At 44.9% G+C, this 115343-nt stretch carries 93 protein-coding genes and 1 pseudogene (1 of these 94 only partly in view); 75 read left to right on the plus strand and 19 right to left on the minus strand.

Features of this window, described 5'->3' with window-relative positions:
* Positions 1–96 precede the first annotated feature (96 nt).
* Positions 97–648 carry a hypothetical protein gene (locus AC58QT_RS15500; protein WP_497409774.1) on the minus strand — a complete coding sequence of 184 codons (552 nt, stop codon included), beginning with the start codon at positions 646–648 and terminating at the stop codon, positions 97–99.
* Between the two features lie 235 nt (positions 649–883).
* On the opposite strand from AC58QT_RS15500, the gene AC58QT_RS15505 reads away from it, so the two are divergent.
* The 3 genes and pseudogenes from AC58QT_RS15505 to AC58QT_RS15515 all read left to right on the plus strand — a co-directional run.
* Positions 884–1315 carry a hypothetical protein gene (locus AC58QT_RS15505; protein WP_497409775.1) on the plus strand — a complete coding sequence of 144 codons (432 nt, stop codon included), beginning with the start codon at positions 884–886 and terminating at the stop codon, positions 1313–1315.
* 225 nt (positions 1316–1540) lie between these two features.
* A complete protein-coding gene (locus AC58QT_RS15510) occupies positions 1541–2092 on the plus strand; it encodes a GyrI-like domain-containing protein (protein WP_497409776.1) in 552 nt (183 codons plus the stop codon).
* Positions 2093–2183: 91 nt separating this feature from the next.
* Positions 2184–2316: pseudogene (locus AC58QT_RS15515) on the plus strand (VOC family protein); the annotation flags it as partial.
* A 61-nt stretch (positions 2317–2377) separates the two neighbouring features.
* Here the strand turns inward: AC58QT_RS15515 and AC58QT_RS15520 are convergent.
* The gene (locus AC58QT_RS15520; RefSeq protein ID WP_497409777.1) at positions 2378–3415 is read right to left on the minus strand and encodes a YheC/YheD family endospore coat-associated protein; all 1038 of its coding nucleotides are present in this window, start codon (positions 3413–3415) and stop codon (positions 2378–2380) included.
* 202 nt (positions 3416–3617) lie between these two features.
* On the opposite strand from AC58QT_RS15520, the gene AC58QT_RS15525 reads away from it, so the two are divergent.
* The 10 genes from AC58QT_RS15525 to AC58QT_RS15570 all read left to right on the plus strand — a co-directional run bounded on the left by AC58QT_RS15525 (position 3618) and on the right by AC58QT_RS15570 (position 20711).
* Entirely contained in the window at positions 3618–5009 is a 1392-nt protein-coding gene (locus AC58QT_RS15525; RefSeq protein ID WP_497409778.1) for a hypothetical protein, read from the plus strand.
* A 1140-nt stretch (positions 5010–6149) separates the two neighbouring features.
* Positions 6150–8399 (plus strand): collagen-like protein, encoded by a 2250-nt coding sequence (locus AC58QT_RS15530; RefSeq protein ID WP_497410032.1) that lies wholly within the window; start codon positions 6150–6152, stop codon positions 8397–8399.
* Between the two features lie 1377 nt (positions 8400–9776).
* On the plus strand, positions 9777–12122 hold the full coding sequence (locus AC58QT_RS15535; RefSeq protein WP_497410033.1) for an NTTRR-F1 domain: 2346 nt from the start codon (positions 9777–9779) through the stop codon (positions 12120–12122).
* A 396-nt stretch (positions 12123–12518) separates the two neighbouring features.
* The gene (locus tag AC58QT_RS15540) at positions 12519–14399 is read left to right on the plus strand and encodes a YncE family protein (protein WP_497409779.1); all 1881 of its coding nucleotides are present in this window, start codon (positions 12519–12521) and stop codon (positions 14397–14399) included.
* A gap of 88 nt (positions 14400–14487) precedes the next feature.
* Complete coding sequence (locus tag AC58QT_RS15545) at positions 14488–14715, plus strand: hypothetical protein (protein ID WP_497409780.1); 228 nt, start codon at positions 14488–14490, stop codon at positions 14713–14715.
* A gap of 407 nt (positions 14716–15122) precedes the next feature.
* Positions 15123–15425 (plus strand): hypothetical protein, encoded by a 303-nt coding sequence (locus AC58QT_RS15550; protein WP_497409781.1) that lies wholly within the window; start codon positions 15123–15125, stop codon positions 15423–15425.
* 42 nt (positions 15426–15467) lie between these two features.
* Positions 15468–17201, plus strand: a complete 1734-nt coding sequence (locus AC58QT_RS15555) for a 3-keto-alpha-glucoside-1,2-lyase-like domain-containing protein (RefSeq protein WP_497409782.1) — start codon at positions 15468–15470, stop codon at positions 17199–17201.
* 175 nt (positions 17202–17376) lie between these two features.
* Positions 17377–19002 carry an ABC transporter substrate-binding protein gene (locus AC58QT_RS15560; protein ID WP_497409783.1) on the plus strand — a complete coding sequence of 542 codons (1626 nt, stop codon included), beginning with the start codon at positions 17377–17379 and terminating at the stop codon, positions 19000–19002.
* Between the two features lie 121 nt (positions 19003–19123).
* Entirely contained in the window at positions 19124–19747 is a 624-nt protein-coding gene (locus AC58QT_RS15565; RefSeq protein ID WP_497409784.1) for a nitroreductase family protein, read from the plus strand.
* A complete protein-coding gene (locus AC58QT_RS15570) occupies positions 19734–20711 on the plus strand; it encodes an ABC transporter substrate-binding protein (RefSeq protein WP_497409785.1) in 978 nt (325 codons plus the stop codon). Before AC58QT_RS15565 ends, AC58QT_RS15570 begins: the two co-directional genes overlap by 14 nt.
* Positions 20712–20802: 91 nt before the next feature.
* Here the strand turns inward: AC58QT_RS15570 and AC58QT_RS15575 are convergent, their stop codons facing one another.
* Positions 20803–21687, minus strand: coding sequence for an AraC family transcriptional regulator (locus tag AC58QT_RS15575; RefSeq protein ID WP_497409786.1), 885 nt, complete (start codon positions 21685–21687; stop codon positions 20803–20805).
* A gap of 194 nt (positions 21688–21881) precedes the next feature.
* On the opposite strand from AC58QT_RS15575, the gene AC58QT_RS15580 reads away from it, so the two are divergent.
* Both AC58QT_RS15580 and AC58QT_RS15585 read left to right on the plus strand, forming a co-directional pair.
* Positions 21882–22220 (plus strand): hypothetical protein, encoded by a 339-nt coding sequence (locus tag AC58QT_RS15580; RefSeq protein WP_497409787.1) that lies wholly within the window; start codon positions 21882–21884, stop codon positions 22218–22220.
* 32 nt (positions 22221–22252) lie between these two features.
* On the plus strand, positions 22253–23425 hold the full coding sequence (locus AC58QT_RS15585; protein ID WP_497409788.1) for an MFS transporter: 1173 nt from the start codon (positions 22253–22255) through the stop codon (positions 23423–23425).
* Positions 23426–23498: 73 nt separating this feature from the next.
* On the opposite strand, the gene AC58QT_RS15590 is transcribed toward AC58QT_RS15585, so the two are convergent.
* Positions 23499–24587: a Gfo/Idh/MocA family protein gene (locus AC58QT_RS15590; protein WP_497409789.1), complete on the minus strand. Its 1089-nt coding sequence runs from the start codon at positions 24585–24587 to the stop codon at positions 23499–23501.
* Between the two features lie 241 nt (positions 24588–24828).
* Here AC58QT_RS15590 and AC58QT_RS15595 point away from each other — a divergent pair, with 241 nt between their 5' ends.
* From AC58QT_RS15595 to AC58QT_RS15640, 10 genes are all read left to right on the plus strand, one after another.
* The gene (locus tag AC58QT_RS15595; RefSeq protein WP_497409790.1) at positions 24829–25071 is read left to right on the plus strand and encodes a hypothetical protein; all 243 of its coding nucleotides are present in this window, start codon (positions 24829–24831) and stop codon (positions 25069–25071) included.
* A 51-nt stretch (positions 25072–25122) separates the two neighbouring features.
* Positions 25123–25824, plus strand: coding sequence for a DUF421 domain-containing protein (locus AC58QT_RS15600; RefSeq protein WP_497409791.1), 702 nt, complete (start codon positions 25123–25125; stop codon positions 25822–25824).
* A gap of 3 nt (positions 25825–25827) precedes the next feature.
* Positions 25828–26400, plus strand: coding sequence for a DJ-1/PfpI family protein (locus AC58QT_RS15605; RefSeq protein ID WP_497409792.1), 573 nt, complete (start codon positions 25828–25830; stop codon positions 26398–26400).
* 155 nt (positions 26401–26555) lie between these two features.
* Positions 26556–27317, plus strand: a complete 762-nt coding sequence (locus tag AC58QT_RS15610) for a sugar phosphate nucleotidyltransferase (protein WP_497409793.1) — start codon at positions 26556–26558, stop codon at positions 27315–27317.
* Between the two features lie 10 nt (positions 27318–27327).
* Positions 27328–28335, plus strand: a complete 1008-nt coding sequence (locus AC58QT_RS15615) for an NAD-dependent epimerase/dehydratase family protein (RefSeq protein ID WP_497409794.1) — start codon at positions 27328–27330, stop codon at positions 28333–28335.
* Positions 28336–28371: 36 nt separating this feature from the next.
* Positions 28372–29463, plus strand: a complete 1092-nt coding sequence (rfbG, locus tag AC58QT_RS15620; RefSeq protein WP_497409795.1) for a CDP-glucose 4,6-dehydratase — start codon at positions 28372–28374, stop codon at positions 29461–29463.
* A 24-nt stretch (positions 29464–29487) separates the two neighbouring features.
* Positions 29488–30399, plus strand: a complete 912-nt coding sequence (locus tag AC58QT_RS15625) for a glycosyltransferase (RefSeq protein ID WP_497409796.1) — start codon at positions 29488–29490, stop codon at positions 30397–30399.
* Between the two features lie 31 nt (positions 30400–30430).
* Complete coding sequence (locus tag AC58QT_RS15630; protein ID WP_497409797.1) at positions 30431–31615, plus strand: glycosyltransferase; 1185 nt, start codon at positions 30431–30433, stop codon at positions 31613–31615.
* Between the two features lie 33 nt (positions 31616–31648).
* The gene (locus AC58QT_RS15635; RefSeq protein ID WP_497409798.1) at positions 31649–32581 is read left to right on the plus strand and encodes a phosphotransferase; all 933 of its coding nucleotides are present in this window, start codon (positions 31649–31651) and stop codon (positions 32579–32581) included.
* Positions 32582–32627: 46 nt separating this feature from the next.
* Positions 32628–33803, plus strand: coding sequence for a glycosyltransferase (locus AC58QT_RS15640; protein WP_497409799.1), 1176 nt, complete (start codon positions 32628–32630; stop codon positions 33801–33803).
* Between the two features lie 104 nt (positions 33804–33907).
* On the opposite strand, the gene AC58QT_RS15645 is transcribed toward AC58QT_RS15640, so the two are convergent.
* The gene (locus tag AC58QT_RS15645) at positions 33908–34186 is read right to left on the minus strand and encodes a hypothetical protein (RefSeq protein WP_497409800.1); all 279 of its coding nucleotides are present in this window, start codon (positions 34184–34186) and stop codon (positions 33908–33910) included.
* A 217-nt stretch (positions 34187–34403) separates the two neighbouring features.
* Between AC58QT_RS15645 and AC58QT_RS15650 the strand changes: the two genes are divergently transcribed.
* Both AC58QT_RS15650 and AC58QT_RS15655 read left to right on the plus strand, forming a co-directional pair.
* Positions 34404–34979 (plus strand): TerD family protein, encoded by a 576-nt coding sequence (locus AC58QT_RS15650; RefSeq protein ID WP_497409801.1) that lies wholly within the window; start codon positions 34404–34406, stop codon positions 34977–34979.
* A gap of 15 nt (positions 34980–34994) precedes the next feature.
* Positions 34995–35534, plus strand: coding sequence for an SMI1/KNR4 family protein (locus AC58QT_RS15655; protein ID WP_497409802.1), 540 nt, complete (start codon positions 34995–34997; stop codon positions 35532–35534).
* Between the two features lie 84 nt (positions 35535–35618).
* Here the strand turns inward: AC58QT_RS15655 and AC58QT_RS15660 are convergent, their stop codons facing one another.
* Both AC58QT_RS15660 and AC58QT_RS15665 read right to left on the minus strand, forming a co-directional pair.
* Positions 35619–36716 carry a glycoside hydrolase family 88/105 protein gene (locus tag AC58QT_RS15660; RefSeq protein ID WP_497410034.1) on the minus strand — a complete coding sequence of 366 codons (1098 nt, stop codon included), beginning with the start codon at positions 36714–36716 and terminating at the stop codon, positions 35619–35621.
* Positions 36717–36914: 198 nt separating this feature from the next.
* Positions 36915–38096, minus strand: coding sequence for an MFS transporter (locus AC58QT_RS15665; RefSeq protein ID WP_497409803.1), 1182 nt, complete (start codon positions 38094–38096; stop codon positions 36915–36917).
* Between the two features lie 127 nt (positions 38097–38223).
* Here AC58QT_RS15665 and AC58QT_RS15670 point away from each other — a divergent pair, with 127 nt between their 5' ends.
* On the plus strand, positions 38224–38595 hold the full coding sequence (locus AC58QT_RS15670; RefSeq protein ID WP_497409804.1) for a winged helix-turn-helix transcriptional regulator: 372 nt from the start codon (positions 38224–38226) through the stop codon (positions 38593–38595).
* Positions 38596–38740: 145 nt separating this feature from the next.
* Here AC58QT_RS15670 and AC58QT_RS15675 read toward each other — a convergent pair whose 3' ends face one another.
* Both AC58QT_RS15675 and AC58QT_RS15680 read right to left on the minus strand, forming a co-directional pair.
* A complete protein-coding gene (locus AC58QT_RS15675) occupies positions 38741–38971 on the minus strand; it encodes a cold-shock protein (protein ID WP_310225745.1) in 231 nt (76 codons plus the stop codon).
* A 64-nt stretch (positions 38972–39035) separates the two neighbouring features.
* Positions 39036–39236, minus strand: a complete 201-nt coding sequence (locus tag AC58QT_RS15680; protein ID WP_056625586.1) for a cold-shock protein — start codon at positions 39234–39236, stop codon at positions 39036–39038.
* Positions 39237–39555: 319 nt separating this feature from the next.
* Between AC58QT_RS15680 and desA the strand changes: the two genes are divergently transcribed.
* The 3 genes from desA (at position 39556) to AC58QT_RS15695 (ending at position 42427) form a co-directional block, all read left to right on the plus strand.
* Positions 39556–40626: a Delta(5) desaturase DesA gene (gene desA / locus AC58QT_RS15685; protein ID WP_497409805.1), complete on the plus strand. Its 1071-nt coding sequence runs from the start codon at positions 39556–39558 to the stop codon at positions 40624–40626.
* 68 nt (positions 40627–40694) lie between these two features.
* On the plus strand, positions 40695–41831 hold the full coding sequence (locus tag AC58QT_RS15690) for a sensor histidine kinase (protein WP_497409806.1): 1137 nt from the start codon (positions 40695–40697) through the stop codon (positions 41829–41831).
* Positions 41828–42427 (plus strand): response regulator, encoded by a 600-nt coding sequence (locus AC58QT_RS15695; protein WP_310225737.1) that lies wholly within the window; start codon positions 41828–41830, stop codon positions 42425–42427. Before AC58QT_RS15690 ends, AC58QT_RS15695 begins: the two co-directional genes overlap by 4 nt.
* Positions 42428–42502: 75 nt before the next feature.
* Here the strand turns inward: AC58QT_RS15695 and AC58QT_RS15700 are convergent, their stop codons facing one another.
* Positions 42503–43480, minus strand: coding sequence for a GntR family transcriptional regulator (locus AC58QT_RS15700; RefSeq protein WP_497409807.1), 978 nt, complete (start codon positions 43478–43480; stop codon positions 42503–42505).
* Positions 43481–43645: 165 nt separating this feature from the next.
* On the opposite strand from AC58QT_RS15700, the gene AC58QT_RS15705 reads away from it, so the two are divergent.
* The 4 genes from AC58QT_RS15705 (at position 43646) to AC58QT_RS15720 (ending at position 47899) form a co-directional block, all read left to right on the plus strand.
* Positions 43646–44170: an HPP family protein gene (locus AC58QT_RS15705; protein ID WP_497409808.1), complete on the plus strand. Its 525-nt coding sequence runs from the start codon at positions 43646–43648 to the stop codon at positions 44168–44170.
* A 72-nt stretch (positions 44171–44242) separates the two neighbouring features.
* Positions 44243–46573, plus strand: a complete 2331-nt coding sequence (locus AC58QT_RS15710; protein ID WP_497409809.1) for a xanthine dehydrogenase family protein molybdopterin-binding subunit — start codon at positions 44243–44245, stop codon at positions 46571–46573.
* Positions 46560–47399 (plus strand): FAD binding domain-containing protein, encoded by an 840-nt coding sequence (locus AC58QT_RS15715; protein WP_497409810.1) that lies wholly within the window; start codon positions 46560–46562, stop codon positions 47397–47399. Before AC58QT_RS15710 ends, AC58QT_RS15715 begins: the two co-directional genes overlap by 14 nt.
* Positions 47400–47401: 2 nt before the next feature.
* Complete coding sequence (locus AC58QT_RS15720; protein ID WP_497409811.1) at positions 47402–47899, plus strand: (2Fe-2S)-binding protein; 498 nt, start codon at positions 47402–47404, stop codon at positions 47897–47899.
* A 5-nt stretch (positions 47900–47904) separates the two neighbouring features.
* Here the strand turns inward: AC58QT_RS15720 and AC58QT_RS15725 are convergent, their stop codons facing one another.
* A complete protein-coding gene (locus AC58QT_RS15725) occupies positions 47905–48750 on the minus strand; it encodes an RMD1 family protein (RefSeq protein ID WP_497409812.1) in 846 nt (281 codons plus the stop codon).
* 406 nt (positions 48751–49156) lie between these two features.
* Between AC58QT_RS15725 and AC58QT_RS15730 the strand changes: the two genes are divergently transcribed.
* The 5 genes from AC58QT_RS15730 to AC58QT_RS15750 are packed head-to-tail and all read left to right on the plus strand — an operon-like array spanning position 49157 to position 54654.
* Positions 49157–49801, plus strand: coding sequence for a hypothetical protein (locus tag AC58QT_RS15730; RefSeq protein ID WP_497409813.1), 645 nt, complete (start codon positions 49157–49159; stop codon positions 49799–49801).
* Positions 49802–49813: 12 nt separating this feature from the next.
* Complete coding sequence (locus tag AC58QT_RS15735; RefSeq protein ID WP_497409814.1) at positions 49814–50971, plus strand: glycosyltransferase family 4 protein; 1158 nt, start codon at positions 49814–49816, stop codon at positions 50969–50971.
* Positions 50968–51954 (plus strand): aminoglycoside phosphotransferase family protein, encoded by a 987-nt coding sequence (locus AC58QT_RS15740; RefSeq protein ID WP_497409815.1) that lies wholly within the window; start codon positions 50968–50970, stop codon positions 51952–51954. The genes AC58QT_RS15735 and AC58QT_RS15740 overlap by 4 nt, the downstream gene beginning before the upstream one ends.
* Entirely contained in the window at positions 51954–53885 is a 1932-nt protein-coding gene (locus tag AC58QT_RS15745) for a polysaccharide deacetylase family protein (RefSeq protein ID WP_497409816.1), read from the plus strand. The genes AC58QT_RS15740 and AC58QT_RS15745 overlap by 1 nt, the downstream gene beginning before the upstream one ends.
* Complete coding sequence (locus AC58QT_RS15750; protein ID WP_497409817.1) at positions 53875–54654, plus strand: HipA family kinase; 780 nt, start codon at positions 53875–53877, stop codon at positions 54652–54654. Before AC58QT_RS15745 ends, AC58QT_RS15750 begins: the two co-directional genes overlap by 11 nt.
* Positions 54655–54750: 96 nt before the next feature.
* On the opposite strand, the gene AC58QT_RS15755 is transcribed toward AC58QT_RS15750, so the two are convergent.
* From AC58QT_RS15755 to AC58QT_RS15775, 5 genes are all read right to left on the minus strand, one after another.
* Positions 54751–55389 carry a hypothetical protein gene (locus AC58QT_RS15755; protein ID WP_497409818.1) on the minus strand — a complete coding sequence of 213 codons (639 nt, stop codon included), beginning with the start codon at positions 55387–55389 and terminating at the stop codon, positions 54751–54753.
* Positions 55390–55557: 168 nt separating this feature from the next.
* Positions 55558–56106 (minus strand): pyridoxamine 5'-phosphate oxidase family protein, encoded by a 549-nt coding sequence (locus AC58QT_RS15760; protein ID WP_497409819.1) that lies wholly within the window; start codon positions 56104–56106, stop codon positions 55558–55560.
* 85 nt (positions 56107–56191) lie between these two features.
* On the minus strand, positions 56192–57283 hold the full coding sequence (locus tag AC58QT_RS15765; protein ID WP_497409820.1) for a Ger(x)C family spore germination protein: 1092 nt from the start codon (positions 57281–57283) through the stop codon (positions 56192–56194).
* Positions 57273–58391, minus strand: a complete 1119-nt coding sequence (locus AC58QT_RS15770) for a GerAB/ArcD/ProY family transporter (RefSeq protein ID WP_497409821.1) — start codon at positions 58389–58391, stop codon at positions 57273–57275. The genes AC58QT_RS15765 and AC58QT_RS15770 overlap by 11 nt, the downstream gene beginning before the upstream one ends.
* A gap of 2 nt (positions 58392–58393) precedes the next feature.
* A complete protein-coding gene (locus AC58QT_RS15775; RefSeq protein WP_497409822.1) occupies positions 58394–59794 on the minus strand; it encodes a spore germination protein in 1401 nt (466 codons plus the stop codon).
* A 243-nt stretch (positions 59795–60037) separates the two neighbouring features.
* On the opposite strand from AC58QT_RS15775, the gene AC58QT_RS15780 reads away from it, so the two are divergent.
* From AC58QT_RS15780 to AC58QT_RS15825, 10 genes are all read left to right on the plus strand, one after another.
* Positions 60038–60583, plus strand: coding sequence for a hypothetical protein (locus AC58QT_RS15780; protein ID WP_497409823.1), 546 nt, complete (start codon positions 60038–60040; stop codon positions 60581–60583).
* Positions 60584–60629: 46 nt separating this feature from the next.
* Positions 60630–62129 (plus strand): ABC transporter substrate-binding protein, encoded by a 1500-nt coding sequence (locus tag AC58QT_RS15785; RefSeq protein ID WP_497409824.1) that lies wholly within the window; start codon positions 60630–60632, stop codon positions 62127–62129.
* A gap of 271 nt (positions 62130–62400) precedes the next feature.
* On the plus strand, positions 62401–63318 hold the full coding sequence (locus AC58QT_RS15790; RefSeq protein WP_310225702.1) for an ABC transporter permease: 918 nt from the start codon (positions 62401–62403) through the stop codon (positions 63316–63318).
* A gap of 13 nt (positions 63319–63331) precedes the next feature.
* Positions 63332–64234 carry a carbohydrate ABC transporter permease gene (locus tag AC58QT_RS15795; RefSeq protein WP_497409825.1) on the plus strand — a complete coding sequence of 301 codons (903 nt, stop codon included), beginning with the start codon at positions 63332–63334 and terminating at the stop codon, positions 64232–64234.
* A gap of 118 nt (positions 64235–64352) precedes the next feature.
* Positions 64353–65879: an ABC transporter substrate-binding protein gene (locus AC58QT_RS15800; RefSeq protein WP_497409826.1), complete on the plus strand. Its 1527-nt coding sequence runs from the start codon at positions 64353–64355 to the stop codon at positions 65877–65879.
* 138 nt (positions 65880–66017) lie between these two features.
* On the plus strand, positions 66018–67004 hold the full coding sequence (locus AC58QT_RS15805) for a hydroxyacid dehydrogenase (RefSeq protein WP_497409827.1): 987 nt from the start codon (positions 66018–66020) through the stop codon (positions 67002–67004).
* Positions 67005–67214: 210 nt separating this feature from the next.
* Positions 67215–70727: a right-handed parallel beta-helix repeat-containing protein gene (locus tag AC58QT_RS15810; protein ID WP_497409828.1), complete on the plus strand. Its 3513-nt coding sequence runs from the start codon at positions 67215–67217 to the stop codon at positions 70725–70727.
* A gap of 170 nt (positions 70728–70897) precedes the next feature.
* Positions 70898–73249, plus strand: coding sequence for a helix-turn-helix domain-containing protein (locus tag AC58QT_RS15815; RefSeq protein ID WP_497409829.1), 2352 nt, complete (start codon positions 70898–70900; stop codon positions 73247–73249).
* 142 nt (positions 73250–73391) lie between these two features.
* Positions 73392–75083: a DUF4091 domain-containing protein gene (locus AC58QT_RS15820; RefSeq protein ID WP_497409830.1), complete on the plus strand. Its 1692-nt coding sequence runs from the start codon at positions 73392–73394 to the stop codon at positions 75081–75083.
* Positions 75040–76371 carry a Gfo/Idh/MocA family protein gene (locus tag AC58QT_RS15825; protein WP_497409831.1) on the plus strand — a complete coding sequence of 444 codons (1332 nt, stop codon included), beginning with the start codon at positions 75040–75042 and terminating at the stop codon, positions 76369–76371. The genes AC58QT_RS15820 and AC58QT_RS15825 overlap by 44 nt, the downstream gene beginning before the upstream one ends.
* Before the next feature lie 337 nt (positions 76372–76708).
* Here AC58QT_RS15825 and AC58QT_RS15830 read toward each other — a convergent pair whose 3' ends face one another.
* Entirely contained in the window at positions 76709–80827 is a 4119-nt protein-coding gene (locus AC58QT_RS15830; RefSeq protein WP_497409832.1) for an OmpL47-type beta-barrel domain-containing protein, read from the minus strand.
* 259 nt (positions 80828–81086) lie between these two features.
* Between AC58QT_RS15830 and AC58QT_RS15835 the strand changes: the two genes are divergently transcribed.
* From AC58QT_RS15835 to AC58QT_RS15880, 10 genes are all read left to right on the plus strand, one after another.
* Positions 81087–82973 (plus strand): alpha-galactosidase, encoded by a 1887-nt coding sequence (locus AC58QT_RS15835; RefSeq protein ID WP_497409833.1) that lies wholly within the window; start codon positions 81087–81089, stop codon positions 82971–82973.
* Between the two features lie 52 nt (positions 82974–83025).
* Positions 83026–83976: a carbon-nitrogen hydrolase family protein gene (locus AC58QT_RS15840; RefSeq protein ID WP_497409834.1), complete on the plus strand. Its 951-nt coding sequence runs from the start codon at positions 83026–83028 to the stop codon at positions 83974–83976.
* Between the two features lie 19 nt (positions 83977–83995).
* On the plus strand, positions 83996–84961 hold the full coding sequence (locus tag AC58QT_RS15845; RefSeq protein WP_497409835.1) for a PLP-dependent cysteine synthase family protein: 966 nt from the start codon (positions 83996–83998) through the stop codon (positions 84959–84961).
* Between the two features lie 16 nt (positions 84962–84977).
* Positions 84978–85901, plus strand: a complete 924-nt coding sequence (locus AC58QT_RS15850; RefSeq protein WP_497409836.1) for a Gfo/Idh/MocA family protein — start codon at positions 84978–84980, stop codon at positions 85899–85901.
* Between the two features lies 1 nt (position 85902).
* A complete protein-coding gene (locus tag AC58QT_RS15855; RefSeq protein WP_497409837.1) occupies positions 85903–87195 on the plus strand; it encodes an enolase C-terminal domain-like protein in 1293 nt (430 codons plus the stop codon).
* Positions 87196–87261: 66 nt separating this feature from the next.
* Positions 87262–88071 carry an aminoglycoside adenylyltransferase domain-containing protein gene (locus AC58QT_RS15860; protein WP_497409838.1) on the plus strand — a complete coding sequence of 270 codons (810 nt, stop codon included), beginning with the start codon at positions 87262–87264 and terminating at the stop codon, positions 88069–88071.
* A 143-nt stretch (positions 88072–88214) separates the two neighbouring features.
* On the plus strand, positions 88215–88979 hold the full coding sequence (locus AC58QT_RS15865; protein ID WP_497409839.1) for an SDR family NAD(P)-dependent oxidoreductase: 765 nt from the start codon (positions 88215–88217) through the stop codon (positions 88977–88979).
* Between the two features lie 179 nt (positions 88980–89158).
* Positions 89159–89554, plus strand: coding sequence for a (R)-mandelonitrile lyase (locus AC58QT_RS15870; protein WP_497409840.1), 396 nt, complete (start codon positions 89159–89161; stop codon positions 89552–89554).
* Positions 89555–89597: 43 nt separating this feature from the next.
* On the plus strand, positions 89598–90071 hold the full coding sequence (locus AC58QT_RS15875) for a MarR family winged helix-turn-helix transcriptional regulator (protein ID WP_497409841.1): 474 nt from the start codon (positions 89598–89600) through the stop codon (positions 90069–90071).
* Positions 90072–90224: 153 nt separating this feature from the next.
* Positions 90225–91463 carry an MFS transporter gene (locus tag AC58QT_RS15880; RefSeq protein ID WP_497409842.1) on the plus strand — a complete coding sequence of 413 codons (1239 nt, stop codon included), beginning with the start codon at positions 90225–90227 and terminating at the stop codon, positions 91461–91463.
* A gap of 79 nt (positions 91464–91542) precedes the next feature.
* On the opposite strand, the gene AC58QT_RS15885 is transcribed toward AC58QT_RS15880, so the two are convergent.
* Positions 91543–91677, minus strand: a complete 135-nt coding sequence (locus AC58QT_RS15885) for a hypothetical protein (protein WP_497409843.1) — start codon at positions 91675–91677, stop codon at positions 91543–91545.
* A gap of 225 nt (positions 91678–91902) precedes the next feature.
* Here AC58QT_RS15885 and AC58QT_RS15890 point away from each other — a divergent pair, with 225 nt between their 5' ends.
* The 15 genes from AC58QT_RS15890 to AC58QT_RS15960 all read left to right on the plus strand — a co-directional run bounded on the left by AC58QT_RS15890 (position 91903) and on the right by AC58QT_RS15960 (position 114905).
* Positions 91903–92778, plus strand: a complete 876-nt coding sequence (locus tag AC58QT_RS15890; RefSeq protein WP_497409844.1) for a DUF4846 domain-containing protein — start codon at positions 91903–91905, stop codon at positions 92776–92778.
* Between the two features lie 25 nt (positions 92779–92803).
* Entirely contained in the window at positions 92804–93229 is a 426-nt protein-coding gene (locus AC58QT_RS15895) for an NUDIX hydrolase (protein ID WP_497409845.1), read from the plus strand.
* Positions 93230–93261: 32 nt separating this feature from the next.
* A complete protein-coding gene (locus AC58QT_RS15900) occupies positions 93262–94110 on the plus strand; it encodes a GNAT family N-acetyltransferase (RefSeq protein ID WP_497409846.1) in 849 nt (282 codons plus the stop codon).
* A gap of 50 nt (positions 94111–94160) precedes the next feature.
* On the plus strand, positions 94161–94391 hold the full coding sequence (locus AC58QT_RS15905) for a hypothetical protein (protein WP_497409847.1): 231 nt from the start codon (positions 94161–94163) through the stop codon (positions 94389–94391).
* Positions 94392–94480: 89 nt separating this feature from the next.
* Complete coding sequence (locus AC58QT_RS15910; RefSeq protein WP_497409848.1) at positions 94481–94654, plus strand: dihydrofolate reductase family protein; 174 nt, start codon at positions 94481–94483, stop codon at positions 94652–94654.
* Positions 94655–94689: 35 nt separating this feature from the next.
* A complete protein-coding gene (locus AC58QT_RS15915; protein WP_497410035.1) occupies positions 94690–94815 on the plus strand; it encodes a hypothetical protein in 126 nt (41 codons plus the stop codon).
* 168 nt (positions 94816–94983) lie between these two features.
* The gene (locus AC58QT_RS15920) at positions 94984–95292 is read left to right on the plus strand and encodes a hypothetical protein (protein WP_497409849.1); all 309 of its coding nucleotides are present in this window, start codon (positions 94984–94986) and stop codon (positions 95290–95292) included.
* A 708-nt stretch (positions 95293–96000) separates the two neighbouring features.
* Entirely contained in the window at positions 96001–97020 is a 1020-nt protein-coding gene (locus AC58QT_RS15925; RefSeq protein WP_497409850.1) for an S-layer homology domain-containing protein, read from the plus strand.
* A 137-nt stretch (positions 97021–97157) separates the two neighbouring features.
* Entirely contained in the window at positions 97158–98951 is a 1794-nt protein-coding gene (locus AC58QT_RS15930; protein ID WP_497409851.1) for a sensor histidine kinase, read from the plus strand.
* 127 nt (positions 98952–99078) lie between these two features.
* The gene (locus AC58QT_RS15935) at positions 99079–100395 is read left to right on the plus strand and encodes an ABC transporter substrate-binding protein (RefSeq protein WP_497409852.1); all 1317 of its coding nucleotides are present in this window, start codon (positions 99079–99081) and stop codon (positions 100393–100395) included.
* A 68-nt stretch (positions 100396–100463) separates the two neighbouring features.
* Complete coding sequence (locus AC58QT_RS15940) at positions 100464–101345, plus strand: carbohydrate ABC transporter permease (protein WP_497409853.1); 882 nt, start codon at positions 100464–100466, stop codon at positions 101343–101345.
* A 1-nt stretch (position 101346) separates the two neighbouring features.
* Positions 101347–102243: a carbohydrate ABC transporter permease gene (locus tag AC58QT_RS15945; RefSeq protein WP_497409854.1), complete on the plus strand. Its 897-nt coding sequence runs from the start codon at positions 101347–101349 to the stop codon at positions 102241–102243.
* Positions 102244–102291: 48 nt separating this feature from the next.
* Positions 102292–103953 carry a helix-turn-helix domain-containing protein gene (locus tag AC58QT_RS15950; protein WP_497410036.1) on the plus strand — a complete coding sequence of 554 codons (1662 nt, stop codon included), beginning with the start codon at positions 102292–102294 and terminating at the stop codon, positions 103951–103953.
* A 136-nt stretch (positions 103954–104089) separates the two neighbouring features.
* Positions 104090–108637, plus strand: a complete 4548-nt coding sequence (locus tag AC58QT_RS15955) for a glycosyl hydrolase family 95 catalytic domain-containing protein (RefSeq protein WP_497409855.1) — start codon at positions 104090–104092, stop codon at positions 108635–108637.
* 31 nt (positions 108638–108668) lie between these two features.
* Positions 108669–114905, plus strand: a complete 6237-nt coding sequence (locus AC58QT_RS15960; protein WP_497409856.1) for an endo-alpha-N-acetylgalactosaminidase family protein — start codon at positions 108669–108671, stop codon at positions 114903–114905.
* Between the two features lie 4 nt (positions 114906–114909).
* Here AC58QT_RS15960 and AC58QT_RS15965 read toward each other — a convergent pair whose 3' ends face one another.
* Positions 114910–115343 carry the 3' portion of a helix-turn-helix domain-containing protein gene (locus AC58QT_RS15965; RefSeq protein WP_497409857.1) on the minus strand. The gene runs 388 nt beyond the window's last position, so only the last 434 of its 822 coding nucleotides appear in the window; its start codon lies off the right edge, out of view; its stop codon occupies positions 114910–114912.

Here is a 115343-nt window from a genome sequence, read left to right on the forward strand (position 1 = left end):
ATTGGTGTGTACTCTCACAACATATGTGGATCCAAAAGACTCGGTGTGGGGGAATAACTAGATAGTCCTAGCCTCTAATAGATCAAATTCTGATCTTCAAGATGGCTCAAAAGTAAGGTTATAGCGCTTTCCATTAGATAAGCGGACAACAAATAAAGGGCCGTATTCGCTAATGGCGGCGGAAACAATAAGCTTGGGATTGATGCTATTGACCAACTGCAGTAACTCAGCCTCTTTTCTCATTTTCACGAGCCTAATGAACTGTACTGCAAATATACGATTGTTGGCCAGTTTTTGTAGCAGATGTACCATGATTAGGCTGACTCTACGGATATCCTCAGCGTGCATACTTTGTAGCCGCCCCGGACGAAAGATACCCGTTACTAAATAAACCTTCGTCTTGTCTGTGATCCTGAGACTGTAGCTTGCCGTAAAGCCGGCTCCAATAGAAGTCTCTGCGCCTGGAAGCACCTGCTGGATCACTTTTGTGGTTCGATCTAAATGAAATGTCCTCAAGGCGTTTATCAGTCGTATCGCATACAGACGTTCGCTTGCAATGCGTTCATAAAGAGGTAGAATACGACGGGATAGAATGCGCAATCCCTTCACGGTAATGGGCTGAGTCTGAACGGTTTTCTTTAGCTTCAATTGATTTGCCCCCATGTTCTCATCATTTAATAGAGATGATTAAGATGAATACAACAAAATATGAGATTCTTACCTGTAAGGTTTGGACAAATGTCCTGTTGTTACCAAATTAATGATGCTCGCTCAGGACAATTTGTGCTTTCAAAAATGTACGATTACTATCAGTCAATTGATAGATTCATAGATTAGTAGAATTGAATACGATATAGTAACTCAATTCAAGGAGGTGATAGTCATGTCCGATGAACTCAAAAAATTCAAGTATGAAGTCTTGACACCAAATACAGGCGGTAGTGTTAATATTTCACTATTGTTTAATGTCCCTGTTACGTTAGCAACGGTTTCTGTAAAAGGTGATGCAACTGTATGGTTATCTGCCAATGTAGGTTGGAATGTAGTTACCAATGGCACAACATTCGATCATGTTGACGTATTATTCCGTATCTGGAGAGGGGACCAACTGACGGGAACAACCATCTACAGTGCTGCTGACTCGGCTCAGGCATACCCTGATGATCACTTTGCAGTGACACAACTTGCTCATGTTGATAGCCCCGACGATGATGATAAAATTGTATACACGCTTACGGGTGAGCTGCTTTTTAATGGACAATCATCAGCAAGTGTCATAGGACCTATTACGTTTACTGCGGCAGTTATTGATTAATGAAAAAGGAAGATCTGGGGTCATGAACCCAGGTCTTTTTTTTGATGTCGAGAGTGCATTTGAATTTATATGGAAATGGGGAACGGGTGCTCGATAACATTAGAGAAGGCTGCTAACCCCATTGAATCAGTTGCCTTTTTACTAACGGACAGCATGGCTTTATCTTATTAATAAAAAAGGTTTTTCTTGGGAATTGGTGAATATTTTTAGCAGGATGTCTTCATCATGGATAAACGTGAAGAGAGAGGAGAGGGTATTTTGCAGAATACAATCGTGGTTGAGTTAGTTGAAGTAGCGCCTTTCAAAGTACTGGCAGTAAGGACGGGGATGACACCTGACAAGAGTGGCACGCGAGAGGCGTGGAGCAGGCTTACAGCGCAGTTACCCATGCACGATGTGAGACTCACTGAAGTGCCCTCTGCGTATGTGCTCATACCTCAGGAGCAATTGAGCAAGCAAGTCGATACGCTATGGGTCGGACTGGCGGTTCACGAGTTCGGAGATGTACAGGATGACATTGAGACTCTAGAAGTAAGTGGAGGGCTCTGTGCAAGCGCTCGGGTGAACGGGAATGAGGAACACATGTGGCGCGTATATGATGCGATGTTTACTTGGCTGGAGCAGTCGCCAGATTACGAGCTGGATCGGCGTGAAGGAGTACTCGGGATGGAGACGGTACCGCTTGAACCTTTGAACTCTCTGACAATCCCCTATTCGGAAATCGAAACATTCGACTTTACGATGTTATACCCAGTGTGCAAAAAATCCGGGATTTAATGCGCCAGTCAAAGTAGCCACTTCATGTCATTGGAGCAAGTCACAACATACGAAGCGAACGGAGGCGTTATACTTGCAATTGGTTGCTTTTAGTTCGGAGGAAGAAATTGATGAGCTTTGTGGGAAACTTAAAGAAGGTGGACAAGCTCTAATGCCGTAATTATGGGTTTAGTAAAAAGTTCGGTTGGCTGAATGACCGCTTCGTAGTCACGTGGCAAATAAATTATCTAAATAAATGCTTCATGGAGCAGATGCCATCTCGGCAGATGCTCCATTTTTCATTAGTTATGACTGAGAGAGGTAATAAGCATATTCCAATGGTCTACTATGAATTATTTTTTTGTATTTAAAGTTCTTTATGTCATTGTATATACTTTTTTGAGGCATTCCGTTTATTTCAATAATCCGCAGCTTGCTTTCTATGTCAATGGCAAAATCCACACTCAATTCTCCCAGTGAACTCAAATGAATTTCTGCTTCTTGCGCGGCTTTTATACTTACATCACGAAGTGATTGAAGAATGTCATTCACTTTTTCCTGCGAAAATAATCGGGGGAGAACCTCATCTACATTATAGATATGTTCACACATACTAGTGTTAAAATATCGTTTGTGAGCTACTCTACATGTTATTGTGGAGATCGCCCATTCTCCCGTAATTCCCTTTTGAACTAGGACGCGGACATCAAAATACTGATGATCAAGTTGACACATTGGAATCCCTTGCTGGACTATGTATGTCGTTGGTCCAAGAAGTTCATCCAATTTTTCCTGAATGCTTTCATTTTTTCTACAAATATATCTTGGAGCTAAGCTGTGCAATGAAATGTGTATATCTTCATTTTCCATTATTTCAACCCGATATACCGATGCTCCTTTATTTCCATAAATTGGTTTTAAGTAGACAAGTTTATAGGAGTTTAATAGTTCTGATATGTTCACTTCATTATATAGAAATGTGTCCGGTACATATGGTTCTAGATTAGATTGTACTAATTGGTTATAGAGATCCCATTTGTTGAAAAAATTGATAGTGTTGAAACACTTATTCTTGCCTATTAATGCTTCAAAGTGTTGAATGTTGATTGGTTTTTTATTATAACAACGGTTATAGACAGCATGAGGAAATGGGAACAAACTTTGTGTCCATTTGCCTTTTTTCAAGCTAAGTCCAATAATACGTTTTTTATTCCACTGTATATCTGTTGGCGTAAAGGCGTAAAGTTTAATGTTTAGGTTTTGATAACGAAGACAAAGGTTCAAAATTCTTTTTCTGCTACGCCTATTACTTACCATAATACCTATCAATGGGCGCTCGTCCATTCTGATCACTCCCTAGTCATCTATCCTAAAATTATATAATGCAAACGCCGTTAACTTTGTATGGGACAATCACATAGAAGTTCTGAAATATGAAAATTTGGGTTTTATTCCCACTATTTTATTTTGGTAGGCATATACTGTGTCTATCTTTTTAGGCTTTTAATATGATGAAATACACTGATTACAGGGAGATGAGATTAGTATGGGAAAATGTAATTGCCCTCCAGGACCTCCGGGTCCTGAAGGACCGCGAGGCCCCCAAGGAGCAATAGGACCGACAGGACCAGAAGGACCGCGAGGACTCCAAGGTGCAATAGGGCCAACAGGAGCAGAAGGACCACGAGGACACCAAGGGCCAACAGGAGCAGAAGGACCGCGAGGACACCAAGGTCCAGTAGGACCAGAAGGACCGCGTGGACCACGAGGATTCCAAGGTGAAGAAGGAGCAGAAGGACCACGTGGACCCCAAGGAGCTACGGGTGGAACGGGAGCAACTGGGTCAACTGGAGCAACTGGTGAAGGAGCAACAGGAGCAACAGGAGCAACTGGTGCGACCGGACCTGCCGGTGGCCCAACCGGCCCAACCGGCCCAACTGGGGCAACAGGAGCAACTGGAGAAGCTGGAGAAGCTGGAGCAACTGGAGCAACTGGTGCAACGGGTGGAACTGGAGCAACTGGTGCAACGGGTGGAACAGGAGCAACTGGTGCAACGGGTGGAACTGGAGCAACAGGGGCAACAGGTGGAACAGGAGCAACTGGAGAAGCTGGAGCAACTGGTGGAACAGGAGCAACAGGAGCAACTGGTGGAACAGGAGCAACTGGAGAAGCTGGAGAAACGGGGGCAACAGGGGCAACTGGTGGAACGGGAGCAACAGGGGCAACAGGTGGAACAGGAGCAACAGGGGCAACAGGTGGAACAGGAGCAACAGGAGCAACCGGTGGAACGGGAGCAACAGGAGCAACCGGTGGAACGGGAGCAACAGGAGCAACCGGTGGAACGGGAGCAACAGGAGCAACCGGTGGAACGGGAGCAACAGGAGCTACGGGAACATCAGGAGGACTTATTCCATTCTCTACAGGCATCATTCTGAGTGGTGCTACTGTAGTATCTGCTGCTCCAATTTTAATGGGATTTGGTAATCACACGGTTGAAGTTATCGACGGCTCTGGAGAATCAACAAGTCCACCCGAAGCCGGTGGTTTTGCTTTCCCAATTCCCTTTGCGGGAACTGTACAAAACTTACAAATAAGCGCAGATTTACTGGTTGCTTCAGTGGTTTCAATAAATACGCTCGGTCTTCAATATGATTTTACTGTATTCCTAGCGCCTTCCGTTCCTAATAACGGTATTGATCATATTTCTTCACCTTACGTGACAACTCCGCTGACTAGTTCAGTTAGATTCGGATTTCCAAATAATATAATTACTGCCGGCACTTTCCGTACAGCAACCAATATAAATCTGGGATCATTAATAGTCGCAGCAGGTGATCGTATTGGAATTCGTGTAAGGACACTTGCTTCGACCGATCCTTCAGCAGCTGATGTTACTCAACTCTCATTTAGCGCTAGTTTATCTTATACTCCTTCTTAAGCATAGCGTGCCCCCAAAAAAGGGCTCCTTAATCGTCAACCTCTAAAGATACCGTTTATTAAGTGAGCATGTGAGAAGGATGAGGAAAACAGGGAAATTATCGGTAGCCTTCTATGATAAGGGTCGAAAGAGTATGAATTTAATAATCTAGCTTAATTTTAAGGCGGCGGATTTCGCACTCCTTGTTGATTTTATTTGCTAAAATAATGACAAAAAAAACGTCTCTCTTCGCAATTATGCGAAAGTGACGTTTTTTATTTTAAACTGATTACTTTGGAATATATGTCCCGAATTTTAAAATAAAAGGTTATATTTTCATAAAACAAGGAGAATTACACGAATACCATACCGTTCACAGGAAAAAGCTACCATAATTTTTACGGATTGAGACAAGTGTCTATTCCAGTCAACGATTGCCCTCATACTTTAATGCAAAGGAGGTGACATATGTTGATTGTTTTCAGTACTGTAGAAAAAAAAGACCGAATATCTCAAAAATCCAAAATAATTCAAAGAACAAAATCAAAACTTAATAAAAAAGAACCTAGTCCCAAAAAAAAGAAAAAAACATCTGTAAGATGTATGAAATGCCGTAAGATGCCAAGTAAGTGCAAATCGAGTAAAAAGAAGGAAATAAAAAAGTGTTGTAAAAGAGGTCTTAGAGGTTTACGTGGGATTCAGGGCGATACGGGTGCAACTGGTGCAACGGGAGCTATGGGAAAACCCGGAACCACCGGTGCTACAGGAGGATTAGGTGGGACAGGAACTACAGGTGACACGGGTCCAAGAGGATCCACTGGTGCAACTGGTGCCATTGGAGCTACGGGAAAAGCTGGAGCCACCGGTGCTACAGGAGGATTAGGTAGGACAGGAACTACGGGGGACACGGGTCCAACAGGATCCACTGGTGCAACTGGTGCCTCAGGTGTAACAGGAGCAACAGGTTCCACTGGAGCTACCGGTGCAACTGGAGCAACTGGAGAGGCAGGAGGAGCGACAGGGAACACAGGAGCAACAGGTGCGACAGGTGCCACAGGTTTAACCGGAGCAACAGGTTCCACTGGAGCAACAGGTTCCACTGGAGCTACAGGAGCCACGGGGGTATCAGGAGCAACAGGAACTACGGGTGACACAGGTCCAATAGGATCAACTGGTGCAACAGGGGTCACTGGTGCAACTGGAGAAGCAGGAGGAGCGACAGGGAACACAGGAGCAACGGGTGCAACAGGAGCAACGGGTGCAACAGGAGCAACGGGTGCAACAGGAGCAACGGGAGTAACTGGTGCAACAGGAGCAACGGGTGAAACAGGAGCTACTGGTGCAACTGGGGACACTGGAGCAACTGGAGAAGCAGGAGCAACAGGAGAAACGGGAGCAACAGGAGCAACGGGAGTAACTGGTGCAACAGGAGCAACAGGAGCAACAGGAGCAACAGGAACAACGGGTGCAACAGGAGCCACGGGAGCTACGGGTGAAACAGGAGCAACAGGAACAACGGGTACGACAGGAGCAGGTGCAACTGGGGCCACGGGAGCCACGGGAGCCACAGGGGCAACGGGAGTAACTGGTGCAACAGGAGCAACAGGAGCAACAGGAGCAACAGGAGCAACAGGAGCCACGGGAGCAACAGGAGCAACAGGAACAACGGGTGCAACAGGAACAACGGGTGCAACAGGAGCAACGGGTGCAACGGGAGCAACAGGAGCAACAGGTGAAACAGGAGCTACCGGTGCAACTGGGGCAACAGGAGCAACAGGAGCCACGGGAGCAACAGGAGCCACAGGAGCCACAGGAGCCACAGGAGTAACTGGTGCAACAGGAGCAACAGGAACAACGGGTGCAACAGGAGCAACGGGTGCAACGGGAGCGACAGGAGCAGCAGGTGAAACAGGAGCAACAGGTGCAACGGGAGCAACAGGTGCAACGGGTGGAACAGGAGCAACAGGAATAACGGGTGCAACAGGAGCAACAGGTGCAACTGGGGCAACGGGAGCGACAGGAGCAACAGGTGAAATTGGTGCAACGGGAGCCACAGGGGCAACGGGAGTAACTGGTGCCACGGGAGCAACAGGAGCAACAGGAGCAACAGGTGAAATTGGTGCAACGGGAGCGACAGGAGTAACTGGTGCAACAGGAGCCACAGGAGCCACAGGAGTAACTGGTGCAACAGGAGCAACAGGATCAACAGGAGCAACAGGAACAACGGGTGCAACAGGAGCAACAGGAGTAACTGGTGCAACAGGAGCAACAGGAGCAACAGGAACAACAGGAACAACGGGTGCAACAGGAGCAACGGGAGCGACAGGAGCAACAGGAGCAGCAGGTGAAACAGGAGCAACAGGAGCAACTGGGGCAACAGGAGCAACAGGAGCAACAGGAACAACGGGTGCAACAGGAGCAACAGGTGCAACTGGGGCCACGGGAGCGACAGGAGCAACAGGTGAAATTGGTGCAACGGGAGCCACAGGAGTAACTGGTGCAACAGGAGCAACAGGAACAACGGGTGCAACAGGAGCCACAGGAGTAACTGGTGCAACAGGAGCAACAGGAGCAACGGGTGCAACGGGAGCGACAGGAGCAACAGGAGCAGCAGGTGAAACAGGAGCAACAGGTGCAACGGGTGCAACAGGAGCAACAGGTGCAACTGGGGCCACGGGAGCGACAGGAGCAACAGGTGAAATTGGTGCAACGGGAGCCACAGGGGCAACGGGAGCAACGGGAGCAACAGGAGCAACAGGAGCAACAGGAGCAACAGGAGCAACAGGAGCAACAGGTGCAACTGGGGCCACGGGAGCGACAGGTGAAATTGGTGAAACAGGAGCAACAGGAGCAACAGGTGCAACAGGAGCCACAGGAACAACGGGTGCAACAGGAGCCACAGGAGTAACTGGTGCAACAGGAGCAACAGGTGAAATTGGTGCAACAGGAGCAACAGGAGCTACGGGTGCAACAGGTGCCACTGGGGCAACAGGAGGGGTATTCGAGTTCGGGTACATTTTCAATTTAGGAGCTCAGACGGTTCCAATAGAGGCAGATGTTATATTTGATACAAATGGCATTATTGCATTAGGCATTACGCATACTCCCGGAACCTCTCAAATTGTAATTACCAGTTCTACTCCAGGTTTCTATGAGGTTACTTACTCCATTTCAGGAGTTGAGCCAAACCAATTCGCACTCTTTTTAAATAACGTTCTGGTTACGGGTTCCGTATACGGTTCCGGTGCAGGTACCCAGCAAAACAATGGTCAGTCTATAATCGCGTTAGTCGCTGGTGATGTTCTTACTCTACGAAATCATAGTTCAGCTGCTGCTGTTACCCTTCAGACTTTAGCTGGAGGGACACAAGCAAATGCAAACGCTTCTGTTGTTATCAAAAAATTAAGTTAGCCTCAATAAAATTTAAACTCAAGTTTTCAGTCATAGCAGCTAAGAGCGGAAGTAGAACTAAATATTCCAGTTCAACATCAAAAAGAAGGGCAGTCGACCCATGTTGATCGGCTGCTTTTTTTATACCGTTGGTGTTTAATCAATTAATCATGCGACATATAATCGCTAAAACGGAAGAAGGTAACTGGGGCTGCCGAATCTAAACCAGGAAAAAATCCCTCAACAGTAGTTTCAAGTAACCTATTGCCATGTCCGGTAACGGAGCTAATTTCAAGTTTCCCTAAAGAAGCGCGACTATCTTTCGTTTAAAATCACCCCTAGCCGTAATACGAGGATACTGACGATTGCTTGCCAAAAGTTGCTTTTCCAAAAGCATGGAGGTATTGGGATCGACAAGGACTTTGCCGAAATCAACAAGTAATATTGCATGTGATTAATACTGGAAATAGGTGAAAGTAAATCCAGTATTAAGTACCTCGTAATAGTATATCTTTACATAGATTTCTCTGTTTTTTTCGCTGGGGTTGGATAAGGTGATGACCAAACGATCATTTTCCATTCCGTTTGGATTTTGGTCAGGAACATATTTTGAGCGTGATCCGCAACCGCTGCCTTAAACCTTTAAAAATACTTTGCATATCTTCTTGAGTCTTGATAGTTTTACTCAATTACTTCTCTTGTACCGATTTAAACAAGCCTTGTCTTCTCTTTTTATACTATGTTGTAATGTATTGCCCGATTATACATTTATCTCCTGTTTCACAACATTCAGTGATAGATTACTAACTTAACTAATCAATATTTCGTTAATCAAAGTAAGAATACAATGTAGTAACTTGTACACACATGCGATTATCCCTACTTTGTGTTCAAGTGATAGCACGAGATATTTTTTACAGATATAACCTAAAAAATGTTTTTTTATCGAATTCCTGAAAAGGGTATTCATCATATTTCACTTGATTACTTATGAAATATCTGTCCGAATTTCTGGAAAAAGGGGTTGGATATTCATAAAAAAGGAGAATTTCATGCATGTCTTTCTGCAGCACTGGAAAGAGGTACTATTATCTTTTCAGATTGAGACAAGTGTCTATTCCAGTCAACGATTGTCTTCATACTTTATTGCTATGGAGGTGACATATGTTGATTGTGTCCAGTACTGTAGAAAAAGACCGAATATCTCAAAAATCCAAAATAATCCAAAGTTCAAAATCAAAACTTAATAAAAAAGAGCTTAGACCCAAAAAAAAGAAAAAAACATCTGTAAAGTGTATGAAATACCGTGAGATACCATGTAAGTGCAAATCGATTAAGAAGAAGAAAATGAATGACCGTTGTAAAAGAGGCCTTAGAGGTTTACGTGGGTTTCGTGGGATTAAAGGCGATACGGGTGCAACTGGTACCACGGGCGCTATGGGAAAAGCCGGACCCACTGGTGCTACAGGAGGATTGGGTGCGACAGGAACTGCGGGTGACACGGTGCTAAAAGGATCCACTGGAGCTACAGGAGCTACAGGAGCCACGGGAGTAATGGGTGCTACAGGTGCAACTGGAGCAACGGGAGCAACAGGTGAAACGGGTGCAACAGGTGAGACTGGAGCTACGGGTGCAACTGGAGCTGGTGAAACGGGAGCAACGGGAGCAAAGGGATCCACCGGAGCAACGGGAGCAACAGGTGAAACGGGAGAAACTGGTGCTACAGGAGCAACAGGAGCAACAGGAGCATCAGGAGCAACAGGAGCAACAGGAGCAACAGGAGCAACGGGAGCAACGGGTGCAACAGGTGAGACTGGAGCTACGGGTGCAACTGGAGCTGGTGAAACGGGAGCAATGGGAGCCACGGGAGCAACAGGTGAAACGGGTGCAACAGGTGAGACTGGAGCTACGGGTGCAACTGGAGCTGGTGAAACGGGAGCAACAGGAGCAACGGGAGCAACCGGGGCAACCGGGGCAACAGGAGCAACAGGTGAAATTGGTGCAACGGGAGCAACAGGAGCTGGTGAAACGGGAGGAACAGGAGCAACAGGAGCAACAGGAGCAACAGGTGAAGCGGGAGCTACGGGTACAACTGGGGCAACTGGAGCTACGGGAGGAACAGGAGCAACAGGAGCAACAGGTGAAATTGGTGCAATGGGAGCTACAGGAGCTACAGGAGCAACAGGATCGACAGGAGCCACGGGTGACACAGGAGCTACAGGAGCAACAGGATCGACAGGAGCCACGGGAGCAACAGGATCCACGGGGGTAACAGGAACAATCGGATCCACAGGAGCTACGGGAGGAACAGGTGAAACGGGAGCTACGGGTACAACTGGGGCAACTGGAGCTACTGGAGGAACAGGAGCAACAGGAGCAACAGGAGAAATTGGTGCAACGGGAGCAACAGGGGTAACAGGAGCTACAGGAACAACGGGAGCAACAGGAGCAACGGGAGCAACGGGAGCAACGGGAGCAACAGGATCCACGGGAGCTACGGGAGCGACGGGAGCAACAGGATCCACGGGAGCCACGGGAGCAATAGGAGCAACGGGAGCAACAGGAGCAACTGGAGCAACAGGTGAGATTGGTGCAGCAGGAGCAACAGGTGAGATTGGTGCAACAGGAGCAACAGGATCCACGGGAGCAACAGGAGCAACAGGAGCAACAGGAGCAACAGGAGCAACAGGAGCAACAGGAGCAACAGGAGCAACAGGAGCCACAGGATCAACAGGAGCCACAGGATCAACAGGATCCACGGGGGTAACAGGTGAAACGGGAGCAACAGGAGCAACAGGAGCAACGGGAGCAACAGGAGCAACAGGTGAAACGGGAGCAACAGGAGCAACAGGAGCAACGGGTGAAACAGGAGCAACAGGAGCAACGGGAGCAACAGGAGCAACGGGAGCAACGGGAGCCACGGGAGCAACAGGATCCACGGGAGCCACGGGAGTAACAGGTGAAACGGGAGCAACAGGAGCCACGGGGGCAACAGGAGCCACGGGAGCAACAGGAGCTGCGGGAGCAACAGGAGCTGCGGGAGCAACAGGAGCAACAGGAGCAACGGGTGAAACAGGAGCAACTGGAGCAACAGGAGCAACTGGAGCAACCGGATCCACAGGAGCAACCGGAGCAACAGGAGCCACGGGAGCAACAGGAGCAACAGGAGCAACGGGAGCAACAGGAGCAACGGGTGAAACAGGAGCAACAGGAGCAACAGGAGCAACAGGAGCAACAGGATCCACGGGAGCAACAGGAGCAACAGGAGCAACAGGAGCAACGGGTGAAACAGGAGCAACAGGAGCAACAGGATCCACGGGAGCAACAGGAGCAACAGGAGCTGTTGCAACAATACAAAACGGGCTCTTCCTTGTTAGTGTATCACCTATTGCAGATGGTACAGCTATTTCATATGCAACCTCATTTATTAATGGCTCTAATATTTCGCATCCAACAGCTACAACCTTTTTATTAGCAACAGGGCACATTTATTTGGTTTCATATACTTTCAGAGCAACTAGTTCAGTAGCTGGGAACATTACTGTTACACCAAGGCTTAATTTAGTATTTAAAGGTGATTTTTCAGGTAAAGCAAATACTGGGGCTTTAGATGCTAATGCAAGTGTATCTGGTACGTTCTTAGCTGACGCTACTGCAAGTGCTGTTACAATTGATTTTCTTTATAATGGCTCGGCCCCTGCTAATCCTACTGATGGTTCTGTTTCGATTATTCAGGTTCAGTAAAATAAGAAAGGCAGACGTTTGTCACCCATTCAATAAAAACTTACTATTTTATATGGTCTGATTATTTGTGTAAGTGATTCGTACTGATGTGTTAGATGCCGCATAAACGGGTCTGAAACTTTCTCAGCAAACGAGCAGTTACATTTATTATGTAGGAGAGGTAATAAAAAAAGAAATAATGTAAAAGGCTCTGTTCCCTTCATTTCGGGAATAAGAGCTTTTTATAGTGGGTATTACCATTATATGCTACTTCTATATGTTCTTTGTCATTCGTCCAAGCATATTCAAATAGAACTCATACAATAGACTATGAGAGTTACTTACGATGACAATACCATGTTAAAAAACCTTGTTTAAGAAACTTTCAGAAGTTTAATTATAGAGGAGGTAAGTGACTTGAGCAATGGAAAGAAATTAGAAAAGGCTATTGATAAAGTTGGAATTGAGAAAATCAGAAAAATAGAAATAAAAGATATAAATGGAAATAAATTCGAGTTGAAGTTTAGCAGCCAAGATCTGAATGAGAGAGAGGAAGAGCTTGAGGATTTTCTATTTACAATCAATTGGAAGCATGTTGAAGAAATTGAAATAGAACTTTACAATGGAACCAAAATTAAGATTGAATACGAGGATGATCATCACCATCACGATGGCAGACGCGGACCGACTGGGCCGACTGGAGCGACTGGTGCAACTGGTGCAACTGGAGTAACAGGTGCTACTGGAGTAGCAGGGACAAATGGAGCAACGGGTGACACAGGAGCAACGGGTGCAACTGGTGCAACGGGTGACACAGGAGCAACGGGAGCAACAGGAACAACAGGATCGACAGGAGTAACGGGTGACACAGGAGCAACCGGAGCAACAGGTCCAGCCGGAGGAGCCACGGGAGCAACGGGAGCAACGGGAGCAACGGGAGCAACGGGTGAAACTGGTGCAACGGGTGACACAGGAGCAACCGGAGCAACAGGAGCAACAGGAGCAACAGGAGCAACCGGAGCAACAGGAGCAACAGGAGCAACGGGAGCAATAGGAGCAACAGGAGCATCAGGAGGATCAGGAGCAACGGGAGCAACCGGAGCAACAGGAGCAACAGGATCGACAGGAGCAACGGGTGACACAGGAGCAACGGGAGCAACAGGGGCAACAGGATCGACAGGAGCAACGGGTGACACAGGGGCAACAGGATCGACAGGAGCAACGGGTGACACAGGGGCAACAGGATCGACAGGAGCAACAGGAGCAACAGGGGCAACAGGATCGACAGGAGCAACGGGTGACACTGGAGCAACAGGAGCAACAGGAGCAACAGGAGCAACAGGAGCAACAGGAGCAACAGGTGACACGGGAGCAACGGGACCTACCGGAACCGTATCAGCAAATCTCATTTATGTTGCAAATTTTAATAGTAACAATGTTTCTGTAATTGATGGAGTCACCAATACGGTAATTGCTACTATTCCAGTTGGGATTAATCCAGCAGGCGTTGACGTCAATCCGTTAACAAATCGTATTTATGTAGCGAATAGGGGAATTGATACCGTTTCTGTAATCGATGGAGTCACTAATACGGTAATTGCTACTGTTTCAGTCGGGGATGAATCAGGCGACGTTGGGGTCAATATAGCTACCAATGCCATTTATACGGCAAATTTTAATTCATTGGACATAACTGAAGATGTTACCGTGATTAGCGGATTGACCAACACGGTGTTTGCAACCATTGTAATCCCTGGGCTCAATTTATCAACAGGGGTAGGCGCCAACCCATTAACTAACCGTATTTATGTTTCCAATTTTAATTTTGATACCGTTTCTGTAATAGATGGAGTCACCAATACCATAATTACAAATATCCCAGTCCAAGTTAATCCATTTAGAATCGCAGTTAATTCAGCCACTAATCTTATTTATGTATCAAATTTTACCAGTGATACGGTTTCTGTGATTGATGGAGTAACCAATACAGTAATTACTTCTGTTCCGGTCGGGACTACACCAGGAGAGGTGGGAGTTAATCCAACTACTAATGCTATATACGTAGCAAATCGAGGCACTAACGATGTTTCCGTGATTAATGGATTAACGAACACGGTGATTACTACGATTCCTGTCGGGGTTAATCCAAACGGAGTAGGTGTCAATTCAATAACTAATCGTATTTATGTAACAAATCAGGATGATAATAACGTTTCCGTCATAGATGGATTAACCAATGTCGTGATCGCTACCGTTCCCGTGGGAACTCGTCCATTCGCGGCAGGAGTCAATCCGTAGGATGACTTGCAATTCTGATTACGATATATCGAATCTAGTAACTGCTAGTAACCCTAAATCATGTTCTTACAATAGGTGGTGAATTCATATGAAAGAAGCTCGATCAATGGAAGAGTTAATATTACAGATGTCAAACATGAACAAAGAAGATTCTGTATGCCAATTCTTTTTTCCAGGGAAAGGGAGATTCATAGTTGTACTGCAAGAACTAGACGAAGTTATTCAAAATGATTTAGAACAAATGGTGAGTTCGGAATCAGAAAAAAAGGGACACGCCATGTTAGCGTCTGAAATAATGAGAAATCCTTTTATCTAAGGCATTGGTGACTCGACTTGTGAAACTTATATTACTTTTTGCATCGAACTGCACCCCATTTGTTAGACACAACCTAACAATGGGAGATGCAGTTTTTTTACTTTTGTGAGCCTTTGGCTCTTTTGACATATATTTATTGTGAAATTTTTTCGGTACGGTAATTTAATCCCCCATTAAGTATTTAGGAAATGAAAGGAAGTAAGGGTAGCATAGGGACGGTCATGCACATTCAATAAATCATTAGGATTACAACAGAAATCATAATAATATCATATTTACTTGCGACCCAAATGATTTAACAATACAAATAGATATTGTTTTGGAGGTGTTCAGTTCTTAGATTTTCTTGAAATTAACGACTTGAAATGAAAGCGCAATCAATTTTAATTATGTAGGAGGAAGCTTTCATGTATGCAGCTAAAAAACTAATAACCATCATTTCTGCCATCGTTATTCTGCTTTCGTTACTTGGAGCGTTGCCTAAAGATGCTTTGGCTGCGGGGACCATATATTATGTGGATGCTTCGAGACCCGATGATAGTGGAGATGGGCAAAGCACAGCGACTGCTTGGAAAAGCTTGGCCAAAGTCAATGCGACAACTTTCGCAGCTGGCGATCAGATTCTATTCAAATCGGGAGGGACGTGGACGGGGCAACTAAATCCGAAGGGTTCTGGTGTGTCTGGCAGCCCGATCACCATTTCAAGCTAAGGCAGCGGAAGTAAGCCGCTTATTAACGGCAACGGGCTTACGATGAATGCGGATGGCAGCGGGGGATCAGCTGTTTATTTGTACAATCAAGAGTACTGGGAAATTAAGAATCTGGAAGTGACGAACAAGGGAGCGACCGCTGCCAAACGTTTAGGCGTCAATGTAGTTGCTTCGGATTATGGGACAGCGAACTACATACATATTTCCAATCTCACCGTGCACGATGTAAACGGGATCAACACGGATAAGAAAAACGGCGGCATCGCTGTGCAGGCCTTAGGAACTTCCGTATCAACCAAGTGGAACGACGTTAAGATCGAAGGAAATACCGTATACACCGTGGATTCAACAGGTATTCAGACGCACTCTCGCTGGATGAACCGTGGCGGTATGGTTGATTCTGGTCCTTGGTCGGGCTTCACCAATGTGCTTATTCAGTATAATACCGTCTATGACATCGGACGTGATGGCATTCTGGTTAGGGTAAGTACAGCTCCAGTCATTCAATATAATGTTGTTCATCATGCAAATATGCGTTCTGGCGCTGAAGCGGTTGCGATCTGGCCATTCAATACCAACGATGCGCTCGTGCAATACAATGAAGCGTATAGCACGCATGGAAGTTTGGATGGTCAAGGATTTGACTCTGACTATGTCTCGAATCGAACGATAATTCAATATAACTATAGCCACGACAACGAAGGTGGCTTCGTTCTCATATGTAATAACGGAGCAAGTAATTTTAACAATGGCACCATTGTCCGTTATAACATCAGTCAGAACGATGGCACTCGCATATTTCAATTGGCAGGGCCTGTCACCAATACGAGTATTAATAACAATACCATCTATGTCAAAGCAGGAGTTGGCACCAATATTCTAACCATCGGAGATTGGGGAGGGTACGCGAGCAATACGTATTTTAAAAACAATATCATCTATAAAGTTGGTAGCGGTGGATATTCTTTGGGAAGCAGCACGAATACGGTGTTTGATTATAATGTTTTTTATGGTAATCATCCTAGTTCTGAGCCAAGCGATGCGCACAAGCTTACAAGCAATCCACTTCTAGTTAACCCTGGAACAGGAACGAGTCGAACTGCGTTGGATGGTTACAAGCTGCAGATTGGTTCACCAGCTATTGATAGCGGTGTTGTGATTATGAGTAATGGCGGAGGTCAGGATTACTGGGGCAGTGCAGTTCCAACTAACAGTGTAACAGACCGAGGGGCATACGAGGGTTCAGACATAGGTACGGCACCAGTTACCGTGTTCAGTGACAATTTTGAAAGTGGATCTAGCAACTGGACAACAAGTGGCGGTACGTGGAGCGTACTTACAGACGGAAGTAAAGTATTCAATCAGTCTTTGGTTACTGGTGAAGCACTTGCCTTTGCGGGGAGCTCCTGGAGTAACTATACGTATTCCTCGAAGGTTATGCTAAATAATGCATATGCGAATGCAGGACTGCTATTCCGCGTTACAGATGCTAACAACTACTATATGCTGCGCATCAACAACAGCACGAATTCCCTTGATTTATATAAAAAGGTGAGCGGGACTTTGACTTTGTTAGCAAGTACTGCTTTCAGCTCAAGTATTAACACATGGTACGACCTTAAGGTAAAGATAACCGGGAATAATATCCTTGGCTCGCTGAACGGAACGCAGCTAATTAATTATACGAATGGAACTACGGAGCTGAGTACAGGTAAAGTCGGCTACCGTATGGCGTCCTCGACGGCAAGTTTTGATGACGCGTTGGTTACGCAGTAATTTTTGTAGATAGGTAACACAGGTAGAGACTGCTGGTCGTAACCAGCAGTCTCTTCGAGTTATCAAGGCAACTCTAGCGCTTAATGGGAGAGGTGAAAAAGAAATTTCACTAGACGGAAAATGTGATAATGATTATCATTATTATTATTTGCCGGAAGGATGTTTACATGCAGCTATGATGAATGACGACATAATAGAACAAATTGGACAGATCAGTTTTAAGTTGCAAAAGGTACTTGTCAAACGCTGCAAAGCAGCAGCACATTTTAAACGCAGATTTATGCCATGCTATTGCTTGGTTTATATAAAAGAAGGAGAAGGAATCCTTTCTATTAATGGAATTGATTATACTGCTGCGCCCAATGCGCTTTTCTTGTTGCATCCAGGCAGCCTAATAGAGGCTAGAGGAAGCGAGAAGCATCCTGTGTTAATGATTGTACAAGCCTTTCACTATCGCTGGAACAGTCCGCCTCCGTTGGCGAACTCCCCCTACACAGAACCCGAGTTATTTAATCAGGAAGGGCTCATCTCCTTAAACGATGGAGCAGCAGTGCTGCGCGGTTTGGAACAGCTGCATGTTCACAATGATGCCGAAGGACCGTTAGCTCGGTGGAAGCAGCAACTTATTTTTCAAGAGTTACTGCATACTATCATGTTGGATAGACAAGTGGCGAAAGAGCAGGGAGGCACGCAGCTTGCCGTTGAGAAAGCTATTGCGTATATGGAATCCCATTATGGGGATGAAATTTCGATCCGCTCATTGGCCCAGAACCAAGGGATCAGTCCAAGCAACTTTGCAGGCATGTTCAAAAAGCAAACCGGCATGCGCCCTGTTGAATATCTGGCTCATTTGCGGATACAACATGCTAAGGCATCGTTAGCCGCACGCGAAGGACTCAAAACGGTGGCCACCAAAGTTGGGTACCGCGATGAACTGTATTTTAGCCGCACCTTCAAGAAGATTGTCGGTGTGTCTCCCACCCTGTACGCCAAAAAGCATTCCGAAGATAAATTGATGACCGTTTTCCCGCAATTAAATGACTACTTGCTTGCTCTTGATCTACGGCCCTTTGCTACCCTTTCTTACGCAGGCAACGATCAAATTAGAGGACTGCTGCCGCACATCGCAGAGGATCTAAAAGATGTCAAAATCATGGGGCGCTGGGACTACCCAGATAAAGAAACAGTGCTTCGCGCTGATCCCCAGCTTATTCTTGGCTCAAATTGGCATAGTCTGATGATGGACAGCTATCGTCATGTAGCTCCAACTATTACGGTTTGGATGAAAGATGACTGGCGAAGCACGCTCTATGATGTAGCAGGATTGTTTGGAAAAAAGGAGCAAGCAGCCGACTGGCTTCGCATGTATGAACACCGAGTGGCAGAAGCCAGAGCCAGTTTGCGAGCAAGTAATCAGCGGGACAAAAGTGTGATGGTGCTTGTTGCCGCATCAGACGAATGGCGTGTGTACGGAGGGAAGCGTCAGCTCGGGGATATTTTGTATAGAGATTTAGGGCTTTCGCCTCCTCCAGGCATCTCGTCTACAAGTCATTATACGGTGATTTCCGAACAGGATTTGAGCCGATTGAACCCGGATTATTTGATACTCTCTACTTGTAATAGCAATTTCAGCACCCAACTAACCGATGAGTTGAAGCAAAGTGGAACTTGGTCAGCTCTGCGTGCCGTACAAAGCAATCAAGTGATGGAGGTGCCGAGTTGGTTCAACATGCATGCTCCAATGCAACATCTCAGGTCAATGAACTTAATCGTGAAGGATTTGACATCGCGTTCCTCATAGTCTGGTTTTGAATTTTGTCCATCTCTTCGAAAGATTTTATCCATTGAATGAAGGTTGGCTATCGCATACGATTAATCCCGATGATAATAATTATCAATTAAACGTATTGAGGTGGTTTTAATTGACGCAGCCAATAACGAAGGATGAATCATCCGTTTCTATTGCCCACACGATTCGAGCTCGTCGTACATTGAGAGAGTTCACCGATGAAGCTGTCTCTGAACAGCTAGTCATGGAGCTGTTGAATGATGCCGTTTGGGCTCCCAATCACGGCCTGCGAGAGCCTTGGCGATTCTTGTTCGTACCAACCGAGCAGAAGGGGGCTTTCATTGAGCATGTATTACCCGCTTTTGACACGGCACAAGCAGAGAAAATGAGGGTCTATCTGCATGCGCAGGCTTCTGCCTTTCTCATTGTGATCATGCCTGACAAAGGGGTGTACGATAAGCAATGGGAAGAAGATCTCATGGCTTCAGCCGCACTGATTCAGAATTTTCAGCTCCTGGCTTGGGAGCGTAAGCTCGGTGTTGTTTGGAAAACCAATGACCATAATTGGAACCCCTTCGTGCGGGAATTGCTCGGTGTTCAATCTGGAGAGAAGATTACAGGCATGCTGCATCTGGGCCATTTTAATGAGGATCAGGTCCCAGCTCCGAAGAAGCCTCGAACACGGGCAGAACTCAAAACACACATTTTTGGCCATATAACTGTAAGAGAGGAACTTACTAACGATGAAAACAACTAAACGCAGCTATATTCTAATGATGCTACTATTAAGTCTGTCTATCTCTATACTATCCGCTTGTGGCAAACAAGAGCCCGTCGAAGGCGGTTCAGCCACCATAACAACCGAAGAAAAAGCGGAACCTCGAACAATTAAACATTTCTCTGGTGAGACTGTCCTGACGGCTAAACCCAAAGCTGTTGCTGCACTTAATCCATGGATTACCGATTTCATGTTGGCGCTTGGGGTAAAGCCGAGCTCAGCGGTTTCAGCGGGACCAGATACCAAAGATTTCTCTTGGTACTTAAAAGATCAACTGGCTGGAACGAAAAACCTTGGCTGGCAGTCAGAGACTAGTTTTGAAGCCATTTTACAGGCATCACCTGATCTTATTCTCGCTAATGACGGGATGGGCAAAGGGTACGAGGAACTGAGCAAGATAGCACCAACCATCGTATTGAAACCAGAAGAAACACAAGACGGCGCCAAGGATTGGCGTAAAACATTCATGACCGTAGCAAACGTTCTTCAAAAAGAAGATGAAGCTAAAAAAGTGATTGAAACCTACGACAACAAGGTGAAGCTTGCGAAAGAGAAAATTGCCTCGACAATTGGCAATGAGACCGTCATGTTTCTAAGAGTAACCGATAAAGAACTGCGTTATTATGGCGCTAAAAACTATGACATTCTGTATCGCGATCTAGGTTTGAAAGCACCGATACTCTTCCCAGATAACAAAGCCACGTTTGCTATTTTGCAGTTTGAGAAGCTGCCTGAAATCAATCCAGATCATATCCTTGTTCTGAATGAGAATAACGATAAGTTTGAGGAATTGAAGAAAAACCCGGTCTGGAGCAAACTTAAGGCTGCGCAAAACAACCACGTATATCCCGTTCAATATGATTTGTGGTTCCAAGGCTTCGGACCGACGGCTTATTCCTTAATAATCGATGAAACTGTGAAGTTACTGACATCCAAGCCATAAATGAAAGGCAAATAAAGAGTCTATCCTTTAGTAGGTTTACTACTTGGGGATGGACTCTTTTATTGTGTCTTGTATCATGCGAAAAAACGATTTAATTTAATTGGCTTTTTCGATACTGAATAGGCGTAAATCCCGTGATCTGTTTAAAAATCTTACAGAAGTAAGGAAAATTAGGTATGCCAACCAAAGAACCGATGTGTTCGATGGATTTTGATTCTGTTTTTAACAACCAACAAGCTTGTCTAATTCTTCGTGCGATCACATATTCGGTAATGCTTCCCCCTGTTTCGCTTCGAAATAACCGAGAGACATGATTCGTAGAGAGATGAAGTGCCTTTGCTAATTCTATTAAGTCAAAAGGTTCCGTATAATGCTCTTCGACCCAGTTCATTATTTTTTCAGCATGTCGCTCCGGACGAGCGACACCTCCAAATCCGCCAATATGCAGCGAAATCAGATAGTCTAACATGTTGAGAATCAACATGGAACCAGTCTCGTGATCTTCATCTTTTTCATTCCACCCCGAAACCAAGTTATGGAATCGTTCAAGAACGCCTAACAAATAAGTCGAGTTGTGCTCCTCACGGAACACCTGATTGGACAGTTGTCCTTTCCATATCTGCTCCAAAAAACGAGACAGCACAGAAAAGTGTTTTATATAGGGGGCAACGATGGCAGGTTCAAAGGTTAAAACTGTTCGTACATAGGGTTGTTGAGGAGTGGCATCAAATTGAATACGGTGAAGCTGGAAAGGGTGTAGAATCAGGACGCACCCAGCCTCTAATGTGTAAATCTTACGGTTGAGGGTCAGGGTTCCTGTTCCTTGATGGACATATAGGATTTCGATTCCCTTATGATAATGGTAAATAGTAGGGGGACACTCTGTGGACACATCCTTGTATTTAAGGCGGATTCCCCGGTTGTTGAGAACATGAAAGACTTGTGCACGTTCATCCATTTGATTTGTATATTTCAACGATGTTCACCATCCAACCATCATTTTAAAATATCATTTGAGTGATATTTTGTGACTCAAGAATATAACTATGTTGGCCTAAAAATGAGCTATGATAGTACTGTCGATACCTTCTAATTATACGTTGTCGTCACGTTTGGTGACAATGGTACTTGCAAAGAATCAGGATTATAGACCTTCGGAGGTGGCATAGAATGACTTTCATTTTAGCGAATCTACAAGATGACGAATACACCGAGTTATTGGTTGGAATCAAAGATGTTCTGAAAGAGTGCTATCAGATCTCAGAAGATGAGGCGTCGTTCGTTATCCATGAAGGGAATGAAAAAGCGAAAGAATTGCTTAATGATTATTTTTCCTATATAGATGCCATCCGTGAAATCAATGGTGGAATTAGAAACACACTCGACAAGCATATGAATCTAGTGATTCAGGAAAAAGAGTTACCCACTAAAATGATCTATGAAGCAGCTGCGTGGCATGCGTTTGAATATGTAAGAAGTTATTATAAAAGAACGGCAAATTCCGTGTAACGGCATTTCCGATGGGGAAGGCGAAACATCCGATGGCAGGAAAATCAACGTATGTCTACATGTCCGTCTATTACTCGCTGGTATTTATGGCACTAGGCGCCTTCAGTAACTATATTCCGATCTATTACAATGACATTCAGCTAGATCATTTCCAGATTGGTTTGCTCTCGACAGCGGCAGCGGTTACCGCGATGATTGCACAGCCACGCTGGGGATTGGCCGCCGACCGAGCAGCATCGAAAAATCATTTGCTGCTTATTGCCTTGTTGCTGACCTCCATCCTCGTCTGGACGCTGCCGGCTGCAGGTAATCGATTCTGGCTGCTATTTGCGTGCACAGTTGTGTTAGGTGCTGTCCAATGCGTAATCAACCCGCTTGGCGACACGATTACACTAGAGATTTCACGCAAGTCGGGATTTAATTTTTCTCGCATCCGTACGGCAGGGTCCGTCGGTTATGCCTTAATGGCGATTATTGCCGGCTGGCTGCTGGACCGTAACCTGAATTATATGTTCCCTTTGTTCTCGGGGCTCGTGTTCCTCGCTTTCGTGCTGGCATGGGGCATCCCTAAGGTGGAAGGCCATCAGCATAAGTCGAAGGTGGAACTGAAACAGCTTTTCACCAGCAGAAAGCTAGTTGTGATCTACTTGTACACGTTGGTGGTCAACTGTACGCTGGGCTTTTTTACGACTTTTCAAGCTGTCTACAGTAAGGAACAGGGAATGAGCACGGCGCTGATCGGCCTTGGAGTTAGTATTGGTTCGATCAGCCAGTTTCCGTTCATGCTGTTTTTTCAACCGCTGTACCGAAGGTTCGGGATTTTTAAAATTTTGCTTTGCTCCGGGATTATTCTTGCTGTACGGTGGTTACTGTTCAGCGGCGCCTTAAGCCCGGCCATCTATCTGGTGACGTGGGTGTTACACGGCGGAACGTTCATGCTGTTTTACTTATGTCTTGCCGAGTATGTGAGCACACATGTGCCCAAAGAGTTGAAAGCAAGCGGCCAAATGATGAATTCCTTGACGATGAACGCCATCAGCCGCACATTGGGTTCGCTGTTAGGCGGACTGTACGCCGGCTGGTTCGGCATCCGTTCAGGGTTTGCCGTCAGCTCAATCATCTGTATGGCAGCAGTCGTGTTGTTTTGGTATTACTACAAGCCAAATGATGATAAGCAATTGGAATTGGAAGGATCCCCTCACTAAATAATAGACCACACAAAAAGAGCATGCTGCTTAAGATTAGCAGCATGCTCTTTTGTGTCATTCCAATTCATTATCAGCCCAAGATTGCCCATGGTTGTCGAACAGACGCTACGGTCTCCCCGGTTCTAATAGCCTGCTCAATCAGCATGCCGATATAGTGATCCTGAGAAGCTTCCGGAAGACCATAGAATCCTGGACCTCCCTCGGCATAGATCGCCATCTTCTTCAAGCAATCTGCAATCGCAATTTCATCATCATATAGTCGGGCAGGCATATACGGGTTTTCGTATACCCAACGGTCTCCCGCCATAATTCCTTTAAGGAAATAGCCTTCCGCGTTCTCATACTCACCTTTATTAATGCGCTTTAATTCCATTTGAATCTGAGTGCAAGAAGGATCTTGGATGCTGATTCGATTATCAAATATTTCCCCACGTTCTCCCCGAATACATAAGTGATTAGAACGGGTCCATGAACGATGTTGATCCTTGGTGAAATCATAAATCCCTAGTTTTCCACCAAAATCCAACCAAGCCATATCTCGCTCAGATTTGATTAATTTATCTTCGGTAGGCGGACCACTGCGGTTCGGCCCAGCGACCCAATCGGATTCAAAGCGCATTCCCTTAATGCGGACGTCTTCAAAGCGCACACCTAACATTTTCCGTATTAGGCTTACTGCATGATAGTACTGAGATATGGATACAGTCACTTGATTAACGTTGCCTAACTGTCCTGACGTAATAATCTGATGTCGAGCTTCTTGTATCGGATGGAATTGATATTGTTCCGCAACTTGAATTCGTGCACCTTGTCGTGTAAGTTTGTCATGTATCTGTAGTAAACCTTCTAAATGAGGTGCAGGTGGTGTCTCTGTAAGTACGGGGATTCCCCGTTCCGCTAACTCCAGCATATAATCGACTGCAGCAGATGCATTAACAGATAGTACAACAAAGTCAGGCTGTTCATGTAGCAGGAGTTGATCCATTGTTCGATAAGTGCTCACTCGCCATAAGTTTTCCATTTCCTTACCTTTAATCTCGTCACGAATGACCATCCCGCTCACGCAAAATTGTTCTGGAAGAGCCTGCGCAATTCTAAGAAAATACTGTGCGCGAAAGCCTCCACCGCCTATAATGCTGAATGTTATTGGTTTCCCCATCCCTTACACCGCCTTCTTCAGTTGTAGCTTCGTTTTATCAGATATAAATTTCTTAGTCAAGTTCTATGACTAGTATATCTTGTTATTGTGAGATCTGGCTGCCGTAACTCGAAAAAATCGAGTTACAGCAGTAAAACGCGCTTAACTGGCTGCCGTAACTCGAAAAAATCGAGTTACAGCAGGAAAACGCGCTCATCTTGCTGCCGTAACTCGAAAAAATCGAGTTACAGCAGGAAAACACGTGCAACTGGCTGCCGTAACTCGAAAAAATCGAGTTACAGCAGGAAAACGCGCTCATCTGACTGCCGTAACTCGAAAAAATGGAGTTACAGCAGGAAAACGCGTGCATCTGGCTGCCGTAACTCGAAAAAATCGAGTTACGGCAGGAAAACGCGCTCATCCGGCTGCCGTAACTCGAAAAAATCGAGTTACAGCAGGTAAACACGCTCATCTAGCTGCTGTAACTCAAAATGGAGCTGAATAAGTCCAGTGTGGTATTATTTAATCTATACATACTCCGAAAGGAAAGATGAAGGTGGATAGTAATCTCTACGTAAGTATCGGTGTCAAGCTTACAGTCGCTTTAATAGGTCTTTTGATAATGACTAGGCTGCTGGGGAAAAAAGAGATATCCCAATTGACCGCCTTTGATTTCGTTTCCTCTTTAATGCTCAGTGAACTAGTCGGCAATACGATTTATGATAAAGATGTTCATCTTAGCCATCTACTTTTTGCGCTGATTATTTGGACGATTTTAGCGCTGGGGTTGGAAAAGTTTATCGCCAAATTCCCCAGACTGTCTCGCTATGCGGCAGGAACGCCTGATCTGATTATCAAGAACGGCGTTGTTGATTTCAAAGCGATGAAGCGCAACAATCTCGATTTCGCCCAATTAGGCATGCTGCTTAGGGAAAATAATGTGTTCTCGCTCCGCGAAGTGGCCTATGCGTTATTCGAGACGAACGGCAGTATCAGCGTACTGCGCCAGAAGGATCCGGAAATGTTCAGCGGCAATGCAAAAGACCAACAGGGCAGTGTCAGTCTTCCCGCATACATCATTGAAAACGGCAGTATTAATGAAGATACGTTGAAACGCCTCGGGCGAGACAGAACTTGGGTGGAGCAGTTGTTGCAGCTAAGCGGAATTACACATCATGAGCGCGTGCTTTTTGCGGAATGGTCAGATACGAGTGGTTTGTATTATCAGCTCAAGGAATCTATTACCGTGGAGGTGTAATCAATGGGGAAAATCATTTGTTTTATATCAGAAGATTTTGCTGATTTTGAGATTACCTTAGCATGCCATAAGATTAAAAATGTTGGTAACAAAGAAGTCGTATCCATGGGTTACAATCTGGACGCTGTTATTAGTGAATCTGGTCTGTTGTATAAACCGAATGTGACCGTTTCTGATGCCTTGGAACTGGAGGATATAGAGGGACTTATCATCCCCGGCGGGCCGATTCGGAATCAACAGAAGGAGTTGACCGAACTCATCATAAAACTGGATCGAGAGAAAAAGATGCTAGCAGCCATATGTAATGGCCCTCAATATTTAGGTAGAGCTGGTATTCTACATGCAAGACATTTTACGACTTCATGCTCAATTGAAAGAATCAAGCAATTACATGTCATAGACCCATTTCCACGTAATACCTATGTACATAAACGCGTGGTTAGAGACGGTCATGTCATCACTGCCGCTGGACGCGCATTTGTTGATTTCTCTTTTGAAATATTTGATTACCTTGGCGTCTATCAAGATCAGTATGAGGAAAGTGAACAATTATTTAAGGATATCATGAATAGATAATAGATAAATGTTCTTAAATTGAAGATGATAGCAGCGATGTGAAAAGGAAACCGGATAGCCCGGTTTTCTTTTTTTGGGTTATAGGTATAAGCCGTTATCAAGGAGGAACTGACCGAATAAGATGGAAAAATCAAATTGTAAATGGGGGGAAGCGGATGAAAGTAGTAATCCTCTGCGGCGGAAAGGGAACGAGGATGAGCGAGCTGACAAATGAAGTCCCCAAACCTTTGGCCAAAGTAGGAGATAAACCCTTGCTGTGGCATATTATGAAACGTTACAACCAATATGGTTTCGATGAATTTATTCTCCTGCTAGGCTACAAGGGAGAAATGATCAAAGAATACTTTATGAACTATAACTGGAAGAATCATAGTTTTACATTAGATACATCTAGTGGCAGCATTCAGTTACTGCAAGAGCCAGAAAAGTGGAAAATTACATTTCTTGATACCGGATTAGAGACGATGACGGGCGGAAGAATTAAGATCGCAGAGAAACATCTAGGAACCGAAACATTTATGCTTACTTATGCGGATGGATTAGCAGATATCAATGTATTGGATTTGCTGAATTTCCATAAAAATGCAGGATCTATTGCAACGGTAACAGGAGTGAATAGAATAAGCCAATTCGGTACGTTAACGGTTAAAAATGGGTTAGCCGAATCCTTTCATGAAAAAACACAGAGCGAAGGGATCATTAACGGTGGTTTTTTTGTATTAGAACCTAAAGTTTTCGATTACGTGTCCGATAGTCCCCTTTGCGTATTTGAAGAAGAGTCTTTGAAGAGTTTGGCACTAGATCGTGAATTGGCGGTGTATCTGCATGAGGGATTCTGGATGGCAGCAGATACCTATAAAAACGTGCTAGAGCTGAATGAGATGTGGAAACAAGGAAAGAATCTCTGGGCAAAGTAAGTGATGAAGAATGATGATGAGTCATACGAAACCATTTTGGAAAGATCGAAATGTCTTTATTACGGGATGTACAGGCTTTCTGGGCAGGCATTTGATACAAGAATTGATTAACTCAGGTGCCCATATTACAGGGCTTGTACGGGGGAATGTGCAGGAATCTGCTATGTCTACGTTTCAAGAGGAGCTTTTTGCTAAAATCAACGTCGTTCACGGATCTTTAAAGGATCTCTCGATCATCCAGAATGCTCTGGAAAGCAATCGTATCGACACTGTTTTTCATGTAGCGGCACAATCCATCGCAGGGACAGCGAATCGGAATCCCGTTCAAACGTTTGAGACTAACATACAGGGCACTTGGCATTTGTTGGAGTCTTGCAGGCTGTACCCAGTTAAAAGAATCATTATCGCATCCAGTGAAAAATCCTATGGTGAACACGCCAGTCTTCCATTGGATGAAAGCTTCCCCCTTCAAGGAAGACATCCTTATGACGTTTCAAAAAGCTGTGCGGATTTAATCACCCAAGCCTATTTTTACACATACCAATTGCCTGTTTGTATTGCCCGATTTGGAAATGTTTTTGGGGGCGGGGATTTAAACTTTAATCGCATTATTCCTCATACCATCAACTCTGTCATTCATCATGTATCACCCATTATTAGGAGCGACGGCACGTTGGTTCGTGATTACTTGTATGTCGAGGATGCTGTACATGCCTTGATGCGATTGGCAGAAAAGGTGGAGGAATCAGGTATTGCTGGAGAAGCATTCAACTTTAGTAATGAAAATCCGTTCACTGTTTCGCATGTCGTCACTTCAATACTGAGTAGCATGGATAGCGATTTGCAGCCAATCGTTCTGAATGTAGCATCCAATGAAACGCAAAAGCAATATCTATCTGCCCAAAAAGCAAGACAACGATTAGGCTGGCAGCCAATTTTTGATTGGGAAGCAGGTTTATTAAGAACGATAGACTGGTATAAACAATACTTCACTAAATTAGGGGACTTATCCGAGTGAATATGACATGTGGAGGAATAAAGAAGGTGCTAATGGATGAATAAAGATTTTTGGCAAGGAAAAAAAGTGCTTGTTACCGGTCATACAGGGTTTAAAGGTTCCTGGTTATGTTTGTTGCTATCATCCTTAGGTGCGAATGTAACTGGATACAGTTTAAGGCCTCCCACTTCGCCTAGTTTATTTGAATTAGGCCAGATTGAACGACTTGTTCCAACCCGATATGCCGATATTCGGGATCTCAAGTCGTTACAAGCGACTATTTTAGAAGAAAAGCCTGAAATTATTATTCATATGGCCGCACAGCCGCTAGTTAGAGCCTCTTACTTAAACCCTGTTGAAACTTTTGAAATGAATGTCATGGGAACCGTTAACCTATTAGAAGCTGTTCGCAATGGCGTGCAACAAGGAATGTCCATTAAAGCCGTGGTCAATGTAACGACTGACAAATGTTATGAGAACAAGGAGTGGCTATGGGGTTACCGGGAAAATGATGCGCTTGGCGGATATGATCCCTATTCTAACAGTAAAGCCTGTTCGGAATTAGTAACAGATGCTTATCGCAAATCATTTTTTCATGTCAAAAATTATGAATCTCACGGAGTGGCGATTGCAACTGGAAGGGCGGGCAACGTCATTGGCGGCGGTGATTGGGCGGCTGATCGCTTAATCCCAGATTGTCTTAGAACCTTAGCAAAGGGTGAGAAAATTAAAATTCGAAGTCCTTATGCCATTCGGCCGTGGCAGCATGTGCTGGATCCGCTAAGTGGGTACCTGTTATTGGCAGAAAAATTAGTTGAGGATGGCACACGGTATAGCGAAGGTTGGAACTTTGGACCGGATGACGATGGGGGAAAAACAGTAGAGTGGGTTGTGAAACATCTGTGTGACAAATGGGGCAATGGTGCTGCCTATGAAGTGGAAAATGGTCATCATCTGCACGAAGCCCATTATTTGAAGCTGGATTGTTCAAAAGCAAAATCGAAATTAGGCTGGCATCCTAAATGGCGTGTCGAAACCGCCATAGACAAAGTCATGGAATGGTCACAGGCCTATCAAACTAAAGGTGACTTGATGGCAACTTGCAGGAAGCAGATTGACGAGTACGTAAACTTGAAAATGGATGTGTAAATAAAGTCGAAATGAGGTGGTTCCATGGACAATGTATATTGTTCCATTTTATCTAAGGGGAGGGTATACCAGTTCCTAGCCTTGCTTGGTTCGATGAAAAAGGTGTCAAAAGAGGATTTTGAACTATTTGTACTTTGTGTTGACGACGAGGTATATGAGTTATTAAGAAAAATAAACATGAAAGAACTTCATGTAGTTCATGATAGAGCACTAGGGGACGATGTGTTAGCAATAAAGAAAACAAGAAAAATTCATGAATACTGTTGGACGTTAAAACCTATTTTTTTAGAGCATCTTATGATGACACATCCTTCAGCTGCGAGATTAACTTATCTGGATTGTGATTTGTATTTTTGGAACGATCCTTCCATCATCTTTGAAAATCAACCAGACTGCTCGGTCCTCCTGTCTCCCGAAGAGAAATACAATCCCTCTTGGAGTGACAGTTTTACACGCTATATGCAAAAAGTAACCGGCTATTATAACTCTGGTTATATAAGTTTCAAAAAAGACGAGATGGGCCTAGCTTGTTTGGCGTGGTGGAAAGAAAAATGTATAGAACGATGCGAAATTAAACCGACTGAAGGTTTATTCGGTGATCAAAAATATCTAGATCAAGTTCCACAATTATTTTCCAGTAGTTGTGATATTACAACTCCCGGCGTCAATGTTGGGATATGGAATGATTTGAAATTCCAATTCACGGAAGACGAACATTCGGTTTATGTCAATGAGCATAGGTTAATTTTCTATCATTTTTGTGGTTTAAGAATGGTGAATAAAAATAAAATTGAGTTACTATTTAACCAAAAACATATTCCATTCATCTTTGAGTTGTATCAACAGAAGCTCCGGGAAGCCATTGAATTGACAGAACAGATCGACCCGTCTTTCAGCGGATATGCATCGGAAGAAGATTTGAAACGATACTGGTAGCCTCATCCCCACGAAGTAAAGAAGGTGAAAAATGAAAGCAAGTCTGATTATCCCGTCTTATAACGCCAAGCATCGGTTATATCTCAATCTAGTCTCCTTGTCGTACCAAGATTACCCGCTGCAGGATTTTGAAGTCGTTGTGGTCGACAATGGATCGACAGATGACACGGCTGACATGCTGTCCAAGTTTAAAGCGAACTTCCCCCTTAAAATCGTGCGAATCGAGCAGAATAAAGGAATTGCCCATGGAAGGAACCAAGGCATAGCAAAGGCTGTTGGAGATATTCTGATTTTTCATGATAGTGATATGATCGCATCACAAGATTATGTTAGAAAGCATATTGAGGCACATCAGATAACAAACAAGGTGGTTTGTGGATTATGTTGGCGAAGAATTTACAGCTTTTATTATAAAAGTTTTAAATCTTTTCACCAGCAGCTATTCAAAAAGTTAAACAACACATATCCTGAGATTCAACGTGTAAACGATCAGATCTATCAACTCATTACGGAGAAAGAGATCAAAGACGGCTCTTTTATGAAGTATTCGTTCGATTTTGATAACCTTTTGCTCTTTTCTTATTTAAAAGACACCGTTCAAACCTATGGGGAAAATTTAAGGGGTTACCATCTACCATGGCGTTATTTCCTAACCAACAACGCATCCGTTGAACGTAAACGAGTAGTGGAATTGGGGTTATTTGATGAAAATAATCCGAATTGGGGATTTGAAGACTTTGACTTAGGCTATAGGCTCTACAAATCCGGAAGTGAATTTACGGTCAAACACGATATCGTTAGTGCCCATCAAGAACATGAGCGAAATTATACGACAAAGGAAATTAAATTAAGTACGGACTATTGGTTTGATAAGTATAACGATATTCATAGTATAGATATGCTATTAAGCTTATTATTCGATATTTCAGCCATTTTCCCCCCTATGCAACCGATTATCGCCCCAAGTCATCTAAACGAATTAATGGAAGAAATAAAAGATATGCAGAAAGAAGCGGACTACCAAGCTCATTTGGAACTTTTTCGGGAAATGCTGCAACATGCAAAAAACACCTACTTGAACCATAGGGAGCTTGAGCTCGCGCCAATCCATTCGGATGCATTTGATGACATGGTAAATGCACTTAATGAGAAATATGGCAGGATTCGTTTTTCTGAAGCCTTATCTACCTTACATCAATATATGTCTAAGACGTAAAATGGAGGGTTTTAAAAGCGAAGGGGGCTCTATATGGACTATCCATTCCATGATCTCCAATCGATCTGCAGGGACTATGATATTGGAGACTTCATCTCCGCTGAAGGTAAGCTTGGCGGGTATGTCAATACGAATATAAAGATCAGAACAAATAAAGGCTTTTTTGTCATCCGAATCTATCGCGAAAAGTTTGACCCGGAGCGTATTCACTATGCACACGAGATTGTTTCCATTTTACGTTCATCCAATCTACCGGCATTATTGCCTTTAAAAAATAAACTTGGCAGCCATTTCTCTACCTATAAGGACTACTTTTTAGAAGTGACACCATTCATAGATGCGCGTCATTTTCAATGGCTTCCGAAGCAAGCCTATTTCAGCGGGAGTATGTTGCGCAACATGCACCAAACACTTATGCCTACGCCAAAAGATCCTCCAACAAGAGAATCTATCTATCATTTTTACAATTGGAGCGTATTGGATGACGCGCCTAAATTGCAGGTAATGTACAACTGGACGCCCCAACATATGGCCCAAATCTATCACATACATGATTTGATCCAGAAACATATCCAGCATGTAGAAAGCTTCCCCGTAAATTTACCAACAACGATTCTACATGGGGATTGGAACCCAGGAAATCAACTGTATCAAGAAAGCGGAGAAGTGTGCTGTATATTAGACTTCGATTCGATTCAGCGAGGGGAATGTGTCTTCGATGTAGCCTACGCCCTTTACTTTTTCTTACTGAAAGATAAAGGTAAGTTTTTGGTGAAGCCTTTTATCCAAGGTTATGGCGGGTTATCTGACCAAGAGCAAAGCGTACTCCCTAGTATGATTGCTAAACTTGGCTTATTTTTTGGGAGTTTTATTGATAAAGGAGATCTTGCGTTTACCAAGCAACAGAAACTAGTAGAATGGGTACTCTCCGCCGAAGGAGTAAACGTGTTGCAAGAACGTGATTAGTGCTTGAATTACACGTTCACGCTAAAATAAGTGAGGTGTAACCTTTGTGAAGGGAACCATTATTATTCCGTCCTACAACGCCTGTGAGCGTCTATATTATAATCTACTATCCTTAAATCTACAGGACTATCCACATGATCAATTCGAAGTCATCGTGATCGATAATGGTTCTGCTGACAATACGGCGCACATGCTATCCGAATTTCAAGCGAGTTTTCGCCTTGAAGTTGTTCGAATAGATGAGAATATAGGAATTGCACATGGAAGAAATCAGGGTATTTCGAAAGCGGCAGGAGACATTCTCATTTTTCATGACAGTGATATGATCGCTGAAAGAAGTTTTGTTAGAAAACATATCGAAGCACATCCAAATGAGAATACGGTCGTGTGCGGGAAGACTTGGAAGGAGATTTTTACCTATTATTATAAAAATTTTGAGGATTTCAGAATCCCTGAATTTAATAAAGTGAGGGATCAATTTGATTTCCCATCCGATGATTTAGAACTTGATGTACGCCCTTTGATACCAAAAGAAAAAATTATCGATGGTAGTTTCATGAACTATAGCTTTAGAAAAGACACGCCTTTTATCCATTCTCTAGAAAAAGTCATTGAAGAATTTGGTTCAGACTTAGAAGGCTATCATCTACCTTGGCGGTTTTTTATCACCAATAATTCATCCGTATCTAGACGTAAAGTAGTAGAAGTCGGACGATTTGATGAAAAGATTGTGAATTGGGGATTTGAGGACTATGATCTTGGAATTCGGCTATATAAGGCCGGATGTCATTTTAAACTCATGGATATTGTAAATGTCCATCAGGCACATCCAAGAAATTACGCGAGAGGGGAAGCTCTTAAAAGCTTCGATTATATTTGTCATAAATATAATGATATACCACATATTGATATTGTTCTCGCTTGCATCACGACATTTTTGCGGGGGTCTCTATCTATGGATGAAAAAGAGCTAAACGATATCGTGGAAGATCTGTATATGCTTCAAAAGATGGGGAAATACAATGAACTATTGCGTTATTTCCTGGAACTCCTCCATATAAAAAAGGGAACCATACTGAATAAGGTGAAAAATCAAGTGAAAAAAACGTCGAAAGTGAGCATGTTGGATCGTGAGCTGGCGTCGCAGTTAAATGAATTAGCGGGGAAAAATGGAACTTCACATTTTGCAAATGCTCTTGTAGACCTGCAAAGGAGTATATAGTGAAACAAAATGTCCGCGTTATCGATTCCTCTTATACAGAGGTTTTGATATCGCGGACATTTTGTTTTTGTATAGAGCCTCTCTTGCGATGAATAACGATGATCCTAATTTAAGAGGATAGATCCTTCAGGTAATACAGTGTTCTTATCGACTGCAATAATACCTATCCCTCCGGGGATATAAACGGCTATGGTATCTTCATCAATTAAATAACGGCCAGGAATATAAATATCATGGATAAGGGTGTGAATACTGCCATTCATATACGTGTAATCTGGCGGCTCTACCGTTTCTGCCGTTTCTGTTGCTGCGCTTATTACGCTAGGAACCATTAAACTCGAACATACAACAAGCAACATCAATTTTGTTTTTAGAAAATTCATTCTAACCACTCTCCTAAGATTTATTTTAACTCTATAGTCATATGTAAACACGTTACGTCAATTAGAAACATTTAACAGTGAATTATTTAAATTTAAATGATTTAACTTTGAACATGATTGCTTTTTTGGAACTATTTGAGAGCAAGGTCGTATGTATTATGCGGAGACAATAAGTCATCCGATACCTAAAAATAAAACAAAGTGAGGTAATTCTACGATGGCAATTAATCTATCTAAAGGTCAGAAAGTAGATCTTACAAAAACAAATCCTGGACTTGCAAAAATCTTTGTAGGACTGGGTTGGGACACGAATAAATACGATGGCGGCGGCGCTTTCGATCTTGATTCTTCTGTATTTTGCACCAACGCTGGGGGAAAAGTTGATAACGAGAAAAACTTTGTTTTTTATAATAATAAGGAAAATGAAAATGGATCTGTTGTACATAATGGTGACAATCGTACAGGTGCTGGCGATGGTGATGACGAGCAAATTAAAGTTGATCTATCGAAGGTTCCTGCTAGCATCGAGAAAATTGCTTTTGCTATTACGATTCATGAAGCTGCAGAGCGTAATCAAAACTTCGGGCAAGTTTCAAATGCTTATGTTCGTATTGTTAACGAAACAGATGGCCAAGAACTACTCCGTTTTGACCTGGGTGAAGATTTCTCCATTGAAACTGCAGTTGTCGTAGGGGAGTTATATAGGAATGCAGGTGAGTGGAAGTTCTCAGCTGTAGGCAGTGGATATAGAGACGGTCTTGGTGGTTTAGCGAAAGATTATGGTTTAGCTTAGGGTGCTGACGGCTATATGAATCAAATGGTTTATAAGACATTATTGGGATTGAAAGAGTATATCGAAAAATCACCAACAATGTATGTCCATCGCGGATCGGGGCACTTACAGCCATGTTCCTTTTCCTTTTATAAACCAACATCAGATATACACATGATGAATTTTGTTAAGGAAACAGGGTACTATTTGCCGGAGAGTTACAAAGATTTTCTAATGATAAATGATGGTGCACACCTATTTAATGATACCTCCGAAAAGGCTAATGGTGCTTGGCATATTTTTGGTCTAGAGGACATTATAGATTTTATCGATAAAAAAGAAGCTCCTGAGAATATGTATGTAATTGCCAAGTATCATTCAATTCTTATCTATGTTAATTCTTCTAGAGTAAAAGAAGGAAGAGAGGATTATATGTTTGTTGGATCAACGTATGTTCCCGATGCAGAAGATATTGTTCTAAACTTCGAATTATGGTTTGAACGTCTCGTAGTATCGCAAGGCTCTTTCTTCTGGGATTGGAATATAGTAAATGCACTTAACTTCAAAAGTGAATAAATAGAACACAGCAAAAATCCGCAACCAATTTGGTTAGCGGATTTATTGTTTTCATTTATCGTTTCTGAGGCAGACACAGTTGACTTATTCTTTTCTTAAAGAGGCTTCAATCTCCAGGCAAGCCAAAACAAATGGCGCAAAACCTTTCGGATCGTCGCGTCGGACCGGTTCGCTGATGTAATAGGCATAGGATCCGTCGCGGTACGGCGTATTGCCTAATCCGGCTACGCTGCAAATGCCGTTCAGATGCAGGGATGCGTCAGCATCGCGCTCTACAAATGTTGTCAGGCTTCCTTCGTAAGCTTTACGAGCCGCTTCAATGGCCCATTTTTCAAGATATCCTTTATTTGCGCCCTTGGCCAGTGCGTAAGTAAACATCGCGGTGCTGGAAGCCTCCCGATAGTTCCCTTCCTCACTGGCACGATCCATGACTTGCCACCACAAACCACTCTCGGCGTCTTGCACCTTGACAATCGCTTTGGTCAAACGGTGGAAAATACCGATAATTTGCCCGCGCTGCGAATGATCAAGCGGTAAGAAATCAAGTACATCAACAATCGCCATCACGTACCAGCCAATTGCACGTCCCCAGAAATGCTCGGAGCAGCCTGTTACTTGATTGGCCCAACGTTCCTCTCGGCTCTCATCCCATCCGTGGTACAGTAATCCGGTCTGCGGATCGCGCACGACACGCTCCATTAACAGAATTTCATTGGCGATATCATCAAACCATTCATGTTCATTGAACACGTGTGCATATTGAGCCAAAAAAGGAGACGTCATATACACACCATCCAACCACATTTGGAATGGATATATTTTTTTGTGCCACAAACCGCCTTCTTTGGTGCGGGGATGGCCCTTCAATTGCGCTACCAATAACTCAATGGCCTTACGGTACTTGGGTTCGCCAGTTTTCTCGAACAGCAGGAACAACGTTTTCCCCTGGTTAATCATATCGACGTTATATTCATTTAAATTGTAAGTCGTAATGGAACCGTCATCTTGAATAAACAAATCCATGTTATCTTTGATGTACGTTAAGTAGCGTTCTTCACCCGTTGCATGATACATTCGTTCAAAAGCCGTTAAAATGCAACCGTTTTCGTAATTCCAGCATCGACTCTTTTGAAATGGCATGTCAGATACGAGTGGATATTGCAGCATGAAAGATTCGGACATCGACGTAGACCAAAGATTGTTCAAAATGTGTGCCCCCCTGATAAGTAGAAAACCTATTTACACATCATGATGCAACAACTTTTGTCTCTAGTCAATTCTAATTTGTTTTCCAAAATTTCAGAGAAAAATATGAATTGTTTTTGAGGAAAATGAGAATATATGAAGAGAAATTATGATATCTTGCGACAAATACATAGTTTACGAAATGGGATGTTTTTGTAGATGGCTCAGCTGTTTTTTCCCAATCGAGAAACTTATGAAGGCAGATAGGAGTGCTAACACGACAATAAAACTGGCCATCCAAGGATTATAGAGAACGGTGGAATTGGCACTTATCATCGCTCCGCCTGCCCCAGCACCTGTCGCTAATCCTAAATGAATGATCGATGTATTTAGACTTAGCACGAGACTGGAAGATTGGGGCGCTTGTTGAATGAAATACGTTTGAGTCGCTGGCCCTGCCATGAACAGAGAGATCATCATGAGAGAAATTAATAGTAAACCGATGAGTGTTGACCCGGATAACAGAGGCAAGAGGGCCAGAATGACAACGAGCACGATGGTGCTGAAAGCTATGATGCGCGCTGCTCCCCATCGATCGATTCCGTAACCTCCCAAGCGAGTGCCGACTGCACCAAATAGACCAAAAACAAGCATGGCGATGCTGATGTTGGATGCTTTAATTTCAAGAATGTCTTGCATAAAAGGGGTTAAGTAAGTAAATAACACCGAATTTCCTGATTCCCTAAAGAAGGTTAGAAACAAACCGCTTACGATTACGGCACTTCCCAGCACTTTGAATTGTTGTCGGAATGACATCGGTGCGTCCCCATCAATCTCTGGTAGCAAGCGGTAAATGACGAAAGTAATCAACACGCTTATCAGTCCTAAAATCAAGAAAATTGCTTGCCAGTTCAACCAGTTCGTAATGGCTATGCCGATGGGGACACCTAGAATCATCGCGCTGCTGAAGCCGAGAACAATCGTGCTAATGGCATTGCCTATCCTCTCGGGGGGAACAATTTTGGCAGCTGCACTAAAGGCTGCGACAATATAAACGCCAGAACTTACACCAAGAACAATCCGTGACACCATCAAGGTGGAGATCGTCGAACTAAAGAAGGAGAGCAAGCACCCTAGGATAAAAACAGCCAATGCCCCTAACAGCACTTTCCTACGTCCCATGCGGGATGTTAGTGATACCAGGATAGGCGTTCCAATGGCAAAGGCTAGCGAGTAGGCCGTTATCAATTGCCCGGCTAAGGCGATGGAAATGTTTAAGTCTTTTGCAAGAACACGCAGGATTCCAGCGACAACTAACTCAGAAGTAGCCGTTAAGAATACCCCTAGAGCGAGTACGTAAATCGTCCATTTATTCATTGCTTTCATTCCCTTCCAATGAGTTATTGTCATTATAGAAGGGTTGGGATAATATTGTAAGAAGGCAAAGTATTAGGATATAATCCATCTATTTTGACTAACTTACTTTTTGTTAGGGGGAAGCCAGATGACTGAGCAAGGTAATTCCGAATCCAGTTTGGTTACGGGGAGTTCTGACATCTGCGAAGTATTGCAAATTCTTGGAGCCAAGTGGGCGTTTCTTGTATTGAACGAATTGCTTCGCGGGCCACAACGATTTAATCAGCTGCAAAGGAATGTAGCTATTATTAAAACGCAGTCCCTTACGGATACTCTCCGTCATTTGGAACATAATGGTCTTGTCCTGCGCCAAGTCTTTCCGACAGTACCTGTAACTGTGGAGTATTCCTTAACAGAAAAGGGATTCGATTTCCAAACTGCGCTGAACGAGATGAATAAATGGGTTGAAAAGTGGGGGAAGCCACAGCAAGTAAACAGGAATCCTAGCATTTCTTCTTAAAAGCGTTTCCTTGTTCTACTCGCGTGCAACTGAATATAAATGGTTTTTATGGCGTTCACTCTTTGGGGTGAACGCCTATTTGATGTTGTTTCGTGTTCACAATGATCAAAGAAATCAACAACAGCCCATATATGCCATTAATTGACTAGGAGATCAGTCTGCCTTTATGCAGAGACTTCATATTCTTATTGGAGTTAGAAATGATAGGGAGCATCTTTAAGCTGCTAATCATGGGAGAAAGACATTGGTGGCAAGTTGGTACGTATTCAAAGGAGAAATTGTCCCGAATCCAACCCTTACAATCTTCATTATTACATGCCCATACTTTTGTGTTTTCTTGAATGAGATCCTCAACCGATTTTCTTCGAAAATACATCGTTTGTTCCTCCTTCTAATAAAAAAACTGCCCTTAACTCGTGTTAAGGGCAGTTCGTTGTGATTTACAGTTTTACAACATTTTCAGCTTGAGGACCGCGGTTGCCTTGAGCAACATTGAATTCTACGCGCTGTCCTTCGTCCAATGATTTGAAGCCATCTCCTTGAATTGCGGAGAAATGAACGAATACGTCATTTCCGCCTTCCATTTCAATAAATCCAAAACCTTTCTCTGCGTTAAACCATTTCACTGTTCCTGTTTCCATAATAAAATTACCTCCAAATTGTTATTAACATGCTTTTTTAAACAAAAAAAATCACACATTGAAAAAGGTACCATACACAAATGATCACTTTTTCAATATGTGAGTTTATGTCAAAGCCGTTTGTTCAGCAATCATAGCACACACTTCTGTGATAAGCAAATTTGTATTCGTTCTCTCTGTCCTATATGACAGATGTCATACCGTCTACATGATGTTTATGACTGCAACGAATTGAAAGCGATATCTATAATGAAGATAGGAAACTACCACTGATAATCGCTAACAAGTCCTGCGCACCATATCGAGGAGGAACTATACGATGACACAATCGACGCTAACTAACTTGAAGAAACAGGTTGCCCCTTATGAAATATCAAATACGAGGGCTAGTATTAAACAGCTAATTAACACCCTAGGACCTCTAGTCCTACTCTGGTTAGCTGCGTATCTCAGCCTATCTATATCCTTTTGGATCACATTACCTATTACGATTATCGCTTCCGGTTTCGTGATACGAACTTTTATCATTTTCCATGACTGTTGTCATCAATCGTTCTTCAAAAGCCGTAGAGCTAACGAAATCATCGGTACGATTACCGGTATCCTAACACTCTTTCCCTATCAGCAATGGAAGAATAGTCATTCCATCCATCATGCAACGAGCAGTAACCTAGAGAAACGTGGCGTTGGTGATATGTGGGTACTGACCGTTGACGAATATGCGGCTTCCTCCATATGGGTTCGAATTGCTTATCGCTTATATCGAAATCCATTTATTATGTTCGGACTGGGTCCTATCTTTTTGTTCCTAGTTACGAATCGCTTTAATACGAAAGGTGCAAGACGTAAGGAGAGAATCAGTACTTATTTGACCAATATCTCAATTCTTGCTTTATATGGTGGACTGATCTGGCTTATTGGATGGCAGTCATTTGTTCTGGTACAAGTTCCAATCATGTTCGTAGCGGGCTTGTTGGGAATCTGGTTATTTTATGTGCAACATCAGTTTGAAGACTCTTACTTCGAGAATGAGGATGAATGGAGTTATGTGAAAGCCGCGGTAGATGGAAGCTCCTATTATAAACTTCCGAAGCTTTTGCAATGGATTACTGGCAACATTGGGTTTCATCATGTTCATCATTTAAGTCCGAAAGTGCCTAATTATAATTTGGAAAAAGCGCATAATGCAACGCCTCCGCTTCAAAAAGCTACGACCATTACAATCGGCACGAGTTTGAAGTCACTGCGTTTCCGTCTGTGGGATGAGCAAAACAAAACGTTTGTGGGTTATACAAATAGGAAACAGGTACACCTTAAACAAGCCGAGCAAGATCCATTGACTAACAAAATACAAGTAAAAGTTCATAACTCCAGTTTACAAGGGCAATAAATACATCGGTTCATGTTTGTGCTAAAATGTAGGTAAATCTATGTTGAAGAAAAAGAGGCAAACGGACTATGCAAAAGTGGTATCAAATCTTTCACAAAAACACCGGTCTTAGTCCGTATGTGTGGGTTGTCTTTTATATCCTCCCTTTTTATTTCATATTTCGTTCTTCGACGACTTATCACATTGTATTAGGGACAATCATGATCATGGTTTTCTTTAGTTGCTATGTGCTGTCCTTCGTATCTAAAGGATGGATTGTGTACTTTTGGACTAGCGTACAAATTATAATTTCGATTATCATGGCAGTCGTATTCAGCTATGTGTACTTCTCTCTGTTTTTGGCATTTTTTATTGGTACGATGAAAAGTAAGGCCGGATTCATTACGTTGTACTGCATTCATCTAGTAACGACGATTGTCACGATTAACTATGGATTGGTATCACAAAATCCTGTGTATTTTGACCAATTGCCTTTTATCATCATTAGTGTGATTGCCGTTATTCTCATTCCAGTCACCACGTTCAACCGTAATCGGAGTGAGCAGCTCCAGGGACAACTAGAGGATGCCAATAAACGGATTTCCGAGTTGGTAAAGCTAGAAGAGCGTCAAAGAATCGCGCGTGACTTACACGATACACTGGGTCAGAAACTCTCATTAATTGGTTTGAAGAGTGATTTGGCTGGGAAGTTAATTACCAAAAATCCGGCGCAAGCACAAATCGAAATCAATGATGTTCGTCAGACAGCTAGAATCGCGTTAAAAGAAGTACGGGAAATCGTAACGCAAATGCGCGGCACGCGACTAGTGGAAGAGATTTTTCGAATCAAACAGATTTTGAAAGCTGCAGAGATCGACCTCGTTCTGGAGGGAGACCCGACGTTAACCAACACGTCTCTGATCAATGAGAATGTGCTCAGCATGTGTTTGAAGGAATCCGTTACGAATATTATCAAACATAGCTCTGCAACGACGTGTTCAATCTCCATTGAGCCATCGCCAAGTGATCTCATTATCAAGGTTGGGGATAATGGGATTGGCATGACGAAAGAATGCCTTGTGTTACTTGGCAATGGATTACGGGGTATGAAAGAGCGACTTGAGTTTGTCAACGGTTGTATGGAAATCGTCTCCGACAATGGCACGATCATTGTTATCAAAGTACCGAATGCCATCATACCACCAGAAAGGGAGGTGCAGCTATGATTCGAATTGTGATTGCCGAAGATCAACGGATGCTGCTCGGTGCACTTGCATCTTTACTGGATTTGGAAGAGGATATGCAGGTTGTTGGTAAAGCAAGCAATGGCGAGGATGCTGTGAAATTGGTTAAATTGCATAAGCCAGATATTTGTGTCATGGATATCGAGATGCCTATAATGAACGGTTTAGATGCGGCGGAGGAACTGAAGGGACTGGGTTGCAAAGTCATTATATTGACCACGTTTGCTCGTTACGGGTATTTTGAAAGGGCCGTGAAGGCTGGGGCCAACGGATATTTGCTGAAAGACAGCCCTAGCGAGGAACTGGCAACTTCGATTCGGAGTGTGATGGCTGGCAGACGAATCTACGCCTCAGAACTGGTAGATGAGACGTACAAAGAAGAAAATCCTTTGACCGAGAGGGAAAAGGAAGTGCTGAACCTGATCGCCGATGGCAAAACTACAAAGGAAATCGCGGATCACATGTTCATAACAAGAGGTACTGTTCGCAACTACATCTCCGTTATTCTCGATAAGCTCAATGTCAGTAACCGAATTGAGGCTATTATGCGTTTTAAAGAGAAGGGATGGTTCAAATGACAGGCTTCCAGGTAAAAAGGATCCCCATAGACTGGACACTTTTCAGAGGTGTTCCGTCTAGGGGATCTTTTTGAATTATCGCTTCACTTGAGAAGCGATTTCATGCAATAAGTTTTCGCTGCTTTTTTCCAACCTCATCGGGTATAGCTCTGTTTTTTCAGGCAGTAATTTACTCAGTTCTGGAAATACGGCGGCAGAGGCATAAATTTTGTCCGTGCGCTGAAATGTCTCTGCCAGACGTTCGGTTTCACTCATCCCTACACTCTCACAATGAAGCTGAGTAATCCCCGCTTCCTGAATCCGGTTGGCCATCCATTCTCCCCCTACTTTTCCCAAACAAACAAAGGTAACATGGGTTCCTTGCTGCAGTTTAGCGATCTCAAGCAGAAGAGATGTTTCGATTGTTGCTCCGATCACGATAACCTTAGGGTCAAAGCGGGCAAAAAGTTCTTTAACTTCCTCAGCGTGATTCAAAGTTGTAACGATAACATCAAAACGCATGGCCGCTTCTCGTACAGAATCATCATCTAAGGAGTTATCCTCGAGAAAGATAGTCTCGACTTCACAGTCAGTAGCTTGTTCGATCTGCTGGCGATAAAAAGGATAATCATGACCTCTGCATTCGACTAGTAGAATTCGCGGCTTATCCGTTTGGTAGGGAGGGTGCAGTAAGGAGTAGGCAAGACCAGCCGTGAAAAAGGATTGTAAATCGAATCCCAATGAAGCGGCTTCGCTAATTGTCTCATTCAAAAGCTGCTGCATAGGTTTCCGCTCTTCCAAGAGTTGTTTAATCTCGCATCCACTGCTGACTTGTGTACCGCGTCCCTTCTGTATCGTAACGAGCCCCTCATCACGCAGTTGGTTATATACCCAGTTGACTGTATTTCGATTAAGTCCGAGCTCATCCGCTAATTGACTTGCTGTAGGCAGCATATCACCGCTTTTCATTTGTCCAATTCCGATTAGCCATTTGATCTGTTCTTTGATTTGTGTATTTACGTTAAAGGTCAGTTGGGGATTAACTTGAAGGATATACGTTTTCTCTTCTTCCACTACAAATAACCTCTTTTCATAGTTAGCTAGTTATATTATAAAGGTATTTCACTCGAAATCCAAGGAAACGTTATAATTCATGAAAAAATATAACGGTTGACACATTGATAAATGTGTCATATAACTAGTTAACTAGTAATTTAATTTATGGGGTGGGGTGAAAAAATGAATAACAATGAAAACCTAGGCTTTTGGCAGAAGATGAGAAGCAAAGATAGAAGTCCACTAAAAATCGTTCCAAGGCATGCGTTAATCGGCTCGTTAGGCGGATTTACGGTTATTGCACTTTTAGCTTTACTTTCGGAACTAACCTCGAGTGTATGGATGATGGCTCCCTTTGGTGCAACCTGTGTTTTGGCTTTCGGACTTTGGGATGCCCCATTGTCCCAGCCGCGCAATATTATCGGAGGACATGTGATTTCAACTTCAGTAGGGTTACTTTGTTTGCATCTCTTTGGTCATGGCACTTGGGTTATGGCAGTTGCTGTGGGTCTGGCGATTGGTTTGATGATGTTGAGCAAAACAACACATCCACCTGCAGGTGCAGATCCCTTGGTAGTTATTCTAAGCGGCAGCAGCTGGTCTTTTTTGATTACACCGGTTCTGTTAGGATCAGTTGTTATTGTCATTGTAGCGTTACTAATTAATAATCTAGACAAAAAACGCAGGTATCCATCATTTTGGTTTTAATTTGGTGAGTATAGGACGACCCTTTTCCATATAAGATGTACAATGACGATTGGAAAAAGGGGGGAGTGAGACTTGACCGTCATTGGCAAAGCGATTCCACGAGTCGAATCCAAAGATAAAGTGACAGGCGTTGCTCGATATACGAATGACACGCAGTCTCCTAGTCACTTGCATGGCTGGCTGGTGACAAGTCCCCATGCCCATGCCCGAATTCAATATATCGACTACGCTGCAGCCCTGCAAGTCACGGGTGTTCATGCTGTTGTAACGGGGGCAGATCACTCCGTGCTTGTCGGTACCGAACTGTTCGATCGACCACCGATAGCACAAGGGAAAGTCCGGTATTACGGAGAGCCCTATGCCGTCGTCGTTGCGGATAACGAACACATTGCCAAAGAAGCAGCAAGGCTGATTCGAACTGGTTTCGAGCCACTGCCTGTCATTAATTCTCCTAGTAGCGCGCTGCGGACAGGAGCACCATTAATTCATGAGAACTTATCCAGCTATCAAAAGACAAATGATGTTCATCCTGTACCAGGGACAAATATTGGAAATCACGTGAAAATTAGAAAAGGTGACATGCAAGCCGGCTGGGCATTAAGCGAAGTCACGGTTGAAGGCAGTTACGCCTTCAATACGTCAGATCACTGCGCGATGGAACCGCGATGCGCCATTGTAGAAGCGAAGCCAGACGGTACGGTAGAAATTGAAACGTCAACGCAAGACCCTTTCACGATGAAACGATTGTTTCAGCTCTTTTTTGGGATAGACCAATCGAAAGTCATTGTTCGCGTACCGCTGGTCGGGGGTGCTTTCGGGGGGAAAGGATCCGTCCAACTCGAATATATCGGTTATTTGGCATCACTTGCCTGCGGCGGCCGCCCGGTCAAGCTGAACAATACCCGCGAGAGCGATATGATCGGATCGCCGAGCCATATCGGATTGGAGGCGCAAGTAAAGCTCGGCGCTACGCGTGACGGGCGGCTAACTGCAGCAGAGATCACACTTTTGTTTGACAATGGTGGCTATACGGATGTAGGCGCTATCGTTACGGAATCTGCAGCCGTGGATTGTACAGGGCCATACCGAATCGACAATGTTCATTGTGACGCACTGAGCGTGTATACGAACCATCCCTATGCAACCGCGTTTCGAGGGTTCGGGCACTCCGAAGTGCTCTATTGTACAGAGCGAGCGATGGATATGCTGGCGAAAAAGCTGCAAATGGATCCCCTAGAACTAAGGGATCGCAATGCCATTCAACCGGGGGACACCACTCCGACGCAAACGTTACTGAGCCGTAGCAGTGTTGGCGATCTAAGGCAATGCATTCGCAAGTTGAAAGAGCTCATGCAGTGGGAAGATGCGCATCGCGTGCAGCAAGATCCCTATAAAGTTATAGCCACAGGGGTCTCATGCATTTGGAAAGTGTCCGGTTCAATGATCGACCTAGGATCAGGCGCTACCATCACGTTCAATCACGACGGGTCGCTTAACCTGAGTGTTGGCGCTGTCGAAATCGGTCAAGGGAACCGAACGGCCATGGCTCAGCTTGCAGCGGAGAGAATGAATATGCCGGTCCATCAGGTTCATGTCAAAATGGATATTGATACCCAAATCACGCCTGAACATTGGAAGACGGTTGCAAGCAGCAGCACGATGATGGTTGGCCGAGCTGTTCTCGATGCAGCGGATGATGCAATCGCACAGCTGAAGCACAACGCTTCGATCGTTCTAAAGAGGCCTACGGAAGAGCTTGTGGTTGGCGGTGGAAACGTATATGTGAAAAATGAGCCGAGTGTTTATCTAGAGATACGAACGCTCGTTAGTGGATATATGTACCCGGATGGTAGTGCTTCTGGAAATCTGGTGATCGGTCGCGGAAGGTATCGCGTGCATCGTCAGAAGGCGCTGGATCCGCAGACGGGGAAGGGAATTCCTGGTCAACAATGGACGGTAAGCGCACAAGCGGTTGTCGTTGAGTTCGATTCGAGGGAGTGTACATACCGGATCTTGAAAGCAGCTTCAGTCATTGACGCGGGTAAAGTGATCAACGCTGGGACGGCCCATGGGCAAGTCGTAGGTGGCATGAATATGGGTTTGAGCTTCGCAACACGTGAGGCGTTCCTGTTCAACCATGCAGGTGTCGTACTGAATCCTCAGTTGCGAAGTTATAAAATAACCCGATTTGGCGATCAGCCGGAATATTTGGTTGATTTCGTCGAGACGCCTTTTGTCGATGGCCCTTACGGTGCTCGAGGCGTAGCGGAGAATGGAACGATCGGTATGCCAGGCGCTCTGGCAAATGCACTCTCGATCGCAGCGGGGGTTGAGCTGAATCAGCTGCCGCTTACACCAGAGTATATATGGCGTGTAAGGGGGGCTGCCCGTGATCTCTTTTGATTTCGAGTATGAATTGCCATCTACGGTGGAAGAAGCAATTCAAGCGTTTCAGCGTGCCGACTTATTGGGACTGGATCCGATTTATTACTCCGGAGGCACAGAGATTATAACGAGGGCACGTCTAAATCAGCTTCGAACAGGGGCAGTAATCGATGTAAAGGGCATTCCTGAATCCAATGTGCTGCTGCATAAAGAGGGGCAATGGATCGTCGGGGCGGCGCGGACACTTACGGAGCTCGCCGATGACAATTCTTTTCCACTGCTCACCGAGACAGTTCATCATTTGGCAGATCAGACAAACCGTAACAAAATAACGATTGGAGGCCATTTGTGCGGAACGTTATTTTATCGGGAGGCTCTGCTGCCCTTCTTACTTACAGACAGTGAAGTTGTTCTTGCAAGTCCCAATGGTGCTCGGCAGGCATCGATTCACTCCGTCTTCAACGGAGGACTCCGGTTAGAGCGAGGGGAAATGCTAATCCAGATCATCACCGATCGAAAGTATCTGGATCAACCGACGTTCACTGTGAAGCGTACCAAAATAGCTTACATCGATTACCCAATCGTTCGCATTTGCGCGATGAACACGGGAGGCTGGATGCGGTTCGCCTTCAGTGGCGTCAGCGCAGTGCCCTTTCGTTCACAACAGATCGATGAGCTGCTGAACGATGCGTCACTTTCTCCTGAAATGCGAATCGATCAGATCATTCGAAACTGGCCGTTCCCCGTTCTAAACGATATACTCGCTTCAGCCGATTATCGCAGATTCGTGCTTCGCAATTCCTTGTCAGATTCATTAGCTGCACTGGAACGGAGAGGAGGTTGACGATGCAAGCTCGAGGCAGTGGAAAGAGAGAAGTCGTGCTCACAGTTAATGGAAAAAGACACCAGTTGACCATTCGTTCAGCGGATACGCTGCTGCGCGTGTTGCGGGAAAGTCTTGGGCTTACCGGCGCTAAAGCTGGATGCGAGAATGGGGATTGCGGCGCGTGCACTGTACTGGTCAATGGGACGCCAATCAAGTCCTGCTTTATGCTTGCCGTTGAAGCTCCTGGCAGCAAAGTGACAACAATCGAAGGCTTAGGCGGAGAAACGGCCGTGCAGCAAGCGTTTATAGAAACGTTTGCTTTTCAATGCGGATTTTGTACATCGGGGTTTATTATGGTTTGTCATGCCCTGCTGCAATCTAAGCCAGATGCGGATGAGGATGAGATTCGGGGCTGGCTGCAGTCCAATCTGTGCCGCTGTACCAGTTACGAAGAGATTCAGAGAGCTGTTCAAGTTGCGAAGGCGGGACTGGAGCAACGCGGGGAACAGCGTGTTTAATCTATTTAATGTGATGAAGGAAGCCAACCGATGATTTGCAATAACGTTAATACAACCTCGATGACGATAAGAATCACAACAATCCATTCAACAAAAAGTCCTCGTATTGAATGACTAATCGTCGAAAAGCCTTCTAAGATATGATAGAGAATATCAGTTTTACTTTTTAATATGGTATAACGATCATTTAACTCAAAAAATACGATCATCTCCTCGTAAAATTGGCTTGCTGAGCTATGTGTCCATGTCAACTCAGGTTTATCCAAAATCATGATATAGGCTAATGTGTTATACTCGTGGCGAACAATCTTGGCAGTCGTTTTTGCCAATTCTTTGTTGCCAACGCGAAGCTTTCCTTTTTCCAGCCGGTCTATGATGACTTCGAGGTTATCTTGAATCTTTCCGAGCTGCTCCTCACTCCTCTCAAGTGCCACTGATTTGGCGAGAACCGTAGCAATGATTTCAGGAAAAAAGAACTCATACTCCGCAACGACCACATATTCATCCGTTAATGTCATACTATCGGTTTCTTCGATATGCAGACTATAATCATCTGTGAATTTATCTGCTCTTTCGAGTGCGATATCGGGCTCAAATGATTGAATAAACTTCAATAAAGCCTTGATTTCATCCTGATGTGTCAAATTAACGAAGACAACGCTGCCAAAGGAAAAGACCAGCACTTGCTGTAGTTCATCTATTTCCTTGTGATAGATTTTTTGAAGAACTTTATTGCTGAGAATTAAAGGTTGTTCCCATGTGTATTTTTTTGGAATACCGCAATGAATAGCAATTTTGTTCAGATCGATTTCATTGGTAATAGCCAACGCCTTAAACGTAATGTCTTTCATTGTTCACCACTCATTTATCTAATAGTTATACTCGATATTATTAGCAGTTAATGGAAAGAATACTCATGTAACCTTACATAATATTGTCCAATCAAAGTCCATACGCCAGTATGGGCTTTTTCGTCTATCTTTCTATCTTTCTATTATTAATATTTTGTAAATATAGGATAGGAATAGACTGATAGATTAATAGATTAGCCGTTCCTTAATAATTTCTTAATCATACTTTAGATTATCAGGGTAAGACAGGCAGAAAAGGTTCTGTTTATCGTGTGAATTTATTCGTTTAGGGGGGAATACGGGAGTTCTTTTTTTATTTAGTTCTAAAAAATGACAATAAAGGTTTAAAGTGGAAGACCAATTAATTAAACGATTAATCTATTAAACAGAGGAAAGGATGATAGACATGTTTTCAATGATGAATGAGTTGAGAAAGCTTATGGAGGCAAGTGTGACCAGAAAGATTAAATCGATCAAAGTGGATCGAGTGGATCCAACTGAAGAATTAACTGTAGATAACCCAACAGACCTGACACTGATCGGTATTGGCAAAAAAAGTGCAACCTTTCACTTGGATGAAACACGTATCGTTAAGATTTATGCCAAGGAAGGCAGAGCAGAGGAGGAATACAATCTGCTTCATAAAGGAGCTGTCTACGGTATTACGCCAAAGGTTTACTTATTTGGCCCGACCTTCTTGGTGTTGGAATCCATGAAGACTCCGACCCTGCTTAGCTACATGGAGATGAACGGACTTTCACAGGAATTTACAAGCAGTCTGTTGCGGTTGCTAAGCGTCTCTAAAGATTTGGGATGGGGATCTGGTCATGCACCTGAAGACATTTATGTTATGCCGGATGGGACCCTGAAGGTTGTCAATATCAGTGATAAAGCTGTCTCTGCGGATTATCCCCCTAAGAAGCTGTTGAAAGGGTTGGGGACGTGGACTGGTGTGTTTCTCCAACACGTGGAGGTACTGAATCCCGAGTTGCACCAACAATGGATCAATCATCCTGAGTCGCAAAAATATGTTACAAAGACATCGCTTTAGGAGGGATTCTCGATGAAAATTGCTATGATCGCTTGGGAGTTCCCTCCGCAATTTTCAGGAGGACTGGGTGTACACTGCCAATCGCTGGTTGAGGAGCTGGTCAAACAAGCGGTATGTATTGATTTTTATCTCCCGACTGACAGGGATACAGTATTTCATATCCCGGAGGGGATGGTTATGCACCGGTTGGATATTGGTCAGCAATCATCCGCGTATTCGGAAGGAGATAATAGGGTTTGGGCGAGTATTCACTCGTTCCGAGACCGGCTTGAGGAGGTTTTTCAACCGCAGGGAGTGGATGTCATTCATGCACATGATTGGATGGGCGTTTTTGCAGCGATGCGTCTCCAAGAACTGTACGGAATTCCCCTAATTTGGACCGTTCACTCTACAGAGTATGACCGGGCTGCAGGCTTGCCCCCTCACCCCGGAATTTTAGCTATTGAGCATGAGGCGTTTCAAGTAGCAACACATACCATCACGGTTTCTGCCCGTACGAAAGAAAGTTTGGTACAGAAATACGGTGCTGACCCGAGCACAGTCTCCGTGATTTATAACGGTATTCATGCCTCCTCCTTTCAAAGCTTGGCAGCAGATCGGGAATACGGAACATCAGAAGGGTATGTGTTATTTTTAGGAAGAGTGACTGGACAAAAGGGACCTAGTGATTTTCTGAAGGCGGCACGTATGATTCTCGCTGAAAGAGAGACACGCTTTATGATCGCAGGGGATGGCAACTTGCTCGGGCCACTGCGTCGGCAAGCGCACCGCTGGAAAATCGATGAACATATAACCTTCACAGGCACTGTTAAAGGGGAACAGCTACAGAAATGCTATAAGGATGCCCAGGTTTATGTGCTTCCGTCTATATCGGAGCCGTTCGGAATTACTGTGCTAGAGGCGATGGCCTCGGGGGTTCCGACAATCATCACAACGACGACAGGAGCTAGTGAAATCGTCCAAAACGTATGCCGCGTGGAACCGGGTAACCCGAAACAATTGGCTAAAGCCATACTCACCTTGTTAGATGATCCCGCTATGCAGCAGTCTTTAGCTCAAAGTGGAGTTCAAGAAATACAGCGCTTTTCATGGAAATCGATAGCCGACCAAACCATTCTGCTCTATTCGCAGTGGTGTGCACAAGCTGATAGAAAGGAGCCTTACCAATGAAAGAGGATTATCCCATTCTCCCTATGGAGGAAATGATCGCCGCTTATGAAGCGGATTTTATCGATGAACCGAGGCATGTCCTATCGTTCACTTTAGTAGCGTGCATGCCCAAAATGAAAAAATGGATTCTGGAATATGCAGTAACGTACAGCAAACAGAATGGTGAGGAAGTCCAGGAAGCGGTCATAGGGAAAATATTTTCGGACCCGGAAAAAGGGATGGCGGGCTACTATTTAATGCGGCATCTTTGGGCAAACGGAATGAATGATGAAGTTGACTATACGATTGTACGCCCTATTGCCTATCTTCAATCCTATAATTTGCTGCTGATGTCCAAAGCGCCTGGGAAAATCATAAGGGATTGGATGTACGAAACGGACCAAGCTGTTGAGGCAGCCTACCAAGTGGCTATCTGGTTAAAACAACTGCACCAAGTCCCGCTTATGCCAATCAAGCAGCTCAGAAGGACGAGGGCGGATGTAGATTTTACCCGGTTAATCACAGAGTTGACGAAAGTCGTTCCTGAAAAGGAGGCAGCTTTCCAATCGCTTGTTAATCAGTTGATGCTCCATCCAGTAACGGCTAGGAGAGATAACTTATCCATGTTGCACGGGGATTTTCATATCAAAAATGTTTTTTGGGACGAGCATAAGGTGACAGCCATTGATTTTGACCACCACTTTATTGGAGATCCGGCTTGGGATGTCGCTTATCATGCCTGCCAAATTCAGTTGAGCGCATTTTATAAGAAGGGTGATTTCCATTTCTTTCAGCCGGCCGTGAAAATGTTGATGGATACTTACCTTACCGGGATTCCGGAATTGGAACATGAATCTTTCCTGATACGCTTATGTCAATGCCGTTCCCGCTCTTTGTTTGAAAGTCTCCATTATGAACTATGCGTATGTAAGACCGGAGCCTTGGATATCGTTGATCCATTTCTTCAAGAATGTGAGCTATCTTTGCAGGGAAGTGCTTTCTGATGAGGCCGGCCCGAATTCCGATTGCGATTGTCCATCATGCGAACCAGTATTTGATAACCAATGGCTATGTGAATCGTCCTGGCATCGGGGAAACGATCGGACCAACGGATGGGTCGTCGGGACTGCGTGCTATATTAGAACTTCACAGCAAATATGACATTCCGTTTCACCTTCATATCAGCGGTACATTAATTGAAACTTGTGCTTGGTTTGATCCACTTTTTCTAGAGGAAATCTCCGATTTATGGAGGGCTGGATTGGTGGAACTGATCGGTTCAACCTACGCGCAAAATATCATGACGCTGTTCAGTCAAGACTTTAACCGATTTCAATTGGAAGAAGAATTGCGGTTATATCAAGCATGGCTAGGTGTAAGTACTTCAGATGTAAAGGGATTCTGGATACCTGAGAGGGTATGGGACACGGAACGCCTTGCTGAAACAGTAAGGAATGCAAGCCTTTGTAACGGTGGGTACCGGTATGTTTTGGCGGATGACCGTTTGTTTCTGCAAGGGGATGAGCGCACCAGCTTCGACGAACAACGCCGTTTCGATCCAAGCTTGTACAAGCCATATGTGGTGAAAGACACTAGCGGTTTAATTGCTCTGCCTATTTCTACAGAGATGAGACTGAATATGCCTTTTCACAGTAGGTTAAATGAAGAAAAGCTAGATCAATTAATGAATGAATTGCAGCAGGAGGTTGACCGTGGGGAGGATGTTATCGCCATCTACGGTGATGATATGGAAAAGGCAGCGGGAATTCCTCCTATGTGGGATCCCCAATCTATTCAGCATTACGAGTTGTTTTTGAAGTGGCTGACAAATAGGGGGGATGTCGTATCGGTTTTACTTGGAGACTGGCTCAACAAGCGTACGGATTGGCCATCTCGCTCCGTTGGCCCGGGCACGTATATGGAGCTGGCAGGGATATTCGGTGCTGGAGAGGATTATTCCGGTTGGGCAGGTTCGTCCGCTTGGGCTCCCTATCAGAAAATGTTTGAAAAAGCGTGGGAGAGTGTGTTCACGGTTTCCAAAGGGCAGGCTGCACCATGCTTGCTCATCGATCTGGCTATTAAACATTTGCTTGCCTCCGCTTATGAAACGGGCTGGCACGATCCGGGCGTATCATGGGAGGATGCCTCTCCAGCGCCATGGGCCCGCGCACTTGCAAGTCACGCTCGCGCTGCTTATGTATTACTAAAGGCGGCAGAATGGCAGCAGGATACAGACAGCGAGGGACTTTTAAAGCTGGAGGTACAGGATATTGACGAGGACGGACACGAAGAAGTCATATTGCGCAACCAAGATTTAGCTGTGGTCATTAGTCCTACGTACGGTGGGCGGATTCTCTATGCTTTTTCGTTCAAAGAGCAGGCGGGACGCATGTTTATAGGCAATCCAACGGACGATTGGAACTTGCTTGAAGAGCTGAACGGTTTTATGGATACGCCTATGAATCATCCAGGAGCACTTGCGGATTATGGGTACGAGCATGATGTGTATGAAATCGAAAGTGCTACTTCTCCAGAAGACTCCTCGGCCGAGTTGGTACTTGTGAATAGAGGGGTCAACAGCCCTGCGTATGGTTTAAAGAAACGGTTCCTGTTAAACAAGAATGAAAGCCGAATCCGTATTCGATATGAGCAGATTCCTCCTGCCATATTGCCACTTTCGCTCGATATTGGAATGTCTACCGACTACCTTCGACTTATACGGGAGGGGCGTGCTTCCTTAGATTCCTATACAGAAGGAGGGAGACGGGGGATTCGAGCCGGAAACCTGTATGCTTGGGTCTATCCAACAACTTCGGGTGTCAAATGGCATATTCCCCGGTCCCCAGTTTTCGGCCACGGTATCTGTATCGGATTAACGCTGACACATTCCGAAGGATCTTTTGACATGGGAGTTGATTGCGGGTATGGATCTTAATTTAGTTCCTGTTCAACATATAAGCTGTATGCCGGAAGGATACTCGAAGCCCCAATTGATTCAGTTTAGCGATGGCATGAGCTATGTAGTTAAATTCAAAAATAACCCAACCGGAACAAGGGTGTTGGTTAATGAATATGTGGCGGCAAGCTTAGGGCAGCTTCTTTCTCTGCCAGTAATCCCGTTTCAAGTTGTCTCTGTTTCCAATGACTTTATTAAAGCCATACCTGAAATGGTTAAAAGTAAATTTAAATCCGGCAGTCAGTTCGCTAGCCAGTATATCGAGGGCAGCACGTATCTTACCCCAGATTTTTTTAAAAAAGGCAGCTTTCGGATCTACAATCAGGACATACTTGCCGGTGTGATTTTATTTGACCTCTGGCTCAGTAATACGGATCGGAAAGAAAAAAATACACTTTTAAAGCCGATTGGTGCCAATGAATACTACTTTTACATGATGGACCATGGACGATGCTTTGCCGATTCGAATTGGACGATAAAAACGCTCAAAAACACGAAGATGAATTTGAATCTAAAGGTTCACCAATGGTGTTACTCTCTTTTGAAAGATAAGGGAGAGTTAAATGATTATTTGGTGCGGATCCTTTCTTTGTCTAATGAAGCGATCAAGCAAGTTGTGTACTCGATTCCTCAGGATTGGGATGTGTCAGGTGCGGAAAGAGAAGCTTTACTATCGCATCTAATCAACGCAAGAAATAAATTGCCAGATCTCTTAGTGAAATTCAAAAAATTATGCGGTTCTTCTTAATTGAAAAATACTCGTTCTATGCCACTTACGTCGCGTAAAACGAGTATTTTTAGTTGGTATGATTAGTCCAAAAGTAAGGAGGTAAGGAAGATTGCGTTAGTCGTTGTCGTTCGAAGCTTCGCTTTTTTCTTTAATCATAGTCATGACTTGTTCAAAATCTGGTTGACTCACCCAAAGATCGTACCATTTGGGACTGATATCACGCACATAGTCGATAAATTCCGGCGCGTATTGTCCCATATCCGAAATCAGCTTTTGCGCGAAATAAACCGGAGTCGGTTTAATCACGTGAACGACATCGATGATTTTCATCGTCTCATCCGGCATCATAAAAATATGCCGCGCCGAGTGGTCAAATCGATTGTATCCGACTTCCCCAAACGTCTCCAACAATTTAATAATTTTTGCGGCTAATGAGCGAGTCATCGTATTTTGCTGCAAATAATCATACAAGCTTGGAACAGTTAAATAGTCCATGACAATAAAATTACTGCCCCAAAAATACACTTTTGGACAAATGCCAGCTTGTCCACCCAGCGTTAAACTATGCAGTTCTTGCTGACAGCTTTCTTCACGGTAATACACTTTCACACAACGATGCTCATCAATTTGAAAAACAGCGCCTTGCTTGCCTTTACCAATTAAACGGTAGCCTGACGGATTATCGATGTTAACAACCGTCTCGCTTTTTCGTACTCGAATTTGATTCAATTTGTGCAGCATGTCTTCTTCCATCTATGATCCCTCCTCTCTACTTATGATATGAATGCATCGAAGTACTAGGAAAGGCTTTTAACTACTAGATTACGCCTTTTTTAGTTATTGGTGGTGTGAAAAAAAGGTACAATCACTTCTTAGTGGGAAGTGATTGTACCTTTGGAATTACTGAGACAGTAATCTACATTAACCCCGGTCGTTCTGAACGGTTCTGCCTTCATAAAACATACGATCAGGGATTTCTGCTTTCTCTTTGGCTGCCAATGAGGCCGCGCTTAACTTATAGATCGCGGTTTTACTACCTAACGGAGAAACGTAGCGATCTAAATGAGTTCTCCCCAGCGGCTTATCATAATAGCCTGGTACATACTTGTCCAACATCACCTGCATAGCAGCTGTCGCTTCCTCTAAATCAGTTACGCGTTCCAAGTTGCCTTCGATGATAACACTCATAAAGGCAGTATCTGTTTTAGCGGGTACCGGGCTTGTAATCGTTCCATAATTTTCGCTTATGGTGAAACAGGCGCGAGGGTTTTGCTCGATATATGTGATTTTTCTTCCTTCCTCAGCCCCATGAAAATAAATAGCGTTGTTTAGAAATGAGAAATTAAGTGGAATGACATAGGGCACATCTTCGGAAGATAGGCCGAGAAATCCAATTTTGGCTTGTTTAAGAAAGTGTTGGATTTTATCATCATCCGTCGAGCTTCGTTTCACATTACGAAGTGGAAACATCGTTGCCATCGCCTTTCGAATTGAATGCGTTCCATGGTTATCTATCCCTTCTCGTTATATTATTCCTTTTTCTTTGGTATTATCTTCACTTTGATTTTCCAATATTAACAAGATCAACTTTTGCTTTTACAGTTATAGGTAAGTTGGGGTAAATCATATTCCAGTTCATATGGGTCCACTTTTCATAGGATGAATGATTGCGTACCACCTTTCCTATGCCGATAGGATCTGTCTGATAGTTTTGTAATTTGGTTAACAGCTTTTGTGAACTAGTTATAAGATAGTTTTCAACCTGTGTTTCGAGTTCTTTTTGATACTTCTCTTGACTTAAATCCATGGTACCCGTGTATTCTAGGACACTCCCTTTTACATCTAATAGGATTTCAACCGACATATTTCCTGAATTCATGTTCTTATCATTTTTAGAATGAACACTATTTAACAAAAGCTGAAAATGGTCCCCTATCTCTTCCATATTAATCATTAATCTGCCATGTTTGATGTTACCTAATAGTAAATTAAGGATCTGTGTTTCACTTAAGGAGAGGTGCGTAATATAGTGATCTTTTTTAAAAATACCCAATCCTTTTAATTCAAAGTTGTCGCCTTCAGATGAAAAGACAGGCAGTACCGGATCAATGCCATCGTCATAATAATCTCTTAAAAAACGATATTGATTTGTAGTTAAAGCTTTATTTAGTTTGCCGGCTTTATCCAAGAACGTGTAAAGATATTCCGCATTATCTTCGACAGAGCGTAACTTTTTTTTAAGCAATTTTCCTGCATTTCCCTCGACAATAGCAAATTTAACGCGCGTACCGATTTCAGGATCCCTTGTAAATGATTTCACAACAGAAATAAGACCTTTTTTCAAAAGTTCCTCACCAAAAAGAATCGTACCCTGTCCACCGACTAGTTTTAAATTAGTTAAATTTTGAATTTTAAGGAAAGTATCATGAACGGATTTACCATTAGCAGTAAGCGTCATGGTATCGACCTTTCCTTCTTTCGTAACCGTGGGGAAAAGGACTGTTGTAGTAAGGGGATTGTCAGCACTTTCCGATAAATCGTAAGCACCAGCTTCTAGTATGGCTAAGTCTTCAATAATATTCTTCTCTGCACAACCTGTTAGTAACAAACAGCATAGTCCGATCCCTACAAGTCTTTTATTTTGCATGTTCTGTCTCCCTAGGCATCCTTTTTTTAAGAATTTGGATAGACAAGTTGCCCAATACGAATAGAGGCAATGCCCAAGCAATTCCGATTGAACAATTACTCAATAGGGTCAACCATTTTTTAACATCCAACATCGAATCAGGAAGCAATGCAAGTATAAATCCTATTGTTACTATGATCATGATCCAAACCGTAGGTTTTACACTCTTCATCATATTCCCCAAAAATTGCTGAGCTCCCCAATAATAGATGATAGCTGTCGAAAGTACCTTAAAGGAAAAAACACAAAAACAAAGATTTTCGGCGCGTGAAAGGAAAGAAACTTCCGTATATTCAAACAAGGTCATAACGGGGTATAGATCATTTAAGATTTGATTGAAGCTAAAAAAGCCAAAGCACATAAAGGAGACGAGTAAATTGGTGAACGTTGAGAGGAAATTGCCAATAAAGAGAGTTTTGGTCCATTTATTTTCTACGATAGGAAAAAAAAGCATGGAGACTTCAATACCTAAAAAAGCGGAATAAACTTGAAGGGTGCCCTTAAAAAAGTCGGTTCCACCTTTAAAAAAGAAAGGTGTGAAACGTGCGAATTCAAATTCTGGTGTCAGATAAAAGAGCAAAAAGATCATTGGAATCACGAAGAAAAATAAAACCACAATGGCTTTAACAATATGGTGAAATCCACCTCGTAAGAGTTGAAAACTAAGAAGGCTAAAGAAGATGACAAAAAATATGGCAGGTAATGTTGGATAAAACATTAATTTCATGATGAAGATATATTCCCTCATTATCATGCTGGCCATTCCAATCCAAACACCGATGATAAACAAATAAAAGGGGACCATGACCCATCGGGGAACTGTTACTTCAATGATTTCAAAAATGGATCTTCCTTTGCCCAGCTTATAACTTATTGCAATCAACCCAATATTCATATTTACAAGTATGAAAATGAAAATAAGACTTAACCAGCCATTCGTGCCAAAATACTGGGCAGTTAATCGCGGTAACGTATACAAGACAAGGCTATTTTGGATGCTATAGATGAATATAGACAGTTGAAGGGGATGGAGCCGTGCTTTCATATTCTCACCTTTCATTCCTTTCATTTTCACGGTTGCCCCTTTTTATGTTTTAAAAAAAGTTTTCTCGCCATACGGTCCATCCAATTTTTGAAGAAGGCAGGAGAATCAAGATTGATATAAGGTGAGGATACGTTTCTTATTCCGGTTAAGTGGATAACGACGATTCCTAACGCGAAAAAAATACCGATATTGCCCAGGGCGCCTGCCATTACAATAAATAGGAACCGAACGATTCTTACGGAGGAACTCATCATATAACTTGGTACGATGAATGAGGCTATAGCTGATACAGAAACAACAATGATTAAGATGTTACTGGTAACTCCTGCTTCAACAGCTGCTTGGCCGATGACAATACCGCCTACTACGCCAATTGTTTGACCGATTTTTGTAGGCAGTCTCGCGCCCGCCTCTCTTAAAAGCTCAATGACGATTTCTAAAAACATAGCTTCAACGAAAGGAGGAAAAGGGACTCTACTTCTAGATTGCATAAGGCTTTGTAGAAGGGATTGCGGAATCATTTCGTAATGAAACGTGCATATAGAGACATAAAAAGCGGTGAGTATTAAGGTAATAAACAAAGCAAAGTATCGTAGAATCCTAACCGCTGTACCAATAGACCAACGCTGATTATAATCATCAGATGACTCGAAAAAATCAAAGAAAGTGGAAGGTGTACAAAAAATATTTGGGCTATCATCGACAAGTCCAATTACCTTTCCGGCATAAAGTTTGGTCACCGCAATGTCTGGCCTTTCCGTGGTATAAAATTGAGGGAAAGGTGAGCTTTTATGATCATCTAACTTTTGAACCAATACATTGGAGTCCGTTATGGAATCAACTTTAATGGATTGAATTCTTTCTTGAAGTTGATTGACAACATCCATGTTTGCAAGACCCTCAATATAGATGAGTAGAACTTTCGTTCTGGATAGTTCCCCGACAGATAACGTAATCATTTTTAAGCGAGAACTTCTGACCCTTCTTCTTATCAACGATACATTTGTTTTTAATGCTTCATTAAAGGAGTCATGTGGCCCACTGATGACAGTTTCTGTTTCAGATTGTGATAGGGCACGTTCCTCGAATCCAGACACATTGATTAAATACGTATTCTCCTCAGTGAACAATGTCACATTACCGTCTAATATGCCTTGTACAACTTCCTCTTGATTCGCTACAGGTTTAAAAAGGGATTGTTGTACCGACCTTTCGAAATCAGTAAATGACAGTTCTCGTAAGGGGGAAAGGATTTCCCACTCTAATGTGTTGGCGTCTACCAATGAATTTAAATAGATAATGTGAGTATCGTTGTGATGAAATGAACGGTGAACAAGGTCGAAACTACCCTCTAATGTTGCAAGAGTTTTTTCAATATTAACTTCTTTCCTTGTTTTCTCATGGGACGGTTTTATAATGGTTTTCAACTTATTTCCCTTCCTTTAATACCAACATATCTATAATATGGATTAAAAATCCAAAGAATATGTATGTGGATACCATTTACAAAGCAGGATAAAAAAACGTGAAAAACGATAGTACAATAACAAATAAAAATTAGCTGACAGCTGCTCCCTGTTTCTGATACGATGATCTAATACCCTTTTCAGGGTTATGATTATGGGGGTGTTATCCATGCCTTTACAGGTGATCATGTAGGAGAACCGCGGTTGCTAATTTGCTTATATGGACCACCGCCATTACACGTGGATTTAAAGTTTGTTACGGTTCAGGAACTTGAACAAAGGGTTGAGAATCCGATTATCCTTTGGGAGAAAGGTGAAGAAATCAGCGCTTTGATTCAACGCACGTCACCAATCTATCCAACCCGAAGTTCCCAATGGATCGAAGATCGATTTTGGGTGTGGGTGCACTATGGAGCGACTAAACTGGGTAGAGGAGAATTGTTCGAGTTAATTGATCACCTAACCTTTATGCGAAACGCGGTACTTGGACCCATGTTGCTTATCAAGAACGGTGAACTTCCGGCAGGAGTTAGGAGACTTGAAAAACATGTCAGTGAAGGACTAGCAGACTTAAAGGAAACAATTCCAAGCCATAATAGAGAGAGTTGTTATGAGGCTTTACAAATGACCATTCGACTCTACCGACAGCTTCGTCAGGAATTAGGTAATTGCGAATATAAAAAAGAAGCGGAGCAAGTGTCAGTTGCTTACCTCGAAACTGTTTATGCCTCATTAGATAATAAGATATAATAGGGGTAGTGAACGGGAGATCGAAGTGGGAGAGGGGAGAATGGCCATGAACAAGATAAACGTTGGGAAAATCCGGGGCAAGGTTCCAGGACATCGTTTTATGTTGTTTGCTGTTCTGAGCTTAGTCGTGTTCTTGATGTTTGTCGCGAGCGGCTGCACGAAGTTACAGCAAGAAGGTGGCGGTGGCGGCACTGAGATGGATGAGCTGATCTGGTATTATCCGCAGAATAAGGCTAGTTCCGACTTGCATCTCGTGAATGCCGAAGTCAATAGACTGATCAAGGATAAAATCCATGCAAGTGTCAAGCTGCAGCCCGTCGATTTCGCGAACTACGAGCAGAAATTGAATACGCTCGTAGCGGCAAGCGATCCAATGGATATTGTCTGGACCTCGAACTGGCTGTTCTCGTGGGACGCCAATGCCAGAAAGGGCGTATTCCAGCCGCTGGACGAGCTGCTGCAGCGCTATGGACAGAAGCTTCGCTCATCGATGTCTCCGCGATTCTGGAATGACGGTAAGCTAGATGGCAAGCAGCTTGCCGTGCCGAATTACCAAATTGCCGCTATGCGCCCGAGCTTGGTCATTCAGAAGCGGTTCGTCGATAAATACAAGCTCAATCTAAGTGCGATCCGTAAAATCGACGATATCGAACCTTTCTTAAAGCAGCTGAAAGAAGGTGAGCCGGGCATTATCCCTTTCGGTACGACAAGAGGCTTCTTTATGAACCACATCTATGGCATCGACTGGCGTGTGTCCGTTTATCAGGGCGATGCGAACCACCGAGTACTTCCTGATGTTACACCGGAAATGAGACAAAACTTTGCTTTGGTCCACTCCTGGTACGACAAAGGATATATTAATCAGGACGCCGCTACACTGAAGAACGCTGCGGACGTCTACAATAAAGGCAACACGGCTGTTTGGTTCGATTTTACGGGGAAGCCGGGTTCCGAAGCGGAGTTTAAGGCCGGCGACGGCGGCTTCGACGTCGTGCTCGTTCCACTGGCGAAGCCGTCATTCAACGGAGCAGTCAGCTCGATGAACGCGATTAGCCGGACGTCGAAGCATCCAGAGAAAGCGATGCAGCTGCTCGAGCTGGTGAACACAGATAAGCAGTTGTACAATACGCTTGTTTATGGGATTGAAGGAAAGCACTATACGCGAGGTGACGGAAATTACGTCAAGCTGAACGTGGATTCTGGGTACTTCACGAACACGGATTGGGTATTCGGCAACATCCGTAACGAATATTTGCCAGAGGGAGCGCCAGCGGATAAGATCGAACAGACTGTTCGCATCAATGAAGAGGCGGAGGTATCTCCTTACTACGACTTTGTGTTCCGAACCGATGACTTGAAGGCGGAACTCGCCAATGTGAAAGCGGTCAACGACGAGTATTATGCAGCGCTCGCCACTGGAACGGTCGATCCCGCGAAGTTTATGCCGATCTATGAAGAGAAGCTGAACAGGGCCGGCAGTGAAGTAATCAGGGCTGAGAAACAAAGGCAGCTTAACGACTGGCTGAAAGCGAGAGGGACGAAGTAACCGCAAGCATATCCAAATAAGGGCTGAGAACGACAGTGTGATTACACTGTGTGGTTCTCGGCCCTTTTGGCGTTTACGTGAGCAATCCCAAAGCCAGAGCCCATGCAGAGAGACAAGGCCTGCTCGAACTTCAGTTAGTAAAATGCAGATCGTTTACTCAAAGTGGCGATAAAAGTACAGTTTTTGCACTGTTTTATAGGTGTTATTTCAGATAAATTGATCTCAGGCAGCAAGCCAAGCAAATCGCTACAGGCAAGGAGGAAGACATCTTATGAAGCGCAAGAAGGCATTCCGTTTTTTTGGCAGGAACATCGAACTGTTTACACTCTCGCTTCCCGCAGTCATCTATATTTTTATCATGGCGTACATACCGATGTTCGGGGTCGTCATCGCTTTCAAAAATTATAAGTATGACAAAGGCATTTTGGGAAGTGATTGGGTTGGATTCAAAAACTTCGAGTTTCTGTTTACAAGCGAAACCGCATTTCGAATCACCCGCAACACAGTCTTGTATAACCTGGGTTATATGTTACTTACGACGATTGCAGCACTCACCGTAGCCATTCTTCTCAATGAAATTGCAAAAAAGTGGCTTAAAATTTATCAGACATCGTTGATATTGCCCTTTTTTCTCTCATGGGTCGTTATGAGCTACATTACTCAGGCGTTTCTTGATCATGAAAATGGATTTATCAACAGCTTGCTAGCGTCAGCTGGGATGGAAAAGATTTCGTGGTACTTCGAATCCCAATATTGGCCCTACATTCTAAACATCGTGCATTTGTGGAAAGCGATCGGCTTCTCGGCGATGGTGTACTACGCTGGTATTCTCGGGATAGATGGAGAGTTGTATGAAGCGGCGCGAATAGACGGCGCTAAGCGGATGCAGATGGTAACGAATATTACGATCCCACAGCTGACTCCGCTCATTATTATCCTGTTAATCCTCAGTATCGGGAATATGTTCCGAGGCGACTTCGGCTTACATTTTTTCATCCCGAACAACATCGGGGCGACGTATTCGACCACAGATATTATCGATACGTACATCTATCGGGCGCTCAGTGAACTTGCGGACGTTAGTATGGCATCAGCCGTAGGTTTGTACCAGTCGTTTGTCGGTTTTGTTCTCGTAGTCAGCGCCAATTTAATCGTTAGACGAATTAATGAGGACAATTCTCTGTTCTAAGGAGGGAACAATTGTGGTAGTCCAACAGTCCAAAGCGGTATGGAGCCAACTCATCATACATACCATATTCATTTTGCTCACGATCGCAATGCTGGTTCCATTTGCCCTCGTAATCGTAATCTCGTTTTCAGATGAACAGTCGATTCTGCATCAAGGCTTCCGCCTTATTCCGGATCAGTTCAGCATTGCGGCATACCATTACTTTCTAAAAACGCCGGAAACGATCCTACGTGCCTACGGTGTGACAATTATCGTCGCTGTCATTGGCACATGCATTAGTCTAATTCTAACCTCTACGATGGGCTATGTGCTGTCGAGGGGGGATTATGGTCTGCAGCGAGCAACATCATTCTATGTGTTTTTCACCATGCTGTTCAACGGTGGTCTTGTGCCGTTCTACATTATGATGACCCAGATCTTACATATAAAAGATTCCATATGGGCACTTATCGTGCCTGGTTTACTCAGTCCATTTTACGTATTGATTATGAAGGGTTTCATGGCCAAAATCCCGACCGAAATTATTGAGTCTGCGAAAGTGGAGGGAGCGCGTGAATGGCGAATTTACACGGCACTGATCCTACCGCTCTCGAAGCCCGCACTCGCTACATTGGGATTGTTTATCATGTTTAACTATTGGAATGAATGGTTCAACGCACTTTTGTTTATCAACAACGAGAAACTGGTTCCGCTTCAGTTGCTGCTCGTGAGGACCATCAACACACTCGACTTCATCACATCGCGTCCCGAGTTCGCCACAGCGATGGTTACGCTGGGTGCTGATATGGCAGATTTTCCGAAGACGGCTTCTAAATTTGCAGTAGCTGTTCTATCCGCTGGTCCGATGTTGTTGGTATTCCCGTTCTTTCAACGGTTTTTCGTTAAGGGACTAACGATTGGCGCTATTAAAGGTTAAGTTGCAAGCCTCGGATGGGGAAAGTTTGAAAGGAGGGGAAACAAAGGTGTAGGAATCGGCTTTTTCACATCCGCTTTCATAAATAAGCTTGATAATTAGATTAAGGGAGGTTTTTTCATTGAAAAAGATTATAAATACACGGTTTCAGTGGATGTCCACACTCGCAGTTAGTTCCGCGCTTGCCCTTGCCGTAACTGGCTGCGGCAGTAGTACAGACAACACTAGCACGCCTTCCCCATCGAGCTCTACAGCACCAGCTGCATCTGCAACGGCAGCCCCTAAAAAGCTTGACCCAGTCGAACTGACTTGGTACTACCCACAGAACAAAGCTAATCCAGATTTACAACTGGTGAATGATGCTGTTAATAAGATTGCGCAAGAGAAAATTAATGCAACAATCAAGTTGATGCCGATTGACTTCGGTACGTATGAGCAGAAGATGAACACGATTGTAGCTGCTAACGAAGTAACGGATATTATCTGGACGTCGAACTGGTCGTTTAAATTCGAACAAAATCAGAAGAAAGGTGTATTCCAGCCAATCGATGATTTGTTGAAGAATCAAGGCCAGAAGCTTTACAAATCATTAGAAGAGAAATTCTGGAATGATGCGAAGTTAGACGGCAAAATCTATGCGGTACCCAACTATCAAATCTCCGCACAACGTTTAGGAGTGGTCATACAGAAGCGTTTTGTAGATAAATACAAATTGGATGTTAACACGATTAAGAAAATGGAAGACCTCGAGCCATTCCTGAAACAGATCAAGGATAACGAGCCTGGGATCACACCTTTCGGGACCCAAAAAGGATGGTATCAAGGTGCGCTCTACAACATTGATACGAAGGGTAATGTTTACAAAAACGATCCAACGTTCAAAACTCTACCAGAAGTGACAACTGAAATGAAAGCCCAATTCAAACTGGCGAACTCCTGGTTCACGAAAGGTTACATTAATAAAGATGCTGCAACACTAAAAAGTGCAGCAGACGCTTACAACAAAGGCACAACAGCAGTCTGGTTCGATTTTACTGGCAAGCCAGGCTCTGAGGTTGAGTTCAAAGCAACAGCAGGTGGAAATGACGTCGTGCTCGTACCACTGGCTAAAGCAACCTTTACCGGTGCAGCTAGCACAATGAACGCGATCTCCCGTACTTCCAAAAATCCAGAGAGAGCTATGATGTTCTTGGAACTGGTTAATACCGATAAGCAATTGTATAACACGCTTGTATACGGTATTGAAGGCAAGCATTACACGAAAACGACAGGCAATTTCATCAAAATCAACCAAGAAGCAGGCTACTTCACGAACACGGACTGGATCTTCGGCAGCATCATCAACGAGTATTTGCCAGAAGGCTCACCAGCTGACAAGCTAGAGCAAACAGCGAAGGTTAATGCGGAAGCTGAAGTTTCCCAGCTTAATGGATTTGTCTTCAATTCGGAACCAGTCAAGACAGAAACAGCGAACGTCAAAGCAGTACAAGATGAGTATTTACAGGGTCTAGCGACGGGTACTCTCGATACGGATAAGTACTTGCCGATCTATGAAGAGAAGCTGCAGAAAGCTGGCGCCGATAAAATCGTAGCTGAGCGTCAAAAACAACTTGATGCATGGTTAGTGGCGAACGGCAAGAAGAAATAAGCTAGGCTAACAAATGTATGAATTACCTGGGCTATCTCCCTAAAACAGCAATGTTTTTCTGGAATAGCCTAGGTTTTTACACATATGAAAGTTAAAGTTTTCGGTTTCCGAGAACAGAGAGAATGAGGAGGATTTGAAGTGAAGATTGCCCTACTGCAAAGAAAAGAATTGCGTGAACGTGTATTTAGCTCCGAACAATTAGCTCAGCTTCGAGAAATTGGTGAAGTTGTACTTAATGAAGAAAATGTAAACCCAACAGAGGAGCACGCACGTGCACTTATTGCTGGTGCTGATGTGGCGATTACGTCTTGGGGCTGCTGTGCATTAACCGAGCGTGTGCTTGAAAGCGCACCGAATTTGAAGCTCGTTCTGCATGCGGCTGGTACTGTGAAGCCGATCGTAACGGACGCGCTTTGGCAGCGCGGGGTCCGTGTATCCAACGCGACGGAAGCGCTTGGCCAAGGGGTAGCGGAGACAGCACTCGGCTTTACGATTGTGTCGCTGAAAGACATGTGGCGACTCAGTCGGGAGACAGCGGCTGGCGGTTGGGGCGACGGTTCACGCGTGCGTGAAGTGTACGGACTTACCGTCGGAGTTGTGGGAGCAGGACGTGCGGGCTCTCATTATATTAAACTGCTTCGCCAGTTTGATGTCAGGATCGCACTGTACGATCCGTTTGTCAGCGAGGAGCGCGCTAGGGAGATTGGCGCGCAGAAGCTTGAACTTGAGGACTTGCTGCGTCAGAGCGACGTCATTTCGATTCATTTGCCATCGCTGCCTGAGACGAATCACATGTTTAACGCTGAACGACTAGCACTGATGAAAGACGACTGCGTGCTGATCAATACAGCCCGCGGTTCAGTAATTGATGAGGAAGCTCTTGCAGCAGAATTAAGCAAGGGAAGATTGTTCGCTTGTCTCGATGTCACGGATCCAGAACCACCGCAAGTGGACCATCCGTTTCGTAATCTGCCGAACGTGATTCTAACCCCGCATATTGCTGGCGCCGTTAATAACGGGATGGGCCGCATCGCGAAATCGGTAGTGAACGACCTACAAGCTTTTCTCGACGGTCGCCCTCTAAGTGGCGAAGTTCGAGCAGAACAGATGCATTTGTTGGCATAAATTACGTGCTGACAACTACATAAATGGAATAATGGTATCTATTTCTGGAAATAATCCTTCTCTTTAGGATTTTTGCGAAGTAGATACCAGAATTCCGTCAAATTCTGCAGAATACGTTGCAGGGTTTTTAATTTATTAAACAGAAGGGAGAGTACACAACAAAGACTACACAGTTCGTATCGATTATGGATGATAAAAGGAGGCTAACTAATGAAAGTAAAGTCTTTATGCCGCTTAAGTCTAATCGCTACAATGAGTTTTGCCATGGTGATGGGAGGATTGCCAGCAGGTCCGGTTTCGGCAGCGGGAGTTACTTACTACGTGTCGCAAGCCGCAGGGGCCAGTGATAGTGCGCCTAATGACGGAAGTTCGACGAAACCGTACCGTACTATTCAGAAATGCGCCAGCATCGCAGGCCCAGGAGACACTTGCCTCATTGCCTCAGGTATTTACCGTGAGACCATCACACCAACAAATAGTGGTACCTCTGGTTCGCCGATTACAATTCAGGCAGTTTCTGGCGCCAATGTTGTGGTTAGCGGTACAGATGTAATCACTGGAACGTGGACATCCGCAGGAATTGCCGGTACACCGTCGGTGTACAAAGTGCCTTTCACTAGGAGCTCGCTTTTAGATAAGACCGAGGAGCAGTTCTTTATTGTTAATAAGGACGCAAACGGTTATTTGAGCGGGGATCCGACCTTGCTCTGGGAAGCACGTTGGCCAAACATTACAGCGTACAACTTAAACACGTTAAAAGACAAGATGGCTTACATGGAATCAGCTACGAATATGACGACCTATTATACAGTCACAGATAGCACTTTGCCCAACATCAATTGGGTTGGAGCTTCGATCTGGGAGCGTGGAGGAGACGCCTACACCGGGCAAACTTCGACAATTACCGCTTTCAATAATGCAACGAAAACGCTTACAATGAATCCAGTCACAAACGACCAATCGTATTACTCACCTCGGCAAGGAAGTACGTATTTCCTTTCTGGCGTATTAGGAGCGCTTGACGTAGCAAGTGAGTGGTATACAGATGCGACGAATCTGTATCTATGGGCTCCATCTGGCGGCGTTCCTGCTAATGTTGAAGCCAAGACACGTCAAACCGCTTTCAACCTGAAAGGTAAATCCTATATCACGATCTCCGGCATTCGAACTATGGCGGCGAACATCTTGATGGGTACGGTCGGTAGTACACCGTCCACCTACAATGTGCTCGACAAGGTAAAAGCAGAGTATTTGTATGTCTCCGATTACAGCCATGGAACTTCAATCGAGAGTCAGCGCGAGCGGGGCATCAACATGGTAGGGGATTACAATGAATTGAAAAACAGTACGATCGCCTATTCCACTGGAACGTTGGTGCATATCGCGGGCAAAGGCAATCGGGTCGTGAACAACAGTATCCATGACGGTAGTTTCATGGCCACGCACGATTCGCTCATCCGTTTATCTAGCGGAACCGAGAACGTGATCGACCATAATGAGATCCGCGATTCCGGGAGAGGACTGCTATCTATTTATGGAGGTAGCGGAGTGATCAGCTACAACGATATGAATCGGGGCATGAGGCTCTCCCGAGACGGCGGCCTGATCTACGCGTGGGGATCCGAGCTTGCTAACACTGAAATCCACCATAACTGGATTCACGACAGCAAAGGGGACGACACAAGTGTTGGCATCTATTTTGACAATTACACGGAGAACGCGATCATTCATCACAATGTCATCTATAACAACGATACGGGGATTCAGATGGGGGCGCCAGGTAATTTCAAGCTCGCCTACAATAACACGATTGTCAATAATGATAAGAGCATTGGGTTTCACGGTGCGGCTGGATACCCCGATGAGTTCTACGGCACACGCTTTTACAATAACATTATGACGGATAAGGCTTTTGCGATTGATTCGGATCGTAAGCTGTTTCCTACACCCGTCGCCCAGGGCTACAACACCATCTCGCCCGTTGGTCTGAACTTCGTAAACCCGGCAGGTGCCAACGGCAATGATTTCCGTCTGCAAACAGGCTCCACAGCGATTGACAGCGGGGCGGCGATTGCAGGCATTACCAGCACATATACTTGGGGCGGTACCGCACCTGACGCTGGTGCCTACGAGTTCGGGGGAGGGTCAAACAGCTCCAACTGGATTCCATCTTACAATCACTCCAATTATCCTTCTTCACCAGCTTGGCAGTTGATTGACACACCTTACATGAACCGTATTAAGAATAGCGCATTCGAGAAGGGGTTAACCGATTGGTTAACTTGGTCGTCAGCGGGTACTGAAACTACGGTTGGTTCTGACACGCAGTATGCCGTTCCTGCGTCTCCAATGCCGGCTAGGCCGAATTGGATTAACCGTGGTAAGAATAATAAGTTACGTCTTGGCGATGGGGCCAGCCCTGCGGGAGGATCAACGGTCGGCGATGGCATAGAGCAGTCGATCTCAGGACTTAAGCCGAATACGGCCTATACGTTCTCCGCTTGGGTTTACAATATCCCATTGGATCCTAACATAACGACACCTGTTTCAACTGAAACAATATTACTCGGAGCGGAGAATTACGATGCGTCCGCACCGACGATGCCCAAAGTTTCGTTATCTACGACCAGTGGGCAATATGTGCGTAAGGATTTGAGTTTTACTACAGGATCCCTTACGGATGTAAGCGGAAACGCAATCAAACCGCGTGTGCAAATTTACAAAAATAAGTCTTACGCTTATCATTTCTCCTTCGCGGACGACGTTGGCTTGATCGAATCTGCGCCGTTCAATTCAGGACTTAGCGATGGCACCAACCTAAAAGATGTGGCTTTCGCCAGTGCGCCAGCAACGAGCACGACAGCGGGAGCAACAGGAAGCTTGACCTTGAATGGCACGCTTCAGAATGGTAGTGCAGCTAGCTGGACAGGAGCGACAATTACATTTGCTTCGAGCGATCCTAGCGTCGTGAGTATCACCAGTTCCTCAGGTGGTACGGTCAATTACACGGCAGCGGGGGCAGGTCAAACGACCATAACCGCGGTCGCACGTAAAGGGAACATCGCCAGAGCGACGAGTCAAATCGTAACCGTGTATCCGGTTGGAACACCCGCTGTAACGGACTTCACTGCCAAAGCATATGGAACAAATGGAAGCGGGTTTACGACGTTCAACAGCACCACGAATACGTATACACTTGTCGGCAAAGGGGATAACATTTGGGGTACTTCCGACGACTTTGTTTTCCTGAATAAATCCATACTTAATTCCAATACGGCTGGTAACAAAATTACGCTGAAGGCGAATGTTGAGTTCAGCTCGTATGACCCAGGTTCAATCGGTCTGATGTTCCGTGAGCAAGACACTGCTGGTTCCGAGCATGCAGAGTTCCGAATGGATGGAGCAGGCGATATCCTCCGACTTGTGTTCCGGAATGCAGCTTCGGGATCAACTGATCTAATCAACCATTACAAAACTGGCGTGAAACTCATACCTGCTGCAACAGGTGTGGTGCCTCGCCTAATGCCGATCATGTTGACTAAGGAAGGGAACGTCGTGAAAGGGTATTATCTGGACGGCAACAATTACATTATGTTCGGCCAAACGACGGTCAACTTCCCGGACGGTGCCAACATTCTTGCGGGAATTGCGTTATACTCCAGCGCCGGGCGGCCTGATGCGAAGGCGGTCATAACGGATCTGCAGCTCACGCGTAATTACTAACCGCAGGTCCTGTTACTCAGCGTACACCCTTCGGTTATCCGAAGGGTGTATCTATCTATGAAAAGGAAGTAAGCCTTCCATGTTGAATTATGTAAAGATCAGGCTGACCGTGGATTGAATGCCGGGGAGATTGGCACTGAAAAGGAACTCGTGGATGAGGGGATGCACCGATGAATAACTACTTGCGGAAGTATCGGGAACGGAAATATTTCATGCGTATCATTCTGTCAATCAATCTGCTCATTATATCCGTTATGTTGGCTTCTTTGCTGTCCGCTTTTCTGTATTCGAAGAAGATCAGCTTGGATTCGCAGCAAGAAGCTAACGAGAAGGTACTTTCTCAGATTAACTACAACATCTCTTACATGAATGACACCGTGAAAAATTTCGCGATCTCCATGTTTTATGATACGGATATGGCCCATCTGCTATTTAGCGGCGAACAGGACACTTTTGAAGATACCAACCGCATAAATAAATTGACCAAGACGATTGCGTATAATTCCTTTATTCACTCCATTGTCATCTACAATAGCAAGCGAAGCATGTTCTTTACCAGTGGTGACGACGCGATCACGAGCTCAACCAGCAATCTCATGAATGGAATCGGTGAATTTCTAAGCGGCGGTAAGCCGATTTTCAAAATGCAAATGATGCCGCTCCGCTACGTCCCTGATCTCAAGCATCCGGAGCGCTCTCAGCAAGTATTCTCCCTGTTTATTTTTGACTCTCTAGACGCATATACGAAGAAGGAGAGCGCACTGATTATCAATGTCAAACCAGAATGGCTGTTTGAGAAGCTGGAGCTGATGAACAGGCAGTCCACGAACAAGGCCAACCGGATTTTCGTCTTGGACCAGAATAAAGAAATGTACAGTCCTGACGTTCAAGCTGACCAAGATCTGGGTGATCTGAAGAACGAGGTATATCGTCAGATTGACGCCTCCAAACGTCAGGTTTCTCAATTTACATATACGGCTAACGACGAGAAACAGATTGTGAACTACATTGTTAACCGTTCGGTCAACTGGGTGATTCTCGATGTCGAACCCTATGTAGGCGTGCTCGCAGCGGTCGATCAACTGAAGGTCGTCTTCATCACAGTCGCCGCTATTTGTCTCGTTCTTGCGGTCGTTGCCTCCTGGGTCATCTCAAACCGACTCTACTCGCCGATTAATGGGCTGCTCAAACAGACGAAGCGACTCCCTGGCGGTGAACCGGATCAGACGAACGAGCAGGATGAGATCAGCTACATTTCGCATATCTACAATCATCTGATCGAGAAGCTAATGACCGAGCAGACGAAGCACGATAGCAATGAAGCGATTATGCGCTCTTATTATCTGCGCAAGCTTGTGACAGACAGCGGTGCTTTCTCATCGGAGGAATGGGCCGAGTGTGTGCGAGGCGGATATGTGAACGTTGATTTGGAAAAAGCTTGCATCGTAGGTGTACTTAAACTCGATCGTTACGAAGACTTGAAAGAAAAAATGCTCGGTGTGGATGTGAATTTGCTGAATTTTGCTGTGTCTAATATTATTCGGGAGGTAATTCCGGAGGAGTTGCGCGGAGACATTGTCGACATTCGGGGAGAGCACCTGGTATTGGTTTTCGAAGCTGGCGCGCGCCCGGTAGAAAGCTACATAGCTATAACCAAGCTACTGCAGCAAGCTCAGCAGATTATCGGCGATTACTACCACGTTACCTTCACGACAGCGCTCGGGGATGTCGCGTCTCATTATCGCGAGTTGACGTCACGTTATGAGAAAGCATTGGATTACCATCTCTACAAAATGAATTTTGGGCACGGCTCCGTGATCACGCCGGAGATGGTGAAGAGCAATCTCGCCAATGTTGAGGCTCACATCCCACTTGAACTCGAGCGGAAATTCGCGGAGGCGATCAAGGCGAGCCATCCAGATAGTGTCGTCCAGGAACTGGAGCACCTGCACAAATTGATCGCTGGGATGAGCTCCGACGCTGTTGTGCAGTCGGTTATTCAGATCGGCATCTTGATCAAACAAACGGTCCGTGAAATTAACCAGAACAAGCTGTCACCTCTGCTTATCGATCTTCGCTCCATCGATCGCCTCGTATTCGAGAAGGAAACGCTGGACGAAATTTTTGCGGAGTTCGGTGCCATCCTCAGTGCGATTTTTGAGGATCAGAAACGCGGGACGGAGTCGAAGGACCATTTTATCATCGATACGATTAAAGATGTCATTCAGGCGAATTACTCCAATCCGAATTTGAGCCTGCAAGAAATTGCCGATATGCTTCGGATGTCATCAGCGTATGTCGGCCGGATTTTCAAAAAACAGGAAACGATCTCAGTGGCGGATTACATCAATGAAATTCGACTGTTGAAATCGGTCATGCTGCTTGAGAACAATAATCTGCCGGTGAACGAGATCTCTGAGAAGGTTGGATTTAGCTCGCCAAGCTATTTCTTCAAGTTGTTCAAGAAGCGTTTCGGTACGACACCGAAGGATTACCGCATCAAGAAATCGCTGTCATTGTAGACAAATAGGTTCACAATCTTCATCGTGCATAAAAGTTCAAATTGTTCATTGTTTTGGTGAAAGAAAGTGCGAATCTTGCACTTTCTTTTGCTTTTTCAGGGGGTTACGCTGATGCTAGGTCAAGAGACAAAGGGGATTTCACATGCAGAATGTATTTGAATTCGAGACACGCAGTCTCCATTCCTTAGTAAAAGTGTTTCCGGACGAAGAAATTCGGGATGAGTCATATTCGCAAGGCTCCGCTTTACGCGGGGAGACGTTTACTTTTCAGATTGCTTATCGGGCGCCTGCATTGACCAAACCGATTCTGGTGAGCGTCAGTTCTACCTTACATGATGGGGTAATTACTTTGCGAGAGGTTGGCTTGGCGCCTTCAGAACTCCCTTGCCAGCGCCGCCATGACGAGAATGTGCTGCGGGTCACACCAGGCCTTTATCCCGATCCGTTGTACCCTATCCATGGAGAACGAGGTGTTGTGGGGATTCATTATCAATGGAGATCCATCTGGGTCACTGTCGAGTTGGATGAAGAGACTTCAGCAGGAGAGTATGCCATCACGGTGCAATTTGCAACGATGGCGGGGGAGATGCTCGGCGAGGAGAGCTTTCATCTAGCGGTCCTTCCTGCCGTGCTGCCGTCACAGACGTTAATTCACACAGAGTGGTTTCATGCCGACTGCTTGGCGAATTACTACCGGGTTGAGGTGTTTAGTGAGGCACACTGGGAGCTGATTGAGCAGTATCTGCAAACCGCCGTGCGTCATGGCATGAATATGGTGCTCACGCCGCACTTCACACCACCGCTGGATACTCAAGTTGGCGGCGAGCGCCCGACGGTCCAGCTTGTGGATGTTCGCAAGGAAGCAGACAGCACATACGAATTTGGATTCGATCGGCTGCTGCGTTGGATTGAGCTATGCGATCGGGTTGGGATTCGCTATTTTGAATTTTCACATCTGTTCACCCAATGGGGAGCGAAGCACGCACCGAAGGTGGTGGCGATGGAGCAGGGAGAGCAACGTCGTATTTTCGGTTGGGAGACTGATGCGACTGGAGAGGCGTATAAGTCGTTCCTCGGTCAGTACCTGTCTGCTTTGATGGTGTTCCTTCGTGAGCAAGGTCTTGAGAATCGGTGTTATTTTCATATATCAGATGAGCCCTTGCTTGAACATATGCCCTGGTATCGCAGCGCAAGCGAGTTGATGCAGGCACACTTAGGTGATTTTCCGATTATCGATGCGCTGACGAATGTTGAATACTATGAACAGGGACTTGTGAAGGGGCCGATTCCAGCGAACGACCACATCGAACCCTTCCTCGATCGTAGGGTGCCAGATCTATGGACGTATTACTGTTGCGTACAGTACCGGCAAGTTTCTAATCGATTCTTCAACATGCCGTCTGCTCGCAATCGAGTGATCGGTGTTCAGCTGTATAAGTTCCAGATTGCCGGCTTCTTGCATTGGGGCTATAACTTCTGGAATACGCAATATTCGCTGCAAGCGATCGATCCGTATCGCGTGACAGATGCTGGCCGCAGCTTCCCATCTGGCGATGCCTTTCTGGTCTATCCTGGGGAGGAAGGACCGATAGAATCGATCCGCATGGAAGTGTTCTATGAGGGCTTGCAGGACCTTAGAGCGCTGCAGCTGCTGGAAAGCTTGGTCGGGCGTGACCGCGTGCTGGCGTTGATTGAAGAGGGACTGACAGAGCCAATAAGCTTTAGTCGGTATCCGTCAGATGCCGAATGGCTGCTAGGGCTTCGTGAAAGAGTCAATCGGGAGATAAGCATTGCTACGGAGTCAAGCAGAGAGGGAGAGAGTTATGATAGCTGAAAATAAACCAGTAGAAGTCATCATCGTTGGTGCAGGCAGTCGCAGTATGAATTACGCGAGCTATGCCCTTAAGCATCCAGAGCAGATGCGGATAGTTGGGGTGGTAGACCCTAATCCGCTTCGGCGCGCGCATACGGCTGAGCGCTATGGATTAGCGGAGGACATGGTATTTGCCGATGTGGAATCGCTAGTTGCACGGCCGAAGCTAGCGGATGCAGTGATTAATGGGACCTTGGATGCGCAGCACGTATCGACGAGCCTCCCACTGCTGCAGAAAGGCTACGACCTGCTGCTAGAGAAGCCGATCGGGATCGCAGAGGACGAGGTGCTGGAGCTGCATCGCACGGCGCAAACGTACGGCCGCAAAGTCATGATCTGCCATGTGCTGCGGTATGCCCCGTTCTACGTGGAGCTGAAGAGGGAGCTGGAGGCAGGGACAATCGGGGACATCCTTCACATTCAGACAGAGGAAAATGTGGACTTTCACCACATGGCCACGGCGTTCGTTCGTGGCAAATTCGCGAACAAGGAGCGAGGAGGCTCGTCCTTCCTCATGCAAAAATGCTGTCACGACCTAGACCTCATCACCTGGTTCCAATCACAGGTGAAGCCGGTCAAGGTGAGCAGCTATGGCGGCCGCTCGTATTTTCGCGAGTCGCGGGCTCCAGAAGGGTCTGGCTCCCTTTGCTTAACCGACTGCGCAATTGAAGAGAACTGCGTGTACTCGGCGAAGAAGCTGTACGTGGAACAGCCGCTGTGGCCGGTTTACGTGTGGCCACGTTACCTGGACGGCGTGCGGCTCAGCGACGATGAGAAGCTAGAGAGCCTGCGCACAGACAACCCTTTCGGCCGCTGCGTATGGCGGTGTGATAACGACATTGTCGATCACCAGGCGGTTATTATGGAATTTGAGAACGGAAGCACCGCTGTTCACAATCTGGTGGGGGGAGCAGCGAAAGCCTGTCGCACCGTGCATATTACGGGAACGAAGGGCGAGATTTACGGTGAGCTCGAGGAAGGTTCTTTCGTGGTGCGTCAACCGCATCTGCGAGAAGGCGGCGTATATAGCGAGCACCGGGTCGACATTCCGGTCAGCCGGGATATGCATGGCGGCGGTGATCACCGGCTTGTAGAGGATTTCGTGCGGGTCGTGCGAGGAGACACTTCCGCCCAATTTTCCACGTCTTTGGAGCATAGCATCGTCGGACACCTAGTCGGATTTCGAGCGGATGCTTCCATGGAAAGCGGGCAATCGTTGGGAATTGATTGGAGCAGCTTGATGCGATAGAGTAAGTCCAACAGTTCAAAATGTAAGCACACTATACTGACGTTCAGATATTTAGCGTTACGAAAACACCTTATTTGCTCGTCAGGTAGAAATTTGGGATGATTAACGTTATGGCTGGCGCTATTTCATCTAAATGGCTGAATTTCACTCATTTCGAATGAAATAGCGTTTTTTTGTAACGCTATTTTTACGAGAAACATAAATTTGGGACAAATAGCTTCATGGCAGAACCTTATTTGGTATCGCATATGACCGATCGATAACTAGGGGAGTCAAAACACCAAAAGTAAAGGAGCTTAGCGTATCATCGCTTAGCTCCTTTACTTTCTCCTGCCGCTTAGTTCCCAGCCATATTACGAGGAACGGTGACAACACTGGTAGCAACCTTTTTATTACCTGCGTTATCGGTAGCCGTGTAGGTGATCGTGTACGTACGATCTTTCTCGGCTCTCACACTGAACGTTGTAGCAGATGTACCGATGGCCGCTTGAATGTCGCTTGGGCTGCTAGTCGGGTCGCTACAAACGATGGAGGTCAATATGACCGAAGCCACGCCTGAATCTGCATCGGTTGCGTTTACTGTGGCATTAATGGCGATCATCTTTTTGTTTGGCGGCCATATCACGGTTTTGTCCAGCGTGACGGACAAAGTAGGAGCAGTTACATCATGGCTGCCAATCAAGATAGTTTTGATTGGTTCCGCATTGCCTGCTTTATCGACAGAACGATACTGAACCGTAGTTGTACCCATTTGTGGGACGATAATAAGTCCTGCATACGGTGTCCAAGCTCCGTTGCCACCGATTTGATATTCAGTTCTAGCGACACCTGATAAATGATCCGTTGCTGAGAGGGCTATTACCGTAATCTGTGTCCCATAGACAGCCTCAGCTACTGTGACTGGAGCACTCAGATCTGTCAGGAAGCCAATGCTCGCTTGCTTCGTAACAGGCCCTAAAGTAACGGAAGCATGAATGGAAGTAATGCCTTCGCCTGTTGCAGTTACCAGTCCATTGTTATTCACTGTTGCAATTGCGTTATTGTCGCTTTTGTACGAGATCGTTGCTTGGCTCAAGTCGGCAAGCGAACCATCTGTTACATAGCCTGTAACCGCTATGGCAGCTGGGCTTCCAGCGCCTACAAACATTTTATCTGCTGACAGTGAAACGGAATCAAGTACATCTTCAACTTCGATGTCCAACTGCGAGATCACAGCTTTCACCGGAGGCTTGCCGCTTCCTGAAAACATACCAATTCCCGCAAGGAAGTCGGTTCCTTCGAACTCTACCGTAGTGGAACCAATGGATAACCATTGCGATTCTTTCAAGTAATAACCGGTGACCAAGTTACCTTCCTTGATTAATTTCATCTGGAACGGCGTGTTGATGCTCTTGCCCGCATAATCTAGCAGCAGGCCTGTTTGTGAACCCCAGTATTTCTGCTGGGCAGGTGGATTTTGTGAATCCAGAATACTCTCATTATTACGGAATACATAACGAAGCACCTTACCCGTACCGTCCGTACGGAACTGAACATGCTTGGAATCCACCGTATCCTTGGCGCGGAACATTAAGCCGACTGATGCCGGATCCGCGTAGTCGAAGGAGTCAATCGTTGCGGTAAACGTAACTTTTGCACTAGGATCGGTGAGATGAACGTTTTTGCTGAGGTAAACGAAATCATCCGCCTGGCCCCATACATTGTCTCCAACACCTACTAGCGAAGAGTTGTTATTGGAGTCTGTCGTAACAAAGCCCTTGCTATGAGTGCCGTACGTCTTCAAATCCCAGCCTGCTGGCCCCGTATTCGATCCCGCTGTAGGGAAGACCGTCGAGATTTGAGTTGTTGCTTTCGTAATGCCGTCTTTGGTGACGGTTGCCGATACAGTGACTTGACCCGGTGCAAGGGCTGTCACAGAAGCGGCGCCATTGCTGACACTATTAATACGTAGTACTTGCGGGTCACTGGAAACCAACTGGATATCTGCAGTAGACAGATCTGCCGGCAAGCCATTTTGTTGTGTACCCGTCACATTTAAGATTCCCTGCTCTCCAACTGTAAAGAGATTTACCGGTGTCGTGAATTGGACGTCTTTCAAGAAGGTTTGGGCTGCACCTGCATTAAATGGTGTGTTCTCAATTAAACCTGTATCATCTGCATAGGAGAGACCTACAGCTGAACCAGGCTTATAGATGCGCACGCGTGCATCGGTATTGGTTGGACCTGTTCGGAATGTAATTTCTTTGCGCACAAATTGCGTATCTTTTACGGTCTGATCGATTGCAGTTCCACCAAAGTTAAAGACACCGAGTACGATAGACTCACCTGGCTCATTGTACACCCAAGTCACGAATTTATATTCGGTATCTGGTTTAAGACCATTGATTTTTTGTTCCACACCGGCTCCGCCAGGCCCTAATTTCAAGCGGAATTGTCTACCACGTACTTGCCAGTCTGGAGTGGCCGGTACGGATTGAACATCCGTAGTGCCGTTGGTCGTCCATTTCAACCAGCCATCGGTAGTCCCGTTAAAGCCGCTGTTCGTAATCAAGTTCATATAGGGTGTATTGATTTGGGTATAGGTTACGCTTGGAGGATTGGTGAAATTCGGACCTGCCGTCCAATTGGTTCCGCTGTACTCATAAGCCCCTGCATCCGGGGCAATACCAACGAAACCGTCCGTGACGCCTTTAATCTCTGCCCCTGTGTTAATGGCCGTTGATCCGGCATTTATCCGGTAATCATTCGCAGCTGGATTCACAAAATTCAAGCCGACGCTCGAAGTCGTGTTATAACCGTTTACAGTATCCGCCGTTAAGGAGACACCGTTTGTAAAAATGTTGTTATACACCCTAGATCCAAATAACTCCTGGTTATACGGTGGAGATCCCCAGTAAGCTATGCTGTTGGTTCTAGAATTCACAACCGTGTTGTTATAAATGAGTCGGTAGTTGCCTGGCGTATTCATCTGGATGCCTACATCGTTGTTGTAGATGACGTTATGATGCGCCACCACATTGTTTGCATAGTTGTCAAAATAGAGACCGACGCTCATATCGGTTCCTTTACTGTCGTGGATCAAATTGTGGTGGATATCGGAGTTGCCCATATCAAGCCCCCAGCTGTATATCAGGGCTCCGTCACGGGAAAGCCACATCCCATTAGAAATATCGTTGTACGAAATCTCCCCGCTGCCAGATCTCCAATAAAGATTGAATCTTCCAGAGTCTCTGATTTCGTTGTAGCTGATCAAGTTGGCGGTACCGCTAGTAAGCTTAACCAACGGATCGTAGGAGGCCATATAGCTGCCATTATGAATAACGTTATTCACAATGCGGTTGCTGCTCCCATCAATATTGATAAGTGTTCCTGAGGAGTAGCCAATCTTACTGTTCTTAATTTCGTTATTGTTTCCGACGATGCTAATTCCGCCATTTAGCTGATCGGCATTTGTTGTGTTTTGCGAATAGTTCGAAAAATACACATAATCCGCTTGAATGCCATCCAAAACGTTATTGTTCGAACCGTTCATCGTGATGTTAGCTGCAAAAGTGCGAATTCCCTTCATTTGAATAAAGGATTTTCCGTTTAAATTAAATGCGGTTTTGCGCTTTTTAACTTCAACGTTTGCAGGAACACCGCCATCCGGTGCCCATAGATAAACCTTCTGTGCGGCCTCATCCACAAACCACTCATTCGGAGCGTCCAAAGCGCCTAATACACCGCTAAGGAAGTACGTACTTCCCAATCGAGGGTACAATTCCGCATAATCGCCTGCAATCGGTTCATAGGTGAGGGTGTGGGTTGCACTATTATAGCTTGTCACCTTGCTGGTCATGCCTTGGTAAGCATTTCCACCTCTTTCCCAGACTAGAGCGCCCTTCCAAAAATCAGTAGGCTGCGTAATGCTGGAATCCACAATCGTTGTGGCTGATCCTGCATCTGCAGTTGCCGTACCTGCTTTTAAGCCAGGAAGCGTGTATTCGGTAATATTGGGCCAACGCGCTTCCCAAAGCGGAGCTACAGCTGAGCCATCATTAACGAAAAGCTGGTTCTCTTTTCCAAGGCTCCAAGGCAGATCGGCTTTATATATCTGTCCTGCGTGTTGCGTCCACCCGCTGATCGGCTCGGTACCGCTTACAATTACAGTTGCGCCTGGGGCAGGCTTAAAGGTAATGGGCAGACCGTTGCTGCCAGACGCAGCCGGAGTTACCGTCTCACGATACGTCCCTGATGCGATAACGCATGTGTCACCGGGGAGCATAACTTGGGCACATTTATTGATGGTTTTAAATGGTGTCGCCTCAGAGTTCGCAACTGCGGCATCATTTCCGTTTGGAGCCACGTAGTAGGTCGTTGCAGCTGCAAATGCGCTTGGTGCAGGCAGGAGCCCGCCGACTAAACCTAGCGTCATTGTTAACGCCAAGCCATAACCAAGCTTTGTTTTTTTTCGCATTACACAGTCCTCCTTGATAATTTGATATGGATAATATCCATACTTCTACCTTATCAATAAGGTAAATAATAAAAAGTCAAATATCCGTACTTTTCTCTTGCATCTAGTTGAATAATCTATATTTTTGTGAACCTGCTCATATCAACAGTAAAAATATAAAACGTGCAGTTCCATAATAGAGAAAAGTGCAGATCTTGCACTATTCTTTTGATTGTATTCCAGTTTATGTTGGATACGTGTATGAATGGAGGGCATGGGATTGCAGCTAATCAATCAGTTTCATTGGAATCAGATGTCTTTACGAATCGTATGTTCAGATCGAACGTTTGCATGTAGCGACGCTCTTCTTGATGAAGATGTGGCCAGTGGCCGTCGGACTTGGCGATGGGATTGTATAACCATTTCAATGACCTGTAGTCCTGATCAGATCGTAAGACGTATTGCATTTCAAAATAATGGCACTCATGACATTCACTTACGCAATATCAGTTTAGAATGGAAACCGAAGAAGGATTCTCCGTACTTGGATGCGAGAAGCTATGTTCAACTTCATCACTCCCAGTGTTTCGAAAAACTTGCTGGTGTGCGTCCTGTTCATCGTCCCAACGATTGGTCGGACCCGACAGAAGCCTCTGCCATGGTTACTGTGCTATCTCGCAGACTGCCAGGTGATGCTTTGCTGCTAGGGGCTTTGCCTCCTTATGAAGATTGCTTTGTTAGCTTTCCGATTCTGCACGAAAGCCCGCATCGAGACGGTGCTTTTGGTCTAAGCGTTCAATTAAGTTCGCCTCGCCGAATCATTTCAAATACAGAGGTAGCACTGGCCAACCTTATTATGCTTCACGGCAACGATGGGAGCGACTTGTTAGCACAATATGCGGAGCAACAAAAAAGCCGATTGCCACAATCCTTGCTAAGCAAGCAGCGAGTAACTGGCTGGAATTCATGGGATTATTACGCAGGCGCTATTACACATAGCGATGTTGCCCAAAATACGTGTATGGCACAGGAGCAATTTGCAGACTCCCTGCGCTATATTGTCATTGACGAAGGATATCAATGCCATTGGGGCATTTGGGATGCGGGTTGGAAATTTCCTGATGGTCTGAAAAGGCTCTGTGAATCCATTCGTGCGACTGGATTTGAACCCGGCATTTGGACGGCTCCGCTCATGGTAAATGCGGCTACTCACTTATATAGAGACAATCCGAATTGGTTTGTCAGTGATGCAACCGGAAACCCTTATCTCGTAAGCATCGGGTATGGCTCCATGGCTCAACTCGACATCACACTGCCTGAGGTGCGGCAGCACTTGCGCACGGTTTACACCCAATTGCGGGAAGCTGGTTTTACTTATTTCAAATGTGATTTTACACAGATGCTGCTAGGTGCCTCCCGTTTCTCGCGTGATGACATCTCACCAGCTGGCATGCTTCGCGAGCTATTCTCACTTATACGCGATGTGATAGGGGAGGATGCCTACTTGCTTGCATGCGGCGCCCCGTTTGAGACGGTTATCGGGATAGCGGACTCCCATAGAACGACAGGAGACATTCACCATTACTGGAGTCATATTCGGCAAAATATAAGGGCGATGTTCGCACGTTGGTGGATGCAGGGAGCGGTAGGGAACACGGACCCTGATTTTGCTATTGTCAGGTGCGATCAAACGACAGACGATGTCCTTTTAAGCCGTCGCATGTCAAAAAAGCCCTGGAATTCGGGTGCCAACTGGTATGCCGGACGAGAGATGAATCTGGCAGAAGCCCAGACACTCCTGCTTGCTTGCTATCTGACCGGCGGGGACATAGTTCTCGGTGATGCGCTGCACCATTTAAATAAAACAGGTTTGGCTCATCTTACCACAGTTCTTCAGGAGCCGGTCAAACGGGGAGTGCCAATCAATCTTTTCGATTATGATGGAGACGAAATGCCGATCGTAGTTGCACAGGGGGATGGCCGCAAGCTGCTGGCAATCTTCAATCTTAGCGATGACTATAGGCCAAGAAAACTGCCTCAGCCGTTTGCCGGATTGAAAGGATCTCATGAAGAATTTTGGAGCCGACAGCCAGTCTCTATTTTAGCACCAGAAGAAATCATCATGGAACCTCATACCGCACAGGCTTGGTGGGTATCCGAGTCCTAAATCATGCATATACTTTCATTTGGTTAATTTTTATATAAGGTGGTAAACATCCATGGCAAAATATGTAACGATAAGCTGTTTAGGGCCTAGACCTCTGGTCATTGAGGCAGATGTTGCTCCCCAAGAGGCAGTGGAGAAGATGATCCAACATTGGCAGAGTCGACTTGATCAAGTGCTACCGGATCGACCCGATATTATAGTCATGCATGAAGCCTGTGACAGGCCTGATCAAAGGAAGTACCCGCAAGAGCAAAAATTAGCTTATTACAGGTATCGAAAAAATCAGATCCGCGATTTTCTAGCGGGTGTAGCCAAACAGCATCGTTGTTATATCACGTATGCAGCACATATCGAAGCTGAAGACGGCAGCTGGCGCAATGCCATGCAGTTAATTGATCGCGAGGGTAATGTGATGGGAGCCTATCATAAAAACTATTTGGTTCCGGATGAATATAACAAGAACAATATTTTGTATGGGAAGGAAGCGCCTATATTTGAATGTGATTTTGGAAGAGTGGCATCCGCGATATGCTTTGATCTGAACTTTGATGAACTTCGACAGCTGTATGCGAAATCAAAACCGGATTTAATCGTATTTCCATCCATGTATCATGGTGGGATTATGCAGAACTACTGGGCTTATTCCTGCAGATCTTATTTTGCAGGTGCAATATCTGGCTTGCCTTGTACCGTTTTAACGCCTTTGGGAGAAGTGGCAGCACAGAGTACGAATTATTACTCCTTTCTTACAACGAAAGTGAATCTCGACTACGCTGTCATTCATATTGATGAGAATGGGGCACATTTTCTGAAGATCAAACAGAAATATGGGGCGAAAGTGAAAATTCATGACCCAGGGTTTCTGGGCTGTGTGTTGTTGACTAGCGAATCTGAGGACGTGAGTGTAAAAGATATTATTGCAGAGTTTGGGCTGGAGCTGATGGATGATTATTTCTGTCGATCCGTAGAAGCTCGGCTTATGCCTGGGCGAATAGAGCTTTAATGTGGAAGGTGTGGAGCAAATGATCGACTCTCGTAGAACAATTTTGGATGGTGCTCATCAAGCGATAGGACAGACGCCAATGGTTAGATTGAGCCGATTAACCAAGGATTTGGATGGAGAAATTTACGCCAAGCTCGAATATCTCAATCCTGGCTTTAGTAAAAAAGACCGAATTGCCCTCCAAATCATAGAAGAAGCAGAGAAGGATGGTACGCTTACGCCAGGTCAAACTGTCGTGGAGCTAACTAGTGGCAATACGGGCACTGGACTAGCGATCGTCTGTGCGGTGAAAGGATACCCATTTGTTGCGGTGATGTCAAAAGGAAATTCGATGGAAAGAGCGCGGATGATGTGTGCACTAGGCGCTGAGGTTGTGCTGGTCGAACAAGCGATTGGCTCAATCCCTGGACAAGTGTCAGGCGAAGATCTTGCGCTTGTAGATGCCGAGACGCTACATATCGTTCAAGAACGAGGCGCATTTCGTGCGGATCAATTCCATCATCGTGGGAGTTTGCTCGCTCATGAATTACATACAGCAGTAGAGATATGGGAGCAAACGAATGGCAAATTCGATGTGTTTCTTGACTTTGCAGGAAGCGGCGGAACGTTTGCTGGCTGCGCCAAAAGGTTGCATGCCTATAATCCGGCGATTCGCAGTTATTTGGTAGAACCGGAAGGGGCACCCTTTTTGGCTGGTGGAACACAGAACAACCCGAACCACAGGCTCCAAGGCGGCGGATATAGCATGGAACTGCCATTAATTGATCGGAACTTGATCACTGAATTCTTGACGGTTACCGATGAGGAAGCGATGGAGGCTTGTCGAAGACTGGCGCGCGAAGAGGGGATTTTTGCGGGATTCTCGTCGGGAGCCAACGTTGCTGCAGCCCTGCAACTGTTGAAATCGCGAGAGAAAGGTGCACGGATCGTATTGACCATTAATGATTCAGGTTTGAAATATCTAAGCACGGATCTGTACCCGTAAATTAGGAGGCAAAAGCATGCAGACACTACGAATTGGTATAGTAGATCTGGACACATCGCACCCCAATAATTGGGTGCCTATCATAAAAGAACTTGGCCATCAGGTGGTCACTGTATTCGATGGAGGAACTGTTCATGAGAAAGGGTATGCCTCACAATTTGCCGAGAAACACGACATCAAAGTAGTTTGTGAAATGTTGGCAGACATGGTACCACTCGTAGATGCGGTAATCATCCATAGCGTGAATTGGGACTTGCATGTGGAGCGTGCACGTCCTTTTGTCAACGCGGGTAAAGCTATATTGATTGATAAACCTATGGCAGGGAACATGCGCGACATCCAGCAACTCTTGGAGTGGGAACGCAGTGGTGCTCGTATTACAGGAGGTTCTTCGTTAAGCGTCTGCGAAGAGGTGAAGGAATGGCATCTGCAGCATGACTCGAATGACAACATCGTGACTGTGCTGGCGGGCTGTTCTGTTGATGATTTTAATTACGGCATCCATGCATTTTACTTCCTACAAGCGATTATGGGACCAGGAATCAAAAGTGTTCGATCCACAGGGTTCCATCTTCAGCATCAAATTGAATTTACTTGGCAAGATGGACGCAAGGGTACCTTGAGTGTCGGCGCGACACAAGGATATTTGCCATTTTATGCGACAATTGTGACCGAGAAGACGGTTAAGCATCTGCAGGTAGATAACAGCCGATTATATCGATCATTTTTGGAAGCAAGCTTGCCATATTTGTCCGGGGATACAGAACCTTTCGTTCCTATAAGTCAACTGCTCGAGGTGGAGATCGCTGCGATGGCTGCAAAAAAATCGCTTTTGCTGGGAGGTGAGGAAGTAGCCTTGAAGCATTTATCAGAGGAAGATCAAGGGTATGACGGAGCTTCCTTCGCTGTAGAGTATCGGATGAAAGTGAAGGGATATTAAGATGATAACGATTAAGAAAACGAATTTTATGGTAGAACGTGAACCGTTACTCGCTCCATTCGGTTTCAAAGGCGGCTATGTGAGTGAGCTCTGGCAATCCTTCGTTTCTTTGGAGGATATGGAGGGAGATATAGGTGTGGGGTTAGGTGTCCAGAGCATTCTTTGGTCTGATCCACAGGTCTATACCCGTTGGGGCAATGAAAGCGGCAATGAATTCATGAATGAGATCACGAAATATGCATTGTTAACCGCTCAAAATACAACATTTGAAACCCCTATGGACATTCTGGATCCTCTGGTGGTGCAGACCTATGAATATGCCTCCCGCGCATGGGGTGGGGACCCGCTTAGGGTTACTTTTGCGCTCAACGCACTCGTTCCTATTGATCATGCAGCTTGGATGCTGTTGAGTCGCAAAACACCTGGTGTCCACTTTACAGAACTGATCCCGGAGGCGTATAGATCCATACTAGCATCTCGGCATGAAAAGCTTGCTTGTACGCCAGTCGTTTCATATGGGATGACAGAGGCGGATGTTGTAGCGTTGCTTGACGAGGGTTATTTTGTGCTGAAAATTAAATTAGGCTCAGATCCGAATCAGGATGGAGATCCCGAGAAAATGCTGGAGTGGGATATTCAAAGATTGAAAGAGATTCATCGCATCGCGGGGAACCGTGACTGCCTCCATACAGCCAATGGAAAAATTGCTTATTACCTTGACATCAATGGGAGGTACGGCAGCAAGGATCTTCTTTGCAGATTAGTGGACGCAGCAGAGCGAATAGGAGCTTTAGAACATATCTTATTGGTGGAAGAGCCGTTTCCGGAGCATGTGCACCTGGATGTTTCAGATATTCCGGTAAGGGTGACAGGGGATGAAAGTGTACATGATGAAAAGGATGCTATGGAGCGAATCCAAATGGGGTACGGGGCCTTTGCTTTAAAGCCTGTTGCCAAGACGATGAGCATGAGCTTGCGCGTTGCGAAGTTGGCTAGTGAACATGGCATTCCTTGCTTCTGTGCTGACTTGACTGCTAATCCGATGATGGTGGATTGGAATAAGAATCTTGCTGCCCATCTACCGCCTGTGCCGGGACTCTCCATGGGCTTGATCGAATCCAACGGCAAACAAAACTATACCAATTGGGAGATTATGAGGGGGAAGCATCCCATGCCCCATGGTAGTTGGATCCAGGCCATGGATGGGCAATTCCAACTGCATCCAGAATTTTATGAGCATAATGGTGGTATATTCGGTCGGAGTGGTTACTACGAAACGTTATTAGGTACATAAATGTCCGAGTAATACGTCGATTTCTATGAATCGTAAAAGATATACTTGCTATCTGGAGGGGAGTTCTTGTCTTTCTCAAATGTTTCTGTCAAGTTAAGTCTTCTTCCGAATCCTGTGATTGATATGCTGCAAACATTACTGCTAAGCATGCAAGAATCGATAGGAGACGACCTTGTTGGTGTTTATCTGCGTGGTTCAATCGCTTTAGGCGATTTCGACCCTGTTACCAGTGATATCGACTTCGTGGCTGTAACCAAATTTCCCGTTTCAGATGAGAAGTTTGCTGTCCTGAACGAGCTGCATACCCAACTTGCTACAATCCCGAATGCGTATGCCCAGCAACTGGAAGGGGCGTACATCGCGTACAATTCCCTGAAACGCTTCCGTACAGGGGAACGGCATCCGACCATAGAAAGAGGAGGTTTTTTGCGGTGGAATGAGCACCATACGAACTGGATCTTAGAACGGTGGACGCTACGTGAGCACGGAATTACGCTCATCGGTCCGGACCCAAAAACGCTCATCGAACCGATTTCAAAGGAAGAAATTCAATCAGCTGTCTCCATACGTTTGCGCGATTGGGTAAACTTTGCCGATCGGCTAGATGATCCTGATTGGCGTAGTCCCCTTGGTCATACAGCCTATGTGGTAGAGACGATGTGTCGAATCATGTATACGTTGGATTCTGGTGTTATTTGTAGTAAACCGCAAGCTGTCATTTGGGCACTTAAAACGTTTCCAGAGCCGTGGCGTTCTTTGGTTGAACGATCGCGTTCGTGGCGTACGGACAATCGTACTTCTCCTGATATACATATCATATTTGAAGTGATGCAGTTTGTGCATTGGGTCGCTTCTCATGTCACGTATGACAAATAATGCTCTGAAGGCATGTAGGCGTTCACTCTATGGGTGAACGCTTTTATTTGCGTTATTTGGTTGTTGACAAACAATTATCATAGTTATATATTTTATATTATTAAAATAAATAATTTTAGGATAATTAATAGGAGGAGATAACCATGGGAATGATAGATAATAAAGTTGTTTTGATTACAGGTACTGGTGGAGGGCTAGGGCGCGCGGCAGCACTAGCTTTTGCACGCGAAGGTGCCAAAGTTGTCGGATCTGATATCAATGTAAATGCAAACAATGAAACCGTCGAACTTGTGCGCAGCTCTGGTGGTGAAATGACGGGTATCGCACCGATTGATCTCACCGACCCTGAACAGGCGCGAAAAATGGTTGAGGAGGCCGTAGCTGTCTATGGTGGACTCGATGTCGTTTACAATAACGCCGCTATCCAATACTTCGGTCCAATGCCTGATTTCTCGATTGAAGACTGGCGTAAAACAATAGCCGGCGAACTCGACATTCCATTCTTTGTGTCCAAATTCGCTTGGCCTCATCTGGTTCAGCGCGGAGGCGGCGTAATCATCAACGTTGCATCAATGGCAGGTGTAATTGCAGGCGAAACCCCTCCAATGGTTGGGCACACAGCAGCAAAGGCTGGCGTCATTTCCATGACCCGACAATTCGCGCTGGAAGGTGCTCGCCATGGGATTCGTGCGGTGGCGATAAGTCCGGGACCTTTCTTGACTCCTGCCAGCGACCGTGACCTTGGTGACAACCAAGAGGCTCGGAACGAGATAACCAAAAAAACGCTGCTCAAGCGTTTTGGACAACCCGAAGAACTCGTGGAACTAGCCGTATTTCTGGCTTCTGACCGGGCGTCATACATTACAGGAGCCAACTATATGGTCGATGGCGGGGCTTCTGCTTGGTAATGGTAGAACATTCTGTATAACATCAATAGACGCGATTTTCGCGTCTTTTTTTCATTCTGAGGGTTGATGTGTTTGTCATCCTAGGCCTAATAAGGTTATTATTAACGGGAATCACAAAGAGAATTCAACTATTCTATTCGGAAAACAAATACATTACAGCTAATGGAGGAATGTAGCAAATGGAAATCAGAAGAGTAGGGTCCCAACCTTCAGGTAAAGGCTCGTCTGACTATTTTACCGGTACAGTTCGCATCGATCCACTGTTTGAAGCAGCGGATCCTGCCCGCGTAGTAGGAGCAAATGTGACCTTTGAGCCAGGTGCACGGACAGCATGGCATACGCATCCATTGGGGCAAACGCTTATTGTAACGGCGGGAAAAGGAAGGGTTCAGCGCTGGGGTGGTCAGATTGAGGAAATTAACCCCGGTGATGTGGTTTGGTTTCCACCAGGCGAGAAACACTGGCATGGAGCTTCCCCTACCACGGCAATGACCCATACAGCCATTCAAGAACGACTTGAGGGAAAGACCGTCGAATGGTTGGAACAAGTCAGTGATGAGCAATACGAGCCCTAAAAATATAAGATTGTTTATGCACCTGCGGGTGGGAGGACGAGACATGAACAAAGAAGACCAGATCATAAGTGGTTTCAGGAACTTATATAATAAGTTGGTTTGGCTTAATAAAGACAAGATGGAAGAAAGTCTTAAAGGGTTTACGTCTTCGGAAGTACATTGCATCGAATACATTTACAAACATGCGGATTCCAACGTGACGCAGCTTGCCGAGTCCTTTTATATGACGCGCGGTGCTATAAGTAAATTAACGAAGAAACTCATTGAAAAAGGCCTTATCGAAAGCTATCAGAAGTCAGATAACAAGAAAGAAATCTATTTCCGGCTTACGGAGCACGGGAAAGACATTAATCAAATTCATGACGATCTGCACAAAGAGTTTCAAGAGCGGGATAAAGCTGTATTTGAGCAGGTAACGGAGGAACAGTTTGACAGTATACTTCGTTTTGTTGACAAGTATAGCGGCCATTTAGACTCGGAAATAAAGAAACTAGGTATAGATAAGAAGTCGGAATAAATGTGAATGAGAAAATAATAATCAGGCAGCTGGGCTCACTTGAGAACGTGCTGCCTTTTTTGTTGTCTTTATTTTGTTGACAAGGAAACAAAAATGCGATAGGATGAGTTTGTTTCCGAGGAATCAAAGTGAAATTTTAAGGAGAGAACTTATATGTCGCTATTTAAATCACACAATCAACAGAACAAAGAAATAATCGCCAATAAACACGCTATACGATTCGGCCTTATCGCTGTGTTTCTTTGCGGAATAAGCTTTAGTATCATTGCACCAGTCGTCCCCTACTTCGTGCAGCCATTTACAAGTAATCCTGGGGAACAAGCTATTGTTGTTACGCTGCTGACGTCTGTATATGCCCTTTGCGTGTTTGTTGCGGCTCCCGTACTTGGCGCATGGAGCGATAGATATGGCCGTCGTCCAATCCTCTTACTATGCCTGCTGGGTTCAGCAGTCGGGTACTTCATATTTGGTATTGGAGGAGCACTATGGATACTATTTGCTGGTCGCATCATAGAAGGCATAACAGGTGGAAGCATAGGTGCGATTTTCGCCTATTTTGCAGACATCATTCCTGCTGAGCAAAGAACCAAATACTTTGGCTGGTTAAGTGCAGTTGTAGGTGTAGGTACTGTCATTGGTCCAACGGTAGGCGGATTACTTGCCAAGTTTGGTTATGCGGCACCCATGTATGCTGGTGCTCTTATAACGTTATTGAATGTTGTGTATGGATTCTTTTATATGCCGGAAAGCCTTCGCAAGAAAGATAGATTGAAAGAGATTAGCTTAGCTAGACTGAATCCATTTATACAGCTTGCTCATGTGCTCTCCATAAAAAATATAAAATGGCTGTTTATCTCGGCGTTCTTACTATGGATACCCAATGGATCTCTGCAGGCTGTTTTCTCTCAATTTACCATAGATACGTTCAGTTGGAAGCCAGTACTAATCGGACTACTGTTTTCAATTATGGGCGTTCAAGATATCATGTCACAAGGTTTCATCATGCCCAAGCTTTTGATAAAATGGAAGGATAAACAGATCGCTATTCTTGGCATGGTTTCGGAGATTGTAGGTTACAGTCTTATTGCGCTTTCTGCTCTGTTCTCATTCTATCCTCTATTAATTGCTGGCATGTTTATTTTTGGTTTTGGTGATTCGATTTTTGGGCCTTCCTTCAATGGCATGCTCTCCAAGTCAGTCGATTCCCGTGAACAAGGTAGAATTCAAGGAGGCAGCCAATCGATTCAAGCTTTAGCAAGAATGATTGGACCCATCCTTGGAGGTCGAATTTATGTTTCATTCGGTCATGCCGCACCTGCTATTATGGGTGTGATTCTTATCGCAGCGGCAATACCTATTTTGTATAAGAGAGCATGGCACGTTGATATTTAAAATTTTATTTAAATACGATATAAAAACCCGAACAGTGAGCTAATCAACTTGTTCGGGTTTGTTCAGAGTCATTCAGCGTTTAATCTTCTCCGTTATAGACCTCGCCATTTAATTGTTCAGCATAGGCACGCATCAGATCGTAATCATGATTAATCTCAACTTCTGCAATGTGTGCCGTCTCTTGCTCTTGAGGAACATTTGCCTCATCTGCCACACTGTTCACCCCTTCCAGATCGTAAGGGATAGGATTTCCTATATCCCCTTTGTTATCCATGCCCATAAGAAAATAGTATTCGAAGTATGGCGTAAATAATCCATATGGAGGGAACGAACGTCAGAAAGCAACTATTTGTCACAGAGGATCGTCTACTTGTTGGTCCCACTATTTTCCAAGTTATCGAATATATATGAAGCAACATGATCGGAGCTGGAGCTGATAATGAAAAAATGGATAATCATGATTGCGTTTACTGCGCTGTTGCTTAGTTCCTGCTCTGCTGTTGGGGAAGAACGGTCGAAAGCCATTGAACTTGTTAAGGGAAACAAATCCCACAAACAACAATTAATACTTCCGGAAGGAACAAATGTGATGGAACGGATAGCCGTTCCTAAAGGGTATGAGAGGGTCTCTGTAGAAGATGGTTCTTACGGGAATTATTTGCGGAATCTGCCTCTAAAGCCCCATGGCTCCAAGGTGCATTTGTTTAATGGAGAGCTTAAGGCGAAAGAGGTCTACGAAGCGGTGCTCGATGTGGATGTAGGGGAGCGGGATCTTCAGCAGTGCGCTGATGCGGTTATGAGACTGCGTGCGGAATACTTATATGGTCGTGGCAACTTTGATCAAATTCACTTCAATTTTACAAATGGCTTTAAAGCTGACTATGCAACATGGAGGAAAGGAAATCGGATTGAAGTTTCCGGGAACAAGGTCTCATGGATCAAACGGGGAGCGGCTTCGGACAATTACGAGGTGTTTCGAAGTTATCTGAACATGGTATTTGCGTACGCAGGAACGTTGTCCTTATCCAAGGAAATGAAGAAGGTGCCGCTCTCAGAGATTCAGGCTGGAGATGTGTTTTTGGAAGGGGGTACGCCAGGCCATGCCATCGTTGTATTAGATGTGGCTCAAAACGCCAAGACGGGTGAAAAACTCTTTATTTTAGCTCAGGGCTACACGCCCGCACAAGACATCCACATCCTAGAAAACGAGGATAACGGGGAAGGCAATCCTTGGTACCCCGCTGTGTTTGAAGGAAAGTTGAAGACGCCGGAATGGACTTTTACAAAAGAACAACTGTATAGATTTAATGATTAATACCAGAATCAAGGAGGACGAATAAATGGTTCCCAAACATATCGTATCCGCGGCAGCAATTGTTCTAAATGAACGGAATGAAATTCTATTGATCAAAGGGCCAAAACGAGGATGGGAAATGCCAGGCGGGCAAGTTGAAGAAGGAGAATCATTAAAGGATGCGGCAGTTAGGGAAACGAAAGAGGAGAGCGGAATAGATATAGAAGTAACCAAGTTTTGCGGTGTATTTCAAAATGTAAGTGCTAGTATTTGTAACACGTTATTTTTAGGCAGACCAGTTGGAGGCGAATTAACGACGACACCTGAGTCTTTGGAAGTGGGTTACTTTCCAATAGAAACAGCTTTGGAAATGGTAAAATGGAAGAATTTCAAACAACGAATCGAGCTTTGCTTGAATGAAGAGCTTCATCCTTTTTATGTTGAATTTTCCATACCACTTAAGGAATGCTAGAGTTCCAGAAGCAACGGAGGAATCGAAAACGGATGAATATAACAGATATCCGATTTGAACGCTTCACTGAAAAAGATTATCCTGTTGTAAGCGAATTAATAAGCAAGGACGTTGACGCGGGCGAAGATATGCTAAGGTTGCTTTCGGAACAACCGGAATTATTTATTACTGTATCCCTGGAGGATAAGGTTGTTGCTATAGCTCAAGTAAACGAGCCTGCAACACAGTCTTACGTAACTGTATTTGTTGCTCCGCAATTTCGTAGACAAGGAATCGGATCTGCTGCGGTAAAGTATGCCGAATCGATATTGCGTGAGGGGGGAACTCAGAAAATAAGGAGCTCCTATCGGAGTGGTCATGAATCATCGCTTGCGTTTGCACGAAAGCTCGGTTATGATAAATATTTTTCATCGACTTTTATGCAGAGAATCGGCGATCCCTTTCTTCTGGATAAGCTTCCGGTGAGGCAATATTCTGACGAAGACTATTCGATCACTCAGTCGCTGTATGCCAAAGCTTTTCATGAAATGCGCGTCCGTGTCGGGTGCTTTCCTGATTCAGTCATTGCTGAGCCGAGTGAAAAAGATCGAAAAGCATGGAAAGAGGATGCAGGAGATCGTTTTGTATATGAAATCAACGGAGAAATCGTCGCTTATAGCCATCTTTCTGGTCATGTACTAAGTAGCATTTCTGTTCGTACTGACTTTCAGGGTCTAGGGATAGGTAGAAGATTCGTTATGTTTTTATGCAATGAAATCTATCAGCGCGGCCATGAAAAAGTTGATCTTTGGTGTGTTTCCGGGAATTATGCCAGAAGTCTGTATGACAGCCTTGGCTTTAAAGATAAGTACATAAAGGAATTTCTGCAGAAAAGTGTATGACTTTATGTAGCTTAGAATCATATTGAATGAAACAAAAAAAGGGGATCACAATGAACGAAGAGGATGTTAAGCAACGGATTAAAGATTACCAGCAGGCAGATGGAGTGAAACCACTCCTATGCGGACTAAATAGTAAACACGAGAAGTTATACCCTAAGGTTCTTGAACAAGGGTTGGTTCTTCTTTGCCCTAATTGCAATTATACGCAGACGTACATTCCGGATCTCTTCTTCGATGATGGTTTTTATGAATGGTTGCGCGGCATGAAGAGATTGATTTAGGGGAAAGTCGGTTTAATCATACTTCCATTACGGTATACTTATAAGCATAAGAGTGGGACGATCAAATCTTACGATTCGGAGTGATGAAGATGTCGGCATCAAGAAAATTAGTCTTCTTTATCGCCATGAGTCTGGATGGTTTCATAGCTAGAGAAGATGGCAATTTAGACTGGATGTTCACTGTTGAAGGCGAGGGAGACAACGGGTTTTCGGCCTTTTACGATACGACAGATACGATTCTGATGGGCTGGCGGACGAGCTGATCAAATCAAAACTCATCGACGAATGGATCGTTTCAATTGTACCGATTGTATTGGGAAAAGGAATTCCTCTCTTTAAAACGGGCAATCCAGAGACAACGCTGAGCTTAAATCAAGTTACACGCTTCGGGCAATTTGTCCAGCTGCATTATGTAACCAACTAGACAGAGACTTAAAACCTTGGTTGACAATCAAGTAAAACCATGTTAATTTAAAACATATAAAACACATTGAATTAATCGGAATTAAGTAATTAGCTGACTGGTCACCCGGAAGCATGGATCTTTTGAATCCATGCTATTTTTGTTTTTAAAAAAAGGAGTGGATATGAAATGGGCATATTGTTGGACTCTTTAAAACTTGCAAGTTTAAGTAAAGTGGATCGTTGGGGTGAAGCCATTAGTAACGATAAGGAGGGAAGAGCAATGAATCAAACCAATATCCTATTCAATCAAGAAACGGTGAACGTGAACTTAATCGGTACGGATCATAAACACATACCTTCTTTGCTCCATGCGTTAAAAAGCAATAAACTGACGTTAGGGAACATTCAAACCCCCCTTATCCAAGTTGATTTATATAGCTCAGAAGCTATTCTCTATTCAGGAAAAGGGGATAAATACAGGGTTCCATTGTTTTGAACCGGTTGTTAGGGAGAAGCAGAAAGCTGCACATGAAGAGGCTGTTCAAAAAAGTCAATGTAGACTTTTTGAACCAGCCTCTTCTTTCGTAATGACCTAGGAGTAATGAACCTGCTTCCTCTGCTTCCCGCATCCTAACTGGATTTTCTCCATCTATTTGAAGCAGATTTCTCGAATCCGAAGGGTTATTTGTGGAGGAGCTGAAGTCGGATGGTGGGCTGGGTAAGGGGGGGCATGTGAATTTGAATGGTTTTCTGTGATATCTACAACCGTAAGTTGCTAGAGGTATGCACCCACAAAACGTATTACTCTACTCGCCTCATGCTGCACATCGGCTTTGAAACTAGCTATCTCTTCCGCCCTATCCAGCGGCGGCCTAATGTTGAAGCTACGAACTTACAGCCCCAGAACAAATAACTGGATAAAGTACAGCAAATTTTTGCCTTTCCAGTTCTAGATAGAATTTAAATGGAAATTCTGTAGTTAAATTCCTCCGATTTGCTCGTTTCTTCAAATTTCATCTTAAATGACGCATGACATGGTATCAAAAAAAGATTGACCCAAAAACATCATGTGGACAACCAAAAAGATCATGAAATTACGTCAGGAGAATAGCTATAATTTGCTTAGAGATGGATGTGATTTTGTTATTAGCAAACATGCAAGCGCTTGCAAAAAATGTCGTTTTATACGAGAGGATGAGTGGGGATGAAACGTAAAATAATCCTGGCTGCCGTAGTCTGCAATCTTTGTTTGGGTGTTATTGGGACAGCTCCCGCATTCGCGGAGAATGCTTCCCAATTTGTCATGAAGACATCAGAGCTTGAATCGACGGGTGAATTTATCGTTACCGTGAAAGGTGAACATGTCCAGGATTTATATGCCTATGAGGCCAAATTCAGCTTTGATCCTAGCGAACTGGAGGTTGTACGTGCAGACACGAACATAGATGGCTTCTCCATCTCACCAATAATAAAAGGGAATGAGCTTACTATAGCGCATACCAAAGTGGGCAAGGTAGAAGGTGAGAAAGGGAATATAGATGTTAGCACAATCACCTTCCGTGCTAGGAAAGTTGGCATGACGAATATCAAATGGACCACACTAAAAATTGTAGATCACAATTTAAAAAGTCAATCTTTTACACGGAATGATGCCGTAGATTTCACTAAAATTTTTAGCGATCTTGCAGGGCATTGGGGTAAGACGGATGTTATGCAAATGGTCATTAAAGGTATCGTAGAGGGAATGGATGACGATCATTTTGCACCGGATACGAGCGTGACTAGGGCACAATTTGCGACCCTGCTCGCAAAAGCGCTGCAGCTGAAAAACGACGATGCAGCCAAAGTGCCATTCAACGATGTAGCAGTCGGCAGCTGGTATGAAGGGACCGTGAAGAAAGCCTTCTCGGCTGGGCTGATCAATGGGGTTTCAGCAACGGCATTTGCTCCTGAGACCATCATTACACGGGAGGAAATGACAGCGATGCTGATCAGAGCTAAGGCTTACGCAAGCGGGATAAACGTGGAGGATATGAAGATGGACGAATCGATCCATTTTGGAGATGATACCGCAGTGAGTGATTGGGCGGCTCCCTTCGTTAAACTTGCCGTCGGAGCCAAACTCATGGAGGGGCGAACGACGACAGACTTTGCGCCAAGGGCATCTGCAAGTCGGGCCGAAGCAGTTGTTGTTCTGAAGCGGCTCTTGGCTGAGAGAGAGTGATGGGGCTCCGCTCTGCCTGACTGCTGGGATACAGGGAGATTTTGTCGTTCAACCAATTAAAGGACATCGCCCTAAAAAGACAGAATGTATGTCTACGAAGTCTTATTTCGTATTATAGAATTTACGGGGTGAAAGTGTTGAAGCTATTTACGAAACCATGGTCGTTTTCAGTGACTCTCCATATCTTATTAGTCGTCATGGTTGTCTTTCCGATCGTGACCATCTCAACCATGATTCTTCAAGTCTACAAACGCGATTTATTGCAGCAGACAACGGAGCGGACCCTGCAGACTCTCCATGCTGTTACCTATTCAGCTCAGCAGGAAATCGGTAAAATCGAATACGCTGCAGCTGCCGTCGGTGTCGATCGTGATGTGCTTTCAACGGTAACATCCTTGATTCAAGCGGATGAGAGCAACCGTTTTAAGTATATCAACGATCTAACGCTTGCGCTCAGCAGATACACCTACTCGATGTCTAGCCAACTGTTGGCGATCCACTTTTTTTATAAAGATGGCGGTGTGTATTCGTTTAAGCAGAACTTGATTAAGGATGAGCAGGAGCTGCGTTCGGCGTCATGGTATCAAAACTTGCTTCAACACAAAGATAGTGTGCAGTTTCTTAGCCTTCAGGAAACGCTTCTATACGGAGTGAGGGAGCCGTTAGCGGTGACAGCAGCGATTGCTCCCAGTGACTACCATACGCTTAGTAATGTCGAAATGATCTATTTTTCACTAAATGAAGAAGCGTTTGATAAAATCTTGCGACAACAGCCCAACGATGATTCCACTTATGTCATTGTGAGCAAGGAAGGTCAAGTGGTCACAGCCAGTTACAACTGGGAGCAATCGAGCTTAACACCGGCCAAACTTGAGCAGATCAGCAGTGCGCGTGAGGGCCATTTTATCGATCAGGTGAGCGATCGCAAGATGATGGTTACCTATGCGAGCGTTGGAGAAACAGGCTGGAAAGCGATTCAAGAGATCCCTTACAGTAAAGTAACAGCCAATTATGAACGTATTTTTAAGTTTGTCCTTTTTTCAACCATTGCGGTTATCCTTGTATTTTTGTTAATTTCCTTTTATTTAGTTCATAGCTTGACGAGGCCTATTCACGTCTTAGTCCGTAAAATGTCTCTTGTGATGGAGGGGGAGCTGAACGCCAAGATTGGGACTTCGAAAATAGCCGAAATGGCAGCGCTAGGCAGAACGTTTAATCATATGCTGGATCAAATGAAGCTGCTTCTACGGCAGCGAGAGGAACAAGAGCAAGCGAAGCGGAAAGCGGAGTTTGCTGCCTTGCAGTCGCAAATTAATCCGCACTTTCTTATTAATACATTAAATGCGATCAAGCTAATGGCACTGATCAGCAAGGCGGACAATATTCGTAACATGACGAATGCTCTGATGCGACTCGTCTCCTCCGCATTTAATCGAGGCGGCGTGCTTATCCGTTTTTCCGATGAAATCGCTAATCTAAAGCATTACCTATACATTATGGAAATTCGTTATGGCAACAAATTTGAAGTTGAATGGCACATAGATCCGCAAGCAGAATCGAAGTATTTACTCAAACTGCTCATTCAACCGATTTTGGAAAATAGCATCGTACACGGTATGGCTGGCAAAGAAACACGTGGTAAAATCGTCATTCAAGCACGTATTCATGAAGGTAGTCTGCACATCGTGATCTCCGATAATGGTGAGGGGATGACGGAAGAGCAGCTCGAGGAATTCCGTACAAGGCGCAGCCCGCATACGTTTACAGGCATGGGCGTTGCCAATGTCCATCACCGTATTCAGCTTCACCATGGCGAGGATTACGGTATTATTTTGACTGCGAATGACCCCAGAGGCACGAAAGTGGCGATGAAAATCCCGATTATTCATCGTGATCAGGAAGAAGAGCAACCGCTTCGGTTGGAAGCTTAAAGCAGTTCATAAAAGATCAACTTCATAGCCGAAAAGATCATTTGGATGCGTTTTCATCCCGTGTATGATAAAGACAGGTTAAACAACTAACCGAATCAAAGAAACATTCATTGGAGGGGTTTCAAGAATGGGGAAAAGTAAATTTGTAAGCACAATGCTAGTGGGCGGACTTGTTGTGCTAAGTGCATTGACAGGCTGCGCCAAGGATACAGCAACACCCGCAGCTGCTTCAGTCAAACCAGCCGAAACGAAAGCGGCAGCAGCGACACCAAAACCAGCGGAACCCGTTAAGTTAAAACTTGCGATGTGGGATGCCAAAGGGGATCTCAAATTTTGGACAGATAAAGTGAAGGAATACACGAAGGTAAAGCCGAACGTGACGGTAGATATTGAAATGGTGCCGGATAACGGCGGTCAATACTTAAAGGTGCGATTAGCTGCCAATGATTTACCAGATTTGTTCTACCTCAAGCCAGCGCATATGCAAATTTATAAACAATCCCTTCTTCCACTTGATGACTTAGCAGGGGCCAAGAATAACAAGTTTCCAGCGAAAATTGATGGCAAAATATTAGGCGCACCGCTCGTTTCCTTCTCGGAGTTCGTCTACTTCCACCCAAGTATCTTCAAAGAGTTGAACTTGGACGTGCCGAAAACAATGCCTGAATTCCTCTCGACAATGGAGAAAATTAAAACGAACGGCAAATACACACCAATCGCAATTGGCGGTAAAGAAGACTGGACGTTCTATCCATTCATGGAGTTCGGCCCTCACATTTTATCTGGCGATGAGAATTACTTAGCGAAATTGGCGAAGACGCCAGAGCCTTTCGGTGAAGGAAGTACATTTGATAAAGCGGGGAAAATCATTAAAGAAATGGCAACGAAGAAGTTGGCAGGACCAGATGCTCTATCCATCTCTTTTGATCAATCCACACAGTTATTTGAATCTAAAAAAGCAGCCATGATCGCAGCGGGACAATGGTATTACGGCGATTATGCGAATAGAGTGAAAACGGATGAAGATCTTGGCGTATTCCCTCTGCCGTTCCGCACCACAGAAAGCGAACCACTTACTTCCATGACTGTATCCGATATGAACGTTGGGATTAATAAAAACAGCAAAAATGTTGAAGAGGCGAAAGCATTCTTTGACTGGATGTTCAGTAAAGATGTGTACCAGGGTTTCATTAATATGGCGCAACAATTCTCGACGATCAATGGGGTTAGCACGGACCTTCCTTTCTTCAACAAATGGACAGAAAAGTATCCGTTTAAACCATTCATCTACTCAGCAACAGATGAAGGCTTTGCCAAAGTAAGCGGTGCGGCACAATTTGATTTTAAAAAAGCTGCGCAGGAAATTTACTCTGGTAAACCGATCGACACCTTGGAGAAAGAACTGAACAATAAGTGGAAGAAAGCGGTTGAATCGAACAAATAGGTAATTAAATAGAGGGTACTTTCTGAGCGATTAGAATAGTGCCCTCTCTTGTATACAGGAGTGATGTCATGAATTATCGCATGCAGCAAAAAGTCGTCATCGTTTCGTTTTTATTTGTACCTGTTGCACTCTTACTTTTGTTTTTAATCTATCCGACTTTGCAGTTGTTTCGTTACAGCTTTACGAGCTGGGATGGGTATAGCCCAAGTTTTAAGTACATTGGCTTTAACAATTATAAGCAAATGCTGTTTGATTTCCCTGAGGCTTGGCATGCCATAAGAAACAACGTCACTTATTTTATTTTACATGCCATTGCTATCCCACTTGAAATTATTATGGCTGTTCTCTTAACAAGAGCACTGCGAGGGAGCGCGTTCTTCCGATTCTCGGTGTTGATGCCTTACATCATCAATGGTATCGCGGTAGCTTATATGTTCAGCTATATTTATAATCCGATCAATGGTCCATTGAATGAACTTTTGAAAGCAATAGGACTCGAATCTTGGATTCAAAGCTGGTTGAGCGATGCGAAAATTGTGAATTATTCCTTGGTTGTTGTTTCCTTATGGCGTTATAGCGGCGTGCATATCGTGTTGTTCCTTGCAGGACTGCAATCCATTCCGAAAGATCTGTATGAGGCGGCAGAAATTGATGGTGCGAATTTTTGGCAGCAGCAAAGGTATGTAACGCTCCCAGGCATTCGACGCGTAATCGAGATCATATTATTCATGAATGTATCTGGAGCCCTTCTACAATATGACATTCCGCTTGTTATGACGAACGGTGGTCCTGGCAGCGCAAGCAGCACATTTGGACTCTTTTCACTCCAAACGGCATTTACTTACAACAATTACGGTCTTGCCTCAGCGATGGCAGTTATTCTCTTGCTCATGATTATCGTTTTTTCATCGTTGCAAGCATGGATCGTGAAAGACAGGAGTGAGGCTTAACATGGAACGTGCACTATCGCTTGAACAAATGAGAAAGCAGCCGTTGCCAAGCCGTACGCGATCGATGGGCAAGCAACGGATAGTAGCGAATATCATGTACTATGTGCTTTTTACGCTCATGGCTATACTGATTTTCGTACCCATCTTACTCGTTGTATTTGGTTCGTTTAAAACGAATTTGGAACTTGCCGAAACGTCGCCATTTTCGCTTCCGAAGAGTTTTCTGCATATCGATAATTATGTAGGTGCGCTAAAAGAAGGAAATATGATTCGCGGGCTGGGGAATTCATTCCTGCTTGTCGTGTTAAGTATGATTGGCAATATGCTGCTTGGGACGATGACCGCATTTGTGCTTAATCGGTTTCAGTTCCGTATGAAAAAGTGGATTCTTCTCCTTTTTATGATGTCGATGATTATTCCGGCTTACACCACAGAGATTGCTCGGTTTCAGCTTCTGCATACATTGGGCGTTTACAATACGCTCGGAGCGCCGCTTCTTATTTATGTTGGCACGGATATTATGCAGATTTACATTTACATGCAATTTCTCGAAAAGATTTCGGTTCAGCTTGACGAGAGTGCGATGCTGGATGGGGCTTCTTATGTTCGAATCTTCCGTTCGATCATTTTCCCACTGCTGCTGCCTGCAACGGCCACTCTTGCGATTCTTAAAAGTGTCACGATCATGAATGATATCTTCGTCCAGCAGTTATATATGCCTGATAAGAAGTTGGCGACACTGGCTACTTCCTTAACTGCATTTGTGAGTACGCGCAGTTCGGACTTGTCTATGCTCTGTGCAGGTATTATTATCGTTTTATTACCGAGTGCAATCTTCTATATCGTTTTTCAACGGTATATTTTTAAAGGTCTTATGGATGGCGCTGTGAAAGGGTAACTACGAAAGAATCAACTTCTCAGATGGGGGATGGACAGGTTGTTTAAAATGATGATTGTCGACGATGAACCGCTTGTTCGTCTAGCGCTTCTACATATGATTGACTGGGATAGCATGGGCATACAGGTTGTCATAGAAGCTGACGATGGTATGGAAGCACTTGCTATTCTAGAGCAGCACGGCGATATCGACCTGATGCTGCTTGATATTGAGATGCCCAGACTGAGCGGCATTGAGCTGCTGCGAGCACATCCGGCAATTGTACAGAAGCGAAGACCTGTCGCCATCATGCTGAGTGCCTACAGTGAGTATAGCTATGTCCGAGAAGCCTTTGTGCTTGGCGCCATTGATTTCATTGTGAAGTCGGATATGGATGAGGAACACTTGGTGCCAGTTATTTTAAAGGCGCTTAATGAACTTCAAACGCGTGAGACGTCGACGCCTGTTGTCGAACGTGTGGAAGAAGAGATCGATCGGAGGAGTGAAATCCTTCGGCAGCTCATCTCCATCAATCCCCAGCAGGATGAATCGGCGTATGTGGATGCAGGGACTAGTATCACGGAGTGGCTCGAAGAAACGAATCAACTCGTGGCTGTTATTACCATTTCGCAAGGCTCATCTGAGGGGGCAAGGACGGGGAGAAGCTTAAGGGATGGACAGACACAGCGGTTCATCATGCAGTCTGTGCAAACCGTTCTGGACGCCATGTCAATGAAGTCTCTGTTATATGGAAACAGCGAGTCGGAATACGTGCTATTCTGCTCGTTCGCAGCATTTCGAAGCGAAAGTATGATTCGGGAAAAAGTACAGGCGGCTTTCTCTATGATTCAAACGCGACTTAATCAATATGTCAATGTGTCCATATCCATTGGGATTAGTGATCTAGCTAGCGGCACGAAGGTTTGGTACCGCTTGTATCAGCAAGCAGCCCATTTGGCTTCTATGTGTTATTTTGCCGGATTTAATAAAGTATTCTATCCAGAAAGTTGTATGGAGTTGGGGAAATACGGCGGGGATAGCGGCATTGAGCATGCCCGTAAGCTTCAGGTTACGTTGAAATCAACAGGGGCAAGCATCGCGCAGCTACTCGAGCAAAGTAACGCTCAGCTATGGTCTAAGGCGTTTGAGCAGATGGAGCTGCTGCTTGGGCAAACATGGGGCTGGAGACCGCAAGATGTTCACACCGCGTTTGAGGATTTGCTTTGGGAGCTAGGAGGACTGCTTTATCGAAAAGGCATTCGTTGGGATGATCTCGACGAACAACTTCAGCATCCTTTTGAATATATGAAGAGCTTGGAGACACTGGATGAAACGAAGACCTGGCTGCATCGCATGTGCAGTCAGTTATTTCAACACATTCACGGCAAGACAACAGAGGCTAACTATAGCAGTGTCGTCACACTAGCCAAGCAATTTCTAGATCTCCATTATACGGAGGACGTCAACCTCACGTTGATCAGCGAAATGGTGGGCGTTAGCGAAGGGTACTTAAGTAAGCAATTTACCAAAGAGGTAGGCTGTAATTTTATTCAGTATTTAACGAACTTACGCATTGAGGAATCGAAACGGTTAATGAAAAAGAAGGGCAATAAAATTACGTATATCGCTGAAACGGTCGGGTACTTGAATGTGGAGCATTTCAGCAGAATGTTCAAGAAAACGACGGGGTATAGCCCGAAGTTGTATCGGGAGAGTTTGATGAACGGGTAGCGTATGGAACGATAAAAGTGTATTTTCGCTGAAGATACGCTTGATTCGTTATGTCTTCAATGATACATGTCGTATCATGTCGAATTACGTCGCAACAGGCAAGGCCACTTTTGGATAGTCAGAAAGGGTGATTGTTTTGCGCAAGCTGCTGAAATTAACTTTGAAGAAGAAATCGATGGTAAGTCTGCTTATCGCCGCATGCCTTTCGACGGGATGGACGGGAATATCTACCGTGTTTCCTATTGAAACTGCACATGCAGCATCTACCGTGACTTACACAGGTGCTGCGGGGCCTCCAGCGCATAACCTTGCGCTATGGTATCGTCAGCCTGCAACCGATTGGCAAACACAAGCGCTGCCGATTGGTAACGGGTTCATGGGTGGAATGGTGTTTGGCGGTGTTGATCAGGAGCATATCCAGTTTAACGAAAAGACGCTCTGGACGGGAGGCCCAAAATCTATTGCTGGAGGGGGAAGAGACGGCAACAGGGATGGGGCTGCGGACCATGTAGCGGATGTGCGTCAGAAGCTGGCTGGTGGTGATGTAGCCGGCGCAAGTGCCATTGCTGAGCAATACTTGACGGGAACCTTGCATGATTATCCTGAATTTGGGAATTATCAAACTTTCGGTGATATGTACTTCGATTTCGCTCTCCCAGCATCGGTAACCGTGACCGACTATCGGCGAGAGCTAGATCTAGAGGATGGCATTGCGCGAGTGACCTACAAGCAGAATGGTGTCACATATATACGTGAATACTTTATGAGCTACCCAGATAACGTAATGGTTATGCGACTAACGAGCAGTCAACAGAATCAATTGAATTTGGATGTTAGGGTTACCAGCCCGCAGGCTGCACCTTCTATCGTGGCGACGGGAAATACACTGACTTTAAAAGGTCAAATCGCAGATAATAACATGGCGTATGAATCACAGTTTCATGTCCAAACCGAGGAGGGAACGGTAACTGCTGGCAGCGGAAAACTGACGGTAGCTGGAGCCAGCTCGCTTACGATTCTAATGTCAGCTGCTACAGATTACGCGAACCATTATCCCGATTACGTCGGAACAGACCCCCATCTAACTGTGAGTGAGAGATTGGCTGCCGCTACTGCCAAACCGTATGACGAGCTGCGAACACGTCATTTGGCGGATTATCAATCTCTGTTTAAGCGAGTGTCCCTGAATTTAAATGATCAAGTGGCGACAATACCGACAGATCAACTTCTAACTAGTTATAAAAGCAATCGTACAAGTGCATTAGAAGCACTTTATTTCCAATATGGCCGCTACTTGCTCATCGCCTCTTCACGTGAGGGATCGCTCCCAGCCAACTTGCAGGGTGTCTGGAACAACTCAACGACTCCGCCATGGGGAGCCGATTACCATACCAACATTAATCTAGAGATGAATTATTGGCCTTCTGAAGTGACGAATTTGAGCGAAACCGCCATTCCCTATGTTGATTTTATTGATTCTTTGCGAGAACCAGGCAGAGTCACAGCCCAGAAGCATCATGGTGTAACGGGTTCTGGTTGGACCATACATACGTTCACTAGTATTTTTGGCTATACAGCACCGGGTTGGGACATTAGCAATTGGGGCTGGCAGCCAGCGGCAGGAGCCTTCTTATCACAGCAGTTATGGGAGAAATATTTGTTCACTGGTGATACGGAATATTTAAGAAATAAGCTGTACCCAATTATGAAAGAGGCGGCTGAGTTTTGGACCAAAACGCTTGTTACGGATACAGATGGGACTTTAGTATCTACGCCGGGTGTTTCGCCTGAACATGGCTCATTAAGCATTGGCGATTCCTATGATCAAGAGCTTATCTGGCAATTGTTCACGAATTGCATTGATGCCAGTCAAGTTCTAGGCATCGATGATCAATTCCGTAATGAACTGATCGATAAACGCAGTAAACTCTCCATGCCAAAAATTGGCAAGTACGGTCAAGTACAAGAATGGAAGGAAGATATCGACGATCCCAATGATCAACATCGCCACATTTCTCATTTAGTTGGTTTATATCCTGGCAACTTAATCAATAACGTAACAACGCCCGACCTGTTCAATGCGGCGAGAGTAACCCTTACACAGCGTGGTGATGAAGCAGAGGGGTGGAGCCGAGCGAATAAACTGAATATGTGGGCTCGCATGCTCGACGGTGACCATGCCGAGAAGATTCTCCAAGGACAGCTAGACGTGAGTACTTATTCGAATTTATTCAACGTAGGTCCACCTTTTCAGATTGACGGCAACTTCGGCGGTACATCGGGGATTGCAGAGATGCTTTTGCAGAGTCATACAGGCACGATTGATTTGTTGCCTGCGCTTCCATCGACATGGCCGAAAGGTGATGTGAAGGGCTTGAAGGCCAGAGGCGATTTTGAAGTGGATATGAGTTGGAATGGTACGATATTGACAAGTGCCAGGATCACTTCATTAGATGGCAATGTGGCGAAAGTCAAAGAGAAGACATTTATGCACGCGGGTCAATTTCAGGTAGTGAACACGGCTGACGCTACGCCAGTTAGCTACACGCGCAGTGGTGACACGATTACTTTTGCTACGGAGGCGGGCCAATCCTATATGATTACCTCCAGTGTCACACCACCGCCTCTTCCACCGACCCAAGTGCAGTCACCTATACATACAGCGACAACGGTGGATTTGCAGTGGATTGCTCCTACAAGCGGAGCAGCGGTTGCAGGCTATGTAGTGGACGTTTACCAAGGTTCGACGAAAATCCGCAGTATCGATGTACCGGCTGCAAACACAAGCCTCAAGGTAACAGGGCTTAACGAGAAGCAGTTGTACCGCTTCGTGGTCTGGTCCAAGGATGCCGAAGGCACGCTTTCTACGACCAGCAATGAAATGACCGCATTTACGTTTGTAGGAAATGCGTATCAGCAAAATTTTGACAACGGTGTAGCTGGTGGCTGGAAAAAGACTTCAACGACTGGAAGCGCAACGTTCAGCGTGGAAAATAACGCCCTAAAAGTAGTAGCCAATCCAGTAGCCATCATGGTCGATGATCATTCACCTGCGTACAAAGATGCTGACGTGGCAATGAAGCTGAAAATTCAAACAGGAACGGGGAGAGTTGGACTGCTCTTCCGCTATACAGATGTGAACAACTACGCCGGTGTCATTTATGACTATGGAAAATGGTTATGGTACTACGTGAAGGACGGTACTGAACATTATGGTGATCTAACGTCCATGACGCTTACAAATGGCCAAATCTATGATGTGAAAGTGAGTTTCGTTGACTCGACTATTCAGTTGTGGATGGATGGTCAGCTGGTTGGATCCACGACAGTGGCTGATTTCCTGAATACGCCTGGGAAAATAGGGCTGAGAACGTGGTTCGATAGCAAAGTATTGGTGATCGACGATGTGAATTATATCAATACAAGACCGGTTGCTGTTCAACCCGTACAGAAAATTAAAGTTGACGACCGCGATCCTGCCATCGTGTACACAGGGACGTGGAGCACGTACAACGATAGCGCAGATTATAGCGGTACCGAGAAGTATAGCGGTACAGGTGGTGCATCAGCTGAGTTTACCTTTACCGGTACCTCGATCGATTTCATCAGTATGAAGCAAACGAATCTGGGGAAAATCGATGTGTATCTCGACGGCGTATTAGCAGAGGCAGATATCGATTGCTACGCTACCTCCACGACCAAACAAGTCGTCTTGTTTAGTCGAAGCGGGTTAGAGAGCGGATCGCATACGATTAAGATTGTCGTAAAAGGTACGAAAAATGCTGCCGCCAGCAGTGCAATTGGCGCCATTGATGCTTTTGCGTACACGCCTGTTACGATTAATCCGCTCCGATCCATCGCGATAACGAACATTCCAGCAGCGATGATAGTCGGAGACACGGTCAGTTCAGTCGTCTATGCGACATACGGTGCGAACGATATCACAATGGTGACTGAGGGCGTAACGTATGAAAGCAGTAATCCGCAGGTGGCTTCCATCGACAGCAAGGGTTTCATTCAAGCGTTAAGCCCAGGGCAAGCGACCCTTACTGCGGCATGGGGAGGCAAGCAGGCTGAACAAGATGTGACTGTATCGGCTGTGGTTCCAAGTGAGCCGACAGCGTCCTTAACTGGACCCGCAATCGTTACAACGGGTACTCATTTTACCGTGCAGTATGTGTTGACGCCAATGCAGAGTGTGTATGCACAAGATATAACCATTACGTATAACCCAGATCAATTGGCCTTCCTTTCCGTGCAGTCGCTTTATCCGAATCTGATGATCGTGAACAAATCCGAACAACCAGGCACGGTTAGACTTCTGCTGGCAAGCACGAAAGTAGAGGCTGCAAATGTGAATGGCGCCATGCTAGCCTTGCAGTGGCAGGCTAAATCCGTCACGCCATCCGCAGCGCTCACCTTAGCCGATGTGAAGATCGCGAACGGTAACGGGGTAGAAACACACGTCGTTGGAAGCCCACTCAACGTTCAAATCAGATCTGTTTCAGGCGACTTGAATGTAGATGGCAGATTCTCCATTGGTGACTTAGCGATAGTCGCATCTGCTTATGGCAAAACATCCGCAGACGCAGATTGGAATCAACACAAGTTGGCGGATATCGACAATGACAACGATGTAGACATTGATGACCTTGCATGGGTAGCATCTAGAATTTTGGAATAGGTCTTACAAACAATAAGCAGGAGGTTATGAGATGAGGGCAATCCAGCGTAAATTAAGCGTTATTCTTTCAACTACACTCTTAGCTACAAGTGTACTACCATTACCAGGTGTGTTACAGATGTTTGGCAACGCTACGGCGTTGGCAGCAGATGGATCGAGTGCGACCTACGTGAACAATTTTGAAGATGGGACAGAAGTCAACCTCTCTGACAAAGGGGCAGTAACGTCTGACACTGCAGTAAGCGCAAGGGCAACCTACTCGGGAATGAACGGTCAATTTTTGGCAGCGAAAAATCCGAGTGGCGGCAATGAAATCTTTTATTTTAACGATATGCCTGATGTGGCTAATGGGACGTTTGAAGCGAAGCTGAATATTGATGGCGGGGCTTCCGAGCAATTCGGATTCATCGCTAGATACAAGGATCCAACGCATTATGCCATGGTTTCCCGCGACGGGAATGGCTGGATATGGGATGGTTTTAATGGTGGCAGTGAAGTGTGGGGGTCTTATCTAAATAAGACGATTAAACTCGATCCTGGCAAAACATATGCTTTTAAAATGACATTCAGCGGGGATACGTACGAAGTCTATATGGATGGTGCGCTTGTTTATACGTCAAACTCAGGTGGCGCTTTACCACTCGCAGGGGGCAAAGTAGGCTTTCGCTCTTACTACGCTGCCAAGACATTACATATTGATGATGTGAAAGTAACGGATAGCGATAAGGGGAATGCGGTCGTCTATACAAGGGATTTTACGGATGACGCAACGCCGGGCTTACAAATGTCAGCTGCGAGCGCAGCTGTTCCTACATATTCGTTCAAAACACCTTTACAAGGTTTTGCGGGGAAGGTGGCTCAAATCACTACCACCAATGGCACAAGCCAAGTGGTTGACAGCAAATCGCCATTAGCGATTAATGGAACTTACAGCGCCAAGCTGCAGCTGAACGGCACGTATAGCACGGCAGGATTGTTGTTCCGCTATGTCGATGAGAGCAACTGGAGTTCCGTGAGAACCGATAGTGCTGGTAACTGGACATTGGTTGGTAAAAGAGATGGAGCAGATGTGTCGTATAACTTAACGAGTACGCCTCAACTTCTAAGTCCTGGTACGGTACACAATGTGGGTGTGGATTATGAAGGGGATACGTATACGCTTACCCTGGATGGTACGGAGATTTACACCGGGACACAAGTGGGCATGTCGGTTATGAATGGCAGCCAGGGCTACATGGCGAGCTCGACGGACACATTAACAACGTACATGGATGATATGGAAGTCACGTATAAGGAAGGTGACGTCTATATACCGCCGAAACAAACGAGCTACATTCACAATTACAACGATGGCTTTACAGGTACTTGGAATAAACTAGATGGCACAGCTTACTCACCAACGCCAACGATCGCGAATAATCAGCTGAACATCGCCAATCTCTTCGGAGAAATCTATGATAACGATTCGCTGCCGATCCAGGATGGTACCTATACCATCAAGTTTAGAACGAATATTGATACGGGGCGTATCGGATTTATTTTCAGATACATCTCTCCTTCACAGCCTTTCGCGATGATTTATTATAATACGAACGGCAATTGGGGTTGGCAAACGGATGCCTCGCATTACGGTGATCTGACAACCAGTGGGCCTAATCTTGCAGCGAATACCGACTACACGCTTAAGATCAAATATATCGGAAAGAGTATTAAAGTTTGGTTGAATGACACGTTGGTTTGCAGCGGAAGTGCAGACTTCCCAGTTGCAGAAGGAAAAGTAGGTTTAAGAAGCTGGTTCACATCGAAAAATATAACGATCAGCCAAATTTCACAAGAAGCCTATATCCAGCCAACACCGCCGCAGCCGACTGCGCTTCAGCCGATTACGATTGCATCCGACCAATTAAGTGTGTCGATGGATAACCGCTTCCCGACCGTGCGCAGTTATACGTGGCTGGGCAGCGAGGCTCCGAATGCAACCCTGCAAGGTCAAAGCGATTTTCTATACAATGTGAAAATAAACGGCAATGACGGCTTTGCAACGGTACAAAGTGCAACGAAAACGGCAGGGGATACGGTCGTTTATCAACTTGACGTTCCTGTCGTGGATGATAATACAGAAGCTGCAGCGGGCAATGTGAACATGACGGTTACGTATAAAGTCACAGGCAATATCGTGAACATGGCTACACATATCAATAGTGAACCTTCCGGTTATAAAGTGCGTACGGTGGAATTCCCAAACCATAAGTTAGTTACGGTTTCTAGCAGCAATCCTGATGCACAAGGTGCTTCCTCTTGGGTAACAGGGGAATGGAACCAGATGAATGATGAATTCTATACGAATGATGCCATGTATGGATCGAAATTAAAAGATCAAGCTGTGGATAGTAAGCTAAGATCATACGGTTTTGTTAGTGATGGCAAGTTAGCGGCATCGATTATGAATGATGTGGTCGAGACACCAGGCAAAATTGTGATGAATATCGAGGCTGATTCGGATGGCGTCAACAAGCAGTTGTCGATGTGGAACGGCGTGTGGACAGCAAGAGGAGATATTATTGATGACAGTAAATTTCCGCCCAAATTTGATTTCACTTCCAAAGTGATGATTGCCCCTGACCGGAACGATGATCATACAGCTGATTGGAAAGATGCAGCCATTGATTTCCGCAGTGAATGGTCGAAGAATCTATTGCCAGGCGCAAGCGAAATCAATAAGTATGTCTCTTATATTGCGATGAACTTCAACAGCTTAGCGCAAAATCCATTCTTACGTACCTTGGATAACGCAAAGAAGCTATACAATTTGTACGATGGTTTCGGGCAGCTTATTTTGGAGAAAGGCTATCAGGCAGAAGGGCATGACGATAGCCACCCTGATGTCGCAGGGCACTTCGGCATTCGCGAAGGTGGATTGAAAGATTTTAACACACTTGTCGATGAAGGGTTAAAATACAATGTGAAAGTTGGCGTTCACACCAACATTGATGCTCAAGATCCGGATGCGTATTATGCCAAACCGGAAAACTGGGGCAGTACAGCCTCCAACTATGACTGGGTTGACCCTACGTATCCAACGAATCGTGCCAAAGATTTGGCTAGCGGAGACTTGGAGAAACGATATGCTCAGATGAAGCAGGAAGTGCCGAACCTTGCCATGATTTATGATGATATCTACAGTGGAGCTGGTTGGCACGCGAATCAATTTTCAAATATTATTCAAAACAAACTTGACTTTTGGCTTGCTACTGAGTTCTCTGGACCGCTAGAGGAAAACGTCATTTGGACTCACTGGGGAACAGATCCTTATTATCCAAGCAAAACACCGGGCAGCCAGATCATCCGTTTCATTAAAAACCAGTATCAAGACACGTTCCAGGCACCAAGCCCGTATACCAGCGTTTTATTGAGAGGCATGCTGCAAGCTGGAGTTGGTACATGGCAAGGCAGAACGGACATTCAGAACGGAATTGATTTATTTTACAATAACAATTTGTTAACGAAATACATGCAGCATTTCCCTATTCTTAATACGACGCATGATGCTTCTGGTATGGATAAAACAGTCGTTTTCGAGGATGGAGTCGTTGCTTCCTTGGATGAATACCATGCAGATAGCGCAGATGCGAACTATATCATAGGCACAGCTTCGCTCAAGAAAGATGGCAAAACAATTGCCAAATATGATGTGTTGAACCATAAAGACTGGGGAGATACAGGCGTTGGGCAATTAGATGTTAGTAACCAGAAGAGCCAGCTCTTCCTGCCATGGGATCCGCAAAATGAATCCAAGATCTACTACTGGAATCCTAAAGGTGGTTCAACAACTTGGGAATTGCCTAATAGCTGGAGCGGCATATCTTCTGTGGAAATGTATAAGTTGACGGACACTGGGCGTGTTTGGGATCGTACACTGTCAGTTGTTGGTGGTTCCGTTACGATTAACAACACAACCATCGGTGTTCCCTATGTCATCTACAAATCGAAAGCAGATGAGCAAGGTGCAGATACGCAGCAAGCCGGCGATTTTGGATTTGGCGGACCTGTAAAGGATCCAGGTTTTGATAGCGGTGCTTTTGCTTCATGGGACAAAACGTCTACAACGAATGCGACAGCTGCGCATGTAACCGTAGAGCATGATTCGTTGAAAAACAACTTCCTGAAAGTAGCAGGGAAAGACGAAGCTACAATTACGCAAACCGTCTATGGACTTGAAGCGGGTAAAACGTACACGGCTTCGGTTTGGGTAGACATCAATAACGCGACTACTGCGAACGGCAGCGAAAACAAATCACGTAGCACTTCCGATAGAGCCGTGACGATTGGCGTGAAAAACTACGGCGGACCGGAAGTAACGAATTTTATCACGTCATCGAAAATTAAAAACTTAGAAGAGCCTAGCAAATTCAAGAACACGTACTATCAACGGATGAAGGTTGATTTTACGGCAGATGCCTCAGGTAAAGCAACGATTTACCTGAAAGCTGACGCAACAAGCTCAGCGAATTCCAACGTGTGGTGGGATGATGTGAAGCTGTGGGAGAATCCAGATAAGACCAATTTTGGCACGCATTACTTCTATGAGGACTTCGAGAATGTCTCGGAAGGTTATGGTCCGTTTATGTTCCAAGCTGCTTCGAGCGGAGGGCAGACACATTTGGCTGAAAAGGTGAGTGATGAACTAAAAGCAGCCGATCCTTATATTACGCAGCCAATGACTTACGTCATTAATGGGCATTTCTCCTTGAAGTCGAACGAGCAAGATTTCATTTCAAATGCAAATACACCACTTGTTGCTGAGCTCTTGGCTACCGTACCATCGACTTTGAAGCTATTGCCGAATACCCATTATAAGATCAGCATGAGTTATGAGGCGAATAAAGCGGGGTTGTATCAGCTCTCGGCCAAATCAAGATCGAATGGTCAGACCTATAGCGTGCCTTTGTCTACGGCAACAGGTACAGGCAAATCCTTACTACCTGGCTTTACGCTGCCGATCATCAAATCTACGGGTACGGCGACTGCGGTATTGGATTTTGAAACGGGAAGTAAGGACGATTATTACATTGCTATTGATTCGGTTAAACAAACGGCACAACCACAATTATCAGCCATAGATGTGGTACTTGTTGTGGATGATTTGGTTGTTGATGATCTAACCAATCCACAAGTGCCCACAGCAGCACAAGTTGCTGCAGGCATTACGAGTATCACAGCTCCTGTACAGGATGCTGGCAGCTTGACACTGCCGGGTGTGCCGGCTGGGTATAGCGTAGCCATTAAAACGACGGATCAACCAGCCGTCATTCAACTGGATGGGACTGTTGTACCTACCGATGTTGTGCATACAGTGAATCTCGTATTGGAAGTGACGCGGACGTCAGATGGTACGAAAGCAGTGACTGTGAGCTTACCCGTTATCGTTCCAGCCAAATCGGAACAACCTAATAAAGTTCTTCTTGATGGTGTGAACACGGTTATGAAAGGTGGTACATTTGATTTGACCTACGGATTGGCCAATGCGGCGGAGAACATTTTAGCCCAAGATTTGACGTTCACCTATGATCCAGCAAAAGTAGAATTTGTTGGTGTGGAATCGGTTAGTGATGGTTTGACTATTGTAGATAAGAAGCTGACAGATGGCCAGGTCCGAGTACTCGTTGTCAAAATTGGCGGCAATTCAGAAGTGGTTGCTAACGGCGATCTGTTACAGCTTCATTGGAAATCCAAATCACTTACCGAATCATCGACTACCACGATTACGATTTCAAAGTTGCTGATCGCCAACGCTATTGGAGAGGAAACAAGTCTAGCAATCACTTCGCATGGCATAGCCATTGCACATGTGGATAAAGCATCGTTGCAAGCTCTCATCTCGGAGGCTCAGCAATGGCATGATGGGGCCGTGGAAGGCGCATTAGTCGGTCAATATCCAGCGGGTTCCAAAGCGAATCTACTTGCAGCGATTAGCACGGCAATTGCGGTGATGAGTGATGCGTCTGCCAGCCAAGAGGATGTTGCACAAGCTGCGAGTACATTGCGCGCTGCACTGACAGCTTTCCAAGCATCGATCATTAGAGGCATGTCAGGAGATCTAAATAACGATACAAAAGTGAGCATCGGTGACTTGGCTATTGTTGCGAAGCACTATGGAGCAACTCCAGCTGATGCAGATTGGAATGCCATTAAAGTTGCTGATGTGAATGGGGACGGCGTGATTGATATTGCGGATCTTGCTTGGATTGCTACTAAGATTCTGAACTAGTCTTCTAGAACTTCTCAGTTCCCATTTTCAGCTTGCGGTACGTGCTGGGGGATTGATGATATGCTTTCTTAAATAGCTTGGAAAAATGGAATTCATCATAAAAATGCAGCTTAGCTGCAATTTCTTTCAACGATAAGCTAGTGGTTTCGAGAGCAACTCTCGCAGCTGCTAGCTTTAGTTTTATGAGATAGTCGTTTGGAGACAAGCCTGTGAGTGCACGGAACCGGTTGAAAAAGGTCGTACGGGACCAGCCGCTTAGCTGGAGCAGGTCTTCAATACGAATTTGTTTATCCAAATTCCGATGGATATAGATGAGGATTTGGTTGAGCTCTGTGTGGTGAGAAAGGGCGACCAAGGAATGTTCTCTAGTTAACAGGAGTAAAATTTCTTGCAATAAAATGTTTGACGCATATTCGTAGCCATGGAGCTGAGCAATTA

This window comes from Paenibacillus sp. J31R109 (assembly GCF_059692055.1).

What these genes read in the sequence shown, in the direction of transcription:
- AC58QT_RS15505 (WP_497409775.1), top strand. Translation starts at nt 884, where the DNA reads ATGTCCGATGAACTCAAAAAATTCAAGTATGAAGTCTTGACACCAAAT.
- AC58QT_RS15510 (WP_497409776.1), top strand. Translation starts at nt 1,541, where the DNA reads ATGGATAAACGTGAAGAGAGAGGAGAGGGTATTTTGCAGAATACAATC.
- AC58QT_RS15520 (WP_497409777.1), bottom strand. Translation starts at nt 3,415, where the DNA reads ATGGACGAGCGCCCATTGATAGGTATTATGGTAAGTAATAGGCGTAGC.
- AC58QT_RS15525 (WP_497409778.1), top strand. Translation starts at nt 3,618, where the DNA reads ATGGGAAAATGTAATTGCCCTCCAGGACCTCCGGGTCCTGAAGGACCG.
- AC58QT_RS15545 (WP_497409780.1), top strand. Translation starts at nt 14,488, where the DNA reads ATGAAAGAAGCTCGATCAATGGAAGAGTTAATATTACAGATGTCAAAC.
- AC58QT_RS15550 (WP_497409781.1), top strand. Translation starts at nt 15,123, where the DNA reads ATGTATGCAGCTAAAAAACTAATAACCATCATTTCTGCCATCGTTATT.
- AC58QT_RS15555 (WP_497409782.1), top strand. Translation starts at nt 15,468, where the DNA reads ATGAATGCGGATGGCAGCGGGGGATCAGCTGTTTATTTGTACAATCAA.
- AC58QT_RS15560 (WP_497409783.1), top strand. Translation starts at nt 17,377, where the DNA reads ATGATGAATGACGACATAATAGAACAAATTGGACAGATCAGTTTTAAG.
- AC58QT_RS15570 (WP_497409785.1), top strand. Translation starts at nt 19,734, where the DNA reads ATGAAAACAACTAAACGCAGCTATATTCTAATGATGCTACTATTAAGT.
- AC58QT_RS15580 (WP_497409787.1), top strand. Translation starts at nt 21,882, where the DNA reads ATGACTTTCATTTTAGCGAATCTACAAGATGACGAATACACCGAGTTA.
- AC58QT_RS15585 (WP_497409788.1), top strand. Translation starts at nt 22,253, where the DNA reads ATGGCAGGAAAATCAACGTATGTCTACATGTCCGTCTATTACTCGCTG.
- AC58QT_RS15590 (WP_497409789.1), bottom strand. Translation starts at nt 24,587, where the DNA reads ATGGGGAAACCAATAACATTCAGCATTATAGGCGGTGGAGGCTTTCGC.
- AC58QT_RS15605 (WP_497409792.1), top strand. Translation starts at nt 25,828, where the DNA reads ATGGGGAAAATCATTTGTTTTATATCAGAAGATTTTGCTGATTTTGAG.
- AC58QT_RS15610 (WP_497409793.1), top strand. Translation starts at nt 26,556, where the DNA reads ATGAAAGTAGTAATCCTCTGCGGCGGAAAGGGAACGAGGATGAGCGAG.
- AC58QT_RS15615 (WP_497409794.1), top strand. Translation starts at nt 27,328, where the DNA reads ATGATGATGAGTCATACGAAACCATTTTGGAAAGATCGAAATGTCTTT.
- rfbG (WP_497409795.1), top strand. Translation starts at nt 28,372, where the DNA reads ATGAATAAAGATTTTTGGCAAGGAAAAAAAGTGCTTGTTACCGGTCAT.
- AC58QT_RS15625 (WP_497409796.1), top strand. Translation starts at nt 29,488, where the DNA reads ATGGACAATGTATATTGTTCCATTTTATCTAAGGGGAGGGTATACCAG.
- AC58QT_RS15630 (WP_497409797.1), top strand. Translation starts at nt 30,431, where the DNA reads ATGAAAGCAAGTCTGATTATCCCGTCTTATAACGCCAAGCATCGGTTA.
- AC58QT_RS15635 (WP_497409798.1), top strand. Translation starts at nt 31,649, where the DNA reads ATGGACTATCCATTCCATGATCTCCAATCGATCTGCAGGGACTATGAT.
- AC58QT_RS15645 (WP_497409800.1), bottom strand. Translation starts at nt 34,186, where the DNA reads ATGAATTTTCTAAAAACAAAATTGATGTTGCTTGTTGTATGTTCGAGT.
- AC58QT_RS15650 (WP_497409801.1), top strand. Translation starts at nt 34,404, where the DNA reads ATGGCAATTAATCTATCTAAAGGTCAGAAAGTAGATCTTACAAAAACA.
- AC58QT_RS15655 (WP_497409802.1), top strand. Translation starts at nt 34,995, where the DNA reads ATGAATCAAATGGTTTATAAGACATTATTGGGATTGAAAGAGTATATC.
- AC58QT_RS15660 (WP_497410034.1), bottom strand. Translation starts at nt 36,716, where the DNA reads ATGTCCGAATCTTTCATGCTGCAATATCCACTCGTATCTGACATGCCA.
- AC58QT_RS15665 (WP_497409803.1), bottom strand. Translation starts at nt 38,096, where the DNA reads ATGAATAAATGGACGATTTACGTACTCGCTCTAGGGGTATTCTTAACG.
- AC58QT_RS15670 (WP_497409804.1), top strand. Translation starts at nt 38,224, where the DNA reads ATGACTGAGCAAGGTAATTCCGAATCCAGTTTGGTTACGGGGAGTTCT.
- AC58QT_RS15675 (WP_310225745.1), bottom strand. Translation starts at nt 38,971, where the DNA reads ATGTATTTTCGAAGAAAATCGGTTGAGGATCTCATTCAAGAAAACACA.
- AC58QT_RS15680 (WP_056625586.1), bottom strand. Translation starts at nt 39,236, where the DNA reads ATGGAAACAGGAACAGTGAAATGGTTTAACGCAGAGAAAGGTTTTGGA.
- desA (WP_497409805.1), top strand. Translation starts at nt 39,556, where the DNA reads ATGACACAATCGACGCTAACTAACTTGAAGAAACAGGTTGCCCCTTAT.
- AC58QT_RS15690 (WP_497409806.1), top strand. Translation starts at nt 40,695, where the DNA reads ATGCAAAAGTGGTATCAAATCTTTCACAAAAACACCGGTCTTAGTCCG.
- AC58QT_RS15695 (WP_310225737.1), top strand. Translation starts at nt 41,828, where the DNA reads ATGATTCGAATTGTGATTGCCGAAGATCAACGGATGCTGCTCGGTGCA.
- AC58QT_RS15705 (WP_497409808.1), top strand. Translation starts at nt 43,646, where the DNA reads ATGAATAACAATGAAAACCTAGGCTTTTGGCAGAAGATGAGAAGCAAA.
- AC58QT_RS15720 (WP_497409811.1), top strand. Translation starts at nt 47,402, where the DNA reads ATGCAAGCTCGAGGCAGTGGAAAGAGAGAAGTCGTGCTCACAGTTAAT.
- AC58QT_RS15725 (WP_497409812.1), bottom strand. Translation starts at nt 48,750, where the DNA reads ATGAAAGACATTACGTTTAAGGCGTTGGCTATTACCAATGAAATCGAT.
- AC58QT_RS15730 (WP_497409813.1), top strand. Translation starts at nt 49,157, where the DNA reads ATGTTTTCAATGATGAATGAGTTGAGAAAGCTTATGGAGGCAAGTGTG.
- AC58QT_RS15735 (WP_497409814.1), top strand. Translation starts at nt 49,814, where the DNA reads ATGAAAATTGCTATGATCGCTTGGGAGTTCCCTCCGCAATTTTCAGGA.
- AC58QT_RS15740 (WP_497409815.1), top strand. Translation starts at nt 50,968, where the DNA reads ATGAAAGAGGATTATCCCATTCTCCCTATGGAGGAAATGATCGCCGCT.
- AC58QT_RS15745 (WP_497409816.1), top strand. Translation starts at nt 51,954, where the DNA reads ATGAGGCCGGCCCGAATTCCGATTGCGATTGTCCATCATGCGAACCAG.
- AC58QT_RS15750 (WP_497409817.1), top strand. Translation starts at nt 53,875, where the DNA reads ATGGATCTTAATTTAGTTCCTGTTCAACATATAAGCTGTATGCCGGAA.
- AC58QT_RS15755 (WP_497409818.1), bottom strand. Translation starts at nt 55,389, where the DNA reads ATGGAAGAAGACATGCTGCACAAATTGAATCAAATTCGAGTACGAAAA.
- AC58QT_RS15760 (WP_497409819.1), bottom strand. Translation starts at nt 56,106, where the DNA reads ATGTTTCCACTTCGTAATGTGAAACGAAGCTCGACGGATGATGATAAA.
- AC58QT_RS15765 (WP_497409820.1), bottom strand. Translation starts at nt 57,283, where the DNA reads ATGCAAAATAAAAGACTTGTAGGGATCGGACTATGCTGTTTGTTACTA.
- AC58QT_RS15770 (WP_497409821.1), bottom strand. Translation starts at nt 58,391, where the DNA reads ATGAAAGGAATGAAAGGTGAGAATATGAAAGCACGGCTCCATCCCCTT.
- AC58QT_RS15785 (WP_497409824.1), top strand. Translation starts at nt 60,630, where the DNA reads ATGAACAAGATAAACGTTGGGAAAATCCGGGGCAAGGTTCCAGGACAT.
- AC58QT_RS15790 (WP_310225702.1), top strand. Translation starts at nt 62,401, where the DNA reads ATGAAGCGCAAGAAGGCATTCCGTTTTTTTGGCAGGAACATCGAACTG.
- AC58QT_RS15810 (WP_497409828.1), top strand. Translation starts at nt 67,215, where the DNA reads ATGAAAGTAAAGTCTTTATGCCGCTTAAGTCTAATCGCTACAATGAGT.
- AC58QT_RS15815 (WP_497409829.1), top strand. Translation starts at nt 70,898, where the DNA reads ATGAATAACTACTTGCGGAAGTATCGGGAACGGAAATATTTCATGCGT.
- AC58QT_RS15820 (WP_497409830.1), top strand. Translation starts at nt 73,392, where the DNA reads ATGCAGAATGTATTTGAATTCGAGACACGCAGTCTCCATTCCTTAGTA.
- AC58QT_RS15830 (WP_497409832.1), bottom strand. Translation starts at nt 80,827, where the DNA reads ATGCGAAAAAAAACAAAGCTTGGTTATGGCTTGGCGTTAACAATGACG.
- AC58QT_RS15840 (WP_497409834.1), top strand. Translation starts at nt 83,026, where the DNA reads ATGGCAAAATATGTAACGATAAGCTGTTTAGGGCCTAGACCTCTGGTC.
- AC58QT_RS15845 (WP_497409835.1), top strand. Translation starts at nt 83,996, where the DNA reads ATGATCGACTCTCGTAGAACAATTTTGGATGGTGCTCATCAAGCGATA.
- AC58QT_RS15850 (WP_497409836.1), top strand. Translation starts at nt 84,978, where the DNA reads ATGCAGACACTACGAATTGGTATAGTAGATCTGGACACATCGCACCCC.
- AC58QT_RS15855 (WP_497409837.1), top strand. Translation starts at nt 85,903, where the DNA reads ATGATAACGATTAAGAAAACGAATTTTATGGTAGAACGTGAACCGTTA.
- AC58QT_RS15865 (WP_497409839.1), top strand. Translation starts at nt 88,215, where the DNA reads ATGGGAATGATAGATAATAAAGTTGTTTTGATTACAGGTACTGGTGGA.
- AC58QT_RS15870 (WP_497409840.1), top strand. Translation starts at nt 89,159, where the DNA reads ATGGAAATCAGAAGAGTAGGGTCCCAACCTTCAGGTAAAGGCTCGTCT.
- AC58QT_RS15875 (WP_497409841.1), top strand. Translation starts at nt 89,598, where the DNA reads ATGAACAAAGAAGACCAGATCATAAGTGGTTTCAGGAACTTATATAAT.
- AC58QT_RS15880 (WP_497409842.1), top strand. Translation starts at nt 90,225, where the DNA reads ATGTCGCTATTTAAATCACACAATCAACAGAACAAAGAAATAATCGCC.
- AC58QT_RS15890 (WP_497409844.1), top strand. Translation starts at nt 91,903, where the DNA reads ATGAAAAAATGGATAATCATGATTGCGTTTACTGCGCTGTTGCTTAGT.
- AC58QT_RS15895 (WP_497409845.1), top strand. Translation starts at nt 92,804, where the DNA reads ATGGTTCCCAAACATATCGTATCCGCGGCAGCAATTGTTCTAAATGAA.
- AC58QT_RS15900 (WP_497409846.1), top strand. Translation starts at nt 93,262, where the DNA reads ATGAATATAACAGATATCCGATTTGAACGCTTCACTGAAAAAGATTAT.
- AC58QT_RS15905 (WP_497409847.1), top strand. Translation starts at nt 94,161, where the DNA reads ATGAACGAAGAGGATGTTAAGCAACGGATTAAAGATTACCAGCAGGCA.
- AC58QT_RS15910 (WP_497409848.1), top strand. Translation starts at nt 94,481, where the DNA reads ATGTCGGCATCAAGAAAATTAGTCTTCTTTATCGCCATGAGTCTGGAT.
- AC58QT_RS15920 (WP_497409849.1), top strand. Translation starts at nt 94,984, where the DNA reads ATGGGCATATTGTTGGACTCTTTAAAACTTGCAAGTTTAAGTAAAGTG.
- AC58QT_RS15925 (WP_497409850.1), top strand. Translation starts at nt 96,001, where the DNA reads ATGAAACGTAAAATAATCCTGGCTGCCGTAGTCTGCAATCTTTGTTTG.
- AC58QT_RS15935 (WP_497409852.1), top strand. Translation starts at nt 99,079, where the DNA reads ATGGGGAAAAGTAAATTTGTAAGCACAATGCTAGTGGGCGGACTTGTT.
- AC58QT_RS15940 (WP_497409853.1), top strand. Translation starts at nt 100,464, where the DNA reads ATGAATTATCGCATGCAGCAAAAAGTCGTCATCGTTTCGTTTTTATTT.
- AC58QT_RS15945 (WP_497409854.1), top strand. Translation starts at nt 101,347, where the DNA reads ATGGAACGTGCACTATCGCTTGAACAAATGAGAAAGCAGCCGTTGCCA.
- AC58QT_RS15950 (WP_497410036.1), top strand. Translation starts at nt 102,292, where the DNA reads ATGATGATTGTCGACGATGAACCGCTTGTTCGTCTAGCGCTTCTACAT.
- AC58QT_RS15960 (WP_497409856.1), top strand. Translation starts at nt 108,669, where the DNA reads ATGAGGGCAATCCAGCGTAAATTAAGCGTTATTCTTTCAACTACACTC.